General features: G+C 57.4%; 103 protein-coding genes, 2 tRNA genes, 1 other RNA gene, 1 pseudogene and 1 riboswitch (1 of these 108 cut by a window edge). Of the genes and pseudogenes, 51 read left to right on the forward strand and 56 right to left on the reverse strand.

Annotated features, from left to right (window positions below; genetic code table 11):
- Position 1 precedes the first annotated feature (1 nt).
- The 5 genes from CMQ96_RS14635 to pnuC all read left to right on the forward strand — a co-directional run bounded on the left by CMQ96_RS14635 (position 2) and on the right by pnuC (position 2,443).
- Positions 2–77, forward strand: a tRNA-Lys gene (locus CMQ96_RS14635).
- 35 nt (positions 78–112) lie between these two features.
- Positions 113–188, forward strand: a tRNA-Lys gene (locus CMQ96_RS14640).
- Between the two features lie 29 nt (positions 189–217).
- Positions 218–343: non-coding RNA, RtT sRNA (locus CMQ96_RS14645), on the forward strand.
- Positions 344–644: 301 nt separating this feature from the next.
- Positions 645–1,688, forward strand: coding sequence for a quinolinate synthase NadA (nadA, locus tag CMQ96_RS14650; RefSeq protein WP_024358773.1), 1,044 nt, complete (start codon positions 645–647; stop codon positions 1,686–1,688).
- A gap of 35 nt (positions 1,689–1,723) precedes the next feature.
- Complete coding sequence (gene pnuC / locus CMQ96_RS14655; RefSeq protein ID WP_049086250.1) at positions 1,724–2,443, forward strand: nicotinamide riboside transporter PnuC; 720 nt, start codon at positions 1,724–1,726, stop codon at positions 2,441–2,443.
- On the opposite strand, the gene zitB is transcribed toward pnuC, so the two are convergent.
- Both zitB and CMQ96_RS14665 read right to left on the reverse strand, forming a co-directional pair.
- Positions 2,440–3,384 (reverse strand): CDF family zinc transporter ZitB, encoded by a 945-nt coding sequence (gene zitB, locus CMQ96_RS14660; protein ID WP_004135002.1) that lies wholly within the window; start codon positions 3,382–3,384, stop codon positions 2,440–2,442. The two genes, pnuC and zitB, sit on opposite strands and share 4 nt — an antisense overlap.
- 118 nt (positions 3,385–3,502) lie before the next feature.
- Positions 3,503–3,874, reverse strand: a complete 372-nt coding sequence (locus CMQ96_RS14665; protein ID WP_004135000.1) for a YbgS-like family protein — start codon at positions 3,872–3,874, stop codon at positions 3,503–3,505.
- 315 nt (positions 3,875–4,189) lie between these two features.
- Here CMQ96_RS14665 and aroG point away from each other — a divergent pair, with 315 nt between their 5' ends.
- Positions 4,190–5,242, forward strand: coding sequence for a 3-deoxy-7-phosphoheptulonate synthase AroG (aroG, locus tag CMQ96_RS14670; protein ID WP_004134998.1), 1,053 nt, complete (start codon positions 4,190–4,192; stop codon positions 5,240–5,242).
- A gap of 69 nt (positions 5,243–5,311) precedes the next feature.
- Here the strand turns inward: aroG and gpmA are convergent, their stop codons facing one another.
- The 7 genes from gpmA to modE all read right to left on the reverse strand — a co-directional run bounded on the left by gpmA (position 5,312) and on the right by modE (position 13,190).
- Complete coding sequence (gene gpmA / locus CMQ96_RS14675; protein WP_004100351.1) at positions 5,312–6,064, reverse strand: 2,3-diphosphoglycerate-dependent phosphoglycerate mutase; 753 nt, start codon at positions 6,062–6,064, stop codon at positions 5,312–5,314.
- Positions 6,065–6,392: 328 nt separating this feature from the next.
- Positions 6,393–7,436, reverse strand: a complete 1,044-nt coding sequence (gene galM, locus CMQ96_RS14680; protein WP_098066975.1) for a galactose-1-epimerase — start codon at positions 7,434–7,436, stop codon at positions 6,393–6,395.
- Positions 7,430–8,578: a galactokinase gene (galK, locus tag CMQ96_RS14685; protein WP_024360164.1), complete on the reverse strand. Its 1,149-nt coding sequence runs from the start codon at positions 8,576–8,578 to the stop codon at positions 7,430–7,432. The genes galM and galK overlap by 7 nt, the downstream gene beginning before the upstream one ends.
- Positions 8,579–8,580: 2 nt before the next feature.
- On the reverse strand, positions 8,581–9,627 hold the full coding sequence (galT, locus tag CMQ96_RS14690; protein WP_024360163.1) for a galactose-1-phosphate uridylyltransferase: 1,047 nt from the start codon (positions 9,625–9,627) through the stop codon (positions 8,581–8,583).
- Between the two features lie 9 nt (positions 9,628–9,636).
- Positions 9,637–10,653 (reverse strand): UDP-glucose 4-epimerase GalE, encoded by a 1,017-nt coding sequence (galE, locus tag CMQ96_RS14695; RefSeq protein ID WP_024360162.1) that lies wholly within the window; start codon positions 10,651–10,653, stop codon positions 9,637–9,639.
- 205 nt (positions 10,654–10,858) lie between these two features.
- On the reverse strand, positions 10,859–12,334 hold the full coding sequence (gene modF, locus CMQ96_RS14700; RefSeq protein ID WP_098066976.1) for a molybdate ABC transporter ATP-binding protein ModF: 1,476 nt from the start codon (positions 12,332–12,334) through the stop codon (positions 10,859–10,861).
- A 67-nt stretch (positions 12,335–12,401) separates the two neighbouring features.
- A complete protein-coding gene (gene modE / locus CMQ96_RS14710; protein WP_024360160.1) occupies positions 12,402–13,190 on the reverse strand; it encodes a molybdenum-dependent transcriptional regulator in 789 nt (262 codons plus the stop codon).
- A gap of 153 nt (positions 13,191–13,343) precedes the next feature.
- Between modE and CMQ96_RS14715 the strand changes: the two genes are divergently transcribed.
- From CMQ96_RS14715 to modC, 4 genes are all read left to right on the forward strand, one after another.
- Positions 13,344–13,493: an AcrZ family multidrug efflux pump-associated protein gene (locus CMQ96_RS14715; protein WP_004134988.1), complete on the forward strand. Its 150-nt coding sequence runs from the start codon at positions 13,344–13,346 to the stop codon at positions 13,491–13,493.
- A 143-nt stretch (positions 13,494–13,636) separates the two neighbouring features.
- Positions 13,637–14,410: a molybdate ABC transporter substrate-binding protein gene (modA, locus tag CMQ96_RS14720; RefSeq protein ID WP_024360159.1), complete on the forward strand. Its 774-nt coding sequence runs from the start codon at positions 13,637–13,639 to the stop codon at positions 14,408–14,410.
- Complete coding sequence (gene modB / locus CMQ96_RS14725) at positions 14,410–15,099, forward strand: molybdate ABC transporter permease subunit (protein ID WP_098066978.1); 690 nt, start codon at positions 14,410–14,412, stop codon at positions 15,097–15,099. Before modA ends, modB begins: the two co-directional genes overlap by 1 nt.
- Before the next feature lie 2 nt (positions 15,100–15,101).
- Positions 15,102–16,160 (forward strand): molybdenum ABC transporter ATP-binding protein ModC, encoded by a 1,059-nt coding sequence (gene modC, locus CMQ96_RS14730; RefSeq protein WP_098066979.1) that lies wholly within the window; start codon positions 15,102–15,104, stop codon positions 16,158–16,160.
- Here the strand turns inward: modC and CMQ96_RS14735 are convergent, their stop codons facing one another.
- Positions 16,161–16,979 carry a pyridoxal phosphatase gene (locus CMQ96_RS14735; RefSeq protein WP_004134981.1) on the reverse strand — a complete coding sequence of 273 codons (819 nt, stop codon included), beginning with the start codon at positions 16,977–16,979 and terminating at the stop codon, positions 16,161–16,163.
- Positions 16,980–17,200: 221 nt separating this feature from the next.
- Between CMQ96_RS14735 and pgl the strand changes: the two genes are divergently transcribed.
- Positions 17,201–18,196, forward strand: coding sequence for a 6-phosphogluconolactonase (pgl, locus tag CMQ96_RS14740; RefSeq protein ID WP_049090105.1), 996 nt, complete (start codon positions 17,201–17,203; stop codon positions 18,194–18,196).
- A gap of 60 nt (positions 18,197–18,256) precedes the next feature.
- Here pgl and CMQ96_RS14745 read toward each other — a convergent pair whose 3' ends face one another.
- Positions 18,257–18,733 (reverse strand): GNAT family N-acetyltransferase, encoded by a 477-nt coding sequence (locus tag CMQ96_RS14745; RefSeq protein ID WP_004134978.1) that lies wholly within the window; start codon positions 18,731–18,733, stop codon positions 18,257–18,259.
- Positions 18,734–18,867: 134 nt separating this feature from the next.
- On the opposite strand from CMQ96_RS14745, the gene CMQ96_RS14750 reads away from it, so the two are divergent.
- Complete coding sequence (locus tag CMQ96_RS14750) at positions 18,868–20,337, forward strand: PLP-dependent aminotransferase family protein (protein WP_082237414.1); 1,470 nt, start codon at positions 18,868–18,870, stop codon at positions 20,335–20,337.
- 232 nt (positions 20,338–20,569) lie between these two features.
- Here the strand turns inward: CMQ96_RS14750 and CMQ96_RS14755 are convergent, their stop codons facing one another.
- The 3 genes from CMQ96_RS14755 to ycgZ all read right to left on the reverse strand — a co-directional run bounded on the left by CMQ96_RS14755 (position 20,570) and on the right by ycgZ (position 21,578).
- Positions 20,570–20,836: a biofilm development regulator YmgB/AriR family protein gene (locus tag CMQ96_RS14755; RefSeq protein WP_004134971.1), complete on the reverse strand. Its 267-nt coding sequence runs from the start codon at positions 20,834–20,836 to the stop codon at positions 20,570–20,572.
- Between the two features lie 54 nt (positions 20,837–20,890).
- The gene (locus tag CMQ96_RS14760; protein WP_029669930.1) at positions 20,891–21,214 is read right to left on the reverse strand and encodes a hypothetical protein; all 324 of its coding nucleotides are present in this window, start codon (positions 21,212–21,214) and stop codon (positions 20,891–20,893) included.
- A 118-nt stretch (positions 21,215–21,332) separates the two neighbouring features.
- Positions 21,333–21,578, reverse strand: coding sequence for a regulatory protein YcgZ (ycgZ, locus tag CMQ96_RS14765; RefSeq protein WP_004134967.1), 246 nt, complete (start codon positions 21,576–21,578; stop codon positions 21,333–21,335).
- 335 nt (positions 21,579–21,913) lie between these two features.
- On the opposite strand from ycgZ, the gene CMQ96_RS14770 reads away from it, so the two are divergent.
- Together CMQ96_RS14770 and CMQ96_RS14775 are read left to right on the forward strand one after the other, a co-directional pair.
- Positions 21,914–23,137 carry a diguanylate phosphodiesterase gene (locus tag CMQ96_RS14770; RefSeq protein ID WP_024360154.1) on the forward strand — a complete coding sequence of 408 codons (1,224 nt, stop codon included), beginning with the start codon at positions 21,914–21,916 and terminating at the stop codon, positions 23,135–23,137.
- 186 nt (positions 23,138–23,323) lie between these two features.
- The gene (locus CMQ96_RS14775; protein WP_004134962.1) at positions 23,324–24,055 is read left to right on the forward strand and encodes a MerR family transcriptional regulator; all 732 of its coding nucleotides are present in this window, start codon (positions 23,324–23,326) and stop codon (positions 24,053–24,055) included.
- Positions 24,056–24,149: 94 nt separating this feature from the next.
- Here the strand turns inward: CMQ96_RS14775 and CMQ96_RS14780 are convergent, their stop codons facing one another.
- The 3 genes from CMQ96_RS14780 to CMQ96_RS14790 form a co-directional block, all read right to left on the reverse strand.
- Positions 24,150–24,704, reverse strand: a complete 555-nt coding sequence (locus CMQ96_RS14780) for a LuxR C-terminal-related transcriptional regulator (RefSeq protein ID WP_098066980.1) — start codon at positions 24,702–24,704, stop codon at positions 24,150–24,152.
- A 58-nt stretch (positions 24,705–24,762) separates the two neighbouring features.
- The gene (locus tag CMQ96_RS14785) at positions 24,763–24,981 is read right to left on the reverse strand and encodes a hypothetical protein (protein WP_004134960.1); all 219 of its coding nucleotides are present in this window, start codon (positions 24,979–24,981) and stop codon (positions 24,763–24,765) included.
- Positions 24,982–25,396: 415 nt separating this feature from the next.
- On the reverse strand, positions 25,397–26,680 hold the full coding sequence (locus tag CMQ96_RS14790; RefSeq protein WP_098066981.1) for a putative acyl-CoA thioester hydrolase: 1,284 nt from the start codon (positions 26,678–26,680) through the stop codon (positions 25,397–25,399).
- A 150-nt stretch (positions 26,681–26,830) separates the two neighbouring features.
- Between CMQ96_RS14790 and hutI the strand changes: the two are divergent.
- From hutI to CMQ96_RS14820, 6 genes and pseudogenes are all read left to right on the forward strand, one after another.
- Positions 26,831–28,128 (forward strand): annotated as a pseudogene (hutI, locus tag CMQ96_RS14795) (imidazolonepropionase).
- The gene (hutG, locus tag CMQ96_RS14800) at positions 28,125–29,081 is read left to right on the forward strand and encodes a formimidoylglutamase (protein WP_049086684.1); all 957 of its coding nucleotides are present in this window, start codon (positions 28,125–28,127) and stop codon (positions 29,079–29,081) included. The pseudogene hutI and the gene hutG overlap by 4 nt, the downstream one beginning before the upstream one ends.
- A gap of 53 nt (positions 29,082–29,134) precedes the next feature.
- The gene (locus CMQ96_RS14805; RefSeq protein WP_004134948.1) at positions 29,135–29,860 is read left to right on the forward strand and encodes a histidine utilization repressor; all 726 of its coding nucleotides are present in this window, start codon (positions 29,135–29,137) and stop codon (positions 29,858–29,860) included.
- Between the two features lie 143 nt (positions 29,861–30,003).
- Positions 30,004–31,692: a urocanate hydratase gene (gene hutU, locus CMQ96_RS28900; RefSeq protein ID WP_024360150.1), complete on the forward strand. Its 1,689-nt coding sequence runs from the start codon at positions 30,004–30,006 to the stop codon at positions 31,690–31,692.
- Positions 31,689–33,212: a histidine ammonia-lyase gene (gene hutH / locus CMQ96_RS14815; protein ID WP_024360149.1), complete on the forward strand. Its 1,524-nt coding sequence runs from the start codon at positions 31,689–31,691 to the stop codon at positions 33,210–33,212. The genes hutU and hutH overlap by 4 nt, the downstream gene beginning before the upstream one ends.
- 100 nt (positions 33,213–33,312) lie before the next feature.
- Positions 33,313–34,695: an amino acid permease gene (locus tag CMQ96_RS14820; protein WP_024360148.1), complete on the forward strand. Its 1,383-nt coding sequence runs from the start codon at positions 33,313–33,315 to the stop codon at positions 34,693–34,695.
- A 99-nt stretch (positions 34,696–34,794) separates the two neighbouring features.
- Here CMQ96_RS14820 and CMQ96_RS14825 read toward each other — a convergent pair whose 3' ends face one another.
- Positions 34,795–35,271, reverse strand: coding sequence for a kinase inhibitor (locus CMQ96_RS14825; RefSeq protein WP_024360147.1), 477 nt, complete (start codon positions 35,269–35,271; stop codon positions 34,795–34,797).
- Positions 35,272–35,340: 69 nt separating this feature from the next.
- Positions 35,341–36,630 (reverse strand): adenosylmethionine--8-amino-7-oxononanoate transaminase, encoded by a 1,290-nt coding sequence (gene bioA, locus CMQ96_RS14830; RefSeq protein WP_098067010.1) that lies wholly within the window; start codon positions 36,628–36,630, stop codon positions 35,341–35,343.
- A gap of 85 nt (positions 36,631–36,715) precedes the next feature.
- Here bioA and bioB point away from each other — a divergent pair, with 85 nt between their 5' ends.
- The 4 genes from bioB to bioD are packed head-to-tail and all read left to right on the forward strand — an operon-like array spanning position 36,716 to position 40,364.
- A complete protein-coding gene (gene bioB, locus CMQ96_RS14835; RefSeq protein WP_049090097.1) occupies positions 36,716–37,756 on the forward strand; it encodes a biotin synthase BioB in 1,041 nt (346 codons plus the stop codon).
- Positions 37,753–38,910: an 8-amino-7-oxononanoate synthase gene (gene bioF / locus CMQ96_RS14840; RefSeq protein WP_064371852.1), complete on the forward strand. Its 1,158-nt coding sequence runs from the start codon at positions 37,753–37,755 to the stop codon at positions 38,908–38,910. Before bioB ends, bioF begins: the two co-directional genes overlap by 4 nt.
- Positions 38,894–39,649, forward strand: a complete 756-nt coding sequence (gene bioC / locus CMQ96_RS14845; protein ID WP_098066982.1) for a malonyl-ACP O-methyltransferase BioC — start codon at positions 38,894–38,896, stop codon at positions 39,647–39,649. Before bioF ends, bioC begins: the two co-directional genes overlap by 17 nt.
- Positions 39,642–40,364 carry a dethiobiotin synthase gene (gene bioD, locus CMQ96_RS14850; RefSeq protein WP_004135266.1) on the forward strand — a complete coding sequence of 241 codons (723 nt, stop codon included), beginning with the start codon at positions 39,642–39,644 and terminating at the stop codon, positions 40,362–40,364. The genes bioC and bioD overlap by 8 nt, the downstream gene beginning before the upstream one ends.
- Here the strand turns inward: bioD and CMQ96_RS14855 are convergent.
- The gene (locus tag CMQ96_RS14855) at positions 40,306–41,028 is read right to left on the reverse strand and encodes an ABC transporter ATP-binding protein (RefSeq protein ID WP_004135264.1); all 723 of its coding nucleotides are present in this window, start codon (positions 41,026–41,028) and stop codon (positions 40,306–40,308) included. The two genes, bioD and CMQ96_RS14855, sit on opposite strands and share 59 nt — an antisense overlap.
- A 701-nt stretch (positions 41,029–41,729) precedes the next feature.
- Between CMQ96_RS14855 and uvrB the strand changes: the two genes are divergently transcribed.
- On the forward strand, positions 41,730–43,745 hold the full coding sequence (gene uvrB / locus CMQ96_RS14860) for an excinuclease ABC subunit UvrB (protein ID WP_004135262.1): 2,016 nt from the start codon (positions 41,730–41,732) through the stop codon (positions 43,743–43,745).
- 301 nt (positions 43,746–44,046) lie between these two features.
- On the opposite strand, the gene pmrB is transcribed toward uvrB, so the two are convergent.
- The 4 genes from pmrB to yvcK form a co-directional block, all read right to left on the reverse strand.
- Entirely contained in the window at positions 44,047–45,144 is a 1,098-nt protein-coding gene (gene pmrB, locus CMQ96_RS14870) for a two-component system sensor histidine kinase PmrB (protein ID WP_004135260.1), read from the reverse strand.
- A 4-nt stretch (positions 45,145–45,148) separates the two neighbouring features.
- A complete protein-coding gene (gene pmrA, locus CMQ96_RS14875) occupies positions 45,149–45,820 on the reverse strand; it encodes a two-component system response regulator PmrA (RefSeq protein ID WP_004135258.1) in 672 nt (223 codons plus the stop codon).
- A complete protein-coding gene (gene eptA / locus CMQ96_RS14880) occupies positions 45,817–47,460 on the reverse strand; it encodes a phosphoethanolamine transferase EptA (protein WP_098066983.1) in 1,644 nt (547 codons plus the stop codon). The genes pmrA and eptA overlap by 4 nt, the downstream gene beginning before the upstream one ends.
- A 111-nt stretch (positions 47,461–47,571) precedes the next feature.
- Positions 47,572–48,477, reverse strand: a complete 906-nt coding sequence (yvcK, locus tag CMQ96_RS14885; protein ID WP_098066984.1) for a uridine diphosphate-N-acetylglucosamine-binding protein YvcK — start codon at positions 48,475–48,477, stop codon at positions 47,572–47,574.
- A 208-nt stretch (positions 48,478–48,685) separates the two neighbouring features.
- Positions 48,686–48,824: riboswitch (molybdenum cofactor riboswitch) on the forward strand.
- On the opposite strand from yvcK, the gene moaA reads away from it, so the two are divergent.
- The 6 genes from moaA to CMQ96_RS14920 all read left to right on the forward strand — a co-directional run bounded on the left by moaA (position 48,812) and on the right by CMQ96_RS14920 (position 52,271).
- Positions 48,812–49,801 carry a GTP 3',8-cyclase MoaA gene (moaA, locus tag CMQ96_RS14895; RefSeq protein ID WP_004135253.1) on the forward strand — a complete coding sequence of 330 codons (990 nt, stop codon included), beginning with the start codon at positions 48,812–48,814 and terminating at the stop codon, positions 49,799–49,801. Its footprint overlaps the riboswitch before it by 13 nt.
- A gap of 21 nt (positions 49,802–49,822) precedes the next feature.
- Entirely contained in the window at positions 49,823–50,335 is a 513-nt protein-coding gene (gene moaB, locus CMQ96_RS14900) for a molybdenum cofactor biosynthesis protein B (protein WP_024360140.1), read from the forward strand.
- Positions 50,336–50,338: 3 nt separating this feature from the next.
- Positions 50,339–50,827 carry a cyclic pyranopterin monophosphate synthase MoaC gene (gene moaC, locus CMQ96_RS14905; RefSeq protein WP_024360139.1) on the forward strand — a complete coding sequence of 163 codons (489 nt, stop codon included), beginning with the start codon at positions 50,339–50,341 and terminating at the stop codon, positions 50,825–50,827.
- Entirely contained in the window at positions 50,820–51,068 is a 249-nt protein-coding gene (moaD, locus tag CMQ96_RS14910; RefSeq protein WP_004135247.1) for a molybdopterin synthase sulfur carrier subunit, read from the forward strand. The genes moaC and moaD overlap by 8 nt, the downstream gene beginning before the upstream one ends.
- Before the next feature lies 1 nt (position 51,069).
- A complete protein-coding gene (moaE, locus tag CMQ96_RS14915; protein WP_004135245.1) occupies positions 51,070–51,522 on the forward strand; it encodes a molybdopterin synthase catalytic subunit MoaE in 453 nt (150 codons plus the stop codon).
- 44 nt (positions 51,523–51,566) lie between these two features.
- Positions 51,567–52,271, forward strand: a complete 705-nt coding sequence (locus tag CMQ96_RS14920) for a Bax inhibitor-1/YccA family protein (protein ID WP_004135244.1) — start codon at positions 51,567–51,569, stop codon at positions 52,269–52,271.
- A 190-nt stretch (positions 52,272–52,461) separates the two neighbouring features.
- On the opposite strand, the gene CMQ96_RS14925 is transcribed toward CMQ96_RS14920, so the two are convergent.
- Genes CMQ96_RS14925 through CMQ96_RS14935 form a run of 3 tightly spaced genes read right to left on the reverse strand, consistent with a single transcriptional unit; the run spans position 52,462 to position 55,420 of the window.
- Positions 52,462–53,430, reverse strand: coding sequence for a YbhN family protein (locus CMQ96_RS14925; protein WP_004135242.1), 969 nt, complete (start codon positions 53,428–53,430; stop codon positions 52,462–52,464).
- Complete coding sequence (clsB, locus tag CMQ96_RS14930; RefSeq protein WP_004135240.1) at positions 53,430–54,674, reverse strand: cardiolipin synthase ClsB; 1,245 nt, start codon at positions 54,672–54,674, stop codon at positions 53,430–53,432. The genes CMQ96_RS14925 and clsB overlap by 1 nt, the downstream gene beginning before the upstream one ends.
- Positions 54,671–55,420, reverse strand: coding sequence for an endonuclease/exonuclease/phosphatase family protein (locus CMQ96_RS14935; RefSeq protein WP_098066985.1), 750 nt, complete (start codon positions 55,418–55,420; stop codon positions 54,671–54,673). Before CMQ96_RS14935 ends, clsB begins: the two co-directional genes overlap by 4 nt.
- 143 nt (positions 55,421–55,563) lie before the next feature.
- Here CMQ96_RS14935 and CMQ96_RS14940 point away from each other — a divergent pair, with 143 nt between their 5' ends.
- The gene (locus CMQ96_RS14940; protein WP_004135236.1) at positions 55,564–55,974 is read left to right on the forward strand and encodes a YbhQ family protein; all 411 of its coding nucleotides are present in this window, start codon (positions 55,564–55,566) and stop codon (positions 55,972–55,974) included.
- Here the strand turns inward: CMQ96_RS14940 and CMQ96_RS14945 are convergent.
- The 6 genes from CMQ96_RS14945 to CMQ96_RS14970 all read right to left on the reverse strand — a co-directional run bounded on the left by CMQ96_RS14945 (position 55,936) and on the right by CMQ96_RS14970 (position 62,684).
- Positions 55,936–57,042 carry an ABC transporter permease gene (locus CMQ96_RS14945; protein WP_004135234.1) on the reverse strand — a complete coding sequence of 369 codons (1,107 nt, stop codon included), beginning with the start codon at positions 57,040–57,042 and terminating at the stop codon, positions 55,936–55,938. The two genes, CMQ96_RS14940 and CMQ96_RS14945, sit on opposite strands and share 39 nt — an antisense overlap.
- A gap of 121 nt (positions 57,043–57,163) precedes the next feature.
- Positions 57,164–58,297, reverse strand: coding sequence for an ABC transporter permease (locus tag CMQ96_RS14950; protein ID WP_004135232.1), 1,134 nt, complete (start codon positions 58,295–58,297; stop codon positions 57,164–57,166).
- Positions 58,287–60,026 carry an ATP-binding cassette domain-containing protein gene (locus tag CMQ96_RS14955; protein WP_024360137.1) on the reverse strand — a complete coding sequence of 580 codons (1,740 nt, stop codon included), beginning with the start codon at positions 60,024–60,026 and terminating at the stop codon, positions 58,287–58,289. Before CMQ96_RS14955 ends, CMQ96_RS14950 begins: the two co-directional genes overlap by 11 nt.
- Positions 60,023–61,015, reverse strand: coding sequence for a secretion protein HlyD (gene hlyD, locus CMQ96_RS14960; RefSeq protein WP_049087275.1), 993 nt, complete (start codon positions 61,013–61,015; stop codon positions 60,023–60,025). Before hlyD ends, CMQ96_RS14955 begins: the two co-directional genes overlap by 4 nt.
- Positions 61,012–61,689 (reverse strand): transcriptional regulator CecR, encoded by a 678-nt coding sequence (gene cecR, locus CMQ96_RS14965; RefSeq protein WP_024360135.1) that lies wholly within the window; start codon positions 61,687–61,689, stop codon positions 61,012–61,014. The genes hlyD and cecR overlap by 4 nt, the downstream gene beginning before the upstream one ends.
- Before the next feature lie 71 nt (positions 61,690–61,760).
- Complete coding sequence (locus tag CMQ96_RS14970; protein ID WP_004135224.1) at positions 61,761–62,684, reverse strand: LysR substrate-binding domain-containing protein; 924 nt, start codon at positions 62,682–62,684, stop codon at positions 61,761–61,763.
- A 339-nt stretch (positions 62,685–63,023) separates the two neighbouring features.
- Between CMQ96_RS14970 and CMQ96_RS14975 the strand changes: the two genes are divergently transcribed.
- The 7 genes from CMQ96_RS14975 (at position 63,024) to ybiB (ending at position 71,934) form a co-directional block, all read left to right on the forward strand.
- Positions 63,024–64,355: an MFS transporter gene (locus CMQ96_RS14975; RefSeq protein WP_064342381.1), complete on the forward strand. Its 1,332-nt coding sequence runs from the start codon at positions 63,024–63,026 to the stop codon at positions 64,353–64,355.
- A gap of 49 nt (positions 64,356–64,404) precedes the next feature.
- Positions 64,405–65,154 (forward strand): SDR family NAD(P)-dependent oxidoreductase, encoded by a 750-nt coding sequence (locus CMQ96_RS14980; protein ID WP_049087277.1) that lies wholly within the window; start codon positions 64,405–64,407, stop codon positions 65,152–65,154.
- Between the two features lie 13 nt (positions 65,155–65,167).
- On the forward strand, positions 65,168–66,013 hold the full coding sequence (locus CMQ96_RS14985) for a transketolase (protein ID WP_024360133.1): 846 nt from the start codon (positions 65,168–65,170) through the stop codon (positions 66,011–66,013).
- Positions 66,013–67,005, forward strand: coding sequence for a transketolase family protein (locus CMQ96_RS14990; protein ID WP_064342382.1), 993 nt, complete (start codon positions 66,013–66,015; stop codon positions 67,003–67,005). Before CMQ96_RS14985 ends, CMQ96_RS14990 begins: the two co-directional genes overlap by 1 nt.
- Before the next feature lie 218 nt (positions 67,006–67,223).
- Complete coding sequence (gene rhlE, locus CMQ96_RS14995) at positions 67,224–68,576, forward strand: ATP-dependent RNA helicase RhlE (RefSeq protein ID WP_049087280.1); 1,353 nt, start codon at positions 67,224–67,226, stop codon at positions 68,574–68,576.
- A 202-nt stretch (positions 68,577–68,778) separates the two neighbouring features.
- Positions 68,779–70,923, forward strand: coding sequence for an ATP-dependent DNA helicase DinG (gene dinG / locus CMQ96_RS15000; protein WP_024360130.1), 2,145 nt, complete (start codon positions 68,779–68,781; stop codon positions 70,921–70,923).
- A gap of 42 nt (positions 70,924–70,965) precedes the next feature.
- Positions 70,966–71,934, forward strand: coding sequence for a DNA-binding protein YbiB (ybiB, locus tag CMQ96_RS15005; RefSeq protein ID WP_024360129.1), 969 nt, complete (start codon positions 70,966–70,968; stop codon positions 71,932–71,934).
- 122 nt (positions 71,935–72,056) lie between these two features.
- On the opposite strand, the gene ybiJ is transcribed toward ybiB, so the two are convergent.
- The 5 genes from ybiJ to CMQ96_RS15030 form a co-directional block, all read right to left on the reverse strand.
- On the reverse strand, positions 72,057–72,317 hold the full coding sequence (ybiJ, locus tag CMQ96_RS15010) for a DUF1471 family protein YbiJ (RefSeq protein ID WP_004130722.1): 261 nt from the start codon (positions 72,315–72,317) through the stop codon (positions 72,057–72,059).
- A 285-nt stretch (positions 72,318–72,602) separates the two neighbouring features.
- The gene (locus CMQ96_RS15015; protein WP_004130731.1) at positions 72,603–72,869 is read right to left on the reverse strand and encodes a DksA/TraR family C4-type zinc finger protein; all 267 of its coding nucleotides are present in this window, start codon (positions 72,867–72,869) and stop codon (positions 72,603–72,605) included.
- Between the two features lie 68 nt (positions 72,870–72,937).
- Entirely contained in the window at positions 72,938–73,615 is a 678-nt protein-coding gene (ybiX, locus tag CMQ96_RS15020) for a PKHD-type hydroxylase YbiX (protein ID WP_004135195.1), read from the reverse strand.
- Between the two features lie 45 nt (positions 73,616–73,660).
- Positions 73,661–75,949: a catecholate siderophore receptor Fiu gene (locus CMQ96_RS15025; protein WP_082237398.1), complete on the reverse strand. Its 2,289-nt coding sequence runs from the start codon at positions 75,947–75,949 to the stop codon at positions 73,661–73,663.
- Between the two features lie 296 nt (positions 75,950–76,245).
- Positions 76,246–76,860 (reverse strand): flavin reductase family protein, encoded by a 615-nt coding sequence (locus CMQ96_RS15030; protein ID WP_049130076.1) that lies wholly within the window; start codon positions 76,858–76,860, stop codon positions 76,246–76,248.
- A 95-nt stretch (positions 76,861–76,955) separates the two neighbouring features.
- Between CMQ96_RS15030 and rlmF the strand changes: the two genes are divergently transcribed.
- A complete protein-coding gene (gene rlmF, locus CMQ96_RS15035; protein WP_024360126.1) occupies positions 76,956–77,870 on the forward strand; it encodes a 23S rRNA (adenine(1618)-N(6))-methyltransferase RlmF in 915 nt (304 codons plus the stop codon).
- Here the strand turns inward: rlmF and ybiO are convergent.
- The 6 genes from ybiO to rhtA all read right to left on the reverse strand — a co-directional run bounded on the left by ybiO (position 77,865) and on the right by rhtA (position 84,432).
- The gene (gene ybiO, locus CMQ96_RS15040) at positions 77,865–80,075 is read right to left on the reverse strand and encodes a mechanosensitive channel protein (protein ID WP_098066986.1); all 2,211 of its coding nucleotides are present in this window, start codon (positions 80,073–80,075) and stop codon (positions 77,865–77,867) included. The genes rlmF and ybiO overlap by 6 nt on opposite strands.
- 109 nt (positions 80,076–80,184) lie before the next feature.
- Positions 80,185–80,907: a glutamine ABC transporter ATP-binding protein GlnQ gene (gene glnQ / locus CMQ96_RS15045; RefSeq protein ID WP_004849106.1), complete on the reverse strand. Its 723-nt coding sequence runs from the start codon at positions 80,905–80,907 to the stop codon at positions 80,185–80,187.
- Positions 80,904–81,563 (reverse strand): glutamine ABC transporter permease GlnP, encoded by a 660-nt coding sequence (gene glnP / locus CMQ96_RS15050; RefSeq protein WP_004100490.1) that lies wholly within the window; start codon positions 81,561–81,563, stop codon positions 80,904–80,906. The genes glnQ and glnP overlap by 4 nt, the downstream gene beginning before the upstream one ends.
- Positions 81,564–81,697: 134 nt before the next feature.
- On the reverse strand, positions 81,698–82,444 hold the full coding sequence (glnH, locus tag CMQ96_RS15055; protein WP_004135178.1) for a glutamine ABC transporter substrate-binding protein GlnH: 747 nt from the start codon (positions 82,442–82,444) through the stop codon (positions 81,698–81,700).
- A 375-nt stretch (positions 82,445–82,819) separates the two neighbouring features.
- Positions 82,820–83,323: a DNA starvation/stationary phase protection protein Dps gene (gene dps, locus CMQ96_RS15060; RefSeq protein WP_004130751.1), complete on the reverse strand. Its 504-nt coding sequence runs from the start codon at positions 83,321–83,323 to the stop codon at positions 82,820–82,822.
- Between the two features lie 221 nt (positions 83,324–83,544).
- Positions 83,545–84,432, reverse strand: coding sequence for a threonine/homoserine exporter RhtA (gene rhtA, locus CMQ96_RS15065; protein WP_024360124.1), 888 nt, complete (start codon positions 84,430–84,432; stop codon positions 83,545–83,547).
- 351 nt (positions 84,433–84,783) lie between these two features.
- Here rhtA and ompX point away from each other — a divergent pair, with 351 nt between their 5' ends.
- Positions 84,784–85,296 (forward strand): outer membrane protein OmpX, encoded by a 513-nt coding sequence (gene ompX, locus CMQ96_RS15070; RefSeq protein ID WP_004130755.1) that lies wholly within the window; start codon positions 84,784–84,786, stop codon positions 85,294–85,296.
- A gap of 69 nt (positions 85,297–85,365) precedes the next feature.
- On the opposite strand, the gene CMQ96_RS15075 is transcribed toward ompX, so the two are convergent.
- A complete protein-coding gene (locus tag CMQ96_RS15075; protein WP_024360123.1) occupies positions 85,366–86,943 on the reverse strand; it encodes a phosphoethanolamine transferase in 1,578 nt (525 codons plus the stop codon).
- A 268-nt stretch (positions 86,944–87,211) separates the two neighbouring features.
- Positions 87,212–87,337: a manganase accumulation protein MntS gene (gene mntS / locus CMQ96_RS15080; RefSeq protein ID WP_004130761.1), complete on the reverse strand. Its 126-nt coding sequence runs from the start codon at positions 87,335–87,337 to the stop codon at positions 87,212–87,214.
- Between the two features lie 182 nt (positions 87,338–87,519).
- Here mntS and mntR point away from each other — a divergent pair, with 182 nt between their 5' ends.
- The 5 genes from mntR to CMQ96_RS15105 all read left to right on the forward strand — a co-directional run bounded on the left by mntR (position 87,520) and on the right by CMQ96_RS15105 (position 92,561).
- Complete coding sequence (mntR, locus tag CMQ96_RS15085) at positions 87,520–87,993, forward strand: manganese-binding transcriptional regulator MntR (RefSeq protein ID WP_004130763.1); 474 nt, start codon at positions 87,520–87,522, stop codon at positions 87,991–87,993.
- Complete coding sequence (locus CMQ96_RS15090) at positions 87,990–89,096, forward strand: anion transporter (RefSeq protein ID WP_049130080.1); 1,107 nt, start codon at positions 87,990–87,992, stop codon at positions 89,094–89,096. Before mntR ends, CMQ96_RS15090 begins: the two co-directional genes overlap by 4 nt.
- A gap of 109 nt (positions 89,097–89,205) precedes the next feature.
- Complete coding sequence (locus CMQ96_RS15095; protein ID WP_004135173.1) at positions 89,206–90,246, forward strand: aldo/keto reductase; 1,041 nt, start codon at positions 89,206–89,208, stop codon at positions 90,244–90,246.
- 151 nt (positions 90,247–90,397) lie between these two features.
- Positions 90,398–91,774: a glycoside hydrolase family 1 protein gene (locus CMQ96_RS15100; protein ID WP_024360121.1), complete on the forward strand. Its 1,377-nt coding sequence runs from the start codon at positions 90,398–90,400 to the stop codon at positions 91,772–91,774.
- A 70-nt stretch (positions 91,775–91,844) separates the two neighbouring features.
- Positions 91,845–92,561 (forward strand): GntR family transcriptional regulator, encoded by a 717-nt coding sequence (locus CMQ96_RS15105; protein ID WP_004135171.1) that lies wholly within the window; start codon positions 91,845–91,847, stop codon positions 92,559–92,561.
- Between the two features lie 42 nt (positions 92,562–92,603).
- On the opposite strand, the gene ldtB is transcribed toward CMQ96_RS15105, so the two are convergent.
- Together ldtB and CMQ96_RS15115 are read right to left on the reverse strand one after the other, a co-directional pair.
- Entirely contained in the window at positions 92,604–93,518 is a 915-nt protein-coding gene (ldtB, locus tag CMQ96_RS15110) for a L,D-transpeptidase (protein ID WP_004130773.1), read from the reverse strand.
- A 190-nt stretch (positions 93,519–93,708) separates the two neighbouring features.
- Positions 93,709–94,491 carry a tyrosine-protein phosphatase gene (locus CMQ96_RS15115; protein WP_098066987.1) on the reverse strand — a complete coding sequence of 261 codons (783 nt, stop codon included), beginning with the start codon at positions 94,489–94,491 and terminating at the stop codon, positions 93,709–93,711.
- Between the two features lie 177 nt (positions 94,492–94,668).
- Here CMQ96_RS15115 and CMQ96_RS15120 point away from each other — a divergent pair, with 177 nt between their 5' ends.
- The gene (locus tag CMQ96_RS15120) at positions 94,669–96,261 is read left to right on the forward strand and encodes an ABC-F family ATPase (protein ID WP_098066988.1); all 1,593 of its coding nucleotides are present in this window, start codon (positions 94,669–94,671) and stop codon (positions 96,259–96,261) included.
- A 168-nt stretch (positions 96,262–96,429) separates the two neighbouring features.
- Here CMQ96_RS15120 and CMQ96_RS15125 read toward each other — a convergent pair whose 3' ends face one another.
- Both CMQ96_RS15125 and CMQ96_RS15130 read right to left on the reverse strand, forming a co-directional pair.
- Complete coding sequence (locus CMQ96_RS15125; RefSeq protein WP_098066989.1) at positions 96,430–98,793, reverse strand: TIM-barrel domain-containing protein; 2,364 nt, start codon at positions 98,791–98,793, stop codon at positions 96,430–96,432.
- A 15-nt stretch (positions 98,794–98,808) separates the two neighbouring features.
- Positions 98,809–100,110, reverse strand: a complete 1,302-nt coding sequence (locus CMQ96_RS15130) for an MFS transporter (RefSeq protein WP_004135164.1) — start codon at positions 100,108–100,110, stop codon at positions 98,809–98,811.
- Positions 100,111–100,408: 298 nt separating this feature from the next.
- Between CMQ96_RS15130 and CMQ96_RS15135 the strand changes: the two genes are divergently transcribed.
- Positions 100,409–101,482 carry a LacI family DNA-binding transcriptional regulator gene (locus CMQ96_RS15135; protein WP_049085980.1) on the forward strand — a complete coding sequence of 358 codons (1,074 nt, stop codon included), beginning with the start codon at positions 100,409–100,411 and terminating at the stop codon, positions 101,480–101,482.
- Here the strand turns inward: CMQ96_RS15135 and CMQ96_RS15140 are convergent.
- The 6 genes from CMQ96_RS15140 to moeA all read right to left on the reverse strand — a co-directional run bounded on the left by CMQ96_RS15140 (position 101,479) and on the right by moeA (position 109,385).
- Positions 101,479–102,744, reverse strand: a complete 1,266-nt coding sequence (locus tag CMQ96_RS15140; RefSeq protein WP_004135162.1) for a DUF1479 domain-containing protein — start codon at positions 102,742–102,744, stop codon at positions 101,479–101,481. The genes CMQ96_RS15135 and CMQ96_RS15140 overlap by 4 nt on opposite strands.
- Before the next feature lie 136 nt (positions 102,745–102,880).
- Positions 102,881–103,696, reverse strand: a complete 816-nt coding sequence (locus CMQ96_RS15145) for a Cof-type HAD-IIB family hydrolase (RefSeq protein ID WP_004135161.1) — start codon at positions 103,694–103,696, stop codon at positions 102,881–102,883.
- A 209-nt stretch (positions 103,697–103,905) separates the two neighbouring features.
- Positions 103,906–106,338 (reverse strand): formate C-acetyltransferase/glycerol dehydratase family glycyl radical enzyme, encoded by a 2,433-nt coding sequence (locus tag CMQ96_RS15150; protein ID WP_049131729.1) that lies wholly within the window; start codon positions 106,336–106,338, stop codon positions 103,906–103,908.
- A 4-nt stretch (positions 106,339–106,342) separates the two neighbouring features.
- On the reverse strand, positions 106,343–107,242 hold the full coding sequence (locus tag CMQ96_RS15155; RefSeq protein ID WP_024360114.1) for a glycyl-radical enzyme activating protein: 900 nt from the start codon (positions 107,240–107,242) through the stop codon (positions 106,343–106,345).
- A gap of 152 nt (positions 107,243–107,394) precedes the next feature.
- Entirely contained in the window at positions 107,395–108,150 is a 756-nt protein-coding gene (gene moeB / locus CMQ96_RS15160; RefSeq protein ID WP_004135152.1) for a molybdopterin-synthase adenylyltransferase MoeB, read from the reverse strand.
- A complete protein-coding gene (moeA, locus tag CMQ96_RS15165) occupies positions 108,150–109,385 on the reverse strand; it encodes a molybdopterin molybdotransferase MoeA (protein WP_004135145.1) in 1,236 nt (411 codons plus the stop codon). Before moeA ends, moeB begins: the two co-directional genes overlap by 1 nt.
- 177 nt (positions 109,386–109,562) lie before the next feature.
- Here moeA and iaaA point away from each other — a divergent pair, with 177 nt between their 5' ends.
- The 3 genes in view from iaaA to gsiB are tightly spaced (at most 37 nt apart) and all read left to right on the forward strand, a layout consistent with a single transcriptional unit that may run on beyond the window.
- Positions 109,563–110,504: a beta-aspartyl-peptidase gene (iaaA, locus tag CMQ96_RS15170; protein ID WP_004135143.1), complete on the forward strand. Its 942-nt coding sequence runs from the start codon at positions 109,563–109,565 to the stop codon at positions 110,502–110,504.
- A 12-nt stretch (positions 110,505–110,516) separates the two neighbouring features.
- Entirely contained in the window at positions 110,517–112,370 is a 1,854-nt protein-coding gene (gene gsiA / locus CMQ96_RS15175; RefSeq protein WP_024360112.1) for a glutathione ABC transporter ATP-binding protein GsiA, read from the forward strand.
- A 37-nt stretch (positions 112,371–112,407) separates the two neighbouring features.
- Positions 112,408–113,596, forward strand: the 5' portion of a protein-coding gene (gsiB, locus tag CMQ96_RS15180) for a glutathione ABC transporter substrate-binding protein GsiB (RefSeq protein ID WP_004135142.1). 350 nt of this gene lie beyond the right edge of the window; 1,189 of the gene's 1,539 nt are visible here — the first part of the coding sequence; it begins with the start codon at positions 112,408–112,410; the stop codon falls past the right edge of the window.

Consider the following 113,596-nt stretch of genomic DNA (forward strand, 5'->3'; position numbering starts at 1 on the left):
CGGGTCGTTAGCTCAGTTGGTAGAGCAGTTGACTTTTAATCAATTGGTCGCAGGTTCGAATCCTGCACGACCCACCATCCTGAATCGTTCCAGTTAGCAGTAAACCCGCAAGGGGTCGTTAGCTCAGTTGGTAGAGCAGTTGACTTTTAATCAATTGGTCGCAGGTTCGAATCCTGCACGACCCACCAATGTAAAAAAGCGCCCTAAAGGCGCTTTTTTGCTATCTGCGATATCCAAGATTCGAACCTGCCGCAGGTTTGAGTCGAACGAAGAGAGACAACGGAGCCGCCCGCGGCGACGGCCGGAAGGGCGAGCGAAGCGAGTCATCCTGCACGACCCACCAATGTAAAAATGGCGCTGGCGGCGCTTTTTTGCTATCCAGCCTTCGCTTAAATATTACAACCTTCCCATACTGCGCTATTCCATCTTATCGTTGTGCGCACCCGTGCACGGGCCGGTAGCCCGGACAGATGCGCAGCATCGCCTCCGGGAAATGCTCCTGCTCCCTGAGGGGCAAAATTCCTCACGACATTTTCCGCACAATCGGCTATCTTGTTTAGCATATAAAACACTATGGCCGACTAATACCTCTCTGCAGGCATTATCACGGTCTGAAAGTTAAGCCAGCGAAACGAGACTGCAAGATGAGCGTAATGTTTGACCCGGAAGCGGCGATTTACCCTTTTCCTCCGAAGCCAATGCCGTTAAACCGCGATGAGAAGCACTTTTATCGTGAAAAAATTAAACGCCTGCTGCGCGAGCGCGATGCGGTGATGGTGGCTCATTACTACACCGACCCCGAAATCCAGCAACTGGCCGAAGAGACCGGCGGCTGTATCTCAGATTCCCTGGAGATGGCGCGCTTCGGCGCCCGACATTCCGCCTCAACGCTGCTGGTTGCCGGCGTGCGCTTTATGGGAGAAACGGCAAAAATCCTCAGTCCGGAAAAAACCATCCTGATGCCCACGCTGCATGCGGAGTGTTCGCTCGATCTGGGCTGTCCGATCGAGGCGTTTAGCACTTTCTGCGACGCTCATCCGGATCGTACGGTCGTGGTCTACGCCAATACTTCAGCGGCGGTCAAGGCGCGCGCCGATTGGGTTGTGACGTCGAGCATCGCCGTGGAACTCATTGAGCATCTTGATAGCTTGGGTGAAAAAATCATCTGGGCGCCGGACCGCCATTTAGGCAGCTATGTGCAAAAACAGACCGGCGCCGACGTGCTGTGCTGGCAGGGCGCCTGTATAGTTCATGATGAATTCAAAACTCAAGCGCTGGCAAGAATGAAGGCGCTTTATCCCCAGGCCGCGGTGCTGGTTCACCCGGAATCACCGCAGGCGATTGTTGATATGGCTGACGCGGTGGGGTCAACCAGCCAGTTGATCAATGCCGCTAAAACGCTGCCGCACACGCAGCTCATCGTCGCCACCGATCGCGGTATTTTCTACAAAATGCAGCAGGCGGTACCGGAAAAAGAGCTGCTGGAAGCGCCCACGGCAGGCGAAGGGGCAACCTGCCGGAGCTGCGCGCACTGTCCATGGATGGCGATGAACGGCCTGCAGGCGATTGCTGAAGCGCTGGAGAAGGGGGGCGCTGAACATGAAATTCATGTTGATGAGCAGCTGCGGACCGGGGCGCTGGTTCCGCTAAACAGAATGCTCGATTTTGCGGCTACACTTCGGGGATAGATCATTACTGCGTTACAGAACGCTCTGGGGATAAGATGGATTTTTTTAGTACGCAGAACATATTAGTGCATATACCAATTGGCGCCGGGGGATATGACCTGTCGTGGATTGAAGCGGTCGGCACCGTCGCTGGCCTGCTGTGCATCTGGCTGGCGAGCCTGGAGAAGATCGCTAACTATGCCTTCGGGCTGATCAACGTCACGCTGTTTGCCATTATCTTCTTTCAGATCCAGCTCTACGCCAGCCTTCTGCTGCAGATCTTTTTCTTCGCGGCCAACGTCTACGGCTGGTACGCCTGGTCGCGGCAAACTAGTGATAACCAGGCGGAACTGCAAATCCGCTGGCTACCGCTGCCGAAAGCGTTAGGCTGGCTGGCGGCCTGCGTGGTGGCGATTGGCCTGATGACGATATTTATTAACCCGGTGTTCGCGTTTCTGACGCGGATTGCCGTGGCGCTGATGCAAACCCTGGGCCTGCAGGTCGCCATGCCGGAGCTGCAGCCGGACGCCTTCCCGTTCTGGGACTCCTGCATGATGGTGCTCTCCGTCGTAGCGATGATTCTGATGACGCGCAAATATGTCGAAAACTGGCTGCTGTGGGTGATTATAAACGTCATTAGCGTGGTGATTTTCGCCCTGCAGGGCGTCTATGCGATGTCGCTCGAATACCTGCTGCTGACATTTATCGCGCTCAACGGCAGCCGCATGTGGATTAACAGCGCGCGTGAGCGCGGCTCTCACGCGTTTTCCCGTTAATGGTGGTGATGATGTCCATGCCCGGCGTGCGTCATGTTCAGACGGCACTCCGGGCCGCTACAGGGCTGATACTCCATCTGCACCGTAATATGTTCAATCTCATACTTATGCTCCAGGAAGTCGAGGATCCGGTCCAGAAGACCGTCGTGATCGTGCGGCGGTACCACCTGCACGTGCAGCGTCATCACCGTTTTTTCTCCTACCAGCCAGGCATGAACGTGGTGTACGTCGCGAACTTCCGGTATCGAGCGGCGCAAATCGCGTTTTAATGCGTCGACGTTAAGCGAACGCGGCGCGCCCTCCAGCAGTTCATTGACGCTCTCCTGCAGCAGACGCCAGGCGCTGCGCAGAACCAGGCACGACACCAGCACGGACAGAATAGGATCGATAGGCGTCCAGCCGGTGGTGAGGATCACTATCGCGGCAATAATGGCGCCAACCGAACCGAGCAAATCCCCCAGCACGTGCAGCGCGGCGGCGCGCACGTTGAGGTTACGCTCCTCGCTGCCGCGATGCAGGATCCAGAAGGCCAGAATATTGGCCAGCAGCCCGGCAACGGCGATGATCATCATGGTTTTACCGGCAACCGGCTGCGGATGATGAAAGCGCTGAATGGCCTCCCAGACGATCAAAATAGTAATGACCACTAAGGCGATGGCGTTGAGGAAGGCCGCAAGGGTCGTCAGGCGCAGCCAGCCAAAGGTGTGTTGGGCGTTGGGCGGGCGACTGGCGAAACGCACGGCCAGAAAGGCGAACAGCAGCGCCGCGGCGTCCGTCAGCATATGTCCGGCATCGGCCAGCAGCGCCAGCGAACCTGAAATGAGTCCGCCTGCGACCTCAATCAACATGAATCCGGCCGTGACGCAGAACGCCAGCAGCAGCCGACGGGCATTCTTATCTTCGGCGGATGGTGGAGAACGATGCGAGTGCGATTGCCCCATGGTGACATCCCTACATTATTATTTTGATGATTACTTTATGACATGATTCGCGTTTTGGGGTGAATAAAATGAAAAAAGGAGAGCCTTAGCTCTCCTTAACGCTGGCATCCCACCTTGATTACTGCGTGGTACCATCAGTTTTTGTCGCGTCTTCCTGGCCGACTTTTTTATCGGTATCCGGGCAGCGGCCATCCTTACACATTGAGTTCTTGTGCACTTCATCGCTCGACATCCCGTCATGGTTCATGGTCGAGCCGTTAGGGTGGAGCATTGTGCCGCCGGTATCAGTGGAACCGGAGTTGATCTTGCCGTTATCGACGTTGTTGGGCGCCACGTTTTCACGCGCGTCGGGGGCGACCTGACCCGCGTCTGCCGCTGAATTGGCCTGCCCGTTATTCGACTGCGCGCCGGTATCGGCAGCCAGCGCCGCGCCGCTGGCCAGACCCAGGGTTGCTGCGAGGAGAAGACTGGTTAGCTTGTTCATTTTCATTGGATGCTCCTGTTATGTCGATTTATCGGATTACCTCTTCCAACAGTGCATTTGCCGGAGGTTCTACTCGTTGTGGTTTAAGCTTCGGTATTAGCGAACGGCATTAATATATAATGCTGAATGCTAAAGAAAATTAAGTTCTAACAGTTAAAAATTATAGCTTGTGGCCATTATTCCGCGACTTTATGGCGTTTTTTAGCCTATTTCCAGGAATATTCTGCCGCTACTGTAAAATCATGTTTACACTTTTTGACCGAAGAGATAGATTGGAGGGATTGCAATTAACTAGATAAGTATGGCAACGCTGGAAATAAGATGAATTATCAGAACGACGATTTACGCATTAAAGAGATCAACGAATTATTACCTCCCGTTGCGCTCCTGGAAAAATTCCCTGCTACCGAAAATGCCGCCAATACCGTTGCGCATGCGCGCAAAGCGATCCACCAGATCCTGAAAGGTAACGACGATCGGCTGCTGGTGGTGATTGGCCCGTGCTCCATCCACGATCCGGCGGCGGCGAAAGAGTATGCCGAACGCCTGCTCAAGCTTCGCGAGGAGCTTAAAGGGGAGCTGGAAATCGTGATGCGCGTTTATTTTGAAAAACCGCGCACCACCGTGGGCTGGAAAGGGCTGATCAACGATCCGCATATGGATAATAGCTTCCGCATCAACGATGGCCTGCGGATCGCGCGTAAGCTGCTGCTGGATATTAACGACAGCGGTCTGCCTGCGGCCGGGGAGTTCCTCGATATGATCACCCCGCAGTATCTTGCCGACCTGATGAGCTGGGGCGCGATTGGCGCGCGTACCACTGAGTCACAGGTGCATCGCGAGCTCTCTTCCGGCCTCTCCTGTCCGGTAGGTTTTAAAAATGGCACTGATGGAACCATCAAAGTCGCGATTGACGCTATCAACGCCGCCGGCGCGCCGCACTGTTTCCTGTCGGTGACCAAATGGGGGCATTCGGCGATTGTGAATACCAGCGGTAATAGCGATTGCCATATTATCCTGCGCGGCGGTAAAGAGCCGAACTACAGCGCGCAGCACGTGGCCGAAGTGAAGGTCGGTCTGGCGAAAGCAGGCCTGCCCGCTCAGATCATGATCGATTTCAGCCACGCCAACTCCAGCAAGCAGTTTAAAAAGCAGATGGAGGTCGGCGCAGACGTATGCCAGCAGGTTGCCGGCGGCGAGCGGTCGATTATGGGCGTGATGATCGAAAGCCATCTGGTGGAAGGCAATCAGAGTCTCGACAGCGGCGAGCCGCTGGCCTACGGCAAAAGCATTACCGATGCCTGTATTGGCTGGGAAGATACCGATACGCTTCTTCGTCAGCTGGCGAATGCGGTAAAAGCGCGTCGCGGCTAAGCTTTACGCCGAGTCTCAAAATAAAAAAAAGCGTGGATAGCTCCACGCTTTTTTTACATCCCGCGAAAATTACTTCGCTTTACCCTGGTTGGCTACGGCCGCGGCTTTCGCGGCGATCTCGTCGGCGTTGCCCAGATAGTAATGTTTGATAGGCTTGAAGTTCTCGTCGAACTCATACACCAGCGGTACGCCGGTCGGGATGTTCAGTTCGAGGATCTCTGCTTCGCCCATATTGTCGAGGTATTTCACCAGCGCGCGCAGGGAGTTGCCGTGAGCGGCGATAATCACGCGCTCACCGCTTTTCAGACGCGGCAGAATCGTTTCGTTCCAGTACGGTACGACGCGGTCGATGGTCAGCGCCAGGCTCTCGGTCGTCGGCAGTTCTGCGTCGGTCAGTTTTGCGTAGCGCGGATCGTGGCCCGGATAGCGCTCGTCGTCTTTAGTCAACTCCGGCGGCGTTACCGCGAAGCCGCGACGCCACTGCTTAACCTGCTCATCACCATATTTTTCAGCGGTTTCCGCTTTGTTCAGACCCTGCAGCGCACCGTAGTGACGCTCGTTCAGTTTCCAGGATTTCTCAACCGGTAGCCAGGCCTGATCCAGTTCGTCCAGCACGTTCCACAGGGTGTGGATGGCGCGTTTCAGCACAGAGGTATAAGCAAAGTCGAAGCTGAAGCCTTCTTCTTTCAGCAGCTTACCGGCCGCTTTTGCTTCACCCACGCCTTTTTCAGACAGGTCAACGTCATACCAACCGGTGAAACGGTTTTCGTTGTTCCATTGGCTTTCGCCGTGACGAACGAGTACCAGCTTAGTTACAGCCATACACTTACTCCTCAATACACGTCATCCTTCGCGCCGCTTCCTCGTTGGCTACTTTTACTCACCCTGGCGACATAGTTGACTATGCTGCCAGGATTCGCTCATGTGCCGCCTTGATGCGACCCGAATGCGGTAGTGTATATATTTATTGATTGATAACTATTCTCATTATATTGCCGTGATTTACCTCACGGCAATGCTTATCCCTAACCATAGCGAAAATAGTCGCTCAGTGTAAGGTGCTTGTAAAACAGAGGTTATGTTTTTGTCTGTAAGTGGCGTAATTTTCAGCGAAAGGATAAAAAAAGCCCTCCATCGGGAGGGCGGGGGATTATTGCGTAATAAACTGATATTCCGTCAGGCTGACGTACTCTTCGCCGGGGCGCAGCACGCAATCCGGCTGCGGCCATTCCGGATGGTTTGGCGAATCCGGCAGAAACTCGCTCTCCAGGGCCAGGCCTTGCCAGTCGTCGTACGGCTGCGCCGTGCGCGACGGCGTACCGGCGAGATAGTTGCCGGAGTAGAACTGCAGGGCCGGCGCGGAGGTATAGACCGTCATCTGCAGCTTTTCATCCTGCGACCAGACGTGGGCCGCCGGGCTTTTGGCATCGCCCAGCGCCTGGAGCAGAAAGGCGTGGTCGTAACCTTTCACTTTCTGCTGGTCTTCATCGCGCAGGAAGTCGTCCGCCAGCACCTTCGGCGTGCGGAAATCGAAGCTGGTCAGGGTGACGTTTTGCAAATCGCCTCCCGGAATACCATCGCTCTCAACGGGCAGATACGCATCAGCAAAGATTTGCAGCTTATGGCTACGCACGTCGCTCTGCACGCCATCGAGGTTAAAATAGACGTGGTTGGTCAGGTTCACCGGGCACGGCTGGTCAACGGTGGCGCGATATTCGATGGCTATCCGGTTATCGTCGGTCAGGCGGTAGCGCGCCGTTGCCGTCAGATTACCGGGGAACCCCTGATCGCCATCGCGGGATGAGAGTGAAAACAGCGCGTGACGATCGTCGGCGCTGACAATCTGCCAGCGGCGCTTGTCAAAACCTTCCGGACCGCCGTGCAGCTGATGCCCCGCCTCGTTGGAAGGCGTCAGATTGACGGTGCGGCCATCAAGGGTAAAGCGGCTGTTGGCAATACGGTTAGCGTAACGGCCGACGGAGGCGCCGAGATAGGCGGCCTGTCGGGTATAGTCGCCAGGGTTCGCGCAGCCGAGCAGCGCTTCGCGTACGCTGCCGTCAGCCAGCGTCACGCGCGCGGAGAGCAGCGTCGCGCCCCAGTCCATCACCGTGACCGTCATGCCTGCGTCGTTACGCAGGGTGAGAAGATTCCACGGCTGGCCGTCCGGCGCCAGCTCCGTTGTTGGGTTTAGCATTGTCCAGCTCCCTGAGACGGTTTGCAGACGTAGAAGGTCTCTTTGATACCGGTTTTCGCTTCATACTCTTTGGCAACGGCCTGCTGTACGGTATCGACCAAATCTTCCGGCACCAGCGCAACGATACAGCCGCCGAAACCGCCGCCGGTCATGCGTACGCCGCCTTTATCGCCGATGGTCGCCTTGACGATGTCCACCAGGGTATCAATCTGTGGGACGGTGATTTCAAAATCATCGCGCATGGAAGCGTGAGATTCCGCCATCAGTTCGCCCATCCGCTGCAGGTCGCCTTTTTCCAGCGCGGCGGCGGCTTCTACGGTGCGCGCGTTCTCGGTCAGCACGTGGCGAACGCGTTTGGCGACCACCGGGTCAAGCTCGTGGGCGACGGCATTGAATTCTTGTAGAGTCACATCGCGCAGGGCGGGCTGCTGGAAGAAACGCGCGCCGGTCTCACACTGCTCGCGGCGGGTGTTGTACTCGCTGCCGACCAGGGTGCGCTTAAAGTTACTGTTGATAATCACTACCGCCACGCCTTTCGGCATCGACACCGCTTTCGTTCCTAAGGTGCGGCAGTCGATTAGCAGGGCATGATCTTTTTTACCGAGCGCGGAGATCAGCTGGTCCATAATGCCACAGTTGCAGCCGACGAACTGGTTTTCCGCTTCCTGGCCGTTCAGCGCGATCTGCGCGCCGTCGAGCGGCAGATGGTACAGCTGCTGGAACACGGTGCCGACGGCGACTTCCAGCGAAGCCGAGGAGCTTAATCCGGCGCCCTGCGGCACGTTGCCGCTGATCACCAGATCTGCGCCGCCGAAAGCGTTATTCCGCTGCTGCAGGTGCTTAACCACGCCGCGAACATAGTTCGACCACTGCTGGGTATCGTGGCTGGTAATCGGCGAGTCGAGAGAGAATTCATCGGTCTGATTGGCGTAATCGGCGGCAATCACCCGCACGGTACGATCGTCGCGCGGCGCGCAGGCGATGACCGTCTGGTAATCAATGGCGCAGGGCAGTACGAACCCGTCGTTATAGTCGGTATGCTCGCCGATCAGGTTAACGCGGCCTGGGGCCTGGATAACATGGCTGGCCGGATAGCCAAATTTCTCAGCAAACAGGGCTTGGGTGTTCTCTTTCAGACTCATGGTTATACTCCGGATTCGCGAAAATGGACGTCGCTCACAGCGCGCAGACGTTCGGCGGCCTGCTCGGCCGTCAGGTCACGCTGGGTTTCGGCCAGCATTTCATAGCCGACCATAAATTTGCGCACCGTCGCGGAGCGCAGCAGCGGCGGATAAAAATGCGCGTGCAGCTGCCAGTGATTATTCTCTTCATCGTTAAACGGCGCACCGTGCCAGCCCATCGAGTAGGGGAATGAGCACTGGAACAGGTTGTCGTAACGGCTGGTCAGTTTTTTCAGCGCCAGCGCGAGGTCGCTGCGCTGGTCGTCGGTTAAATCAGTCAGGCGCTGTACGTGCGCTTTCGGCAGCAGCAGCGTCTCAAAGGGCCACGCCGCCCAGTAAGGGACCACCGCGAGCCAGTGTTCGGTCTCGACGACGGTGCGGCTACCGTCGGCTAATTCGCGCTGCGCGTAATCCACCAGCATCGGCGCGCCGTGCTCGGTGAAGTACGTTTTTTGCAGACGATCTTCGCGTTCCGCCTCGTTAGGCAGAAAGCTGTTTGCCCACACCTGGCCATGCGGGTGCGGGTTGGAGCAGCCCATTGCCGCGCCTTTATTTTCAAAAACCTGCACCCACGGGTAGGTTTTTCCAAGGTCGGCGGTCTGCTCCTGCCACGTTTTAACCACGCCTTCCAGCGCCTCTACGCTCAGTTCCGGCAGCGTTTTGCTGTGGTCTGGCGAGAAGCAGATGACCCGGCTGGTGCCGCGGGCGCTCTGACAGCGCATTAGCGGGTCGTCGCTTTCCGGGGCGTCTGGGGTATCGGTCATCAAAGCCGCAAAGTCATTGGTAAAAACAAACGTACCGGTGTAGTTCGGGTTTTTGTCGCCGGTGACGCGGGTATTACCCGGGCACAGGAAACAGTCCGGATCGTGCGCGGGCAAGCTCTGTTTTGCCGGCGTTTCCTGCGCCCCCTGCCAGGGGCGCTTGGCGCGATGCGGAGAAACCAGAATCCACTGCCCGGTTAACGGGTTATAACGACGATGTGGATGGTCGACGGGGTTAAATACGCTCATGAAGGTTCCTTAGTCTGGATAACCCTGCGGATGACGGGACTGCCAGTGCCAGGTGTCCTGCGCCATTTCGTCAAGGTTGCGCGTCACGCGCCAGTTCAGCTCGCGATCGGCCTTTTCAGCGTCCGCCCAGTAGGCCGGGAGGTCGCCTTCGCGGCGCGGCGCGAAGTGGTAGTTAATCGGTTTGCCGCAGGCTTTGCTAAAAGCGTTGACCACGTCGAGCACGCTGCTGCCGACGCCTGCGCCAAGGTTATAGATATGCACGCCGGCTTTATCAGCCAGTTTTTCCATCGCCGCGACGTGGCCGTCGGCCAGGTCCATCACGTGAATGTAGTCGCGCACGCCGGTGCCATCTTCGGTTGGGTAGTCGTTGCCGAATACCGCCAGCGATTCACGACGGCCGACCGCGACCTGCGCGATATACGGCATCAGGTTGTTCGGGATGCCCTGCGGATCTTCACCCATATCGCCCGACGGATGCGCGCCGACCGGGTTGAAGTAGCGCAGCAGTGCGATGCTCCACTCCGGCTGCGCTTTTTGCAGGTCAGTGAGGATCTGCTCGACCATCAGCTTGCTTTTACCGTACGGGCTCTGCGGAGTCCCGGTCGGGAAGCTTTCGACATAAGGGATTTTTGGCTGGTCGCCGTACACGGTGGCGGAGGAGCTGAAAATAAAGTTTTTCACGCCCGCGGCGCGCATGGCGGAAACGAGTTTCAGTGTGCCGGTCACGTTGTTGTCGTAGTATTCCAGCGGCTTGGCGACGGATTCGCCGACGGCTTTCAGGCCGGCGAAATGGATCACCGCTTCAATAGCGTGATCGTGAAGGATTTCCGTCATCAGCGCTTCGTTACGAATGTCGCCTTCGACAAAGGTGGCGCTTTTCCCGCCGAGACGTTCAATGATTGGCAGTACGCTGCGTTTACTGTTGCAGAGATTGTCGAGAATAATCACTTCGTGTCCCTGCAGTAGCAGTTGAACGCAGGTGTGACTTCCAATGTAACCGCTACCACCTGTAACCAGTACTTTCATGATTCGCTCCAATAGGCTTATCGTGTGAGAAGAAGATAGCATACCAAAGAAGCCAAAAGTGTGACACAGGCCAAATTGGTGGAATCGTTTACACTAAAATTTCCAATCGGGCCATTTTGGTTTTTTCATTGTAAAAACAGAGTGATGGGGTGTGTGATAGCTATTATTCTGAAAAAATCAGGGATCCGCAGACCCCTGTACAGGCTTAATTTTGCAGCGGACCCTGCTGGTAAGTGTAACCGTCTCCACTCCTCACAAAGGCCAGACGGTGGGTAATGCAGTCCGGGGCGTCTTCGGCGTGATGGGAGACAAACAGCAGCTGCGTCGCCCCTTCGCTAATCAGCACATCAACGAAGCGACGCACCAGCTGACGGTTGAGCGGGTCCAGCCCCTGTAGCGGTTCATCAAGAATCAGCAGGGTCGGGTGTTTGACCAGGGCGCGGACGATCAGCGCCAGCCGCTGCTGCCCCCAGGAGAGGCTGTGGAACGGCGCGTCGGCGGTGCGTTGGTCGATACCCAGAATATCCAGCCAGTTTTGCACCAGCTTGTGCTGCTTATCGGAAACGGCCTGGTAGATGCCGATCGAGTCGAAGTAGCCCGAGAGAATCACGTTACGCACGTTGGTGCTGACGCGGTATTCAAGGTGCAGGCTGCTGCTGACGTAACCAATATGTTTTTTGATATCCCAGATGGTTTCACCGCTGCCGCGGCGGCGGCCAAACAGGGTCAGATCGTTACTGTATCCCTGGGGATGGTCGCCGGTGACCAGACTGAGTAGCGTCGATTTACCGGCGCCGTTAGGGCCGACGATCTGCCAATGCTCGCCGGGATTGACCGTCCAACTGAGGCGATTAATGATCGGGCGGTCGTTGTAAGAAACCAGACCGTCGTTTAGCACGATGAGCGGCGCTTTGCTGTCTAGCGCAAGGCGCGCGGCGGGGGCGTCGGGTTCTGGCAGCGTCATGCCGTCAAGCTTTTCGCTATGCGCGAGCTGGGCAATCAGCGCCTGCTGCAGCAGAGCCTGCTTTTCGCCGGTTTCGCTCAGCACGCAGTCCGCCAGCACCCCGGCATACTGCACGAACACCGGGATCTCGTCGAAACGATTGAGAACCAGAACAAGGGCGATACCTTCGTCGTTCAGCCTGGCCAACATCTCGGCGAGCTGCTGGCGCGAGGCGACATCGAGGCCGTCGAACGGCTCATCAAGGATAAGTAGGTCGGGATCGCCCATCAGCGCCTGGCACAGCAGGGTCTTGCGCGTTTCACCGGTAGAGAGGTATTTAAAGCGGCGCTCGAGCAGGTGGCTAATGGCAAATTGTTCAGCAAGGCGAGCGCAGCGGGTGGCGTCTTTAAACTCATCCTGGATAATTTCCGCCGTCGTGCGCCCGGTATCTTCTTCTCCCGGGCTGAGCAAATCGGTGTTGTTACGCTGCCACTCATCGCTGACCAGCTTTTGCAGCTGCTCAAAAGAGAGACGGGTGATGCGCGAGAAGGTGCACTCGCGCTGCCCGCTTAGCAGGGTCAGCTCGCCGGATAACGCCCGCGCAAGCGCCGACTTCCCGCTACCGTTGCTGCCGACGAAAGCCCAGCTTTCGCCAGCCCGCACGCTGAGGTGTTCAATATTTAACGTTTTGGTATCGCTAAGACGAAACGTGCCTTGCGAAATTTGCAACAATGACATTGTGTATCCCACTTTTTGCAGCGATGTACTTCAGGGATACGTCTTCGCGAGCGCAATGTCAATGCCGTTAGCACAACGTGGCAAGAATGATGCGATCGGCGTTAAAATATGCTATCGCCTCCGCCCCTTCCGCCAGATCGCGCGTCTGTTCCAGCGGCAGGGTGGCGCAGAGGCTCTGCCCATCCGGGAGCGCCATGAGCACTTCGCACTGCTCCGGCCCGCGTTCGATGTGGGTGATACGTCCGGCCAGCTGGTTGTCGGCCTGTTGCGCCAGGGCCGCATCCTGGGTCATGCCGACCCACGGCGCTTTGAGCAGCACTAATACTTCCTGGCCTTCAGCAAGGCCCAGACGATCGGCGCTTTGGGCGGTAATGGCGACTTTAAAGCGGGTTTGCCCATCGGCCAGCAGGACTTCAACGTGCTGCTGGACCTGCTGATGGTCGCGGCCGGTAATGGTGCCGAACCACTGGTTGCGCGCGCTGGTCTGCAGAGAGAATCGCGAAATGGCGGCCAGCAGGCTGTCGAGGGGAAGGGCATCATCATCGCTCAGGACATCGAACGCTTTCTGCTGAATCTGCGCCAGCAGGTCGTAAAGCTGAATCAGCCGCTGCCCGTAGCGGGTGAGGACCGCGCCGCCGCCGCCTTTGCCGCCGGTTGCACGGTCGACCAGTGGCTGCTCGCTGAGCTGATTCATGTCATTAATCGCATCCCATGCGCTTTTATAGCTGATGCCCGCGTTTTTTGCCCCCTGGCTAATTGAGCCGGTCTGGTCAATCTGTTTCAGCAGGGCGATACGGCGGGGATCGGCGAACAGGCGCTGCTGTAATTTGAGGGTAAGAAGGATTTCAGCCTGCATAATCATATCCTGATGAAAAAGAGTATTGTGACCGATAGCGGTCATCTTGCAAGATGCATCTCTCACGGTGGCCAGTGAGGCACCGCACAAATGGGGCGTGTTTTTCCGGCTGAATTAGTTACAATAAACTATCCGTACTTTCTGGAGCCAACCATGTTAGAGCTATTGAAAAGTCTGGTTTTTGCCGTAGTCATGGTCCCTGTGGTGATGGCTATCATCCTGGGCTTGATTTACGGGCTGGGCGAAGTGTTTAACCTCTTCTCCGGAGCCGGTCATAAAGACAGCAGACCGCAAAACCACTGATTTCCCCCGCGCCCGGTTCTCCCGGGCGTTTTTATTTGTCCCCCCTCCATTGAGCCGTTACTGATTACCCCTAATTTTCGCTGGGAAAATCTTAGCGCTATCGTTATATTGTCTACTACATAACGAACCGACGGGAGTTTCAGATGACAGGTCAATGGTTACGCTTTATCGCTGGGGCAACGTTAACGTTTTCCGTTGCGGGTCACGCGCTGGCGGAAGAGGGCAAGGTGACGGTTTTTGCCGCGGCATCGCTCACCAACGCCATGCAGGATATCGCTAAAGAGTATAAGAAAGAGAAGAACGTTGATGTTGTCTCTTCTTTTGCGTCTTCATCGACCCTGGCGCGACAGATTGAAGCGGGCGCGCCGGCGGATCTGTTTATCTCCGCCGACCAGAAATGGATGGATTACGCGGTCGAGAAAAAAAGCATTGATACCGCATCACGCGCGACGCTGCTCGGCAATAGCCTGGTGGTCGTGGCGCCGAAGGCCAGCGCTCAGGGCGATATCAGTATTAATGATAAAACCGACTGGACCAGCCTGCTGAAAGGCGGTCGTCTGGCCGTTGGCGACCCGGAGCACGTGCCGGCCGGCATCTATGCGAAAGAAGCGCTGCAAAAGCTGGGTGCCTGGGAGACGCTGTCGCCGAAGCTGGCTCCGGCGGAAGACGTGCGCGGCGCGCTGGCTCTGGTTGAGCGCAGCGAAGCGCCGTTGGGGATCGTGTACGGCTCTGATGCGGTCGCCAGCAAGGGCGTAAAAGTTGTCGGTACCTTCCCGGAAGATTCCCATAAGAAAGTGGAATATCCGCTGGCCATCGTCGACGGGCATAAAAATGCCACGGTCAGCGCGTTTTATGACTATCTTAAAGGGCCGGAAGCTTCCGCCATCTTTAAACGTTACGGATTTTCTACCCACTAATGTTCTTAAGCGATCCTGAATGGCAGGCGGTACTGCTGAGCCTGAAAGTCTCATCCCTGGCGGTGTTACTGAGCTTGCCTTTTGGCATCTTTTTTTCCTGGCTGCTGGTTCGCCGGGATTTTCCCGGTAAAGCGCTGCTCGATAGCCTTCTCCACCTGCCGCTGGTATTACCGCCGGTGGTGGTGGGGTATCTGTTGCTGATCGCGATGGGAAGACGGGGTTTTATCGGCAGCTGGCTGTACGACTGGTTTGGTCTGAGCTTAGCGTTTAGCTGGCGCGGCGCGGTACTGGCGGCGGCGGTGATGTCCTTTCCGCTGATGGTGCGGGCCATTCGCCTCGCGCTGGAAGGGGTCGACATCAAGCTTGAGCAGGCGGCGCGTACCCTCGGCGCTGGCCGCTGGCGGGTGTTTTTCACGATTACGCTACCGTTGACGCTACCCGGCATTATCGTCGGCACCGTGCTGGCTTTCGCCCGCTCGCTGGGCGAGTTTGGCGCCACCATCACGTTTGTTGCCAATATTCCTGGGGAAACGCGCACCATCCCTTCGGCAATGTATACCCTGATTCAGACTCCCGGCGGCGAAGGCGCGGCCGCGCGTTTATGCCTGATTTCGATTGCGCTGGCGCTGGTATCGCTGCTGATTTCCGAATGGCTGGCCCGCCTTAGCCGTCAGCAGATGGGGAAATAATCATGCTCGAACTCGACTTTAGCCAGACGCTGGGCACCCACTGCCTGCAAATTCGCGAGACGCTTCCCGCCAGCGGCATCACCGCGGTTTTCGGCGTCTCAGGCGCGGGTAAAACCTCGCTGATTAACGCCATTAGCGGCCTGACGCGCCCGCAGCAGGGGCGCATCGTGCTTAACGGCAGAGTGCTTAATGATGTTGAAAAACGTATCTGCCTGGCGCCGGAAAAGCGCCGCATTGGCTACGTTTTTCAGGACGCTCGCCTGTTCCCGCATTATAAGGTGCGCGGCAATCTGCAATATGGCATGGCGAAGAATATGGCGGCGCAGTTTGACAAGCTGGTGGCGCTGCTCGGCATTGCGCCGCTGCTTGACCGCCTGCCGGGCGGTCTCTCCGGCGGAGAAAAACAGCGGGTGGCGATTGGCCGGGCGCTGCTTACCGCCCCGGAACTGCTGCTGCTGGATGAGCCGCTGGCGTCGCTGGATATCCCGCGCAAGCGCGAACTATTGCCCTATTTGCAGCGTCTGGCGCGCGAAATCAATATCCCGATGCTGTACGTCAGCCACTCTCTGGATGAGATTCAGCATCTGGCGGATAACGTCCTGGTGCTGGAAGCGGGGAAAGTCAAAGCCTTTGGTTGCCTGGAAGAGGTGTGGAGCAGTAGCGTAATGCACCCCTGGCTTCCCCAGGATCAGCAAAGCACTATCCTGAACGTAACCGTCGCCGCTCAGCATCCGCGGTATGCCATGACCGCGCTGGCGCTGGGCGATCGGCAGATATGGGTCAACCGGCTCGACAGGCCGCAGGGCGAAAGCGCGCGGATCCGCATTCAGGCCTCGGACGTTTCTCTGGTGCTGCAGCCCACTCAGCAAACCAGTATCCGCAACATTTTGCCCGCGCAGGTCATGCAGTGTATTGAAAGCCATGGCCAGGTTGAGGTCAGGCTGGAGATTAGCGGCCGTACGCTATGGGCGCGCATCAGCCCCTGGGCTCGTGATGAGCTGGGGGTTGTCCCAGGCCAGCGGCTGTATGCGCAGATAAAAAGCGTGTCGATAGCCGCCTGATTACAACAGGTGGCGATAGATGTAGTCGGCGATGCTGGTGGTCTCGTTTTCGCCGATCACGACGTTGGCGCGCGCTTTGACGTCCTCCACCGCGTTGCCCATCGCCACGCCGGTACCGGCGGCTTCCAGCATGCTGAGGTCGTTATAATTGTCGCCGAAAGCGATAACATCCTGCATCGACAGCCCCTGCGACGCGACCCACTGGGCCAGGCGTTTGCCTTTGCTGTTGCCTTCCCTGGCAATATCCACCTGATCGTGCCACGACCATTCGCATTCCAGACCCAGCGTCTGACCAACATGTTGGGCAAAGCGCTGTAGTTTTGCGGTGTCTTCATCGGTCAGGGCGAATTTCCACACGGCCTTGACTTCACGGGCCGCCTGCGCCAGAGAATCGACCTGAGTGAACACCGGACGCTGCTCGACGGGCAGTGACTGCGCCCAGTTGGCGGTGCGGATAACGTGCCCGGTCGGCTGCTCATACAGCATGGCGTCATCGACGTACATCAGACCGTGAATAGCGTGCTCGTTAAGCATTTCGGTCAGGCTCAGGGCTTTGTCTACCGGCATAGGATCGGACTCCAGAACCTTTTTTGCATGATAATCATACAAATAAGTGCCGTTACAGCAAATTGCAGGTGTATCCAGAGCCAGCGCCTGATAAAAAGGATGGATAGCGACGTGATGTCGACCGGTGACGACGATGATCTGATATCCCGCGTCTTTGGCGCGTGCCAGCGCGTCGAGCGAGGCGGGGAGAATGGTTTTTTTGCCGGTGAGTAGGGTGCCGTCTAAGTCCAGGGCAATCACGCGTGAGGTCATGTGTTGTTTCCGGTTAATGATGAAAAGTTAGCAGGCTATGATGGTACACCGCTGCGCCATTCGGGCAAACTTTTCAGCATCTACCGCTAAAGAGCCGATACACTTGATCTTTCAGGCTGCGAGGAGGCAACCTGAATAGCATGGTGTATGCATATTGTGTTTTTCAGGGTGCCGTTAGTCTGAAAAATGAAATTTCCACGTGCAGTGAGGAAGGAGTATTCATGAAACAAACCGTTTATACCGCCAGCCCGGAAAGCCAGCAGATCCACGTCTGGGATCTGGATCTTGCGGGGAAACTGACCCTGGTGCAGGTTGTCGATGCCCCCGGGCAGGTCCAGCCGATGGTGGTGAGCCCGAACAAAGAGTATCTCTACGTCGGCGTGCGTCCGGAGTTTCGCGTACTGGCCTACCGCATTGCGCCCGATAACGGCGCCCTGACCTTCGCTGGCGAAGCCCCGCTGCCGGGTAGCCCAACGCATATTTCTACCGATCATCAGGGGCGCTTTGTGTTTAGCGCGTCCTATAACGCAGGCTGCGTGAGCGTCACGCCGCTGGTGGACGGCCTGCCGCGAGAAGCGGTGGCGGTTGTCGAAGGGCTGGAAGGCTGCCATTCGGCAAATATCTCCCCGGACAATCGCACCCTGTGGGTGCCGGCGCTGAAGCAGGATCGTATCTGCCTGTTTACCCTGAGCGACGACGGTTTTCTCGCAGAGCAGGAGCCGGCTGAAGTGACCACCGTTGAAGGCGCAGGCCCGCGTCATATGGTGTTCCACCCGAACCAGCAGTACGGCTACTGCGTCAACGAACTGAACAGCTCCGTTGACGTCTGGGAGCTGAAAGATCCGCACGGCAAAATCGAGTGCGTACAGACCCTGGACATGATGCCGCCTGATTTCGCCGGCGTGCGCTGGGCGGCGGATATCCATCTGACCCCGGATGGCCGTCACCTCTACGCCTGCGATCGTACCGCCAGCATTATCACCATCTTCAGCGTCTCGGAAGACGGCAGCGTGCTGTCGATTGAAGGTTATCAGAATACCGAGACCCAGCCGCGCGGCTTTAACCTCGATCATAGCGGCAAATATCTGATCGCCGCCGGTCAGAAGTCGCATCATATCGCGGTGTATGAAATCGAAGGCGAGCAGGGGCTGCTAGAGGAAAAAGGGCGCTATGCCGTAGGCCAGGGCCCAATGTGGGTGGTGGTAAACGCTTACTAAACCCGCCGTGCGTGACAGAAACCTCGCCGCGGCGAGGTTTTTTTACGCCTGACGAAAGGGCTACTTCACCCGCATACGATACTCAATCATGCCGCTTTTTTCCGCGACCCAGTTATATAGACGCTGGCCCCGAAGGTTGGTCTCATGCGTATGCCAGTACAGGCTGGCCGAATGGCGTTTCCGCGCCTGCCGTTGAACGTACTCAATCAGTTGTTTACCGATATGCTGACCCCGGACGTCCGGATCAACGAATAAATCTTCCAGATAGCAATAGTCGCTTTCGGCCCAGGTGGAGCGGTGGAAGAGATAATGAACGAATCCTACTATCTTTCCCTCACGTTTTGCCACGGCGCAAAACATCGGTTCGACCGGATTTAAAAACCGACTCCAGGTCAGGCGCGTCACCTCCTCCGGAATGTCGACGTGATAAAACGTCTGGTAGCTTTTCCACAGCGGCAGCCACTGGGCAAAGTCGCTATCAGCTGCGGGGAGGAGGGTGATTTGCCCGTGATTAACGTCGCTATTTTGGCTATTCATGGCGGTTCCTTACTTTTATAAACCGGGATGGTCTTTACCTGCCGCTATGGTAGGCGCTCTTCTGGTTCCTAAAAAGTGACACTTTATGTATATTTATAGGGTCCACTTTTAGCTTAACGATCGCCATTGCCTCTATGCCAAAACCTATTGCACCGCTGTTTCAGGAACTGTTGCTCCCGCGCGGCGTTATCAAAGATCAGGTGTATCACGCCCTGCGTAACGCGATTCTGGATGGGCGCTTAACGGCGGGTTCAAAAATTCCCTCCAGCCGGGCGTTGGCAGAGATGATGGCGATCTCCAGGAATTCGGTTATCTCTGGTTTTGACCGCCTGATGGATGAGGGGTATCTGGTGACGCGTAAGGGCGCGGGCACCTTTGTCTGCGAACATATTCCGGATAGCGTCATTAGCGAGTATGAATCGTCGCCACAGCCGGAAACGGCAATAGCCGCCGCAGGGCCGCTTAATCCTGACGTTGCCGCATTGCTGCCATCATGGTCCGAGAGGGAAGAGAGCGGTGAAATGCGTCAGGTTTTTGCCGTCGGTATCGGCTGTACCGATCTCTTCCCGCATGCGTTATGGGGGCGGCTGCTGGGGCGCGTCTGGCGGCAATCGCGCCGCGAGCTGGGGGCGCACGCCACGGCTTATGGATATCTACCTTTACGACAGGCGATTAGCCACTATATTCAGGCGACGCGCGGCGTAAATTGCCATGAAGATCGGGTTATTATTGTCAATGGTATTCAACAGGCGCTGGCCATTACCGCTCAGGTTTTACTGGAAAAGGGCGATGAAGTCTGGCTCGACGATCCCGGCTATAATGGCGCGCGCGGCGCATTCGCCGCCCGGGGAGCGGTGGTCCGGCCCGTTCGCGTTGACGGTGAAGGCATGGATATTCAGGATGGAATACGTCATTACCCGCAAGCTAAGCTGGTCTATACCGCGCCGTCGCATCAGTTCCCGCTCAGTGGAACGCTTAGCCTGCCAAGAAGGCTTGCTTTGCTGGAATGGGCGCAAGCCAATCGGGCCTGGATATTTGAAGATGATTACAACAGCGAATTCCGCTATGCCGCCCGCTCTTTACAGGCGTTGCAAGGGTTGGATAAACATCAGCGGGTCATCTATTCCGGTACCTTTTCTAAGATGATGTACCCCGAGTTTCGTCTGGGTTTTTTAGTGGTCCCTGAGCATTTGCGCGAACAGTTCGCCATGACGAAATATTACACCGATCTCTGTAGCGGATATCTGGAACAGGCCGTTCTGGCGCGTTTTATCCGCGAGGGACACTATGCCAGCCATGTTCGTCGTATCCGTAAAGCCTGTTTTGAGCGAAAAAGCGCGCTGGAGGCGTCGATTGAGCGCTATTTTGCCGGGCGCATGCGGGTGCATCCAACGGATTCGGGAGTGCATATCGTCTGCTGGTTAGCGGATGGTCTAAAGGCAAAAGAGGTCGTCGCTAAGGCGCGCCAGATCGGTTTAGGCGTGCAGAGTTTTGAGCGATATTGCCAGCGGCCGATGTCGCGCGAGGGGGTTTTATTCGGTTTTGCCAACCATCCGCCAGAGGTGCTGCTCGACGGCGTTCGCCGCCTGGCCGGAGTGCTGTAGCGCAGTGATATCGGCGGTCTTTTCCTCGGGATGAATAACGTTGAGTGCCGGGTTAGCATACTTATCTTGATTTAAAACTCGCCCCGTTCAGATAATTGATCTGATGTCGGGGGCGAGTTTTAAAAAAATGACACCGCGCGGGGATTTAACATATACCCACCGCTTTGGTAATAAAATAATCCCTCGGTTCGCGATATGCGACTTCCCTGTTTAATGCGGAGCGGTTAATAAATTAGATATCATCCATGGTATAGCTGACGACGATTTCCAGAGTTTTGCGGATGACGTCCGCGGTTACCACGTCGCGGGTGGTCTCGAGAGCGGTAATTAACCACAGAATAATCGCCTTGTTGCTGAGATGTCCTTCAGACTCAAGAATACTGCTGATAGCCAGCGACATGACCGCGGATTCATCGATCAGCCTGTCGCCTGCGTTGCGGAAATATTCAGAGAGTGCGTTATCGTTCAGGCCTGCGTAAATATCCGGTTGCTGATGCATAGTCTGTCTCATCATATTCTCTACTGTGTTAGTTAAAAGATTGACCGCGAAGGGTCAGTGGATTTTATTTGTACCAGGCCGCGGGGGAGAACCTAATAAAGCATTTAGTTCAGCCCAATTATTTTTAGCGCCTGAAGTACCCAGAGTTATTTTCTTACTACGGCGAGCTACCCTGTTACTGATTTCATCGATAATACGCCCCAGGGCGTTCCGCCGCTTTGAATCCATTTCTCCCGCCTGCATAGCCTGGAGTTTACCGATCAGCGCCTGTTGACTTATAGGCCCCTTACTTTTAAGTAGGGATAAGACCGCTTCTCCAATCAGTAAATCTGTTAATGGATCAAAATCATCGCTATTCATAACTGTATCTCTGATCATCGTCATCTCCATGACTGGGAATTTAGTCGCAAGCCGGTAATCCGTGTCAGATTCTGGCCCATCCCTTATATTTCCTCATTCAGTAACGACTTAAATCACCAGATAGCCGGCGGAACTTTTATTGCTGGTTCTCAAACAGGAGGCCGATCAGCGTTTGATAATGCATTTCTTCTTCAGACCCAGAAGCGACTTCAAGGCGACCCAGCAGTTTTGTACACAGAGATTTGCGATTGAGGTTCCGTCCTTCATTAAGGATATCCATAACAATCTGCCCTAATGTTTCCTGCTGCGAAGGCAGTGACGCTTTATTGAAGTAGTGGGCAATAGCGTTAGCCGTGTCAGGAATGTAACCGTTCTGCTGCATATGTGCTCCTGTCAGTTCAATCATCAGTAAACTTGCGATTAAAGTTATACAATGATCGTCAACTTGTACATAAAAAATGAAAAAAATATGTTAAGTTTTTTAATATTTTTTATAACTTATTGATTTTAAATGCATTTTAATCTTTGTTGTCGTAAGGGTATCGTCAGCATAAGATGTACGGCTTGTACAGGTGTACAGGCAGGCAAGAATCGCAGTGAAATGAGTTGGTTAATGTAAATTATTTGTTAATAAGACCGGTTGTTTTACAGGACTTATTGCGGTGGAACTGCTACTGTAATATCTCATTAGTTTTTATCTCTTCTGTCGGAAATTTCATGCTCACTACCATCATTTATCGCAGCCATATCTGCGACAACGTGTCAATTAAATCGCTTGACAGCATGGTTGCTGAAGCAAATGTAAAAAATGGCCAGGAAGAGGTGTCGGGTATTTTGCTTTTTAACGGCACCCATTTTTTTCAATTATTAGAAGGGCCTGAAGAGAAGGTCGAGGGAATTTATCGCCGTATCTGCACAGACCCGCGGCACCATAATCTTGTTGAACTACTCAGGGATCATGGTCCGACGCGGCGCTTTGGCAAAATAGGTATGGAACTCTTTGATTTACGAGAGTATGACCGCGATGAAGTGCTGCAGGTTGTGCTGGATAAAGGGACCACGAAATATCAACTCACCTATGACGACAGAGCGCTCCATTTTTTCCGTACCTTCGTGGAAGCAACGGAAAAGGAGAACTATTACGAGATTCCAGCGGCCGAAAGTTGGGATTTTGTGACGGAAGGGGAAGCCTCGTATCCTGATACGCCGCTGGCGCGGGCCGAATGCAGTTTCGCGTTCCAGCCGGTTATCGACCCGTTTGCGAAAGAGATCGTCTCCGTGGAAGCGCTGCTGCGTACCCCTTCCGGCGAATCGCCGGCGGTCTATTTTGATGGGCTGTCGCGAGAGGAAATGTACTCGACGGACCTCCTCAGCAAGCGTATTGCCTTTGCTATGGCGGGACGTCTGCGCCTGCGTGGACGCACTCTGTCGATTAACCTGCTACCGATGACGTTGGTTAATATTCCCGGGGCTGTCGAATTTCTGCTGGCGGAAATTGAATCCAATGGTTTGATTCCAGAACAAATTATCGTGGAATTCACCGAGAGTGAAGCCATTTCCCGCGTTGATGAATTCACCGATTCCGTACGAAAGCTCAAGTCCGCGGGAATTCGCGTGGCGATCGATCACTTTGGCGCCGGATTTGCCGGGCTTTTGCTGCTGGCCCAGTTTCAGCCGGACCGCATTAAGATTAATCGCCAATTGGTCAAAGATATCCATAAGCACGGCCCAAAACAGGCCATCGTGCAGGCCATTATTAAATGCTGTAATTCGCTGGAAATCGCCATTTCAGCGGTGGGCGTTGAGCAGCCGGAGGAGTGGATGTGGCTGGAGTCTGCGGGCATTATCCATTTCCAGGGTAATTTATTTGCCAGACCGTGTCTGGGGGGAATTCCCGCGGTAGCATGGCCTGAGAAAAAAACAGCGTGGGAGCTTCTTTAAATTTTTTCTGCGGTGGAGTGCATGTTTACGTAAAAAAACGTAGTGAACGGTAAAATAATTATTCTTTTTTGACCTGTACATTGGCGTCCGACCTGTTTATTTTAACTGTACAAGAAAAGTTAATTGTACAACCTGGCTAAATTAGTTAATTTAGTCGGGAAAGTATTTTCAGGTTAGAGGGCGCTAATGGCATATTACAGCATCGGTGAAGTTGCCGAACGTTGCGGAATCAACCCCGTGACTTTGCGTGCATGGCAGCGGAGATATGGTTTGCTCAAGCCGCAGAGAAGCGAGGGAGGGCACCGCCAGTTTGACGAGGAGGACGTTCAGCGCATTGAGGAAATCAAACGCTGGATCGATCGGGGGGTTTCGGTTGGCAAGGTAAAGGCGCTACTGGAAGGCCAGCAGCCTGAATCGCACGACGCAGCCGTTCTGCTCCAGGAAGAGATGATGTCTCTTCTGCGACTTGTACAGCCCGCGAAATTACGTACCCGCATCATGTCTCTCAGCCATGAATATCCCGTAGATAAACTTATTGACCGGCTTTTTGTCCCGGTGCGCAGCAAGCTCAATCTCGATCAGAACACCTCCCTGGCCATCATCAGTATGCTGGACGGTATCCTGATTGATTGCGTGGCGCTTATTCTTGCGGAGTCGCGCAAAAAGGTGGGTAAAGAGACCCTGCTGGTTGGCTGGGGAAACGAAGATCGTACCCGGTTGTGGCTGGAAGCGTGGCGTTTATCGCAGCGCGCCTGGCACGTCAACGTGCTGGCAGAGCCGCTTGACTCTCCCCGCCCGGAATTATTCCCCGGACAGCATATTTTTGTCTGGACTGGCCGCGCGCTGACCCCTTTGCAGGCAGAATTACTGAGCCACTGGCAAAGCCAGGGCTACACTATCGAGTTTCACGGAGAGTAAGCGAGAGAGGGGGTTAGCAGCGGAACATTTTTAGAGATGTTATTCCGCCGCTTGTCTTCCCGATGCGTGACCAGGTTGGCCGTTCGGTAAACTGTCAGAAATTGCGCTGGGTCCAGGCTTTAAATGTTTCGCTGCGGCTAATATTAAAAAAATCTGTCCGGCCCGAGCAGCCAAGTTTTTTAATTAAGGTCAGGCGAATTTGATAAATTGTTTTAATATGTAAATTCAGCGACTTCCCTATATTTACCATCGCTTCGCCATCGTTCATCAGACGAATCACTTCTTTTTCACGACTGGTAAAAATAATATTTTCTGATTCCCTGTCAGGCTTCTTACCGAACAAGGTAGGGCGGAGAATAAAAGATTTTATCTCAGCCGGCGTGGCGCGCGCAGGAATTCTGTACATCGGCATTTCGCTCAGAAAGTTTAAATCATTGCCATCGGTGAGCAGGACAAAACGAACTCTTTTGCGATCATAATGATGATTGAGCACCGCATAATAGTTATCGCTGGTGAAAAAGACATATTTTCCATGAAAACAGCCTGGTGATAACGAATCCAGTACCAGGTGTAATCCTTGACGAAGAAGGTTATTGTTAATCCAAAGATCGTAATGATTAAAAAAGTGACCTTGCTTGTCGTTGTTCATTTGTCCTCCGAGGCAGAAATGTTAATGCTGGCTTAATTTAACAAATCACATATCACGCTTAGTGATGACTTTTGGCGCGTAGCATATGCAGCGTTTGGATATATAAGTCGGCGAGAATTTCATTTTTCTCGATATTCAGGCGACGCTGCACCTCAACGATTAAACGATCGTGGCTGACGGCTTCACTCTGCGTCTGGGCCTGCACCATATGTTCGATATTTTTCAGCAAAGCCGAGTTTGCAATAAACTCTGCGGGAATGGTGTTTTTAGTCTGCATGGTATATCTCGAGTCATATTAGGCAATAAATCACCAAACAAAGATGTGGATAGCCATCATCTTTGCGATACGGTTCTTCACCATCTCAAAGGAAATGGTGCGCATTTTTTTAAATCATAAGAATGCTGTAATGCAGGATTTAAAACTTACGTAATAACTATAGTCACGATTTTCAGGATGTACAATTTTTACCAATTAATTTTGTACATTTAGTTTGTTTTTTTAACACCTCATAATAACAAATTGTTTTTATTAGTTATTTTTTGTAAAGATAATGTGAAAAAGTTGTACATAGCGGCGTTCTGCGGCGGACGGGCGGTCGTGTCGATGATGGCGCGCGGGTGAGGGCGGTGGAGAAGGGAGAGGGTAAAGCAGAAAGACAAAGGGGGAAGGGCTCCCCCTTTCGGTTTGAGCGTTACTGCTTCGGCTCTGAGACGACAACGCTTCCCACGCCGCGGTTGTTGTATTCCCACATGCGGTTGAAGTTTGCGTCGTTCAGGTTACGCTGCGGGTTGCCTTTGGCATCCGCGGTACCGGTGTTGCCGCTAAACGGACGGTTTGAAGCGACGGCATCAGCCCACGGTTTGGCAACATTAAAGCCTTCATTAATGACGCTATCGCGAATCACGACCTGGCCGTTGGTGTTGCCGTCCACGTCCAGAGAACGGCCCAGCTGCGCGACGTTATCGCCGGAAGTGGTAAAGCGGCTGTTCACCGCGAGGAAGCCGTAGGTCACGCTCTTCAGGGTCGCCGGAGCAAAGACATAACCCTCTTTCTGGGTGCGTGAGTTGACCACGCGGAAGTCGGTGTTATCGAACACCACCGCCCCACGGCCGGAAACGATGTCGACGTCGCCTTCTATATAGCTGTTGCTGACCAGCGTACGGGTCTGACGGTTATCCTGCAGGCGGTTTTGTACGCCGCTGTTGGTCACGAAAAAGGTGTTCTGGCGGCCAAGGATGTTCACGTTGTTAATCTGCACCCGATCGCCATCGCTACGCAGCGCCACGGCCTGATGGGTGCCCGCGTCTACGCTGTCGCCGAGGTTGTTGGCGATAGTCAGGTTCTGCAGCTGGAGATCGTTGTTCTGCGACCAGAAAACCGCTGAGCACATCACACCAATGGTGGCGGTACGTTTGTTCTGGCAGCTGTCGTACATATACCAGGCCGGTTTACCCGGCATATATTTACCGCCCGGATTGACCTGGTGACGCCAGGAGACCGGATCCATTTCTGAATCAATTGCGGCGCTGATTTTTACGTCAATCGGCTTCTCGCCGGTGCCGTACAGGGTCAGCGCGCCGGGTGCCGCCGGCACGTAGACGGTGCCGGCATATTCGCCCGGCATAATGGCGATAAACTGGCGACGATTAGAATGGCGGGTAATCGCTGCATCCACCGCGGCCTGAATGGTGGTGTGGGTTACCCCCTGGGTACCCGCAGGCCCAACGACAAAATCCGGCTGCGCCGGGAGGCTGATGGCGGACGGCGTCCACGCAGCGGCGTTCGGATCGAGAGACTGGAAATAGCTCGCCGGTAAAAAGTTCTTCGCCTCATCGGCGGTTAAAACAGGACGAGAGGCCGTGCCCGGCGCAGTCTGCGTTGAGGGCTGTTGATCGGCAGGCGTCGAACTACAGGCGGACAACGTCACGCCAAAGGCCAGCGCCAGCGCCAGGCGGGAAACGGAATATGTGTTCATATTGCTCCGGGCAAGAATAAATTAAGGGGATAAGTCCTTTAAAGCCTGCTGTTTTATACCAACTTAAGCGAAACGGGAAGATGTAGCGCAAAAAAGTTGTTTCCTTTACATAGCGAGCGGCTGGAATGGATCGCTTTTGATCACAAATAAATAACATTCGCCGCTGTCGGGTTGACATTTCGCGCGGGATCAAAATAAATGTCTATACAACCCATGACAAGTTGACGGCTATGACACACACCCTTTCCGAACGCGTAATCTGGCGAAACGCCCGCCTTGCCACACTCGATCCCCGTTCCTCTCAGCCTTACGGCCTGCTGGATCATCATGCGCTGCTGGTACGCAACGGACGTATCGAAGCGATTGTGCCAGAAGGCGAGGCGCCCGCAGGGCAGAGTATTGATCTCGGCGGCAGACTGCTTACGCCGGGGCTGATTGATTGCCATACGCACCTGGTCTTCGGCGGCAGCCGGGCGCAGGAGTGGGAGCAGCGCCTCAACGGCGTCTCCTACCAGACCATTAGCGCCAACGGCGGCGGCATTAACGCGACCGTGCGCGCCACCCGCGATAGCAGCGAAGCCGAACTGCTGGCGCTGGCCCGGCAGCGGCTGGCTCGTCTGCTGCGCGAAGGCGTCACTACGCTCGAGATTAAATCCGGCTACGGGCTGGATCTCGCAAACGAGCGCAAAATGCTGCGGGTCGTACAGCAGCTTGCCGCGACGCATGCCGTCGAGGTTTCGCCAACGCTGCTCTCCGCTCACGCCACGCCGCCGGAATATAAAGGCGACCCGGACGGCTATATCAATCTGGTGTGTGAAACCATTCTACCCACGCTGTGGGAAGAGGGGCTATTTGAAAGCGTCGATGCCTTCTGCGAAAACGTTGGCTTTAGCCCGACGCAAACGGAACGGATTTACAGCACGGCCCAGGCATTGGGTATTCCGGTAAAAGGACACGTCGAGCAGCTCTCTTCGCTGGGCGGCGCCGAATTAGTGAGCCGCTATCACGGTCTTTCCGCCGACCATATCGAATACCTGACGCCGGAAGGCGTGGCGGCGATGAGCCGCAGCGGCACCGTGGCGGTGCTCCTGCCCGGCGCGTTCTATTTCCTTAACGAAACCCGCAGGCCGCCGGTTGAACTGCTGCGTGAATATCAGGTCCCGATGGCGGTGGCGACGGACTACAATCCCGGCACCAGCCCCTTTGCCAGCCTGCATCTGGCGATGAATATGGCCTGCGTGAAATTTGGCTTAACGCCGGAGGAGGCGTGGGCAGGCGTGACGCGTCATGCGGCGCAGGCGCTGGGCCGCCAGGCGAGCCACGGCCAGCTGGCGCCGGGCTTTGTTGCCGATTTCGCTATCTGGGATGCGGAGCATCCGGTGGAGATGGTTTATGAGCCCGGGCGCAGTCCGCTCTGGCAGCGCGTCGTTCGTGGAGAAATCGTATGAAGCTATGGCAACCTACCCCCGCCGCGCTTTGGCAGGGACGCGACGACAGCGCGGAGGCGGCCAACGCGCTGCGCCTGTTTCAGACTATCGTCCGGGCCGAGCGTTTTGAGCCGGAGATGCTGGCTGGCGACATTGCCCTGCTGGGATTTGCCTGTGATGAAGGGGTTCGGCGCAATAAAGGGCGCACCGGCGCTGAAAGGGGGCCGGAAACCCTGCGCCGGGCGCTGGCCAATATGGCCAGCCATGACGGACATGACCGCTGCGTGGATATGGGGACTATCCATGTGGCGGACGACGCGCTGGAGGCAGCGCAGCAGGCGCTGCGCGAAGCGGTAACCGCCTGCCAACGCGCGGGCAAGCGTACGCTGGTCCTCGGCGGCGGTCATGAGACGGCCTTCGGCCACGGCGCCGGGGTTCTGGACGCGTTTCCCGGGGAGGAGGTCGGCATTATTAATCTTGACGCGCATCTGGATTTACGTATCGCCGACCGGGCCAGCTCCGGTACGCCATTCCGTCAGCTGGCGCTGGCCTGCGAAGCGCAGCGGCGCGCTTTTCATTACGCCTGCATCGGCGTGAGCCGCGCCGCCAATACCCAGGCGCTGCTGGACGAGGCCGCCCGCCGCGGGGTGACGATTATCGAAGATCTCGATGTGCTTAACGCTTTCGAAGCGCGAGCGATCCCGGAACTCGCGCGTAATATCGCCCGCTACGATCGCCTGTATCTGACTATCGATCTCGACGTGCTGCCCGCGCGCGAAATGCCCGCCGTCTCCGCGCCTGCCGCGCTCGGCATCCCGTTGGCCACGCTGCTGCGCATCGTCGAGCCGCTGTGCCGCAGCGGTAAGCTCCAGGCGGTGGATCTGGTGGAGTTTAACCCGCAGTACGATATTGATAGCCAGGGAGCCCGCGCGGCAGCGCGTCTGGCGTGGCAAATCGCCCATTGGTGGCAGTAGCGATTCAGTATATTCTGGACGTTTCGCGCCCATTCGCACAAGGAAGCCCGGCCATGTTCTCATCGCAACCTCGTTCCGCGCCTGCGCCTTTCTATGAAAAGGTGAAACAGGCTATCAGCGAAAAGATCCACAGCGGCGTCTGGCGTCCGCACGATCGCATTCCTTCGGAGGCGGAACTGGTGGCGCAGTTTGGCTTTAGCCGGATGACCATCAATCGGGCGCTGCGCGAACTGACTGATGAAGGCCTGCTGGTGCGATTACAGGGGGTAGGGACGTTTGTCGCAGAGCCGAAAGGGCAGTCGGCGCTGTTTGAAGTGCGCAGCATCGCCGAAGAAATTGCCTCTCGTCATCATCAGCACCGCTGTGAAGTATTGCTGCTGGAGGAAACGCAGGCCGACCTGATTCAGGCCGCGGCGCTGAACGTGGCCGCCGGTACGCGGATTTTCCATTCGCTAATGGTGCATTTTGAAAACGACGTCCCGGTACAGATTGAGGACCGCTGCGTCAACGCCGCCGTGGTGCCGGACTATCTGCGTCAGGACTATACCGCCACCACGCCCCACGACTACCTGTCGCTCATCGCCCCGCTGACCGAAGGGGAGCATATTGTCGAGGCGGTGCAGGCAACGGCTGAGGAGTGCGCGCTGTTGCACATTCACGCGCACGACCCCTGTCTGCTGATCCGCCGCCGCACCTGGTCCACTACCCATATCGTCTCCCACGCGCGTCTGCTTTTCCCCGGCAGCCGCTACCGTCTGCAGGGCCATTTTGCTTCCTGATCTTACTGCGCGTCGGCAAAACGTGATTGCTGACGCAATATAACAAAAATGTATCATTTGTGTTAAATCCTGGCTTGCGCATGCTTGTATAGACAAGTATATGTATCTACGTACACAACGTTAATTGTCAGGAGAAACCCCCGATGTCGCAAAGCAAATACCGCCAGCAGGACGTCCGTGCACCGCGTGGCACGACACTAAATGCGAAGAGCTGGCTGACCGAAGCTCCGCTGCGTATGCTCATGAATAACCTCGATCCGGATGTCGCCGAAAACCCGCATGAGCTGGTGGTGTACGGCGGTATCGGGCGCGCGGCGCGCAACTGGGAATGCTACGACGCCATCGTGAAGGCGCTGAAAAACCTGGAGAGCGACGAAACCCTGCTGGTGCAGTCCGGTAAGCCGGTGGGCGTATTCAAAACCCATGAAAATTCGCCGCGGGTGCTGATCGCCAACTCCAACCTGGTGCCGCACTGGGCAACCTGGGAACACTTTAACGAACTGGATGCTAAAGGGCTGGCGATGTACGGTCAGATGACCGCCGGCAGCTGGATCTATATCGGCAGCCAGGGCATCGTGCAGGGCACCTATGAAACCTTCGTTGAAGCCGGGCGCCAGCACTACCAGGGCAGCCTGAAGGGGCGCTGGGTATTAACAGCAGGTCTGGGCGGCATGGGCGGCGCGCAGCCGCTGGCCGCGACCTTAGCGGGCGCCTGCTCGCTGAATATTGAATGCCAGCAGAGCCGTATCGATTTCCGCCTGCGTACCCGCTACGTTGACGAACAGGCGACGTCGCTGGATGACGCCCTGGCGCGCATCAAAAAATACACCGCCGAAGGCCGGGCGATCTCTATCGCCCTGTGCGGCAACGCGGCCGACATCGTGCCGGAAATGGTCAAGCGCGGCGTGCGCCCGGATATGGTGACCGATCAGACCAGCGCCCACGACCCGCTGCACGGCTATTTGCCGAAAGGCTGGAGCTGGGAAGAGTACCAGGCTAAAGCCGAGTCGGACCCGCAGGGCACTATCCTGGCGGCGAAGCGCTCAATGGCTGACCACGTTCAGGCGATGCTGGCTTTCCACGACATGGGCGTGCCGACGTTTGACTACGGGAATAACATTCGCCAGATGGCCCAGGAGATGGGCGTTGACAACGCGTTTGCTTTCCCCGGTTTTGTACCCGCCTATATCCGCCCGCTGTTCTGCCGCGGCATCGGCCCGTTCCGCTGGGTGGCCCTGTCCGGCGACCCGCAGGACATCTATAAAACCGACGCTAAAGTGAAAGAGATCGTTAAAGACGATAAGCACCTGCACCACTGGCTGGATATGGCGCGCGAGCGTATCAGCTTCCAGGGACTACCGGCGCGTATCTGCTGGGTAGGCCTCGAGTGGCGGCAGAAGCTGGGGCTGGCGTTTAACGAAATGGTGCGCAGCGGCGAACTCTCCGCGCCTATTGTCATTGGCCGCGACCACCTTGACTCCGGCTCCGTCGCCAGCCCGAACCGCGAAACGGAAGCGATGCGCGATGGTTCCGACGCCGTTTCCGACTGGCCGCTGCTCAACGCTTTGCTTAACACCGCCAGCGGCGCGACCTGGGTGTCGCTGCACCATGGCGGCGGGGTAGGGATGGGCTTTTCGCAGCACTCCGGCATGGTTATCGTCTGCGACGGTACCGATGAAGCGGCGGCGCGTATCGCCCGGGTGCTGCACAACGATCCGGCGACCGGCGTGATGCGCCATGCCGATGCGGGTTACGATATCGCGATTGAGTGCGCGACAGAACAAGGTTTGAATCTTCCGATGGTGGCAGCAACGCAGGGGCACGCTAAATGAACGCTTTAACACTGATTCCGGGTCAACTCAGCCTGTCGCAGCTGCGCGACGTCTACAGCCAGCCGCTAAAGCTCGCCCTCGACGAAAGCGCGTTCGCGGCGATTGATGACAGCGTCGCCTGCGTTAACGCCATTCTGGCGGAAGGCCGCACCGCCTACGGCATCAACACCGGTTTTGGCCTGCTGGCGCAAACCCGCATCTCTACCGAAGACCTGGAAAACCTGCAGCGCTCGCTGGTGCTGTCGCACGCGGCGGGAGTGGGCGAACCGCTGGATGACGACCTCGCGCGTCTGATTATGGTGCTGAAAATTAACAGCCTGTCGCGCGGCTTTTCCGGGATTCGCCTGAGCGTGATCCAGGCGCTGATTGGCCTGGTCAACGCGGGCGTGACGCCGTGGATCCCGGCGAAGGGATCGGTCGGCGCGTCCGGCGATCTCGCGCCGCTGGCGCATATGTCCTTAACCCTGCTTGGCGAAGGGAAAGCGCGGGTGCGCGGCGGGGAGTGGCTGCCGGCGACGGAAGCGCTGCGTCAGGCGGGGCTTGAGCCGATTACTCTGGCGGCGAAAGAGGGGTTGGCGCTGCTCAACGGCACCCAGGCCTCGACGGCGTTTGCCCTGCGCGGCCTGTTCGAAGCCGAAGATCTGTTCTCTTCCGCGGTGGTCTGCGGGGCGTTAACCACCGAGGCGGCGCTCGGGTCGCGCCGGCCGTTTGACCCGCGTATTCATGAAGCGCGCGGCCAGCGCGGGCAGATTGACGCCGCGGCGCTCTATCGCCATCTGCTGACCGACGACAGCGCTATTTCCCAGTCGCACCATAACTGCACCAAGGTGCAGGACCCGTATTCTCTGCGCTGTCAGCCGCAGGTGATGGGGGCCTGCCTGACCCAGCTTCGCCAGGCGGCGGAGGTGCTGCTGGTGGAAGCCAACGCGGTATCCGACAACCCGCTGGTATTTGCCAGCGAGAATGACGTGATTTCCGGCGGTAACTTCCACGCTGAACCGGTGGCGATGGCGGCGGATAATATCGCGCTGGCGATTGCCGAGATCGGCTCGCTCTCCGAGCGCCGCATCGCCCTGATGATGGACAGCCATATGTCGCAGCTGCCGCCTTTCCTCGTGAAAAACGGCGGCGTCAACTCCGGCTTTATGATTGCCCAGGTGACGGCGGCGGCGCTGGCCAGCGAGAACAAAGCGCTGTCGCATCCGCACAGCGTGGACAGTCTGCCGACCTCCGCCAACCAGGAGGACCACGTTTCCATGGCGCCAGCCGCCGGGCGTCGCCTGTGGGCGATGGCGGAAAATACCCGCGGCGTGCTGGCCGTTGAGTGGCTGGCTTCCGTACAGGGGCTGGATATGCGCGAAGGCCTGACCAGTAGCCCGCTGCTGGAAGAGGCGCGGCACCTGCTGCGCGAACGGGTCACCCATTACACCGAGGATCGTTTCTTCGCCCCGGATATCGAAAACGCCATTGCGCTTCTGGCGGCGCGTCATCTGACGCGGCTGCTGCCCGCCGTGCTCTAAACCATCGCTGTTCTCTGTACCCGCGCCGGGAAGATCGCTTCTTCCCGGCCGCCCTACACGCATATTTGTCGTCGTATAAAAACTATCAGGACACTTGCATATGCAACAACAAAACAAGCCACACCTGCTGCGCGGGCTGAACGCCCGGCACATTCGTTTTATCGCGCTCGGCTCCGCCATCGGTACCGGGCTATTTTACGGCTCGGCATCGGCGATCAAAGCCGCGGGTCCGGCGGTACTGCTGGCCTATCTGATCGGCGGCGCGGCGGTGTTTATCGTGATGCGCGCGCTGGGGGAAATGGCGGTGCGTAACCCCGTTTCCGGCTCCTTCAGCAGCTACGCGCGCCAGTATCTTGGCCCGCTGGCGGGGTTTATCACCGGCTGGACCTACACTTTTGAAATGGTGATCGTCGCCCTCGCGGACGTTACCGCTTTCGGCATCTATATGGGGCTGTGGTATCCCGATGTTCCGCGCTGGATCTGGGTGCTGAGCATTATCTTTTTTATCGGCGCCATGAACCTGTGCAGCGTGCGCGTTTTTGGCGAGATGGAGTTCTGGCTGTCGTTGATTAAAGTGGTGGCGATTATCGCCATGATTGTGGCGGGCGGCAGTATTATTTTCTTCGGGTTCGGTAACGCTTTCCCGGCAACCGGGCTGGAGAACCTATGGAGCCATGGCGGCTTTGCCCCTAACGGCTGGGAGGGGATTATTGCCTCGCTCGGTATCGTGATGTTCGCCTTTGGCGGCGTCGAGATTATCGGCGTCACCGCGGCGGAAGCGAAGAATCCGCAGAAGGTGATCCCGCAGGCGATCAACACTATCCCGCTGCGTATCGTGCTGTTCTATGTCTGCACCCTGGCCATTCTGATGGCGATATTCCCGTGGAACAGCTTCGGCGAGCGGGGCAGTCCGTTCGTGCTGATTTTTGATGGTCTGGGTATTCCAGCGGCGGCCACCATCCTGAATATCATCGTCATCAGCGCCAGTATTTCGGCGATCAACAGCGATATTTTCGGCGCGGGGCGCATGATGTACGGTATGGCGAAAGAGGGGCTGGCGCCGAAGAGCTTCCAGCGTATCGCCAGCAACGGCGTGCCGTGGATGACGGTGGTGGTGATGGGCGTGGCGCTGCTGGCGGCGGTGGTGTTGAACTACCTGATGCCGGAGCAGGTGTTTGTGCTGATTGCCTCACTGGCGGCCTTCGCGACGGTATGGGTCTGGGTGATGATCCTGCTGGCTCACTTTGCGATGCGTCGCGGCCTGTCCGCTGAAGAGCGCGGCAATATCGCGTTCCCGGTGCCGTTGTGGCCGGTTGCCCCGCTGCTGACGCTGCTGTTTATGGGGCTGGTCATCGCGGTGCTGGGAATGGTGGAGGAGACGCGGATTGCGCTGATCGCCGGTCTGGTATGGCTTGGACTGCTGACGGCGGTGTGGTTTGCGCGGGTGCGCAAAAACGCCGTGCTGGCGGTGACGGAGTCGTGATTGTTTTGGTTTACCCGGGTTGCGGCTGACGCCTTACCCGGGCTACCCAATCGCACTCACCTGTAGCCTGGATAAGGCGTTTACGCCGCCATCCGGGGATTAGCTAAACAGGGCGGTAATCGATGCGCTGCCGAGGCTGTGGAAATGGACGTTAAAGCCGACCATCGCGCCGCTTGCGCCCTCATCGACGGCAATCTTTTCGACGTCCAGCGCGTGGACAGTAAAGATATAGCGATGGGACTCGCCCTTTGGCGGCGCCGCGCCGCCGTATCCGGCCTGGCCAAAATCGGTGCGGGTCTGAATCGCTTCTTCGGGCAGTTCCGCCTGTCCGGAGCCCGCCCCCTGCGGTAGCACGCGGGTATCGGCCGGCAGGTTGGCCACCACCCAGTGCCACCAGCCGGAGCCGGTCGGCGCATCGGGATCGAAACAGGTCACCACAAAGCTTTTGGTTCCGGCCGGGACATCGTCCCACGCCAGATGCGGCGAAATATTATCGCCATCGTAGCCCATGCCGTTGAAGACATGACGATTGGGCAGCTTCTCGCCATCCTGCAAATCATGACTGATTAATTTCATCGTCTTTCCTCGCATTAATTCACTGATTAGCAAAGAAGTGTAGCGCGTGAGCCGCGCCTTTACCGTCTCTTATTCGCTAAAAAATGTTTCATCCTGAACAGCGATGTTAACCGCCCGCGTCAGGCGGCTCAGCTGCTCCGGCGTAATGATGTACGGCGGCATCAGGTAGATCAGGCGACCGAACGGGCGGATCCACACGCCTTGCTCGACGAAAAAGCGCTGCAGGGCGGCCATGTTGACCGATCGATGCGTCTCGACCACGCCAATCGCTCCCAGTACCCGCACGTCGGTAACCTGCTCTGATTCGCGCGCCGGCGCCAGCTCGGCGTTGAGCTGCGCTTCAATGGCCGCCACCTGCTGCTGCCATTCGCCGCTTTCCAGCAGGCGCAGGCTCTCGGTCGCCACCGCGCAGGCCAGCGGGTTACCCATAAAGGTCGGGCCGTGCATAAAGCAGCCGGCTTGACCGTCGCTGATGGTTTCCGCCACCTGACGGGTGGTGAGGGTGGCGGAGAGCGTCATGGTGCCGCCGGTCAGCGCTTTGCCGAGGCACAGAATATCCGCCGCGATACCCGCGTGCTCGCAGGCGAACAGCTTACCCGTCCGGCCAAAGCCGGTGGCAATCTCATCGGCAATCAGCAGAATGCCTTCGCGATCGCACATCTTGCGGATCCGCCTGAGCCACTCGGGATGGTACATCCGCATGCCGCCCGCGCCCTGGACAATCGGCTCGAGGATCACCGCGGCGATTTCATGACGATGGGCGGCCATCAGTCGGGCGAACGGCACGATATCCCGCTCATCCCACTCGCCGTCAAAGCGGCTTTGCGGCGCCGGGGCGAAGAGATTATCGGGTAAATAACCCTGCCACAGGCTGTGCATTGAGTTCGCCGGATCGCAGACCGACATCGCGCCGAAGGTATCGCCATGATAGCCGTTGCGGAAGGTGAGAAAGCGCCGGCGCGGGTCGCCCTTCGCCTGCCAGTACTGAAGCGCCATTTTCATCGCCACTTCAACGGCGACGGAACCGGAATCGGCGAGGAATACGCACTCAAGGCTTTCCGGCGTCATCGCCACCAGCTGGCGGCACAGGGCGATCGCGGGAGGGTGAACGATCCCGCCGAACATCACGTGCGACATCTGCTCAATCTGCGCTTTCATCGCCGCGTTCAGCCGCGGGTGGTTGTAGCCGTGAATGGCCGCCCACCAGGACGACATGCCGTCAACCAGCTGCCCGCCGTCGGCGAGGGTCAGCTCACAGCCGTGGGCGGCCACCACCGGATAGACCGGCAGCGGCGAAGTCATTGAAGTGTAAGGGTGCCAGATGTGGCGCCGATCGAAAGCGAGATCGTCCATTGTCATAATCAACTTGTAAACCATTTTGAAAACATTTAGGTTTACGAGTATAAACCGAACCGACAATTAACAAAACCCTTTGGAGAGGCTAATGGCTCACCACCCACGCTGGACAATGTCGCAAGTCACTGAGTTATTTAATAAACCATTTTTGGACCTGCTGTTTGAAGCGCAGCAGATCCATCGTCAGCACTTTGACCCGCGCCAGGTTCAGGTCAGCACGCTGCTGTCGATTAAAACCGGTGCCTGCCCGGAAGACTGCAAATACTGCCCGCAAAGCGCACGCTATAAAACCGGCCTTGAATCCGAACGCCTGATGGAAGTTGAACAGGTGCTGGAGTCGGCGCGACAGGCGAAACAAGCCGGTTCAACCCGCTTCTGCATGGGGGCGGCGTGGAAGAACCCTAACGACCGCGATATGCCGTATCTTGAGCAGATGGTGAAAGGGGTGAAAGCGCTGGGGCTGGAAGCCTGCATGACCCTCGGTACGCTCGACGATAGCCAGGCGCAGCGCCTGGCCGGCGCCGGTCTGGATTATTACAACCACAACCTTGATACCTCGCCGGAATTCTACGGCAATATCATCACCACCCGTACCTACCAGGAGCGCCTGGACACCCTCGACAAGGTGCGCGATGCCGGGATTAAAGTGTGCTCCGGCGGGATTGTCGGGCTTGGCGAAACGGTTAAAGACCGCGCCGGGCTGCTGCTGCAGCTGGCCAATCTGCCGACGCCGCCGGAAAGCGTGCCGATCAACATGCTGGTGAAGGTTAAAGGCACGCCGCTGGCGGACAACGACGACGTGGACGCCTTTGATTTTATCCGCACTATCGCCATTGCGCGCATCATGATGCCGACCTCGCACGTGCGTCTCTCCGCCGGGCGCGAACAGATGAACGAACAGACCCAGGCGATGTGCTTTATGGCCGGAGCGAACTCGATTTTCTACGGCTGCAAGCTGCTGACCACGCCAAACCCGGAAGAGGACAAAGACCTGCAGTTGTTCCGCAAGCTGGGGATTAACCCGCAGCAGACCGCGGTGCTGGAAGGCGATAACGCCCAGCAGCAGCGCCTGGAGCAGGCGCTGATGAATCCGGATACCGAGGAATATTACAACGCGGCGGCGCTATGAGCTGGCAGCACCGCATCGAGCTGGCGCTGGAGGAGCGGCGGGCGGCGGATGCCTTGCGCAGTCGCCTGCCGGTGACGCTGGGCGCAGGACGCTGGCTCAGCCGCGAAGGACGGCGCTGGCTCAATTTTTCCAGCAACGATTATCTTGGCCTCAGCCAGCATCCGGCTATTGTCAAAGCCTGGCAGCAGGGCGCGGAGCGCTACGGCGTCGGCAGCGGCGGCTCCGGCCACGTCAGCGGCTATAGCGAGGCGCACCGCGCGCTGGAGGAGCAGCTGGCCGACTGGCTGGGCTATCCGCGCGCGCTGCTGTTTATTTCCGGCTTTGCTGCGAACCAGGCGGTGATTGCCGCGCTGGCGGGCAAAGAGGATCGGATTGTCGCCGACCGTCTCAGCCACGCGTCGCTGCTGGAAGCCGCCAGCCTGAGTCCGGCGCAGCTGCGGCGCTTTCAGCACAATGACTGCCGCCATCTTGACGAGTTGCTGGCGAAACCGCTTACCGGCCAGCAGCTGGTGGTGACCGAAGGCATTTTTAGCATGGACGGCGATAGCGCGCCGCTGGCGGAGGTGTGCCAGGCGGCGCGGGCCGCGGGCGCGCTTCTGCTGGTTGACGACGCGCACGGTATCGGCGCGCTCGGCGAAGAGGGGCGCGGCAGTTGCCATACGCAGCAGGTACGCCCGGATCTGCTTATCGTCACCTTCGGGAAAGCGTTTGGCGTCAGCGGCGCGGCGGTGCTGTGCAGCGAGGCGCTGGCGGATTATCTGCTGCAGTTTGCCCGCCATCTGATTTACAGCACCGCCATGCCCCCGGCGCAGGCGGTGGCGCTGAGCGCCGCGCTGGAGGTTATTCGCGGCGACGAGGGTCAGGCGCGGCGGGAAACGCTGGCCGGCCATATCGCCGACTTTCGCCGGGGAATGACCCGCTATCCCGGCGAACTCACCGATTCTGGCAGCGCGATTCAGCCGCTGATTGTCGGCGACAACGCCCGCGCGCTGCGGCTGGCCGCCCGCCTGCGCGAGGAAGGCTGCTGGGCGACGGCAATCCGCCCGCCGACGGTCCCCGTCGGCAGCGCGCGGCTGCGCCTGACGCTGACGGCGGCCCATAAATCCGCCGATATCGCCCGCCTGCTGGAGGTGCTGCATGACGGCGGTGAATAAGCGCGCCATCGCGGCGGCGTTTGGCCGCGCGGCGGGGCATTACACCCAGCACGACGAATTACAGCGTCTAAGCGCCTCTCTGCTGCTGGAACAGCTCGATATCAAGACCTTTCCTGAAGTGCTGGACGCGGGCTGCGGCCCCGGTAGCGTAAGCCGTTTCTGGCGCGATGCAGGGAGCCGGGTGACGGCGCTGGATCTTTCCGTCGACATGCTGGCGGAAGCCCGCCGCGGAAACTGCGCGCACCGCTACGTCGAGGGCGACATCGAAGCGCTCCCGCTGGCGGACGGCAGCGTTGACCTGGCGTGGAGCAACCTTGCGGTTCAGTGGTGCGACAATCTCGCTACCGCCATTGATGAGCTGTCCCGGGTGGTACGCCCCGGCGGGCGCGTCGCGTTTAGTACGCTGCTGTCTGGTTCATTGCCGGAGCTCAATCAGGCCTGGCGAGCCATCGATGCGCGGCCGCACGCCAACCGTTTTCTCAGCGAGCAGGCGGTGCGTCAGGCGCTGGCCGGTCGCCGCGCCAGCGGCCACGTCCACGCCATCACGCTGCCGTTTGCCGACGCGCTCAGCGCGATGCGCTCGCTTAAAGGCATTGGCGCGACCCATTTACACCATGGGCGCGGCGCAACTACGCTCAGCCGCGGCAAGCTGCGGCAGCTTCAGCTCGCCTGGCCGCAGCAGCAGGGCCAGTGTCCGCTGACGTATCATCTTTTCACAGGAGTTATCGAACGTGATTAAACGTTTTTTCGTTACCGGTACCGACACCGAAGTGGGTAAAACCGTCGCCAGCTGCGCTCTGTTGCAGGCGGCCAACCGCGAAGGATTTAAGAGCGCGGGCTACAAACCGGTGGCTTCCGGCAGCGAATATACGCCGCAGGGGTTGCGCAACGAGGATGCGCTGGCTTTACAGCGCAATAGCCGGGTGGCGCTACGCTACGAGCAGGTCAACCCGTTTACCTTTGCTGAGCCGACGTCACCGCATATTATCAGCGCTGAAGAAGGGAGGCCGATCGACGCCGCCGCGATCTCTACAGGCCTGCGCGGTCTGGAAGCGCTGTCTGACTGGCTGCTGGTGGAAGGGGCGGGGGGCTGGTTTACGCCGCTTTCGCAGACGCTGACCTTTGCCGATTGGGTACGGGAAGAGCGGCTGCCGGTGATTTTAGTGGTTGGCGTTAAGTTGGGGTGCATCAACCATGCGATGCTTACCGCTCAGGCGGTGCTTCAGGCCGGGCTGCCGCTGGCGGGTTGGATAGCCAATGATATCCAGCCGCCGGGCAGGCGCCACTCTGAGTATCTGGCGACGCTGAAGCGCGTACTGCCCGCGCCGTTGCTCGGCGAGATCCCGTGGCTGGCGAATGCGGTTCAGCGTGAGGATCTGGGGCAGTATCTCGACCTCAGCGCGCTGGATCGGGCGTCATCCACTTCGCCAGCAGCGGAGTATCCAGCTGGTTAACGTCGCCCTGAGCGACGCTGCGTCCGCAGTGCAGTAGACAGAAACGATCCGCCACCCGGCGAATAAACGGCAGATGCTGTTCGGCGATCAGCACCGTCAGGCCAATATCGCGGTTCAGGCGCATCAGTAAATCCCCGAGCTTGTGCAGGAAACGCTGGCCGCCGCCGCGCGAAGGCTCGTCGAGGATCAGCAGGCGCGGGCGGGTTATCAGCGCTCTCGCCAGCGCCAGCTGGTACTGGTCGTCGGCGGTCAGGGTAATCCCTTTACTTTGCCGCAGAGCGTACAGCTCGGGAAACAGATCGTAAATCTCTCCGGCGACCGCTGACGCCGGTTCGCCGCCCGCCGCGAGGGCGATATGCAGATTTTCCTCGACGCTCAGCTGCGAAAAGATCCGTTTATCCTGCGGGACGTAGCCAATGCCGATGGCGCTGCGCGACTGCGCGGAGAGCGGCATCAGGTCATAGGGCGCCGATCCGCCGTCCTGCCAGGTCATACTGCCGCTGGCCACCGGCAGATGGCCGGTAATGCAGTTGACGAGCGTGGTTTTACCCATCCCCTGAAGCCCCATTACGCAGGTGCATTTACCGGGCCTGAGCTCGAGGTCGACATTCCACAGCGTGTGCTGGCTTCCGTAATAGTGATTCACGGCACGTAGACTCAACATAGACGTTTTCTCCTTTCCTGGGATAGCAGGCGACAAGAAGATTCTGCAAATCTCTTGCCAGGAAAAAGAACTCTCGGTATTTGCTGGTCTATACAGGTGCTGCCGGGCGAAAGCGGATCGACCTTGCACTTTCCCGGTGCCCGCGCGCTGAAATGTGGTGCAAAAAATCTCGCTGTTCTTCGTCGATAAACAGCAAAAAAAATTCAATTAATTTTTTTCGCGACGGTTTTTGCCGAGGCGATCGGTTTTGTGCGGGTGGCACGGGTCATGGGCTGCAGACAGTTATCCACTATTCCTGTGGATAACCTTGTGCATTAGAGTTAGAAAACTTGCGGTAAGCTAGAGAGTACGCGGCCTGCGGGCGAATTGGCGCGAAACCCGTCTTTTATTAAATTATATTTAATATCAATTGATTAGATAAAAGCAATGCCTGTAAGAAAAGTGTCACCGGCTGCCATAAAACATTCATCCTCTCGCTTGACAAATGTTAAATGACAATACTTTTTGGGGATAACCCTACAGAGTGGCGGATTATCCCGTAAAGCGCTTTTTATTTGCCCATGTTGGCGGTAAAAAGCGCGAATTAGCCCGGATACGATAATAGGATACTGGCTTTATATCCAGTATTTTTTATTGGCAAAAGCTGAGCTGACGAGTAGAATTAAACACCTGCCATTCAACCCTTCTTCAGGTTCTGATTGATGAGTAAACCGTTCAAGCTGCATTCTGCTTTCCGTCCCTCCGGCGACCAGCCGGAAGCCATTCGTCGCCTGGAAGAGGGGCTGGAAGATGGCCTGGCGCATCAAACGCTGCTCGGGGTAACCGGCTCAGGTAAAACGTTTACTATCGCCAACGTTATTGCTGACCTGCAGCGCCCGACGATGGTGCTGGCGCCGAACAAAACCCTGGCGGCGCAGCTTTACGGCGAGATGAAAGAGTTCTTCCCGGAGAACGCGGTGGAGTATTTCGTCTCCTACTACGACTACTACCAGCCGGAAGCCTACGTACCAAGCTCGGACACCTTCATCGAGAAAGATGCGTCGGTGAACGAACACATTGAACAGATGCGTCTGTCGGCGACCAAAGCCCTGCTGGAGCGTCGCGACGTGGTGGTGGTGGCGTCGGTCTCCGCTATTTACGGCCTGGGCGACCCGGACCTCTATCTGAAGATGATGCTGCACCTGACGGTGGGCATGATCATTGACCAGCGCGCTATCTTGCGCCGCCTGGCCGAGCTGCAGTATACCCGCAACGATCAGGCCTTCCAGCGCGGTACCTTCCGCGTGCGCGGCGAAGTGATTGATATCTTCCCGGCGGAATCTGACGACGTCGCGCTGCGCGTTGAGCTGTTCGATGAGGAAGTTGAGCGCCTGTCGCTATTCGATCCGCTGACCGGTCATATCGAGTCGACGATCCCGCGCTTCACCGTCTACCCGAAGACCCACTACGTCACCCCGCGCGAGCGCATCGTCCAGGCGATGGAAGAGATTAAAGTGGAACTGGCGGAGCGGCGTAAGGTGCTGCTGGAGAACAACAAGCTGCTGGAAGAGCAGCGTCTAAGCCAGCGTACGCAGTTCGACCTCGAAATGATGAACGAGCTGGGCTACTGTTCGGGGATTGAAAACTACTCGCGCTACCTGTCGGGCCGCGGCCCGGGCGAGCCGCCGCCGACGCTGTTTGACTACCTGCCGGCCGATGGTCTGCTGGTGATCGATGAATCCCACGTTACGATCCCGCAAATCGGCGGCATGTACCGCGGGGACCGGGCGCGTAAAGAGACGCTGGTGGAGTATGGTTTCCGTCTGCCGTCGGCGCTCGATAACCGGCCAATGAAGTTTGAAGAGTTTGAGGCCCTGGCGCCGCAAACGATCTACGTTTCGGCGACGCCGGGGGCCTATGAACTGGATAAATCCGGCGACGAGGTGGTGGACCAGGTTGTTCGCCCGACGGGGCTGCTGGATCCGATCATCGAGGTGCGTCCGGTAGGCACCCAGGTCGACGACCTGCTCTCGGAAATTCGCCTCCGCACCGCGATCAACGAGCGCGTGCTGGTCACGACGCTGACCAAACGGATGGCGGAAGATTTAACCGAATATCTGGAAGAGCACGGCGAGCGGGTTCGCTACCTGCACTCGGACATCGACACCGTGGAGCGCATGGAGATTATCCGCGACCTGCGCCTCGGCGAGTTTGACGTGCTGGTGGGCATCAACCTGCTGCGTGAAGGTTTGGATATGCCGGAAGTCTCGCTGGTGGCGATCCTGGACGCCGATAAAGAAGGCTTCCTGCGCTCTGAACGCTCGCTGATTCAGACCATTGGCCGCGCGGCGCGCAACATCAACGGCAAAGCGATTCTCTACGGCGATAAAATCACCCCGTCGATGGCGAAAGCGATCGGTGAAACCGAGCGCCGCCGTGAGAAGCAGCAGGCGTATAACGAAGAGCACGGCATTGTTCCGCAGGGGCTCAACAAGAAAGTGGTCGATATTCTGGCGCTCGGTCAGAATATCGCGAAAACCAAAACCAAGGGGCGCGGCAAGTCCCGCTCTCCGGTTGAGGCGGATACGGTCGCCCTCACGCCGAAGGCGCTTCAGCAGAAGATTCACGAACTGGAAGGGCAGATGATGCAGCACGCGCAGAACCTGGAGTTCGAAGAGGCGGCGCAAATTCGCGACCAGCTTCACCAGCTGCGCGAGCTGTTTATCGCCGCGTCGTAGCGGAGTTATCGCCGGGCCTTACGGTCTTCGGGGTGATGGACAGGATGTGTTTTTCGTAGGTCGGAAAATGCGTTAGCCGCCACCCGACAGAAAAGCGGGCACATGCGTCAAAACGAGGTGGCCAGAACGCTTTGGTTATTTATCGCCCCTCTGTCGTGATTTTCCGTAATGCTTAATGTTGGCTTAATCTTGTTTGGCGAAACTATCCTCACTTTACTGAGGATAGCGCCATGCAAAAATTAACCTTCCGCGAATACCTGGCAGTCACCTGCGCGTTTGTTATCGTCGTTGCCTTTTTCCATCAGTGGGTGCTGACGTTCTGACGCGAAGCTTTAGGGAAGAGTACCCAGGCGCGAACGCCGGGGCCGGGCTGACGGTTATGTAAAAAGAACTGCGCGTCGTGCAGCTGGGCGATGCGGGTGACGATGCTTAACCCAAGACCAATACCGCCGTAGCGGCTGTCCATGCGAACGAACGCTTTGCTTAATTCACCGCTTTTCGCCTCATCGATTCCCGGGCCTTCGTCTTCGACCGCCAGAATTGGCGTTGGGCCGGGCGCTATCGACACTTTAATCGTCGACCCCGTCGGACTATAGCGATGGGCGTTTTCCACCAGATTGCGCAGGATCACCTGCACCAGCGTGGCGTCGCCCGAAACCACCGCTTCACCTTCTTTATCACTGAACACCAGCTTCTGCTGGCGCTGCTGCAGCATCGTCTCGAGCTCGTCCTGCAGCGGCTCGAAAACATCCTCTTTTAGCGCAACCTGCTGATAGCTACCGGCGGAGAATGACTGGCCGACGCGCGCCAGCTGAAGCAGTTGAGTAATGCTGTTGGTCATTTGATCGAGACGCTGTATCAGCGGATCCACGTTAACGCCGTGCACTTTCGCCAGCAGCTCCAGGTGCAGCCGCAGCCCGGCCAGCGGCGTGCGCAGCTCATGGGCGACGTCGGCGGTAAACAGGCGCTCGCGATCGAGGGTTAAATTCAGGCGGGATACCAGCTGATTGATCGCGGTGGTCACTGCGGTCACTTCAGGAACCGATTCTTTCAGCGCGATAGGCTGCAGATTATCCGGGGTACGGCTTTCCAGCTCGAGCTGCAGTCGAGAAAGCGGCCTGGTGATTTTTTTAACCGCCAGCAGGGAAATATACAGCGCCAGGCCAATAATCAGCAGGCTCGGGATCAGCAGGCTGGCTACCGCTTCGCGAACCTCATGCTCAATATGCTTCTGATTGTTATGCCCTTCGATGGCGCTGGCGACCAGCAGCTGTATCTGTTCCTGGCTTTCATGCCACAGCCAGAACACGCTGATCAACTGGCACACCGCCAGGATTGCGCCAATTGTCAGCAGCAGCCGATGACGCATGGTCCAGTTTTCACTGACAAAAAAAGCCATAGCGTTATTCCGTCTCCGCGTTATCAACCAGCATATAGCCAAAGCCCCGGACGGTGCGGATGCGTGATTTGCCGACCTTATCGCGCAGATTATGGATATGCACCTCCAGCGTATTGGTGGCCGGTTCGTTGTCCCAGCTGTAAATGTCGTTATAGAGAATTTCGCGATGCACCGGGCTGCCCGCCTTCATCATCAGACGAGAAAGCAGGGCGTACTCTTTGGGGGTTAAATCCAGAGACTGCTCGCCGAGCCAGACCAGCCGCCGGGTGACGTTCAGGCGTAAATTGCCGACGGTCAGTTCGTTATCGCCCTGATTATTGTGACGACGCAGCAGGGCGCGAATACGGGCGTTAAGCTCTTCCAGCGCAAACGGCTTAACCAGGTAGTCATCCGCGCCGGTATCCAGGCCGCTGATGCGGTCATCAACGGTATCACGGGCGGTGAGGATCAGCACCGGCTGGCTGAATTTTTCCCGCCGCATACGCGCCAGGAAGTGCAGGCCGTCCTCATCCGGCAGGCCGAGGTCGAGGACCACCAGGCTATAGTGATTGCTGGCCAGAGAGAGTGCGGCTTCGTGGGCGGTTGACACGCCGTCGCAGACGTAGCCCTCGCTTTGCATCGCCAGGATTAATCCCTGTAACAGGAGCGCATCGTCTTCAATGACTAAAATTTTCATCGGCCTGCCTCTCTACATGGCGTTAAAATATCGTCTGTTGCCTGGTACTCGCGGGTGTTGACCCCGAGCAGACCGAGCAGGGTGGAGAAGAGATTATCCTGCGAATACGCTTGCGTTTTCGCTTTCTGCTGCAAGCACTGGCTGGAGACGCCATAGCGCTGTTGATAATCCGCGGACAGCCACAGCAGCATCGGGACGTGTTTTTGCGTCTCCGGCGCGATGGACCACGGCAGCCCGTGCAAATATACCCCATCCTCGCCAAGCGACTCGCCGTGATCCGACAGATACACCAGGCTGGTGGTGAATTTATCCTGCTTTGACTGCAGTAATTTTATCGCTTTGTCGACCACATAATCGACATACAAAATCGTATTGTCGTAGGTATTGGTGAGCTGCTGCTGGGTACAGCTCTGAATTTCGTTGGTATCGCAGGTCGGCGTAAACTGTTTAAACTGCGCCGGATAGCGATTGTAGTAGGTCGGACCGTGGCTGCCGATGGTGTGCAGAACGATAATTCCGTCCTGCTGAAGATTGTCGATATAGCTATCCAGGTTATGGAATAGCACCTCATCGTAGCACTCGCCGTCGATGCACTGGCCGCTCAGCTTGAGATCGGTGACGTTCTGATGCGGCACCCGGTCACAGGCCCCTTTGCAGCCGCCGTCGTTATCATTCCACTGCACCTGAATTCCCGCCCGCTGCAGGATATCCAGCACGCCTTCCTGGTGGTGCGCCAGCTCTTCATCATAGTGGGCGCGTGGCATATTAGAGAACATGCACGGTACGGAAACCGCAGTCGCGGTGCCGCAAGAGGTCGTATCGGGGAAATAGATAACATTATCCTGTTTCAGGCGCGGGTTGGTCTCGCGGGCGTAGCCGTTCAGGGAAAAGTTGGCCGCCCTTGAGGTTTCGCCTAATACCACGATGGTCAGGTTTTTCCGCGGTCCGCTGCGCATCACCGGTTTCTGAACCGCGTCTTCGCCAATTTTGACCAGCGGAAGATTGTCCATTCTGTTATGCGCATACCATGAATTCACCGCCACAATGCTGTTTGACGGGCTCAGGGACTTCACCAGCTCTTTGTTATTGCGAAACAGCGAGGCGTAATCCTTATAAAAAAATGCCGCGACCAGAATAATCAGCAGCGCTGAAACCACGATGCTCGCCAGCCGTATCGCCACGCTGCGCCACAGGGTTGCCGGTTTGCGGATTTTAACCCACCAGGCCGCGACCACCGCCAGAACGCCGGTGAGACCCAGTATCAGGACCATTCTGCCGGAGAGAAGCGCAAAGCTTTCGGCGGGCGTGGTATCGAGGATATTGGTGATCATCGCCCGATCGATAATCACCCCGAAGGTCCAGATAAAATACTGGGCCGAGGCGCTAAGCAAAATAAACAGGCTGATGACGAGGCGGTCAAGCTTCAGGAACGACGCTATCGTGGTGATGATATTCATCACGCTGATGGCCACAATCGGCATACTGAGGAACACCAGCCAGTTGTGCAGACCGTTGACCGGCAGCAGGGTAAACGCCTGGCGATAGAAAGCGATATTCAGCACCAGACCGATATAGCTGGCGAAAAGAATCAAATAGACCGTACGGTTAAGCATTGGCCGGCGTAAAGAAAATAACGACATAGCGAACGTCCACATAAAGAGATGTTCGCTATGCTGCCCGTTTTTTTTTAAGACAACCTTAAGATTTTAAGCCAGCCTGATTGTGTCCCGACAATAAGCCTGCTTTGAGGATTAGCCTAAGGCCTGAATCGCTTTATCCAGCGCGCGGCGTAATAGCTGCCGATCGTGACGATAGGGCACATCGCTGGCGTCAAGGGGCGTCTGAATGACGACCCGATTTTCAATCCCTGCGATATCGGCCTTCGGGCCGACCACCAGCGCGTCAATCACCCGTTTACCGATCTGCTGTTCCATAATGGCGACTCTGTCCGCCAGCGTCAGGCTGGCTGCCGGGCTGCGCTCTTTGCCCAGATTATCGATAAACACCATCGGCGCGGGCGTGCGGCGTAGCGCCTGCGCCATCTCATCGAGCAGCAGAATCGGCATCAGGCTGGTATAGAAACTGCCGGGGCCAATCAGAATTAAGTCGGCTTCGGCGATGGCTTCTATCGCTTCGCGGGTGGTGGGGACCGGCGGCGATAGCATAAGCTCGCGCGGCACGCTGGCAAGCTGATCGATATTCACTTCGCCGTAGACTTCGTGCCCTTCGTGGTCAATGGCCATCAGATCGACCGGTTGTTCCGACATCGGGATCAGAAACGCGTCAACCTTAAGGAGATTTCTGATCAAATTGATCGCTTCAAGCGGCCGGACGCTCAGGTGATCCAGCGCCTTAAGCATTAGATTTCCGAGGTTATGCCCGGAAAGTTCGCCGTTGCCGCTAAAACGGTACTCAAACATCGCCGACGCCACGCTGGGTTCAGCGATAAGTTGATTAATACAGTTGCGCATATCGCCCCAGGCGATGCCGCCTTCCGCGCGACGAATGCGTCCCGTAGAGCCGCCGTTATCGGTGGTGGTGACGATGCCGGTAAGGCGTGAACCGAGCGAAGAGAGGGATGACATCACCCGGCCCAGCCCGTGCCCGCCGCCGAGAGCCACAACGCGATCAAGATCGGCGAAAGTACGATTGCGCATAAAAATCCCTTATAACAATTAATCGGGCTCACAGTAACCGATCTACCCCTAAAAGACGATGGGCGGGACCTGACAAACTGACCGACATCAATGCAAAAGCGTGGTTTTTAGCTATTCTGTAGCGAAAATGCGCGATCGTAGCGATATGTAATTGAATATATAACGAAATCGGAAATGGCGAAACCGTTATGAAAGCGCTACTATCGGCATAACCCGTTAACACTCTAGCCTCTGTGCCTGTGTCAAAAGATATGGTGCTTTGGCCGTGACAACTTCGGTTGTCACCAGGGCGTGGAAAGAAATGACCGCGTCTCCCGTATTTGGAAAGGTGTCTATGGCTTCACAGCTTACCGATGCATATGCGCGGAAGTTTTACTATCTGCGCTTATCAATTACCGACGTCTGCAACTTTCGTTGCACCTACTGCCTGCCCGATGGCTATAAGCCCGGCGCCGTCACTAATAAAGGCTTCCTCAGCGTCGATGAGGTCCGTCACGTCACCCGCGCGTTCTCCGCCCTGGGGACGGAAAAGGTGCGCCTGACCGGCGGTGAGCCTTCGCTGCGTCGCGATTTTACCGACATCATCGCCGCCGTGCGGGAAAATCCCTCCATTCGCCAGATTGCGGTCACCACCAACGGCTACCGGCTGGCGCGGGATGTTGAAAGCTGGCGCGATGCCGGGCTGACGGCAATTAACGTCAGCGTGGACAGCCTCGATGCGCGTCAGTTTCACGCCATCACCGGCCAGGACAAGTTTCGTCAGGTGATGGACGGCATCGATGCCGCCTTTGCCGCTGGCTTCGAAAAAGTGAAGGTCAATACCGTGCTGATGCGCGACGTTAACCATCACCAGCTCGACACCTTTCTGGCGTGGATCCAGCCGCGCCGCATTCAGCTGCGTTTTATTGAATTGATGGAAACCGGCGAAGGCAGCGATCTGTTTCGCCGCCATCACATTTCGGGCATGGTGCTGCGCGATGAGCTGCTGCGCCGCGGCTGGATCCATCAGATCCGCCAGCGTAGCGACGGCCCGGCGCAGGTGTTTTGCCATCCGGACTATGCCGGGGAAATCGGCCTGATCATGCCTTATGAAAAAGATTTCTGCGCTACCTGCAACCGCCTGCGCGTCTCTTCCGTGGGTAAATTGCACCTGTGCCTGTTCGGTGAAGGCGGCGTCGACCTGCGCGATCTGCTCGCCGATGAGCGGCAGCAGTCGGCGCTGGAGGCGAGAATTTCCGAGGCGTTAACGCACAAAAAGCAAACTCATTTCCTGCATCAGGGCAACACCGGTATTACGCAGAACCTGTCGTATATCGGCGGATAATTCATTTTAAGGAGCGATCAGATGAGCCAGGCCAGCGCTGAGTTTATCCCGACCCGTATTGCTATTCTTACCGTCTCCAGCCGACGCGGCGAAGAGGACGACACCTCCGGCCACTGGCTGCGCGATGCGGCAGAGGAGGCGGGCCACGTCATCGTCGATAAGGCGATTGTTAAAGAGAACCGCTACGCCATTCGCGCCCAGGTGTCGGCGTGGATTGCCGGCGATGAGGCGCAGGTGGTGCTGATTACCGGCGGCACCGGCTTTACCGACGGCGACCAGGCGCCGGAAGCGCTGCTGCCGCTGTTTGACCGTGAGGTCGAAGGCTTCGGCGAGGTGTTCCGCATGCTCTCCTTCGAAGAGATCGGCACCTCGACCCTGCAGTCCCGCGCCGTTGCCGGGGTCGCCAACCGTACGCTGATTTTTGCGATGCCTGGCTCAACCAAAGCCTGTCGTACCGCATGGGACAATATTATTGCGCCTCAGCTCGATGCGCGTACGCACCCGTGCAACTTTATCTCTCACCTTAAGAAGTAATTTATGTCACAGCTGACCCATATTAACGCCGCCGGCGAAGCGCACATGGTCGATGTCTCGGCGAAAGCGGAGACGGTTCGCGAAGCGCGCGCCGAGGCCTATGTTGAGATGCAGGCCACGACGCTGGCGATGATTATCGACGGCAGCCATCACAAAGGCGACGTCTTCGCCACCGCGCGCATCGCCGGGATCCAGGCGGCAAAACGCACCTGGGAGCTTATTCCGCTGTGCCATCCGCTGATGCTGAGCAAAGTCGAAGTCCATCTGCAGGCGCAGCCCGAGCATAACCGGGTGCGCATCGAATCCCTGTGCCGCCTGACCGGGAAAACCGGCGTTGAGATGGAAGCATTGACCGCCGCCTCCGTCGCCGCGCTGACGATTTACGATATGTGCAAAGCGGTACAGAAAGATATGGTGATTGGTCCGGTGCGCCTGCTGGCGAAAAGCGGCGGCAAGTCCGGCGATTTTAAAGTGGAAGATAGCCATGATTAAGGTCCTTTTTTTTGCTCAGGTGCGCGAACTGCTCGGCACCGATTCCCTGACGCTCGATTCGCACGGGCTTTCCACGGTTGAAGCCGTTCGCCAGCAGCTGATCGCCCGCGGCGACCGCTGGGCGCTGGCGCTGGAGGAGGGCAAGCTACTGGCGGCGGTAAACCAGACGCTGACGACGTTTGATCATCCGCTGGCGGCCGGCGATGAAGTGGCGTTTTTCCCGCCGGTCACCGGAGGATAAGATGACGCAGACGCGTATTATCGTTAGCCACGACCGCTTTAAGGTCGGCGACGAATATCCCTGGCTGGCCGAGCGCGATGAAGACGGCGCGGTGGTGACCTTTACCGGCAAGGTTCGCAACCACAACCTTGGCGACAGCGTCAAAGCGCTGACTCTTGAGCACTATCCGGGGATGACCGAAAAATCGCTGGCGGAAATCGTTGAGCTGGCGCGCGAGCGCTGGCCGCTGGGGCGGGTCACGGTGATTCACCGTATCGGCGAAATGTGGCCCGGAGAAGAGATTGTCTTTGTCGGCGTCACCAGCGTCCATCGCGGCAGCGCGTTTGCGGCGGGGGAGTTTATTATGGATTACCTGAAAACCCGCGCGCCGTTCTGGAAGCGCGAAGCGACGCCGGAAGGCGAGCGCTGGGTCGATGCGCGAGATAGCGACCGTAGGGCGGCAGAACGCTGGTAGTGTGGTACGCTTAGAATATAAATTTCGTTAATCAGGAGACAGTCATGGACAGATATCCTCGTTCCGGGGCGATCGTACAGGGTCGCAGCGGACTTCAAACTTATATGGCGCAGGTGTACGGCTGGATGACGGTCGGGCTACTGCTCACGGCGTTTATCGCGTGGTTTGCGGCCAATACTCCTGCGGTGATGATGTTCGTCTTTTCCAGCAAAATAACCTTTTTCGGCCTGATCATCGCCCAACTGGGGCTGGTATTCGTGCTCTCCGGCATGGTGCAGCGGCTGAGCGCAGGGATGGCGACCACCCTGTTTATGCTCTATTCGGCGCTCACCGGGCTCACGCTTTCCAGCATTTTCATCGTCTATACCTACTCGTCGATCGCCAGTACTTTCGTGGTGGCCGGCGGGATGTTTGGCGCGATGAGCCTTTACGGCTACACCACCAAACGCGATCTGAGCGGCTTCGGCAATATGCTGTTTATGGCGCTGATTGGTATCCTGCTGGCGTCGCTGGTTAACTTCTGGCTGAAGAGCGAAGCGCTGATGTGGGCAGTGACCTACATCGGGGTGATCGTATTTGTCGGCCTGACCGCCTATGACACCCAGAAGCTGAAAAACATCGGCGAGCAGATTGACGTTCGCGATGCGTCAACGCTGCGCAAATACTCGATTCTTGGGGCGCTGACGCTGTATCTGGACTTTATCAACCTGTTCCTGATGCTGCTGCGCATTTTCGGCAACCGTCGTTAACTCGTTCCCGGGTGGCGGCGCGATGCGCCTTATCCGCGCTACCGGCTCGCAGACGGCGGTGAACTTGTGGCCCGGTCAGCGAAGCGCCACCGGGAAAGTTCATCAACGGAGAAGTGGATAAAATAGCGGCAGATATCCACGATATCGACCCAATCGCAGCCCCGGTCAGCATCCGCGACCGGGGCTTTTTTTACTCTTCTCCCGCCAGCTTGCGCTGGTTTTTCTCCCGCAGATGCTTCGCCCGGCTCTCCAGAATTAAGTAGCCGATGGTCGCCAGCAGCAGCGGCAGGAAGTAGTACAGCGCGCGGTAGGCGAGCAGGGCGGCGATAATCGCGCCGCGCGAAATCTCTTCTCCGGAAAGCATGGCGATAAACACCGCCTCAAGCACGCCAATGCCTGCCGGAATATGCACGATAACCCCCGCAATGCTGCTCACCAGCAGTACCCCGAGCACGAGAAAATAGTCCACCTGAGGCCCCAACAGTAGCCAGATAATCGCCCCCATCGCCATCCAGTTCAGGCTGGAAACCGCCATCTGCAATATCGCGAAGCGCCAGGAAGGCAGAACCAGCCGCTGGCCTTTTATCGTCAGATGGCGCTTTTTAGCAAAGGCGCAGGCCCACAGGTAAAACGCGGAAATCAGCAGCAAAACGACGCCCAGAATTTGCAGCGACGGCTGGCTGATATACCAGCGCTCGGGAACCTTCACCATGCCGGAGCTAAAAATAATGCCGCCGAGCAGGATATACCCCAGCCAGTTGGTAGTAATGCTCAGGGAGAAGATACGGGTAATGGTCGCCCCGCTCAGCCCCAGACGCGAGTAGAGCCGATAGCGCATACCAATGCCGCCTACCCAGGTGCTGAGCGTCAGGTTAAAGGCGTAGCAGATAAACGACACCAGCATCACCTGGCGTTTAGCCAGCTTGTGGCCGCAGTAGGCGCGCCCCAGCAGATCGTAGCAGCCATAGATCAGGTAGCTGGCGATAACCAACCCGATGGCGCTGAGCAGCGCCGTACGGTTGTAATCGCGAATCACTTTCCACACGTCCTGCCAGTCAATTTTCTGGGCGTAGACCACCAGCAGAACGACGACGGCGATAAAAAAGAGCACCGTCAGGATTTTTTTCGCCATCCGCCAGCGAGGGTGAGATTTCGCCATCAGGATTTCACCTCCTGATTTTCCGGGTCTACGCGATCCTGAGTTTCAATTTCTGGCTGTACCGGGGGCTGAACCCGCGACAGCAGCGGCGTATGGGCCGGTAGCCATCCGACCCAGGCAGGGAAGTGGCGCAGGAAGTGGAACGCCAGCACGCTAATGCCGAGCCGCCACCAGGTGCGTTTCGACAAAATGCGCTTATCGACCTCGCGGCAGTCGTTAAGGATTAAGCCATTGAGATTATCGCGCAGCGTCTGGTTAAATTCGCGGTCGTGAATCACCAGGTTGGCTTCCAGGTTCAGCGACAGGCTGAGCGGGTCGAGGTTGCTGGAGCCGACGGTGGCCCAGTGGTCGTCCGCCAGCGCCACTTTGCCGTGCAGCGGACGGCGGCGGTATTCGAAAATCTGCACGCCGCCTTTCACCAGATAGTGATAAAGCAGGCGCGCGCCAAATTTGACAATCGGAATATCCGGTTCGCCCTGCACGATAAGCTTGACGCGCACGCCGCGGCGGGCCGCGTTGCGCATGGCATGCAGCAGGCGATAGCCGGGGAAAAAGTAGGCGTTGGCGATAATCACTTCCCGGCGGGCGGTGGTCAGCATTTTCAGATAGTGACGCTCAATATCGTCGCGATGATCCTGATTATCCCGCCAGATAAACAGCGCCTGGGCCTCGCCGGGGTTGCGGTTGATTTCAGGCTTATGCCGACGCCGCTGCCACCAGCGGCGGGTCGCCTCATTGGTAGGCAGGTTTTCCAGTTCAAATTGCAGGATATCGAGCACCACCGGCCCTTCAACCTGCACGGCATAATCCTGTTTGGCTTCCGGGCCGTAATCGGTCATATGCTCGGCGGAGTAGTTAATTCCGCCGACGAAGGCGGTAACGTCGTCAATCACCACGATTTTACGATGCATGCGGCGAAACAAATTGGTGCGCATACCGAGCAGTCGCGGGCGCGGGTCGTAGTAGCGAAAAATCACGCCAGCCGACGTCAGCTCCCCCACAAAGCTTTCGCTTAAATCCGGCGAGCCGTAGCCGTCCAGTAATACCTCGACGCGCACGCCGCGCTGGGCCGCTTTTAACAGAACGGCATGGAGCTGTTTGCCGACGTCATCTTCAAACCAGATAAAGGATTCGAGGATCACCCGCTGCTGCGCGCGACCAATGGCAGCAAACAGCGCCGGATAATAGTTATCGCCATTTTCCAATAGCCGAATGCGGTTTCCTTCCTGCCAGCTGCATTTCACAGATGTATCTCCACGCTAAGCGGTGCATGATCGGACAAATGACGCCACTGTTTTAACGCCAGCGTTTTAGGCTGGCTGGCATGGGCGTTTTTTACGTAGATGCGGTCGAGGCGCAGTAGGGGGAAGCTGACCGGGAAAGTCCGCGCCGGACGCCCTCTGGCGCGGGTAAAAATCTCCTCCAGCCCGGCCTGGGCTTTAAGCTGCCGGTTAGCCTGCTGCCGCCAGTCGTTAAAATCACCGGCCACCACCACCGGTTCGCCCGCGGGTAAACTGTTCACCCACTCCGCCAGCATTGTCAGCTGGGCCTGGCGTTGATGAGAACGCAGCCCCAGGTGCACGCAGAATAAATGGATAGCGATTCCGCTTTCCGGCGGCACGATGCGGCAGTAGAGCAGGCCGCGCTTTTCGCTGTTGCCCACCGAAACATCGAGATTTTGATAATGTTCAATGGGAAAACGAGAAAGCACCGCGTTGCCGTGATGTCCTTCCGGGTAAACGGCGTTGCGGCCGTAGGCGTAATCGCTCCACATGGTATCGGCGAGAAACTCATAGTGGGTGGTATCCGGCCAGTTTTCGATATGCAGCGGATGAATTTCGTGCGCCCCCATCACCTCCTGCAGGCAAACAATGTCGGCGCTGACGCTGCGCACCGCTTCGCGTAATTCGGGCAAAATAAAGCGGCGATTGAACGCAGTAAAGCCTTTATGGGTGTTAATTGTCAGCACGTTTAACGAAAATCGCGGCATTTGTTCGTCCTTATTTCTCTGGGCAATGTCACTTTCCTGTAGGAAATAGTGTAGTAGAGGTCACAAAAAGATGCGGTGATACGGAATTTTCCGTAAAGTGCGGTACTCTGAGTAGCAGAGAAAAATCCTTCAGGAGAGAAGCCATGAAGTGGCAACAACGTGTACGCGTCGCAACGGGTCTTAGTTGCTGGCAGATTATGTTGCATCTACTGGTCGTGGCAGTACTGGTGATGGGTTGGATGAGCGGCGCGCTGGTGCGCGTCGGATTAGGTTTGTGCGTGCTGTACGGCGTCACGTTAGTGTCGATGCTGTTTTTGCAGCGCCATCACGATGAGCGCTGGCGCGACGTCGGTGATTTCCTTGAGGAACTCACCACCACCTGGTACTTCGGCACCGCGGTGATCGTGCTGTGGCTGCTGTCGCGCGTACTGCACAATAACCTGCTGCTGGCCCTCGCCGGGCTGGCGATACTGGCCGGTCCGGCGGTGGTATCACTGCTGGCGAAAGATAAAAAACTACGCGATCTTTCTTCGGAACATCGCATACGCCGCTGAGCCGGTGGTGGCCGCTATGACCAGTAGCGGCCACAAACTCCCCCACACGATTGCCAGACTCGCATCCTTCAGATAGATCTGCTTGGTGATATCGGTGAAATGACGAATCGGGTTTACCCACGTCAGGTTCTGTAGCCATACCGGCATATTCTCCACCGGCGAAACGTAGCCGGAGAGCAAAATCGCCGGCATCATAAAGACGAATACGCCGATAAACGCCTGCTGCTGCGTGGAGCACAGCGACGAAATCAACAGGCCGAATCCTACCAGCGACAGGCCGTAAACGATCATCGTGAAGTAAAACAGCAGCAATGAGCCGGCAAACGGAATTTGATAGGCCCAGATGCCAATCCCCAGCACGATGGTTGCCTGCAGGGTGGCGACGATCAGCGCCGGGACCGCTTTACCGATAAAGATTTGCCAGGTTGCCAGCGGCGACACCAGCAGCTGGTCGAGCGTGCCCTGTTCGCGCTCGCGGGCAACGGAGAGCGAGGTGACGATCATGACGCCGATGGTGGTGATCATGGCGATCAGCGACGGTACCACGAACCATTTGTAATCGAGATTCGGGTTATACCAGTTGCGCACCACCAGCTCGCTATTGTTCGGTTTGGCTTTACCTTCCAGCAGGTCCTGCTGATAGCTTTTGACGATCTGCTGGAGATAGTTCGCGGCAATTTGCGCGCTGTTAGAGTTGCGCCCGTCCAGCAAAAGCTGGAGCGGGGCGGTCTGGTTGGTGTCGAGGTTGCGCGAAAAATCCGCCGGGAAACGCACGACCAACAGGGCTTTTTGTTCATCGATGGTGGGTCGTATTTCCTGCGGGCTTTTCAGTAGCAGAACGTGGGTGAAGGCTTTGGCGCGGGCGAAGCGCTGGGTCAGCTCCACGGCGTGCTTGCCGTTGTCTTCGTTATAGATGGCGATGGTGGCGTTCGTTACCTCCAGCGTGGCGGCAAAGGGGAACAGCAGTACCTGGATCAGTACCGGCATAATCAAAATCGCCCGCGTCTGCGGTTCGCGCAACAGCGACTGCAGCTCTTTGCGGATTAACGTCCATAAGCGATGAAACATCGTATATTCTCTCTTTGTGATCCCCGGATTGCGCTGCGCTTATCCGGGCTACCTAATCTGGCAGAAACGGTAGCCCGGGTAAGGCGTTCACGCCGCGACCCGGGAAGCGGGCGCAGACAAATTAATCCAGACGCCGTTTGGTTTTCAGCCACGTCAGGCCGATAAACATTACCGCCGAGGCGATTAAAAACATTACGTTCACCAGCAGCACCACCGGGATATTGCCCGCCAGAAACAGGCTTTGCAGGGTACTAACAAAATAGCGCGCCGGGATCACGTAGGTCACCGCGCGGATTATCGCCGGCATGCTGTCGATCTGAAAAATAAACCCGGACAGCATAATTGACGGCAGAAACGCGGCGTTCAGCGCCACCTGCGCGGCGTTAAACTGGTTGCGGGTAATGGTGGAAATCAGCAGCCCCATTCCCAGGGTGCTCAACAAAAACAGGCTGGTGATAAAAAACAGAATTACCAGCGAACCGCGAAACGGCACGCCAAGTATAAACACCGCCACCAGCATACACAGCAGCATCGCCAGCATGCCGAGGAAATAGTAGGGTATCAGTTTGCACAGCAGCAGTTCGGCGCGGGTAATCTCGGTCGACAGCAGCGCCTCCATGGTGCCGCGCTCCCACTCGCGGGCCACCACCAGCGAGGTCAGGATCGCGCCGACCACCGTCATAATGATGGTAATCGCGCCGGGGATAATAAAATGCTGGCTGATGGCGGCCGGGTTAAACCAGTAGCGCGTCTGCACGTCGATAAGCGGCTCGAAGGTTTCGCCGCGATCTTCCGCCCGCTGCTGCTGCCAGATTTGCCAGATGCCTTCGACGTAGCCCTGGGCGAAGTTAGCGGTATTCGGTTCGCTGCCGTCGGTGATGAGCTGGATCGGCGCATCGTCGCCGGGGCGGGCCATCTTGCGGTCGAAATCTACCGGAATGGTTACCAGCGCGCGAATGCGTCCCGCCTGCATCATCTGCACCAGTTGCTGGCGGTTATCGCTGACGGTGGCGTCGATATAGGGGGAGCCGGTCATGGTATGGACAAAATCCAGCGCCTCTTCGCTTTGCTGCTCCAGCAGCACGCCCACCCGCAGCTTGCTGGAGTCGAGGTTAATCCCGTAGCCAAAGATAAACAGCAGCAGCAGGGGGATGACCACCGCAATCAGCCAGCTGCTGGGGTCGCGGACAATCTGCCGCGTCTCTTTCACGCACAGGGCGCGTACGCGCCGCCACGATAGCCATTTAGCGCTCACCGGCGTTCTCCTTATCCCAGTCGTGAATGAGGGTGATAAACGCCTGCTCCATCGTCGGGTCAGGCTGTTTATCATCCGCTGCCAGCGCCTTCAAATCGTCCGGCGTGCCGCTGGCGATCAGCTTGCCGTGATAGACCAGGCCGATACGATCGCAATACTCCGCTTCATCCATAAAGTGGGTGGTGACCATCACCGTCACGCCTTTATCCACCATGCTGTTGATATGCAGCCAGAATTCACGGCGGGTGAGGGGATCGACCCCGGAAGTGGGTTCATCAAGAAACAGGATATCCGGCTCGTGCATTAGCGAGCAGGCCAGTGCCAGGCGCTGCTTATAGCCGAGCGGCAGATCGTCGGCGGCCTGCCGGGCGATGCTTTTCAGGCCAAACGCCTCGCTCATGCTGGCGATTTTGTCGTTCTGCTCCCGCCCGCGCAGGCCGTACACGCCGGAGAAGAAGCGCAGGTTCTGCTCGACGGAAAGGTTGCCGTAGAGCGAGAACTTCTGCGCCATATAGCCCAGATGCTGACGCGCCTTGCCGGAGCTGACTTTCAGGTCCATGCCCAGCACCAGCGCTTTACCGGAGGTGGGGACCAGCAGGCCGCACATCATCTTAAAGGTAGTGGACTTGCCCGCGCCGTTAGGCCCGAGGAGGCCGAATATCTCCCCGCGCTTGACCTGGAAATCAACGTGGTCGGTGGCGGCAAAATCGCCGAATTTCTTGGTCAGGGTCTGCGCTTCAATCACCGTGTCCTCATGGGAGCCTTCCACGGTGTGGATAATGTTGCCCAGCGGCGATTCGGCGGTCCCGGCGCCGCCCAGCAGGTCGATAAAGGCGTCCTCGAAGCGCGGCGCGGTTTCGGCGACCTCGAGCGGCGGCATATCGGTAGCGTTCTGGACTTCACTGATGCTGGCCTCTTTTTTAAGGATCAGGCGTACCGATTTCCCCTGAATCACGCCATCGCTCACCTGCGGCAGCTTCAGCGTCCGCTGGAGGAGGCGGCGATTATTCTCCTCGCCGCTGGAAATCAAAAAGCTGCGTCCGGCCATGGTCTGCGTCAGCTCTTTTGGCGCCCCCTGATAGAGCAGCTGGCCCTCGTTCATCAACAGCACGTCCCGGCACTGCTCGGCCTCATCAAGATAAGAGGTGCTCCAGAGGATCAGCATTCCGTCGCCCGCCAGTTCATGCACCATTTGCCACAGTTCGCGGCGCGAGATGGGGTCGACGCCGACGCCGGGTTCATCAAGCAGCAGGACTTTCGGTTCGCCGACCAGGGTGCAGGCCAGACCAAGTTTCTGCTTCATGCCGCCGGAAAGCTTGCCCGCCAGCCGGCTGGTAAAGGGGCCGAGGGAGGTAAATTCCAGCAGCCTGGCGAAGGTTTTTTCCCGCGCCTCGCCGGTCACGCTGCGCAGATCGGCGTAGAGCGTCAGGTTTTCCATCACCGTCAGATCTTCATACAGGCCGAATTTCTGCGGCATATAGCCGAGCACCGCGTGCAGGGCGCTATCGTCGGCAATCGGGTCGTAGCCGATGACCGTTGCGCTGCCTGCGTCGGGCTTCAGCAGCCCGGCGAGCATGCGCATCAGGGTGGTTTTTCCCGCGCCGTCAGGGCCCACCAGACCGGTTACATAGCCGGAGTGAATGGTGCAGTCCAGCGGCGCGACGGCCGGGCGGTCCATGCCGGCAAAGCGCCGGGTCAGGCCGCTCAGCGTAATGACGTCCTCGCTCATTGGCCGTTTCCGTGACTGAAGGTGACGGTGACAGGCATCCCCTGGCGCAGCGCGTCGTCGGCATCGGTGACCACAATACGCAGGCGATAAACCAGATCGGTGCGCAGATCCGGCGTCTCCACGGTTTTCGGCGTGAATTCAGCGGTAGGGGAAACGAAGCCGATTTTGCCGCGGTAGGGTTTATCCGGGCGACTATCGGTGTAAAGCAGCACTTCGCGACCCGGCTGGGCCTGGCCGAGGTTTTTTTCATCGATATAGGCGCGTACCCACACCGGATGGGTTAACGAGAGCGTCATCACCGTGCCGCCGGCGCTGAGCATGCTGCCCGGCTCGACGGCGCGAGTCATCAGCGTTCCGTCGGACGGCGAGGTCAACGTGGTATCGTGCAGATCGAGCTTCGCCTGCGCCAGCGCGGCCTGCGCCTGCTCAAGGCTGGCTTTGGCCTGGGCGATTTCCTGCGGACGATTTCCCGCGCGATACTGGCGCAGCTTATCCTGCGCGGACTTCAGCGTCGCCTGGGCCTGATCGCGCGAGGAGCGGGCGTTTTCCAGGTCGTTAGCGGAGATGGCGCTGCTTTTGCGCAGCCCCAGCTGGCGTTGGTAAAAGTTCTGCGCGTAGTCGTAAGCCGCCTGCGCCTGGTTGACCGCGGCGGCGGCCTGGGCAATCTCTTCCGAACGATACCCCGCCATCATCAGGTCGTACTGCGCCCGGGCGGTGGACACGTTGGCCTGCGCCTGTTGGAGGGCGTTTTCGTACGGCGCGCGATCCAGCTCGCCCAGGGTCTGCCCGGCTTTAATCGCATCGCCCTCGTCGACGCTGAGCGACGCCAGCCGCCCGCCCACGCGGAAGCTGAGGTTGACGGTACGAATATCCACGTTGCCATATAGCGTGAGCGTTTTCTGCTGGCTGCTCTGGTACCACCACCAGCCTCCGCCAAGGACAGCGACCAGCAGGAGAAGCAGCACAACGATGATGAGCGGTTTTTTCATGACTCCAGACTCCTTTGCGATAATCCTTCCAGAACGAAATCAATATGGCAGGTGATAACCTCAATAATTTGTGCGGTTTTGTCCCGATCGAACTCGGCCCAGCCCGCGCGGCGCAGCACCGTTTCCCGCCCAAGGCGAAAAGCGAGCACTTCGCCCAGCAGCGCGTGGGTGTGAAGCACCATTTGCGTGCTGTCGGCGTTAAGGCCGGTATAGGCGGCGATTAAACGGGTCAGGTAGCAGTGTAGTGGAGCAATCACCTGATCGTGGATGAGCCGGTAGGCCGGCGTCGGCGACAACTGCTCGCGGGAGATGAATTTGCTCAAATTGACGGTGTCGTCCTGGGTCAGCAGCAGGATCATGTTCTGGCAGGCGCCAAGTATCAGGCTGCGCATCGCAGTTTTATCCGGCACAGGCTCAGTGAACAGCGCTTCCGCCGCCTGTGCGTGGGGGCGGAAATTGTGTTCGATAAAATCAGCGATCCACTGAGCGCAGGCGAGGTAGAGATCGTCTTTGGAACCAAAATAGTAGGTAATGGCGGCGATATTTTGCCCGGCCTGAGCGGCGATATCGCGGGTCGTGGCGTGCAGGCCGTATTCGCCAAACTGGGCGATTGCGGCGGCGATAAGCTGGCTTTTCGCCTGCTCGCCCTTGCTGGTAATGGGAGTTGTCGTCATCACGCTGGAAAAGTTAATCAATCGATTGATTAACTCTAGGCGCAGGTTTGCAGTTTGTCCACCGTTTGCTGCTAGATATGAAATCCTTCGTGGCTTAGCTCTTCGGCAACCCAGTTAAAGAAGATCTTCACTTTCTCTTTTTGCTCATTCGGGTGCGGTAAAACGAAGTGATGGGCATTCACCGGCATACTGACGTCGCGGCTAAAGACGGGTTCCAGGTGACGTTGACGAACGCTCTGCCCGGCCAGCAAATTACTCTCAAGAATAATCCCCATCCCCATGCGCGCGGCCTCGATACTCATATAGGAGCGGTCAAAATTAAAAATAAAGTTTTTATTCCAGCCGCGAACCTTATGCCAGGACAGCCAGTTGCTCCAGCCGATCAGCGTGCTATCGGAATGAATAAGATCGCAGGCCAACAAATCTTCAATGGACTGAACGTCGCGTCCGGCTAAATAAGTCGATGAGGTGAAGGGGAGCATGCGTTCGTTTTTTATGGTCTTGACCACCAGGGTCGGCCACTGTGAGAGCCCGTGGCGAATATCAATATCGATATTATCGCGGGAGAACTGAATGCTTTCATAAGAACAGGTCAGGCTAATTTTAAGCTCCGGCCAGGCCTGGCGAAACTTATGAAGTCGGGGCATCAACCACAATAAGCCAAAGCTCGGCGCTGAATGAATCCGTAAATAATCCTGGTGGATATCATTAATCACCTGGTTAGTGGCCTGGCCAATAATATTTAAGGCTCCGGAAACTTCTTTAAGATATTTTTCACCAATGGTGGTTAAGACCATTCCTTTACTGCTGCGGGAAAATATTTTCTTTCCCAGATACTGTTCCAGGCTGGCTATCTGATGACTGACTGCGGAAGCTGTAATATTGAGATTCTCCGCTGCCAGGTTCAGGCTGCCGGTATCGGCTACTTCAATAAATGCCTGAATATTGCGTAAGGATGGCATCGGCAAGCTTTTATTTGGCAGCGGCTGGTTCATGATTTCCTCCGGTGAGTGGAATAATGCAGGGTGATTTGTTTACTCAAAAAACAGTACATCCAGCGGTTATCCCAGAAAATGAGGGTCAGGATAGCATAGCCGGGAAATAAGATATGGCGTAATCCGTGATGAACTTAACAGTTTTAAATATGAAGCTCTCGGAAAAATAATTGACAGGAATTTGAATGCAGTCACGAAGCAAATTTTTCTCACGCGTAATTGAGCTTTTTTGAATACCCTTTCTTTTTGGGATTGTTATATTGCAACCACAGGCCTGATAACAGGGCGCGATGCGGTAAGGTTCGCGACAAAAAGCATAAAAAATACAGAGGATACCCTATGTCACGTATAGATACTGTGGTCTGTACTGACGCCAGGAAAACAAAATATCGTTTTGTGGTTTTGACGATGATTTTCCTGGTGTATGCCATAAATTACGCCGACAGAACGAATATCGGCGCGGTATTGCCGTTCATTATTGATGAGTTTCATATCAACAACTTTGAAGCCGGGGCCATCGCCAGCATGTTTTTCCTGGGCTATGCGGTCAGCCAGATCCCGGCCGGCTTTTTCATTGCCAAACGCGGCACGCGAGGGCTGGTCGCGCTGTCGATTTTCGGTTTTTCCGCTTTTACCTGGCTAATGGGCACCGTGAGCTCGGTGTTTGGCCTGAAGATGGTGCGGCTGGGGCTGGGGCTTAGCGAAGGGCCATGTCCGGTAGGCCTGGCTTCGACCATTAATAACTGGTTCCCGCCGAAAGAGAAAGCCACGGCAACGGGCGTCTACATCGCCGCCACCATGTTTGCGCCGATCATCGTACCGCCGCTGGCGGTATGGATCGCGGTAACCTGGGGCTGGCGATGGGTCTTTTTCTCCTTTGCGATACCGGGAATTGTGGCGGCGGTGGCGTGGTACCTGTTGGTTAAGTCAACACCCGCAGAGAGCGGATTTGTTTCGCAAAGCGAACTGGAAAAGATTAACGCCGGGCGTGAAAGCGATAAAAACGCCGTACGGCAAAATATATTAATTGCCGATCGCTTTATCTGGCTGGATAAATTTATTCGGGTGAAAAAGCTTACCCCTATTGATACGGCGAAAGGATTATTTACCTCGAAAAATATTCTTGGCGACTGTCTGGCTTATTTTATGATGGTTAGCGTGCTGTACGGATTATTAACGTGGATCCCGCTGTATTTGGTTAAAGAGCGCGGTTTTGATGTAATGAGCATGGGCTTCGTGGCAAGTATGCCGTGTATTGGCGGTTTTATAGGTGCGATTGGCGGTGGATGGATTTCGGATAAGGTATTAGGCCGGCGACGTAAACCGACAATGATGTTTACCGCGATTTCCACCGTGGTCATGATGCTCATTATGCTAAATATTCCCGCGAGCACCTGGGCGGTCTGTGTCGGATTATTCTTCGTCGGTTTATGTTTGAATATTGGCTGGCCGGCCTTTACCGCCTACGGTATGGCCGTTTCGGATAATAAAACCTATCCGATCGCCTCTTCTATTATCAATAGCGGCGGTAACCTCGGCGGATTTGTTGCCCCGATGGCTGCGGGCTTTTTACTCGATCAAACCGGCAGCTTTAATTCGGTATTCACCTATTTTGGTATCTGCGCCGCAATAGGTCTGGTGGTGATTCTCTTTCTCGATGAGCCACAATAACGGAAAAATATCCTGTTAATTAATATGCGTCATGTCATGGAGTGAAAATATGTTATTAAAAGATAAAGTCGCCATTATTACCGGCGCGGCCTCGGCACGCGGTTTGGGTTTTGCCACCGCCAAATTATTTGCTGAAAACGGCGCCAGCGTGGTCATTCTCGACCTCAATGGCGAAGCCAGCAAAGCGGCGGCCGCGGCCTTAGGCGAAGGCCATCTTGGCCTGGCGGCGAACGTTGCCGATGAAGTTCAGGTTCAGGCGGCGATGGAACAGATTCTGGCGAAATATGGCCGGGTCGATGTGCTGGTGAATAATGCCGGGATTACTCAGCCGCTGAAGCTGATGGATATTAAGCGCGCCAACTACGACGCGGTGCTGGACGTCAGCCTGCGCGGCACGCTGCTGATGTCGCAGGCGGTTATTCCGACGATGCGGGCGCAAAAATCGGGCAGCATCGTCTGTATCTCTTCGGTTTCCGCCCAGCGCGGCGGCGGTATCTTCGGCGGCCCGCACTACAGCGCGGCGAAAGCCGGGGTGCTCGGCCTGGCGCGGGCGATGGCGCGCGAGCTTGGTCCGGATAACGTCCGCGTTAACTGCATTACCCCGGGGCTGATTCAGACCGATATCACCGCCGGTAAGCTGACCGACGACATGACGGCCAATATCCTTGCCGGGATCCCGATGAACCGCCTTGGCGATGCGGTGGATATCGCGCGCGCCGCCCTGTTCCTCGGCAGCGATCTCTCTTCCTACTCGACCGGTATCACCCTGGACGTGAACGGCGGCATGTTAATCCACTAAGCGAGGCAAGCAGATGAAAATCACGGAATCACAAAAAGTTGCCGCGGCGGCGTGGCGTATCCGCCGCTATGCCCTGCAAATGGGCGAGGTTCAGGGACAGGGCTACATCGGCCAGGCGTTAGGCTATGCGGATGTGCTGGCCACCGCGTTCAGCCACGCGATGCGCTACCGCCCGGAAGAACCGGAGTGGGAAGGACGCGACCGCTTCCTGCTCTCGCACGGCCATTACGCCATCGCCTATTATGCGGCGCTGCTGGAAGCGGAAATTATCCCGCAAGAGGAGCTGGAGACCTACGGTTCCGACGACAGCCGTCTGCCGATGTCGGGTATGGCAACCTATACGCCGGGGATGGAGATGTCAGGCGGCTCGCTGGGACAGGGGCTCTCCATTGCCGTCGGGATGGCGCTCGGCCTGCGGCAGAAGCGCAGCGCATCCTGGGTTTATAACTCCATGTCTGATGGGGAGCTGGACGAAGGGTCGACCTGGGAAGCGGCGATGTCGGCGGCCCATTACGGCCTGACGAACCTGATAAATATCGTTGATGTGAACAAACAGCAGGCGGACGGCGATTCGCGCAAAATCCTCGGCTTTGAGCCGCTGCATGAAAAATGGTCCGCCTTCGGCTGGTACGTGCAGCGCGTGGACGGCAACGATCTGGCGGCGGTGATTACCGCCTTCGACAACGCGAAAAATCATGCGGGCAACCAGCCGCGGGTCATTTTATGCGACACGCTGATGGGCAAAGGGGTGCCGTTCCTGGAAACCCGCGATAAGAACCATTTTATCCGCGTCGATGCCGACGAATGGCAAAAGGCGATTGCGGTGCTGGACGCCAACAAACCGGAAGGAGTGCTGTAATGAGCCAGAGTAAACCACGTTTAAAGACGTCGGCGATGATCGCCTCTATTGCTGATGAAGGCCAGGCGACCGTTTCCGCCCCGTTTGGCGTCGCCCTATCGAAGCTGGCGGCGCAGCGCCCGGAAATCGTCGGGATGACCGCGGATCTGTCAAAGTATACCGATCTGCATATCTTCGCCCAGGCCTTCCCGGATCGCTTCTTCCAGATGGGGATGGCGGAGCAGCTGCTGATGGGGGCTGCCGGGGGAATGGCGAAGGAGGGATTTATTCCCTTCGCCACCACCTATGCCGCTTTTGCTACCCGCCGCGCCTATGATTTTATCCATCAGGTTATTGCCGAAGAGCATCTGAACGTGAAGATCTGCGCGGCGCTGCCGGGTCTGACTACCGGCTACGGGCCGAGCCATCAGGCAACGGAAGATCTGGCGATTATGCGCGGCATTCCCGGGATGGTCATCGTCGATCCCTGTGATGCGCTGGAGATAGAACAGGCGGTACCGGCGATTGCCGACCACAGCGGTCCGGTGTATATGCGTCTGCTGCGCGGTAAGGTGCCGCTGGTGCTCGATAAATATGATTATCAGTTTGAGCTGGGCAAGGCGAAGCTGCTGGAGGACGGTAATGATGTGCTGATTATCTCTTCCGGGCTGATGACCATGCGCGCCCTGGAAGCGGTTGCAAAACTGCGGGCCGATAATATCAGCGCGGCGGTACTGCACGTACCCACCATCAAACCGCTCGATGAAAAAGCGATCGTTGCGCAGGCGTCGAGGCCCGGTCGTCTGGTGGTGACCGCGGAAAACCACACGTCGGTTGGCGGGTTAGGGGAGGCGGTTGCCGCGCTGCTGATGCGCAAAGGCGTGCGCTGCGAACTGGATACCGTTGGTTTGCCCGACGAATTCCTGCTGGCCGGGGCGCTTCCGACGCTGCACGACCGCTACGGCATTTCCACCGCGAAGATGGTCGAAAAAATTAAGCATCGCCTGCGTTAGTTGTTTTCGCCGCCGCGTTCTGCGGCGGCGCTTGTTTATCGCCAGGACCGGGAGCAGTGGTTTGTTAGCCAGAGGATTCTTTTCGGCAGATTTTATGCGGTTCATCACAAAATCTGCTAGACTGCGCAGCTTCATGGCATTGTGGTTTTTGCCATCTCTTTCGCAATAATCTCCCTGAAAACTACGCCTGTGACGGGCCGGGGCGGTTCGGAGTTGTTATGTCTTTTGATTCCCTTGGCCTGAATCCTGAAATCCTGCGCGCCGTCGCTGAGCAGGGCTACGTTGAGCCAACCCCTATTCAGCAGCAGGCCATCCCGGCGGTATTACAGGGTCGCGATCTGATGGCCAGCGCCCAGACCGGTACTGGTAAAACGGCGGGATTTACGCTGCCGCTGCTTCAGCACCTGGTCCAGAAAGAACCGCACGCTAAAGGCCGTCGTCCGGTGCGCGCGCTGATCCTGACCCCCACGCGCGAGCTGGCGGCGCAGATTGGCGAGAACGTGCGGGATTACAGCAAATACCTTAACGTTCGTTCGCTGGTGGTGTTCGGCGGCGTGAGCATTAACCCGCAGATGATGAAGCTGCGCAGCGGCGTCGATATCCTGGTGGCAACGCCCGGCCGCCTGCTGGATCTTGAACATCAGAACGCCGTGAGCCTGGACAAAGTTGAAGTGCTGGTGCTGGATGAAGCCGACCGTATGCTGGATATGGGCTTTATTCACGATATTCGCCGGGTACTGGCGAAGCTGCCGGCAAAGCGCCAGAACCTGCTGTTCTCCGCAACCTTCTCCGACGAGATTAAATCGCTGGCGGAAAAGCTGCTGCATAATCCGCTGGAAATTGAAGTCGCTCGCCGCAACACCGCTTCAGAACAGGTGAGCCAGCTGGTGCATTTTGTCGACAAAAAGCGCAAGCGCGAGCTGCTGTCGCAGATGATCGGCGAAGGCAACTGGCAGCAGGTGCTGGTCTTTACCCGCACCAAGCACGGCGCTAACCATCTGGCGGAGCAGCTTAATAAAGACGGCATCCGCAGCGCCGCCATTCACGGCAACAAGAGCCAGGGCGCGCGTACCCGCGCGTTGGCTGACTTTAAATCCGGCGGCATTCGCGTGCTGGTGGCGACCGATATCGCCGCGCGCGGTCTGGACATTGAAGAGCTGCCGCACGTGGTGAACTACGAGCTGCCAAACGTACCGGAAGACTATGTGCACCGTATTGGTCGTACCGGGCGCGCCGCGGCAACGGGTGAAGCGCTGTCGCTGGTCTGCGTGGATGAACATAAGCTGCTGCATGATATCGAACGCTTGCTGAAAAAAGAGATCCCGCGTATCGCCCTTGCGGGCTATGAGCCGGATCCGTCGATCAAAGCCGAGCCGATTCAGAACGGTCGTCAGCAGCAGCGCGGCGGCGGCGGCCGTGGTGGCCAAAGTCAGGGCCGCGGCGGCCAGGGACAAGGTCGCGGTCAGCAGTCCGCGCCGCGTCGTACCGATGGCGAAGCGCCGAAAGCGCGAACTCAGGACGGTAAACCTCCTCGCCGTCGTCGCCCGCGCAAACCCGCGGCGGCTGAGTAACCCTATCCCGTCACTCCTGCGGGCATAGCCGCGAACGCGCGGCCATGCCCCGGATGGGTTATCCGGGTAAGGCTCCTTGCCCGGCATGCTCTTCGCTCACGTTGAACCTCGAGCGAGATTCCAGTTTGCTCAGAAAGACATTCCTCCCGATGGCGAAAAAATGGCACAATAGTGGCTGTTTATACAGTGTTCAGGTTTTCTCATGGCTTTGACCGCAGCGCTGAAAGCGCAAATCGCCGCCTGGTATAAGGCGCTTCAGGAACAAATTCCTGACTTTATTCCCCGTCCTCCGCAGCGGCAGATGATCGCCGATGTGGCGAAGACGCTTGCCGGGGAAGAGGGGCGGCATCTGGCGATAGAAGCCCCGACCGGCGTCGGTAAAACCTTGTCATATCTGATTCCCGGCATCGCCATTGCCCGTGAAGAACAAAAAACGCTGGTGGTCAGTACCGCCAACGTTGCTCTGCAGGACCAAATCTACAGCAAAGACCTGCCGCTGCTGCGCAAAATCATTCCCGACCTGCGATTTACCGCCGCCTTTGGCCGCGGGCGCTACGTCTGCCCGCGTAACCTGGCCGCCCTTGCCAGCACCGAACCGACGCAGCAGGATTTACTGGCCTTTCTTGATGACGAACTCACGCCCAATAACCAGGCGGAGCAGAAGCTGTGCGCGACGCTGAAAGCGGATCTCGATAGCTATAAATGGGACGGCCTGCGCGATCATACCGATAAAAACGTTGATGATTCATTATGGAGCCGCCTGAGCACCGACAAAGCCAGCTGTCTGAACCGCAACTGCCACTACTACCGCGAATGCCCCTTCTTCGTCGCCCGCCGGGAAATCCAGGAGGCCGAAGTGGTGGTGGCGAACCATGCGCTGGTGATGGCGGCCATGGAGAGCGAAGCGGTGCTGCCGGAGCCTAAGCATTTGCTGCTGGTGCTGGATGAAGGCCACCATCTTCCGGAGGTGGCCCGCGATGCGCTGGAAATGAGCGCGGAAATTACCGCCCCGTGGTACCGCCTGCAGCTGGATCTTTTTACGAAGCTGGTCGCGACCTGCATGGAGCAGTTTCGCCCTAAGACCACGCCGCCGCTGGCCAATCCCGAACGGCTGAATGGGCATTGCGAGGAGCTCTACGAACTCATCTCCTCCCTGAATAACATCCTCAACCTGTACATGCCGGCCGGGCAGGAGGCTGAGCACCGCTTCCCGATGGGAGAGCTACCGGCGGAAGTGATGGAAATCTGCCAGCGGCTGGCGAAGCTCACCGAGACGCTGCGCGGTCTGGCGGAGCTGTTCCTTAACGATCTGGGCGAAAAAACCGGCAGCCACGACGTGGTGCGTTTGCACCGGGTTCTGCTGCAGATGAACCGCGCGCTGGGGATGTTTGAGAGCCAAAGTAAACTCTGGCGGCTGGCATCGCTGGCGCAATCCTCCGGCGCGCCGGTGACCAAATGGGTTACCCGCGACCTGCGGGATGGCCAGATGCATATCTGGTTCCACTGCGTGGGGATCCGCGTCAGCGAACAGCTGGAGAGGCTGCTGTGGCGCAGCGTCCCGCATATCGTCGTCACCTCTGCGACGCTACGCTCGCTGAATAGCTTTTCGCGTTTGCAGGAGATGAGCGGGCTGAAAGAGAAGGCGGGAGACCGCTTTGTGGCGCTGGACTCGCCCTTCAACCACGTCGAACAGGGCAAAATCGTCATTCCGCAGATGCATTACGAACCGCTTATCGATAACGAAGAGCAGCATATCGCCGAGATGGCCGCCTATTTCCGGGAGCAGGTCGAGAGCAAAAAGCATCTCGGCATGCTGGTGCTGTTCGCCAGCGGAAGAGCGATGCAGCGCTTTCTCGAACACGTTACCGATCTGCGCCTGCTGCTGCTGGTTCAGGGCGATAAGCCTCGCTACCGGCTGGTCGAGCTGCATCGCAAACGCGTAGAAGGCGGCGAGCGCAGCGTACTGGTTGGGCTGCAATCCTTCGCGGAAGGGCTGGATTTAAAAGGCGAGTTGTTAAGCCAGGTGCATATTCATAAGATCGCGTTCCCGCCGATAGACAGCCCGGTGGTGATTACCGAAGGCGAATGGCTCAAAAGCCTCAACCGCTATCCGTTCGAAGTTCAGAGCCTGCCCAGCGCGTCATTCAACCTGATTCAGCAGGTTGGCCGCCTGATTCGTAGCCATAGCTGCTGGGGAGAGGTGGTGATTTATGACAAACGCCTGTTGACCAAAAACTACGGTAAGCGTTTATTGAATGCATTACCCGTATTTCCGATAGAGCAGCCAGCCGTCCCTGAGGTTATAGTAAAAACTAAAACAAAACAGACGCGTCGCAAACGGCGTTAGCGGTGCAGTGTCGATGATGTGAGAAGCTCAGAGGAGCCTGCAATGGACTACAGCAAAATCATTAAAGAAGTCGGGCGCGGCAAAAATCACGCCCGCGACCTGGACGTGGAGACGGCGCGCGCGCTCTACTCGCGGATGCTTAACGGCGAGGTGCCTGAGCTCGAACTCGGCGGCATTCTCATTGCCCTGCGCATCAAGGGCGAAGGTGAAGCGGAGATGAAGGGCTTCTATGAAGCGATGCAGAATCATACGATGAAGCTGACGCCGCCGGTCGCTAAACCGATGCCGATAGTGATCCCCAGCTACAACGGCGCGCGCAAGCAGGCTAACCTGACGCCTCTGCTCGCCGTGCTTCTGCATAAGCTTGGCTTCCCGGTGATTGTTCACGGCGTGAGCCACGATCCCACCCGCGTGCTGACGGAAACGATTTTTGAACTGATGGGGATCCCGGCGACGCTTCAGGCGGGCCAGGCCCAGGCGCGGTTAGACAGCCATCAGCCGGTTTACGTGCCGGTCGGCGCATTGTGTCCGCCGCTGGAAAAACAGCTGGCGATGCGCTGGCGCATGGGGGTGCGTAACAGCGCCCACACGCTGGCCAAGCTGGCGACGCCGTTTGCTGAAGATGCGGCGCTGCGCCTGTCGAGCGTTTCGCATCCTGAATACGTTGGCCGGGTGGCGAAATTCTTTGCCGAGATCGGCGGCCGGGCGCTGCTGATGCACGGTACCGAAGGCGAAGTTTACGCCAATCCGCAGCGCTGTCCGCAGATCAGCCTGATTGACGCGGCCGGTACGCGGGTGGTTAACGAGCGTCAGGATGGCGCAGCGGAGCAGGCGCTCGTCCTGCCGGCGTCAAAAGATCCCGAAGTGACCGCGCGCTGGATTGAGCGCTGTTCTGTAGGGAGCGAGCCGTTGCCGCAATCGCTGAAAATTCAGCTGGCCTGCTGTCTGGTGGCGACCGGCGTCGCCTCCTCTCTGGAGCAGGGGCTGGCGAAGGTGGCTGAGAGCTGGTAACTGTATCGGCAGGCAAAAAAAAGCCCGTCCAGTGGCATGGACGGGCAAGGCAAGGGTATTAAAGGATCTTACAGGGTTAAAACAGTGGCATTACAGAGTGTTGCTACAGGAAATGCTGGCGATTATTTGTAGATAACCGCGGTACCGCTCAGTTTGTTGTTGCTGTTAGCGGAGGTAATGCTATAGCCGGTCGCGCCAGCGGCCTCTGCTTTTTCAGCCAGTTTGGCTTCCAGTCCATCCAGCGTCGTCGCGCCTTCAGCAGAAACCACACCGATTTTGTTCATGCTCTCTGCCTGAGCCGATGTGACCGGCTGAGCGGCGAACGCGCCGAAAGACAGAGCGGACAGGGCGATAGCGGCAGCAGCGTATTTGATGTTTTTCATAATTAATCTCTCGCAGGTTGTTCTGTATAGGGGACGATGTTCCGTCGATGTGATAAGTATCACGGTTTTTGGCGGGAGATAAAATCGAAGGAAATTAACAATCTCAATCTAATTTTTTGAATGATTATTAATTTATTGAATATTAATAAATTATTTTAGCCGATGGCGGCGAAACCGGTTGGGACGGCGTTCAGCGGGCTGGAAGGGCACATTTTGCCACTCCGTTTGCCAAAAATCGTGCGCGAAAAGTTAATGCGATATGCGGTAATGAACGGTAAATATCGGTCAGCGAAGCTGGCTATCTTTGGATCCTCTGCGATTATATCCCGAAAATGTATTGTTATGTAAATCTTTCTCCTGTTGGCATTTAACGCAGTATTTGACTCCCGCCACCGCCCGTCGGCGCGCCTCAGGAATCGGCTCTCCGCATTCTTCACAAAATTTGTTGCTTTCGCCCGATGACAGCTCATTTCGCGCCCGGGCTATCGCGTCGTTGATGGTGCTGTCGATCTGTTCCTGCACCGCGTCATCATTTGCCCAACCTGATGCCATAGTTCACCTCGCTATCTCTTCTCTCTTTAGTATAGAGAATATGGGGGTAAAAGATGACCAGACAAGGCTCAGATCTCTGACCATTCGCGCAGCAGGTTATGGTACAGATTAAGCAGAGACAGCACTTCGTCGCTTTCGCCGTGGCGGCTTTTTAATTTCTGAATATTGCCATCCAGTTCAAACAGCATACTGCGGCGTTTATCGTCACGGATCATTGACTGAATCCATAAGAACGAGGCGACGCGGACGCCTGAGGTCACCGGGGTGACGCAGTGCAGGCTGCTCGAAGGGTAGAGCACCAGGTCCCCGGCCGGGAGCTTAACCGCGTGCTGCCCGTAGGTGTCGTTGACGACCAGCTCACCGCCTGCATAACTTTCCGGAGCGCTTAAAAACAGGGTGGCGGAAAGATCGGTGCGCATCCAGCCGCCCTGCGCCTGGCTGCGCACCGCGCCGTCGACGTGGAAACCGTAAGTTTCGCTCTGCTGGTAGCGGTTGAACAGCGGGCTGGAAATCGCCTTCGGCAGCGCGGCGGCAAAAAAAAGCGAACTGCGGTTCAGCGCCGCCAGCACGTTGCCCTGAAGCTCGGCGTAGAGGTTGCTGCGGGTGTCCACCTGCTGGTTATGTTTGACCTGAGCGCCCTGGTCGCCGGTCGTCACGCGCCCGTCAACCCATTCCGCCTGCTGAAGCTGAGCGGTAAAATCGTCCACTTCCTGAGGGGTGAGAACGGCGGGAATATGGTACATCATCGTTTTATCTCCTGAGAAAACGGGGCGTTGCCGCCCCGCCGTGGATCAGAAATGGATATTGGCGGTAAGCAGGAAGGTCCGCGGCTCGCCCGGGTGATAACGGTAGCCGCTCTTGTTAATCGAGGCGACGTAGTCGGTATCAAACAGGTTGTAGACGTTCAGCTGCAGGTCGAGATTGCGGTTAATGCGGTAACCGACTTTAGCATCGGCCACCCAGTAGCCTTCGGTATAAGAAGGCGTGCCGACCGCGCCGTCGCTGCCGCGATGCATGCTGCCGACGTATCGCGCGCCGGCGCCGACGGCGATCGCATCGGTGGCCTGGTACTGGCTCCAGAGGGTAAACGCGTGCTCTGGCGTATACGGCAGCGCGCTGGTGCCATCCTGGGCGGTGTTCGCGCCTTCACGAACGCTGGCATGCTGTTGGGTATAGCCGCCGATAACCTGCCAGTCAGGAGTGATGTTACCGGCCAGCGAAATCTCATAGCCTTCAACGCGTTTCTTACCATACTGCGAATAGCTGCCGTCGTCGTTCTGCTCGACTTCGTTTTCAATATCGGTGCGGAAGAGGGCGGCGGTCAGCAGCAGGCGTTTATCCATCAGCTCCCACTTGGTGCCGAGCTCGCTGGTTTTGGCCTTCTGCGGTTTAAAGTCGGTTCGGTTGGCGCTGCTGCCGGTGCCGCTTTGCGCGAGGGTAAAGTTGCTGCCTCCCGGCGGCTGCTGGGAAACGGCGTAGTTGACGTAGAGATTGCCGTTATCGGTCAGGTGGTACAGCGCGCCGGCCTTCCAGTTCACCAGGTTACCGCTGGTTGAGGTATCGACGGTGGTGAGCGGGGTATTTTTCGCGACCCCCGTCGGGCAGGCAATGGCGCCGCGTCCGGTACCGCCGCACAGGCTGGCGCTATCATATTTGGTCTGGTAATTGTCCAGACGGATCCCGCCGTTAAGTTCGAAGTCCTGGGAAATTTGCAGGGTATCGAAAGCATAGACGCCGAAGGTATCCGTCTGCCCGTTAGCGTTGGCGCCGCTGCGGTTCAGGCCGCCGATGGAGATGTCGCTATTCGGATGGTAAATATTCACCGCCGGAGGCGTGAGCGGATAGACCCCGTAGTTGGTCTGGGTTTCACGGGTGAATTCCACGCCGGTGCTGACGTCATGACCGATAGCGCCGGTGTAGAACGTCGACGTCAGGTTAGTCTGGTTGGTCAGGATCTTGTTGCTGATGTCTTTGGTATTCGCCAGGCGCGACCAGGTCCAGGTGCCCACATCGTCAGGGTTTGGCTGGGAAATGTTTGACGCTCCGCCCATCACCGCGGTCATCAGATAATCCTGCTTCACGCGAGACCAGCGGGTGGTGTTGCGGATCGTCGTGGTGTCGCTCAGGTCGTGCTCGAAACGCATCGTCACGGTATCGGTTGTGGAATCATCGTAGTCGGAATCGGTGCCGTAGAAGTTGCTGGTGGCGACCTTGCCGGAGTGATTCAGCGCCGAGGTGCCGGCGTTGGGAGCGGAATAGCCCGGCAGCCCGATGGTAGGAATGCCGCCGTCGGGGGTGTTGTGCTGGGTCACGTGCAGATAGTTAAGGTACAGGCGGTTCTCGGTGCCGAGACCAAATGCCGCCGATGGCGCGACGCCGTAACGCTCGTTTTTCACCTTGTCCCGGCCCGCGTCGTGGGTTTTCTCGCCCATCAGATTCAGACGCACCGCGCTGGTTTCGCCAATGGCCTGGTTAATATCCAGCGTGCCGCGTCGGAACCAGGCGCTGCCAGCGCTGGCGGAGGCGTCGATACCGGAATCGAGGCGCGGCTGTTTGCTGATCATATTGATCGAGCCGGTCGGCGCACTGCGCCCATAGTCGGAGCCTGACGGCCCCTTGATGACTTCGACCTGTTCGGTATTAAACGTATCGCGGCTGACGCTGCCAATATCGCGGATACCGTCGACGTAAATGCTGTTGGAGGTGTCCGCACCGCGCATGTAAATGGCGTCGCCGGTGGTCGAGTTGCCGTTTTCGCCAGCAAAGAAAGCGCCGACGCCGGGGACGTTTTTCAGCGCGTCGGTAAGGTTAGTGACCCCCTGATCCTTCATCACCTGCTCAGAAACCACGGTAACCGTTCGCGTGGTGTCGGCGATCGGCCGTGAAAATTTTGGATCGGCGGAGCGAGTCGGCGCGTAAAGCGATGGCGTCTGCGCTTCGACCACCAGCGTTTCGCCGCTAGTATTTTCAGTGCTATCCGCTGCAAGTAGCTGGCCGGACGGAGAAAGACTCAGGCATAAGCCAGTGAAGAGCGTGAGCGAGTTAAAACTGCTGAACGGCAAATTGTTATTTTTTTCCATTTCAATAAGTGACTTATCGTTTTAATTAGGCCATAACGACCGCAGACGAAGCGTTGCTTCGCCCCGACCACTGCAGGTGATTTCTATACAAAGTAATGAGTTTGATAATGATTGTGATAATCATTATCAAAAACGAACGAATTTTTATCACTCATTTATAAAAAAATAAATACATTTATTTACATTGACCGCAATTTTTCTACATAAAGCGCACGGGGAGGGGTAGCTTAAGGCGGGGATACGGAAATCAGCAGCCCGGCCTGGGCAACGGAGATATTGCCGGCCGGGAAGTACGCTTAGCGGGCGTCCGGACGAATAAGATCAAAACGCAGGCTTTCATCAATGCCGTAATAGGCGCTTGGCCCTCCGGCGCGCAGGATTGGTTGGGCCTTGGCGGTCTGGTAAATTCCGTCATCCAGCAGCGATTCATCGATATGCACCGCGACCACTTCGCCCAGCACCAGCCAGGTGTCAACCGCTTGCCCTTCGGCGGTGGTTAACTGGATGCATTGTGAGAGGCGACACTCGAAGTTTACCGGGCTTTCTGCGATCCGCGGCGCGCTGACGATGCGGCTGGGAGCGGCAGTCAGCCCGGCGCGGATGAATTCATCTTCGTTATGGGGAAGGGTGGCCGAGGTTTCGTTCATCGCGACCGCCAGAGGGCGGGTGGCCAGGTTCCAGACGAACTCTTTCGTCTCAGCGATATTCTGCACGCTATCTTTCCAACCGCTGCTGGCAAAACCAATAATGGGTGGCCGATAGTTAAAGCAGTTGAAAAAACTGTAGGGGGCGAGGTTACGCTGGCCGCTGTTATCAACGGAAGCTATCCAGCCGATGGGCCGCGGCCCGATAATAGCGTTCAGCGGGTCGTGAGGCAGCCCGTGTCCGTGCGAAGGTTGGTAGAAGTACATACGATACCCGTGACAAAAAAAGAGATATCCAGACTCACTTATTTACCGCGCCGCCGTCAACGGGTATCTTACGCGGCTGTTCAAAGGAGATTGCCATGAAAGCCCAGAAACCGGGGTTACACCCGCGTAACCGTCACCAACAACGCTACGACCTGCCCGCGCTGTGCCAGGCCCACCCTGAGCTACAGGGCTTTATCACCCTTAACCCGGTGGGTGAGCAGACCATCGACTTCGCTAACCCGCTGGCGGTGAAGGCGCTGAATAAAGCGCTGCTGGCGCACTTCTACGCGGTGAAACACTGGGATATACCCGACGGCTTTCTCTGCCCGCCGGTGCCGGGCAGGGCGGACTACCTCCATCATCTCGCCGATCTGCTGGCGCTGGATAGCGGGACCATCCCGGCCAACGCCAGCATTCTCGATATTGGCGTTGGCGCAAACTGCATCTATCCGCTGATCGGCGTGCATGAGTACGGCTGGCGCTTCACCGGCAGCGAAGTGAACGCCGACGCCTTCGCCAGCGCCCAGGCTATCGTCAACGGCAATCCCGGCCTTACTCGCCAGATCCGCCTGCGTCGTCAAAAAGACGCCAAAGCGATTCTGACCGGCATTATTCATAAAAATGAGACCTACGACGCAACCCTGTGCAACCCGCCGTTCCATGATTCCGCCGCCAGCGCGCAGGCGGGCGGTGAGCGTAAGCGTCGCAACCTGGGGCTGGGCGAAGAGAGCGTGCTGAACTTTGGCGGCCAGCAGCAGGAGCTGTGGTGCGAAGGGGGCGAGGTCGCGTTTATTACGCAGATGATTCAGGAGAGCCAGCAGTTTGGCCGTCAGGTGAAGTGGTTTACCTCGCTGGTGTCTCGCGGCGACAACCTGCCGCCGCTCTACCGCGCGCTGACCGACGTCGGCGCGGTGAAAGTGGTGAAAAAAGAGATGGCCCAGGGGAATAAGCAAAGCCGCTTTATCGCCTGGACCTTTATGGACGAAGCCAAACGTCGCCGCGCTTTATAACGTCGGCTCGGCGGGAGCCGGCGGTCCCGCCGGCGCTGGCATCGGCAGAACCTGGTAAGTTTGTACCGGCGCCCGCACGCCCGCGAGGTCAAAGTGTCGTTTTACCTGAGTATCAAGAGCGAAGCGGACCGTCCACTGCTTCAGCGGCAGAGTAGTAAAGGTGACGCGCAGGGTGAAGGCAGTGTTGCTTAAGCCCACCAGCCCGGCGAAGGAGGGCTCGCCAATGATCAGCCCGCGAATCTCTTCCTGCGCCATCACTTCCGCGACCGCGTCTTTCAGCGCCTGGTTGGCCTTATCCAGATCTTCTTGCCGGTCAACATCATAGTTGGCCACCACCGAGCCGATCCCGCGCACGAAGTTGGCGAAGGTGGTTATCGAAGACCACGGAATAATATGATAGGCGCCGGTATCCTGGCGTACGCCGACGGAACGAATCGACATACGTTCTACCGTCCCGGTTAACGGCCCGATGGTCACCAGATCGCCGGTATTCATGCCGTTCTCAAACTGGATGAAAATCCCGGTAATAATATCTTTAACCAGGGTTTGCGCGCCGAACGAAATCGCGAGGCCCAGCGCGCCGGCGCCGGCCAGCAGCGGGGCGATATTCACACCCACTTCCGAAAGCAGGATCATGATAGTAATGGTGCTAATGACGACCGCCAGCGCGTTGCGAAACAGCGTCAGCAGCGTTCGGGCGCGGGCGCTGGGCAGCGGGCGGCCGTGAATATCCGATGCCAGACGGTTTTCAATCAGGCTGGCGAGCAGCGTCCAGCCAATCGCCGAGAAGAACAGGATCAGCGCGATGCGGATCAGCACATCCACCGCTTTTTGCCCGCTGCCGTTATGCATCCACTGCCAAAAATCGAACAGGCCCCACGCGCTGAGCAGCAGCATAATCGCCACGCAAACCGTTAATATCCGCGCCGCTTTCAGCGAGGCGGAGATCCAGCCGTTAAGCCGTTTTTGCAGTTCAGGATAGTTGCGCTGGGTTTCCGGCGACAGGGTGATGGTTTTCGCAATCCAGCGCGACAGAATACCGGAGACCAGCGCGGCGGCACCGATGATGGCCAGGCTGCGCAGCGTCGCGCCCATCATAAATTTCAGGCTGTTGCCGGGGTCGAACAGCGAGAAGAAAAACAGCACGATAAAGTAAGCGCAGGCCAGCCAGTGCCAGATCAGCGCAAAGGCGCGGATAAACAGGCTAAAGAATGCCAGCGAGCGGTCGGCGAGATGGATGAGTCCTTGAGTAATCAATTTCTTATTGTGAAATATCAGATACAGCGCCCAGAGCGTAATGCACAGCATAATCACCACGTTGGCCAATGCGCCAAACTGGACGTTGACCTGGTTGGAGATAATCGGCACCGCGACGATGAGCCCGTAGCCAATCAGGCTGCTCAGCGCGCTCAGGCGCAGGTTCCAGTATTTCGCCGCGTCATCGCTGAGGTTGAACGGGCGTAGCTCCGGGATGCGGGGGCAGAAAATGAGCCGCAGAATGGCCTTGAAAAATTCAATCAGCGCGAAGGCGTTGAGAAACAGGCTTTGCTGGAAGGCGATGGTGGGATTATTACCGTTCAGGCGGTCGCTTAAAAGCTGGCCCACGAAGAGGGTGAGCGCCAGCAGAAGCAGGTCGAAAATAAACGCGCCGGCGATCGTTGCAGGTAGCTGAAGCCAGTTGCTGCGGTCGCGGTTTTTATGCCGTCCCCAGTGACCCATCTTGCGATACAGCGGCAGGGCCGCCAGGCGTACCAGCCACCAGAACGCAAATACCAGACCTGCCAGCAGCAGGAAATGCCAGGCGGCGCTGGTGAAGGTTTGTGAATTAAACGCTTTGTGCGGAGAACCGGTGATGTTGCGCCACAGCTGGGAGAAGCGCGAAGAGAGCTGTTCGCCGTATTCGCGGCTGATGTGGGTGACGTTCTCCAGCACCGTGGTCTCATCTTTTATTTCCGGCGGCGTCAGCGTCAGCGTACTGTCCGGCGGCGGCGTGGCGGCGGCTTTCCGCAACTGATCGATAAGCTCCTGACGAGCATCGGCGTTTTCAAGCACGTCGGCCAGCGCGCCGTAGGCCGCTTTCTTCTGCGCCAGATCGGGTTCGCTACTGCTGGACTGATCCGTTGTGGCTGCCGGAACGCCGGGCAGCGTCGCGGCCCAGAGCGGAGCGGTGAAGAATAGGGCAAGCAGTAACAAAATCCGCGGCACAGGCACCTCCATTGCATCTCAAACCAATAAGTATAGAAGACGCGATTCGGAGAGTGGGGTTGGGATGATTCTGGAAAGCGGCTCTCCCGCGAAGGGAGAGCCGGAGGCATCAGGCTACGTGCTGCAAAAACTCGCGCAGGCGCGGGCTGGGCGGGTTATTCACCAGCATCTGCGGATCGCCATCTTCCGCAATGCGCCCTTTATCGATAAAGATCAGGCGCGAAGCCACTTTCTCGGCGAAGCCGATTTCATGGGTAACGATAACCATGGTCATGCCTTCTTCGGCCAGATCCTGCATTACCTTCAGCACTTCATGACGCAGTTCGGGGTCAAGCGCGGAAGTGGGCTCATCAAACAGCATCATTTTCGGTTTCACCGCCAGCGCCCGGGCAATGGCCACGCGCTGCTGCTGCCCGCCTGAAAGCTCAGAAGGGTAGTGGTGCGCGCGTTCCGCGAGGCCGACTTTCTCCAGCAGGTCTTTCGCCAGTTTTTCCGCCGCCGCTTTATTGGCGCCGCGCACGCGCAGCGGGCCAAACATCACGTTTTCCAGCGCCGTCAGGTGCGGGAACAGATAAAACTGCTGGAACACCATCCCGGCTTCCTGGCGAATCAGGCGCTCGTCAACCTTCGGGTCATTAACCTTCAGGCCGTCGACGATCAGATCGCCGCTGGTAATCTCTTCAAGTTTATTAATACAGCGCAGCAGGGTCGATTTACCGGAACCGGACGGCCCGATAATCACCACGACTTCGCCCTGGTTGATCTTCAGATCGATATCATGCAGCACCTTGGTTGGGCCAAAGTGCTTGGAAACGTTTTTAAATTCAATCACAGGATTTTCATCCTTCTTTCAAGACGACGCAGAACAAAGCTCAGCACCAGGGTGATGATCAGATAGATAACCGCAACGGCGCTCCAGATTTCCAGCGCGCGGAAGTTACCGGCAATAATTTCCTGGCCCTGGCGGGTCAGTTCGGCCACGCCGATGACGATAAACAGCGAAGTATCTTTGATGCTGATAATCCACTGGTTGCCCAGCGGTGGCAGCATACGGCGCAGCGCCAGCGGCAGGATCACGTAGCGAATGGTTTCCCGACGAGAGAGGCCCAGCGCGAGGCCGGCTTCGCGAAAGCCTTTATGGATCGACAGCACCGCGCCGCGGGTGATTTCCGCAATATAGGCGCCGGAGTTGATCATAATGGTGACCACCGCCGCGGAGAACGGGTCGATACGTAAATCGCTAAACGCCATGGGTAGAGCGAAGTAGATGAACATCACCTGCACCACAATCGGGGTGCCGCGGATGATTTCGATAAAGACCAGCGCGATGTGGTTGGCAATCCAGCCGCCGAAACAGCGGGCGAAACCGGCCACCAGACCGATTATCAGACCGCCGACCAGGCCGAGGACCGAAATCCACAGCGTCATTTTGGCGCCTTCCAGCAAAATAGGAATGGCGGGCCAGATGGCACTCCAGTCAAACTGCATAATGTGTTCCTGTTACCGTCTCGAAAACAGAGGAAAACCCTCTGAGAAAACTATTCAGGCCTGCTGAGGGGGTAGCCCGGAGCGCTCCAGGTCTACCAGACCACCGCAGGCCTGGAAGAGAGCATCGCTAATTATTATTTGGGTTCAGTACCGAACCATTTTTTATAAATTTCGTTGTAGGTGCCGTTCTCACGCAGCGTTTTCAGCGCGCCGTTCACTTTTTCGCGCAGCTCGTCGCTGCCTTTCGGGAAGGCGATACCGTAGTTTTGCGCTTCCAGCGAGTCGCCTACCGCTTTGAACTTGCCGTTGCCCGCCGTTTTGATGAAGTAAAGGATGTTTGGCGTATCGTGCAGAACCGCATCGGCACGACCGGTGCCCAGTTCCATATAGGCGTTATCGATGTTCGGGAACTGGCGCAGATCTTTGGTTTTGATATTCGCTTTTGCGTAATCAACGGAACCGGTGCCGCCTTTCACGGCAACCACTTTACCGTTCAGATCTTTGACATCCTTAATATCGTTGTTATTGGCGTTGACCATGACCAGCAGGCCGCTTTTGTAGTAGCCGTCTGAGAAGTCGATGGCTTTTTTACGCTCGTCGGTGATGGTGATCCCCGCCAGCGCAAGGTCGATGTTTTTGGTTTGCAGCGCCGGAATAATGCCGCTGAAGTCCATTGGCTTCAGGGTGTAATCGAGCTTCAGCTCTTTTGCAATCGCTGCCCACAGGTCAACGTCGAAACCAACATACTTATCGCCCTGCTTAAATTCGAACGGAACAAACGCCGTATCGGTCGCGACAACCAGTTTTTTATCAGCGGCGTGAGAAGAAACCGCAAAAGCCAGGGTCAGTGCAGCCAGTGAAACTTTAAATACAGACTTCATAGCATTTCCTTTTTTATCCACGGGACGATCCCCTGCGAGAACAAGTTGCCTTATGAAAATATCATGCCAGTTTTACAACCTGTTGTTTTATAACAATCAGGATGAATCCTGTTGCACAATGTTGATAACGGACAACGTTAAATGCACCAATGTGGGGCGTTACTTTGGTGCATCATAAGAGCATCGCATAACACGAGCATTTTTAGCGCAAACCCTGATGTTAAAACAATCTCGGCGTAACGATTGTGTGAGGTGATTATTACAATTGATTTACTTTTGCACGTATTTTGAACATTCTCATGCACTGAGGTGGTGCGTGGCGGGGGGAAGGAAATAAATAAAAAAAGCCGCCAGCGTGGCTGACGGCAGTTAGCGTTACTCGATATTGGCTTCGATGAACCACAGGAATTTATCCAGGTCGCGGGAAGCGGCGGTGAAGATATCAGCGGTGTCTTCATCTTTGGCTTCATCGATGGCTTTACGCACATCGTTGGCGACGATGGCATAGCGGTCGGCCAGCTCTTTCAGATGGTCCTGGACGCTATGGATATCCAGCGGGTAGCTTTTCAGCGGGCTTTTGCTGTTGATGACCTGAGTGGTACCCAGCGCTACGCCACCAAGCTGTACGGCACGTTCTGCCATCGTATCAAGGTGGTCGACGAGCGCAGTGCGGAAGCCGTCCAGCATCTCATGAACGGCAATAAAGTTTGCACCGCGCATATTCCAGTGAGCCTGTTTGGTAATCAAAGACAGGTCAATGAACTGGATCACCTGGCGATTCAGCAGCTCAACGGTCGCCTTCTTAGCGCTATCAGCGACGTCGTTACGGGTATAGAGCAGATTCGTTGCTTTAGTTTTAACCAGTTTTGCGGTACTCATAGTGTCATATCCTCTTGATATATGTACTCGTCATACTTCAAATTCGAATTATTCGGAGCGTCTCATCCCAATAACTTGCGGAATTAAGTATAGCAACGGATCTGAGCTTTGCAGCGGCGGTAGTCTCTATCGGTCTGATAGTGCAGGGCTGTTAGTCGGGTGAAATGCTTTATAAATCAAAGGGGGTTGATTGGTTTTTCCGCCAATCAGCCCTTTTTTAGTTAGCTGATGTCGACCTTCTGGATTTTGGTTTCCCGACGCATTGTCAGCGTAGAGCCCATTGACGCCAGGATAATCGCCCCCAGCGCCAGCGTTTGGGTCGCGGTTAGCGTTTCGCCAAGAAACACCATCCCGGAAAGCGCGGCGAGAGCCGGCTCCATGCTCATCAGGGTGCCGAACGTCTTGCTCGGCATACGGGTCAGGGCCACCATCTCCAGAGAGTAGGGCAGCGCGGTAGATAAAATGGCGATCCCGAGCCCCGGCAGCAGCAGCCCCCACTGAAATAGCGTATCGCTGGCCTGAATCATCCCCATCGGCACAAAGACCACCGCGGCGATCAGCGACCCCATGGCAACCGTTGCCGGGCCGTGCTCTTCCCCGGCGCGCTGGCCGGTCAGAATGTAAACCGCCCAGCAGGCGCCCGCGCCGAGCGCCAGCAGCGCGCCAACGGGATCGATCTGCGACACGCTTTGCCCCAGCGGCAGCAGGAACCATAGCCCGAGCACCGCCAGCGCCACCCAGACGAAGTCGAGGGGGCGGCGGGATCCAAATAGCGCTACCGCCAGCGGCCCGGTAAACTCCAGCGCGACGGCGACGCCGAGCGGAATGCGTTGAATCGATAAATAGAACAGGTAGTTCATCGCGCCAAGCGAGAGGCCATACAGCAGCAGCGGCAGACGCTGCTCCGGGGCAAAGCGCAGGCGCCAGGGTTTGAAGATGACCACCAGGATTAAGGTACCGAGCGCCAGGCGCAGGGCGGTAACGCCTGGGGCGCCGACCAGCGGGAAGAGTGATTTGGCCAGCGAGGCGCCGCTCTGAATGGAAATCATGGCGATTAAAATAACCAGTATCGGCAACCATGCCGGTACCTTACGAGACGAGCCGGGCATCCTTTCTCCTGTCAATTTTGTCAAATGCGGTAAAGGTTCCAGTGTAATTGAATTACCCCGCGCCGGTTGAGCTAATGTTGAAAAAAAGGGTCTTAAAAGCAGTACAATAGGGCGGGTCTGAAGATAATTTCACCACCAGATTAGGAATAATCTGGATACACGTCTGGCGCTTTATGAGCCTTAATAGGAGTATATTTGTAAAAAAGGTTTGTTTTCCAGTTTGTTATAGAAACGTAGAAACCTTTAGTTACATGAAAAAGTACGTTAGACAATGTAAAGTGAAAAGAGTTTCCCAAAAGTTTTTGTTATATTTAAGGCTTAGGACTTATTAGAAACACATTTGAGGTGGTTATGAATAAAATTGCACGTTTTTCAGCACTGGCCGTTGTTCTGGCTGCATCCGTAGGTACCACTGCTTTCGCTGCGACTTCTACCGTTACCGGTGGCTACGCGCAGAGCGACATGCAGGGTGAAGCGAACAAAGCTGGCGGTTTCAACCTGAAGTACCGCTACGAGCAAGACAACAACCCGCTGGGTGTTATCGGTTCTTTCACCTACACCGAAAAAGATCGTTCTGAATCTGGCGTTTACAAAAAAGGCCAGTACTACGGCATCACCGCAGGTCCGGCTTACCGTCTGAACGACTGGGCTAGCATCTACGGCGTAGTGGGTGTTGGTTACGGTAAATTCCAGGACAACAGCTACCCGAACAAATCTGATATGAGCGACTACGGTTTCTCTTACGGCGCTGGTCTGCAGTTCAACCCGATCGAAAACGTTGCCCTGGACTTCTCCTACGAGCAGTCTCGCATTCGTAACGTTGACGTTGGCACCTGGATTGCTGGCGTAGGTTACCGCTTCTAATCACTTCGGTGATATAAAAAATCCGCCTTGAGGGGCGGATTTTTTTTGCCTGCTGTTTACGCGTCTGAGTTAATTGATAGTGAACGCGTCGGTACCCAGATGGGTATAGTCCACTTTCTTCAGCTGGAAGTTGGTGATGTAGGTTGGGCCAGCCTTTTGTTCAGAGATGAAACGATAGCGCGGGGCAATCTCCTGAGCGCTGATCCCGGTCCACTGGGAAAAGAAGCTCAGGAAGTCGTTGGCGGAGCGCCGCGCTTTAATGACCTTATGCGCTTTATCATCGCTGGAGATCACCATAAACGGTACCTGGAAATTCTGCTGATACTTATCGTCGTGCGCCAGATACTGCACCTCTTTCCCGCGCTCTTTAAATGCCAGACCGTGATCGGAAAAATAGGTCATCGAGAAGGTTTCGCCAGAGTTTTGTAGCTGAGTATAAAGATTGCTCAGCAGCGTGTCGGTTTGCGTCATGGTGTAGAGATAGCAGGAGGTCTCTTTCGACTGAACAAAAACCGTGTATTTCCCTTTGGTGCGATCGCAGGCCTGCGGATGTGAGCCCATTAAATGCAGGACGATCAGCTGCGGCTGGGTACGGCGGGTGGCCAGCACCTGCGCGGTCAGCGTTAAGAGCTGCTCATCCTGGGTATTTTTATTGGCCTCGAAATCACCATTCTTGAGGAACTGAACCTCATCCGCGCGTTTGGCGATGCTGGCAATCGCCGTATCGTATTCGCCAATTTGCCCCTGATTCGAGAACCACCAGGTCTGAAAACCGGCGCGGTTGGCGAGGGTCACAAAGTTATCCTGAAACTGCGGCTTATCGTCGACCACCCGGTTGAGGGTTAAACCGAGCGACTTCTGCGTTGAGCCGCTGGCGGCAACGTAGTCATTGAACAGATAGCCTTTTACCGAACTGGCGAACGGGGTATTGTCCCAGTGGCCGCCAAAGGCGCCGAGCGCATCGCGACGGGCGCTCTCGCCAATCACCACCACATACAGATGATACTTCGGCTTTACCGCCAGTACGTGCCAGCTGTCTTTCATATTGGCGAGCTGCGCCATTCGCGCCTGCTCATCCAGCACTTCATTATTATTCACCACCACATCTTTAACGAAGCGGACGGCGGGATAGCCGGTATCGATAACCTTAAAGACGCCGCCCCAGGCGAGGTTTTGCACCGGCTGGAGAAAGAAAATCGCGGTGCAGAACAGCAGCCCCAGCGTCTCCATTTTCCCCCAGCGCGCCGACGTTTCCGGCTTGCGGCGTACGGCAATGACGCCGAGCGCAAAGATAAACACGGCCAGCAGATAGTTGTACCACGGGAAAATGGTCAGGATCTCGGTGGACTCTTCGAGGTTAGTGGCATGCAGCGCCAGCAGCGTATTGAAGTTAGGCGCGCCGTAGGCCTGGCCAAAAGGGTAGTACATGGCCGCCAGCAGCGAATAAACGCCGACCACCACTTTTTGCGCGCGCGGAAAGCTGCGCCACAGAAGATGCAGCACGCAGGTAAAAGCAACGGTATAGAGCAGGCTAAAGTCGTAGCCCAGCGCCAGGTTAATAAACAGCGATTGTAAAAAATAGAATCCTGTCCATGGGTTCAGTACCAGTCCGCGGGCGACCAGCGTTTCTTTCAGCGTGACATTCATAGTAAACAATCAAAAAAGAGCCATGTGCGTCCCCTGGCATCAAGGGGTAAAACCTGCTGGACAGTGCGTGAAGAGGGTCTCTGCGAGCCGCAGTAGTGGCAGGGCTGACAAAAGATAGGGCTTGCAAATGTTAAGGTCAACTATCCATAACGGATTGTTTTGGGAGAAAGCTTACAAAACTTGAAAAAAGTTGCTGAAGCGCTGAGTAATCAGCCAGTGTGGCAGGGAAATATGACAGAAAAATGAAGCGGCGTACCGCGACGCCGCGCTAGTTGTTGGGTTTATCCTGTGGGGGTTTGCCGTTGATCAGATCGCACAGCATACCGACAAGCATTAACCGAACTTTAAAAGGAGAATGGGTAAACACGTTTAAGCACCTCTTGAATTCATTCATAACGACCTCCTGTAACTTCGTCCTTCGCTCCCTGAAGGATGTGTGTATTACGTACAGATATAGCACAGGCTATATTTTATAGCTATGGCTAAAACGTTAATTTTTTGTTCTCCGTGCGCGATCCATTACAATGGGGATCCTTTTATATGATGCTTGATGCGTCACAGGAATGAGGAAGCACAATGAACCGTCGCGCAGGTAAGCCAATAACAAAAAAAGTGACGCAGCTAGTGAATGTCGAGGAGCACGTTGAGGGGTTTCGTCAGGTGCGCGAGGCGCATCGTCGGGAGCTGATTGATGACTACGTGGAGCTGATCTCCGATCTGATTATGGAAGTGGGAGAAGCCCGTCAGGTGGACATGGCCGCGCGTCTTGGGGTGTCGCAGCCAACGGTTGCGAAAATGTTAAAAAGACTGGCGAGCGTCGGGCTGATCGAACAGATCCCCTGGCGGGGGATCTTTTTGACTCCGGAAGGGGAGAAGCTGGCGCATGAAAGCCGGGAACGCCACCAGATCGTCGAAAACTTTTTACTGGTGATCGGCGTTAGCCCGGAGATTGCGCGTCGCGACGCCGAAGGGATGGAGCACCACGTCAGCGAAGAGACGCTGGCGATGTTTAAACAGTTTACCCTCAAGCAGGGGTCGCTGGGAGAATGAACCTCGTCTTTGTTCAGTCGCTGATCCGCGACCGCTTTTTACATCTGCTGCTGATTATCGGCGTTGTTTTAAGCTTCTTTGTTCCGTTTGCCCCCGCCGCCTGGCTTCACGCCATTGACTGGCATACGATTATCACCCTTAGCGGGCTGATGCTACTGACCAAAGGTATCGAACTGAGCGGCTATTTTGACGTCATTGGCCGCAAAATGGCGCGCCGCTTTGTGACCGAACGCCAGCTGGCCATTTTTATGGTGCTGGCGGCCGCGCTGCTTTCCACCTTCTTAACCAACGACGTGGCGCTGTTTATTGTCGTACCGCTCACGCTGACCCTGAAAAAATGGTGCGCCATCCCGACAAGCCGGTTAATCATTTTTGAAGCGCTGGCGGTGAACGCCGGGTCGTTGTTAACGCCTATCGGAAACCCGCAAAACATTCTTCTCTGGGGGCGCTCAGGCCTCTCCTTTCCGGCCTTTATCGGCCAGATGCTGCCGCTGGCGGCGGCGATGATGATCACCCTGCTGGCGCTGTGCTGGTTCTGCTTTCCCGCGAAACATCTCAACTATCAGAGTAGCGATAAGGCGCCATCGTGGCGGCCAAAGCTGGTCTGGAGCTGCCTGGCGTTCTATCTGGTCTTTTTGACCGCCTTAGAGCTGAAGCAGGAGCTGTGGGGACTGGCTCTGATCGCGCTGGGTTTTCTGCTGCTGGCGCGGGCGGTGATTATCAATGTCGACTGGACGCTGCTGCTGGTGTTTATGGCGATGTTTATTGACGTTCACCTGCTGATCCAACTGCCTGTTCTACAGCATGCGCTCAACGGCGTTGGCCAGCTCTCGGCGGGAGGATTGTGGCTGACCTCGATTGGCCTGTCGCAGTTTATCAGCAACGTCCCGGCGACCATTTTGCTGCTTAATTACGTTCAGCCCTCAACGCTGCTGGCTTGGGCGGTTAACGTTGGCGGGTTCGGCCTGCTGCCGGGCTCGCTGGCCAATCTGATTGCGCTGCGCATGGCCGGCGATCGTCGTATCTGGTGGCGTTTCCACGTCTATTCCCTGCCCATGCTGCTGTGGGCGGCGCTGGTGGGGTATGGATTGCTGCAGCTCTGATTTTCAGAGAATTGGGCAAGAAACGGACAGAAACGCCACATTCGCGCTCTCCTTTTCCGGGGTATAACTCTCTTCACGATGGTGAATCACCTTGATTAAGGAGAGTCCTATGCGTTATCAAAAACTGGGCCATACCGGCCTTTTTGTCTCTGAGCTGTGCCTGGGCACCATGACCTTCGGCGGCGAAGGCGGCCTGTGGGGGAAAGTGGGGCAGCTGCGCCAGGCGGAGGCAGAGCAGCTAGTGGGCAGCGCGCTCGATGCGGGCATCAACTTTATCGACACCGCTAACGTCTATTCGGAAGGGCGCTCGGAAGAGATTACCGGCCAGGCGTTGAAGAATCTGAAGGTGCCGCGTGAAAACGTCGTGGTGGCGACTAAAGTGTTTGGCGAAACCGGCACCGCAGGCGTGAACTCGCGCGGCAGTTCGCGCTATCACATCATCGGCAGCGTGAAGGAGAGCCTGCGTCGCCTGCAGCTCGATCATATCGATCTCTATCAACTTCATGGCTTCGATCCGGCGACCCCCATCGAGGAGACGCTGTATGCGCTGGATAATCTGGTGCAGCACGGCCACGTCCGCTACATCGGCGTGTCGAACTGGGCGGCATGGCAGATAGTCAAAGCGCTGGGCATTTCCGAACGACTGGGGCTGGCGCGCTTTGCCTCGTTGCAGGCTTACTACACCATTGCCGGGCGCGATCTGGAGCGCGAGCTGGCGCCAATGATGCAGAGCGAAGGCCTGGGCCTGATGGTCTGGAGTCCGCTGGCGGGAGGGCTGCTCAGCGGTAAGTACGATCGCGACGGACAGTCGGCGAGCGGCGGCCGTCGTCAGGAGTTCGATTTCCCACCGGTGAACAAAGCGCGGGCTTTTGACTGCATTGATGTAATGCGCGAGATTGCCGATGCGAAGGGCGTTTCGGTGGCGCAAATCGCGCTGGCCTGGCTGCTGCATCAGCCGGCGGTAAGCAGCGTGATCATTGGCGCGAAGCGCGCGGAGCAGCTCGCCGAGAACCTCGCGGCAACCAGCATTGTCCTCAGCGGCGACGAGCTGGCGCGGCTTGATGCGGTCAGCGCGCTGCCGCGAGAGTATCCGGGCTGGATGCTGGAGCGCCAGGGCGAATACCGTCGCGACCAGCTAGCACAGCAGTAACTTCCTCTCTTGCACGCCGGATCGTCTGTTTCGCGATCCGGCTTTTTTATCCGCTGCGCTCACAAAAAACGATCCCTGGGTTTGCCCGAAAATAAGATTTCGTTTATATGACTAGTCATGAAATTTATATGACTAGTCATGGGTGCGAGCGATGAACAGAACACTAGCGGCAGATTTTTTATGGGGTAACTCGGTTTCCAGCATGCAAACCGAGGGGGCGTGGAATGAGGGCGGTAAAGGGATGTCGGTTTACGATATCCGCCAGTCCGCGGAATTGACTTCCGACTGGAAGGTGGCGACCGATTCGTACCACCGCTACCGGGAAGACTTCGACCTGATGCAGGATTTGGGCATGAACTGCTACCGCTTCCAGATTGCGTGGAGCCGCGTTTGCCCGGAAGGCGACGGTGAGTTCAATGAAGAAGGTATCGCCTTTTATCACCAGTTTATCGATGACCTGATTGCCCGCGGCATTGAGCCGATGATCTGCCTGTATCACTTCGATATGCCGCTGTCGCTGGCTGAACGCTACAACGGGTTTACCGACCGCCGGGTGATGGAAGCCTTTATTCGTTACGGGCAGAAGATGATCGACTGCTTTGGCGACAAGGTGAAGTGGTGGCTGACCTTTAATGAACAGAATCTCTACCATATGCCGGACGCGTTTCTGATTTCAGGCTACATGCGCGGCGAGAAGACCCTGCGCGAGCTGTATCAGATCCAGCACCACGTGATGATGGCCCACGTGCACCTGACGCAGTATCTGCACCAGGCGAAGCCGCAGTGCCTGATGGGCGGCATGCTGGCCCACGCGCTGGTCTATCCGGCGACCTGTAAACCGCGCGATATCCTTTGCGCCCAGCAGCTCGACGAATTTTTAAACCAGAATCTGCTGCGCGCCTTCGCCGGGGAGGGCTACAGCCCGGAAGTCATGCACGTTGTCGCTCGCGAAGGCTTTGCGGATATCTACCGCGCAGAGGATCTGGCGCTGATGGCGCAGGTCAAAATCGACTATCTGGCCTTTAGCTACTACGCCAGCAAGGCGCTGGATAGCGATCCGATCCCGCCGGGCACGCCGGTGAACCACTACATGCAGTTCGGCGATAAAAAGAATGACTATCTGAACGCTACCGAGTGGGGCTGGCAGATTGATCCGCTGGGCTTTCGCACCATCATTACCCGCTACTACAACGACTGGCGTCTGCCGGTCTTCCCGATTGAAAACGGCATCGGGGTGATTGAGTCCTGGGACGGCGAGAACCCGATCGCTGACGATTACCGTATCGCCTATCATCGCGATCATATCAACGCTATGAAAGAGGCGATATTCGAGGACGGCGCGCAGGTGATTGGCTATCTGGGCTGGGGGCTGATCGATATTCTCAGTTCGCAGGGCGATATGCGCAAACGCTACGGCGTTGTCTATGTGAACCGTGAAAACCACGACCTGAAGGACCTTAAGCGCGTTCCGAAGAAAAGCTATGCCTGGCTCAAGCGGGCCATTCGCAGCAATGGCGAAGAGATGTAACGGCGCCTCGCGCGGGCAGATGGTATATTCTGCCCGCCAGTCGCTATCAGCAACGTAAAAGGATCGGGGAATGACGGCCAAATATCTGAGTATCGCGCGGGAAATCAAAAAACGTATCATCAGCCGCCAGTATCCCGCCAGCGCGCCGTTACCCGATCAGTTCGCGTTAGCGGCGGAATTCAGCACCAGCAGGATGACCATCCAGCAGGCGATGCGCCAGCTGATTGTCGAAGGCCTTATCTACACCCGCAAGGGGCAGGGCACCTTCGTGCGCAAAAATTTCCTCCAGCTTTCGCAGTGGGAACTGCCCGGCAGCGACTATTTTGGCGCCACCAAAACCTGGGAGCACTTAGGGGAAGTGGCCAGCCGGGTGATTCGCTTCGAGCTGCGCTTTCCGACGGAAAAAGAGCAAACTTCGTTGCTGATTGACGCCGATGCCCCGGTCTATGATTTCGTTCGCCTGCGGCTGCTCAACGAGGAACCGGTGTCGCTGGATCTCACCGTGATGCCGGTCGCGCTGGTGCCCGGCCTGAATAAAACGCATCTCGAAGGCTCGGTGTTTCGCTACCTGCAGGAGACGCTGGGGCTCAAGATGATGGGATCGTATCGGGTGGTGCGGGCGATGAAACCGCAGGCGCTGGACAGGGAATATCTCAACTGCGAAGCGAGCGATCCGGTGCTGGAGGTGGAGCAGGTGATCTATCTGGAGGACGGTACGCCGCTGGAGTATGCCCATTGCCACTATCGCTACGATCACGGCGGAATTATTCTGGTGAATAACGGATAAAAAAAGGGCGGGCACCGGGCCCGCCACTCTGCGCGATGCGTTTTAGTTCAGACGCACCGGCATACCGGAACGGTTCTGGATCGCCTGATCGACCACGCTCTGGTCTACGTCAGTCTGGCTGGTAATCGCCTGTACGGATTTGGTCAGGTTAATCGGTACGATTTCGCCGCCCTGGAACTGCTCTTCAGTGGTGGACAGCGGGTTGTGAACTTCAATGAAGCGGCTGCCGTCAGGCTCGGTAGTGGCTTTTACCGGCTCATCGATAAACTCTACGCGGGTGCCGACCGGCACGTTTTCAAACAGGAATTTAATATCGTCGTTACGCAGACGCACGCAGCCGTGGCTGACGCGCAGGCCGATGCCGAAGTTGGCGTTGGTGCCGTGAATGGCGTACAGGCGGCCGATATACAGCGCGTACAGGCCCATCGGGTTATCAGGACCGGCCGGAACAACGGCCGGCAGCGGTTCGCCGGCAGCGGCATATTCAGCGTGCATTTTGGCGGTAGGCGTCCAGGTCGGACCGGCTTTTTTACGCTCAACTTTGGTTACCCAGTTGATCGGCGTGTCTTTGCCGAGCTGGCCGATACCGATCGGCAGCACGATGACGGTGTTGGTGCCCTTCGGATAGTAGTAAAGGCGCATTTCCGCGCTGTTGATGACGATACCCTCATGCACGGTGTCCGGCAGGATCAGCTGCTGCGGGATATTCAGCACGGTGCCGCCTTTCGGCAGGAAGGTGTCCACGCCCGGGTTGGCTTCCAGCATGTTGGATAAACCCATCTGGTATTCGGCGGCGAAATATTCCAGCGGCTGCTTGTTGCCTTCCGGAATGGTGATCACCTGGTTCTGGCCAATCAGACGGCTGCCGTCGGTAGGCAGAGGGTAGGTTACAGCAGAAGCTGTGTTGCAAAAGCCCACGATGGCGAAGGCTGCCGCGAAGAGTGTTGATAATTTCATAATCTTTATGTCGTGGGCGATATTAATGCCGCACAGGCCTTTGTCAGTTTAAACAGGAAGTCGATGGGAGCGCATTATATGTGCTTTCCGGCAAACAGGTAAATGAGATGTGTACGAAATCACATTTTTTTCCTGTGACCGTGAGTGTAGCCCGTCAACGCTGGCCCTGCAGGCTAAAAACGGGAGGGGATTACCCCTCCAGAAGCCGCGCCTGGAGCGCTTCTCGCGCCTGCGGCGTCAGCTGATACTCTTTTTCCAGCCAGGCATCGACGCTGGCGTAACGTTCATCGATGCCGGAAAGCGCGGCGGCAAGGTAAGATTCATGCACCGTCATCATTTCCGCCAGGTTTTGCCGGCCGCGGACGGTCAGCTCATTGCCGAGGGATGCGAGCAAAAAATCCTCGACCTGCGTCAGCATGCCCTGGGTGAGCAGGTACTCCTCCATCACCGTGTGGCGATCGCAGCCGAGGGCGAACAGCGTCAGCGCGCAGCCCACGCCGGTACGGTCTTTCCCTACCGCGCAGTGCTGCAATAGCGCGCCGTCGAAAGGCTCCATCAGCCAGCCGGCCAGCTGGCGATAAGCGGCGTTATTAAACGGCAGCTGGCGATAGAGCTCCAGCATAAACTGCTCGCCGTTAAGGGCGTTTAGCGTGTCGGCGTTGAGCTCGGTGACTTTGGCGTTGACGTCGCGAACGTGCGGATTCGCCGGAGCGTTGAGGTAGCGAGCCGCTTCGTTCAGCTTATCGGGGCTACGATTCACTTCTCCCGGGTCGCGATAATCAATGACCCGGCTCAGGGGGATGGCGTCCAGGTGGGTGAGGTCATCGGCCGTCATCATATGCAGCGAGCCGGAGCGGAATAGTTTTCCGGTCCGCACGCGGCGGCCGTCGGCGGTACGCTGGCCGCCCAGGTCACGAAAGTTGATACCGCCCTGCAGCGATAAGAAAGCCGGATGGCGGGAGAGTGTGGTCATAGGTTCCTTCCAGATTAAGGTAAAAAATTACGCATTAAGCAGTGTAACCGCGCAATATGACACGACCCTAACACAAGCGTCATTGATGATTTTATAACGCCCCGTGAAAAGTGAAGCATTTGCTGGCATAATGTCTGGTTCATCACACTTCTCATTCTCTATTTTCAGGATAACCCCGTGCTAGTATCCAGCAACGTCACCATGCAGTTCGGCAGTAAGCCGCTGTTCGAAAATATTTCCGTCAAATTTGGCGGCGGCAATCGTTACGGCCTGATTGGCGCCAACGGTAGCGGCAAGTCCACCTTTATGAAGATCCTCGGCGGCGATCTTGAGCCGACGCTGGGCAACGTCTCCCTCGACCCGAATGAGCGTATCGGTAAGCTGCGCCAGGATCAGTTTGCGTTTGAAGAGTTCAGCGTGCTGGATACGGTCATTATGGGCCACGGCGAGCTGTGGGAAGTGAAGCAGGAGCGCGATCGCATCTACTCTCTGGCGGAGATGAGCGAAGAAGACGGTTACAAGGTGGCTGACCTTGAAGTGCTGTACGGCGAGATGGACGGGTACTCCGCTGAAGCGCGCGCCGGCGAACTGCTGCTCGGCGTCGGTATCCCGGTTGAACAGCATTACGGCCCGATGAGCGAAGTCGCTCCCGGCTGGAAGCTGCGCGTGCTGCTGGCGCAGGCGCTGTTCTCCAACCCGGACATTCTGCTGCTTGATGAACCGACGAACAACCTGGACATCGACACCATCCGCTGGCTGGAGCAGACCCTCAACGATCGCGACAGCACCATGATCATCATTTCGCACGACCGTCACTTCCTGAACATGGTTTGTACCCACATGGCGGATCTGGATTACGGCGAACTGCGCGTTTACCCGGGCAACTACGATGAGTACATGACCGCTGCGACCCAGGCGCGCGAACGTCTGCTGGCGGACAACGCCAAGAAAAAAGCGCAGATTGCCGACCTGCAATCATTCGTCAGCCGCTTTAGCGCCAACGCCTCTAAATCTCGCCAGGCGACCTCGCGCGCCCGTCAGATTGACAAAATTAAGCTGGACGAAGTGAAAGCGTCCAGCCGTCAGAACCCGTTCATTCGCTTTGAGCAGGATAAGAAGCTGTTCCGTAACGCTCTGGAAGTGGAAGCGCTGGCAAAAGGCTTTGACAACGGCCCGCTGTTTAAAAACTTCAACCTGCTGCTGGAAGTGGGGGAGAAGATCGCTATTCTGGGTGCCAACGGCGTGGGTAAATCCACAATGCTGAAAACCCTGGTCGGCGACCTGACGCCGGATAACGGTACCGTTAAATGGTCCGAGAACGCGCAGATTGGCTACTACGCGCAGGATCATGAATATGAATTTGAAAACGATCTGACGGTATTTGAGTGGATGAGCCAGTGGAAGCAGGAAAGCGATGATGAGCAGGCGGTGCGCAGCATCCTGGGCCGACTGCTGTTCAGCCAGGACGACATCAAAAAGCCGGCGAAAGTGCTCTCCGGTGGCGAAAAAGGCCGTATGCTGTTCGGTAAGCTGATGATGCAGAAACCGAACATTCTGGTGATGGACGAACCGACCAACCACCTGGATATGGAATCGATCGAATCGCTGAACATGGCGCTGGAGATGTATCAGGGGACCCTGATTTTTGTTTCCCACGACCGTGAGTTTGTGAGCTCGCTGGCGACCCGAGTGATTGAAATTACGCCGGAGCGCGTGGTCGACTTCACCGGTAACTACGAAGATTATCTGCGCACTAAAGGTATCGAATAATTTTTCTGTTGCTTGTCCCGGATTGCGGCGCCGCTGCGCCTTATCCGGGCTAGCGGCCCGTAGACGGCGGTGAGCCCGTAGCCCGGGCAAGGCGCGTTGAGCGCCGCCCCCGGGAGCAGTTTGCAGAGTGGCAGAATTCCCCGGAGGCGCCGCTGCGCCTTATCCGGGCTACACCCGCCACTCGCTCCTTTCTTCACCGTTCACCCGCAGCCTGCGTTTTTCCCCCGCCGGCAACAATACCTTCAGCGCTTTCCACGCCGGACGATAATCGCCGCGCGCCTTGACCTTCAGGTTAATGCTGGCGCTATCGCAGACCATTTCCCATTCCACCCACAGCGCATTGCCGTTCCGGTAGCCCCAGCTTTCGCCGTCGTCTTCAAACAGCAGGCCGCGACAGGTCCCCATTCCTTTCAGCGGGAACAGTTTTAGCTCGCGGGTATCGTCTTTTTCAGCGCAAACGTGGCGAATGCGTTCGCTCAGCGGCAGGCCTGCGCCGGCGCGAACCAGCAGCGGCAGTTTTTCCAGCGGCGCATCAAGGACGATCCACTGGCCGCCTGCGTACCACTGGTGGCTGTAAAAGTCGTACCAGCCGTCCTGGTTTGCCGGCAACCACACGCGGCGCTGACGCGCGCCGGGTTCGACGACGCTGGCGACCAGCAGATCGCGACCCAGCAGGAAGTCGTCGCATTCGGCAAACGTCTGCGCATCGTGTTCGTGATCGAGGAAGGTCGGGCGCAGCATCGGTTCATCGTCGGCGTGAGCCTGCCACAGCAGGGTATAGAGGTACGGCAGCAGACGATAGCGCAGCTCAATGGCTGAACGGATCGCCGGGGTGACCTCCGGGTACATCCAGGCTTCGTTGACCGTCTGGTCGTCATTCCACGAGTGAATGGTAAACCGCGGATGCATAACGCCGTTTTGTACCCAGCGCACGAACAGCTCCGGGTCCGGTTTGTCGCCAGAGAAGCCGCCCACATCGTGTCCGACGTTGAACAGCCCGGACAAGCTCATACCCAGCCCCATGCGGGTGTTATAGCGCAGCGTCTCCCAGTTTGTGCGGTTATCGCCGCTCCAGGTCTGAACGTAGCGCTGCATCCCGGCGCAGCCGGAGCGAGAGATCAGATACGGGCGTTTCTGCGGCGCAAAGCGCTGCTGGGCCTCCAGCGACGCGCGCATCATCAGCAGCGGCATCACCGGGCGAATATGTTTGATAGCAATTTCGTGGCCGAATCCGTGACAGCGGGCTTCGCCGTCCCAGACTTCATACTCGTTATTATCGTTCCACGTGGAGTCGATGCCCAGCTCCAGCAATTGGGTCGTCACGCCTTCCTGCCACCAGGCGACGGTTTGCGGGTTGGTAAAGTCGAGATGCGACCCTTCGTCATCCCAGAAGCTGGAGCGCTCGGGAGCATCGGCCTGTGAATCGCGGATAAAGAGCCCGCGCTCCGCGACCTCGTGATAGCGCGGATGGTCCTGCAGCAGGCAGGGCTTAATATTGGCGGCGAGCTTCAGCCCGGCATCGTGGAAGGCCTGGCTCATCACCTTCGGCTGCGGCACCTTGTCGTTGTTCCAGTTAAAGACGTAGCGCTTGCCGTTAATCGAGGTATAGCCGGAAGAGAGCTGGAACGAATCGCACGGAATGGCGTGTTCATCGCACAGGCGGATAAAGTTCATCAGCTGGTTTTGCGCATCCGGCGCGTCGGTGTAGTGCATCGTCGAACCGCTGTAGCCGAGACTCCATTTCGGTCCGAACAGCGTTTTGCCGGTCAGGCGGACGAACGCTTTGGTGATATCCAGTACCCGCTTGCCGGAAAACAAATAGTAATCAATGTCTCCCGCTTCCGCCTGCCAGCGGCGATAGGCGGTATGGTAATTATCGATTTCGTTGCCGAGATCCAGCCAGCAGCTGCTCAGGTTGTCGTAAAACAGACCGTAGCTGATATCGCTGCGCTGCGTGATGGTAAACGGAATATGTTTGTACAGCGGGTCGGTGCTCGCCGCGTTATAGCCCATGGCGTCGAGGTTACGCATCTCATAGCGTTTACCGTTACGCTGCAGATCGCCGGCCTTTTCGCCCAGACCATAGAAGCGTTCGTCTTTGCGTCGGCTCAGGTAGTGGGCAACGCCGTCGCCGTGCGCATTCGCCAGATAGGCGCTGGTGGGGCGGTCGTTCGCCAGCGGCTGCCACTCGCCGGCCTCATCGCGATAGCGCCATTCCAGCCACAGCGGCTGGTGGACGGTGACGCGCAGCTGGTCGGTGGCAATGGTCAGGGCGTCGCTATGCTCCGTGAGCTGCCAGGCGGGTAGGCTAAAGCCGCTCAGCTCTTCGCGCGGGCGTCCTTCCCACGGCACGTCCTGTTGGGGAGCGATACTCCAGGTGCGATCCAGCGCCAGCTGGCCGTGCCGCTTCAGCAGTACGCGGAACATATTTTCTTCCAGCACGTACAGACACAGGGTGTGCTGGCCGTCGACGAGCAGCTCAACGTGATGCTCCAGCCGTTGGTGTAAGGTCCAGTTTTTCAAAGTCTTCATTTTTTACATCCACTCTCAGGCGCGTTTTGCGCGACGTTCAGCAATAAATGCCACCAGGAATACCGCGCCAATCAGGTCAAAGAACCCCATGGCGATAAATAGCGGGTTGAAGCCGATTTTGTCGGCGGTGACGCCAATTAACAGCGAGAACAAAAAGCTGGCGATCCAGGCGGCGGAGCCGCGCATCCCGTTTACGGTCGCCATCTGCCCTTTATCGAACGACTCCACCACCAGCGCGCTGAGCATGCAGGAGATAATCTGGTGGCCGAAGCCGCCAATTGAAATCAGCACGATGGTGATATAGGGATCGCGGGTAATCGCCACGGTGGCGAGGGAAATCATCAGGAAGGCGCCGGTGACGGAGCTGGCGACCACCGAGTTCACCCGCGAGCAGCCGAACCAGCGGGTATACAGTTTGGTCAGATAGCCGCTGGCGACGCTGCCGAGGTCGGCCGCCAGAAACGGCAGCCAGGCAAACATGGCGATTTGCTTGAGATCCATGCCGTGCTCTTTCGCCAGGTAGAGCGGTACCCAGAAGCTCAGCACCGCCCAGGCGGGTTCCGCCATAAAGGCCGGAATGGCGATACCGTAGAAGCGCTTGTTTTTCGATACGGTTTTCAGCGCGGTAAAGAAGGGCAGCTTAACCGGCGGCGCTTCATTGTCCTGCTGGATAAGCGCCAGCTCGGCTTTGCCGAGGTTAGGGTGTTTTTCCGGGTTATGATAGAACGCCCACCACAGTACGACCCATACGAGCGCCAGCGCGCCGGTGAACATAAATGCGCCCTGCCAGCCGAACGAGGCGTGCGCGAAGTAGATAATCGGCGGCGCCAGCATGGCGCCGATGGAGAAACCAACCCCGGCCCAGCCTGCTGCGATTGGGCGCTCGGATTTAGGAAACCACTCGCCGAGCGTTTTGGCGTTGGCTGGCGTCGCCGCCGCCTCAGCGCCGCCCATGAAAAAGCGCAGAATCGCCAGGTGCAGCCAGCTCCCCGCGCCGGCATGGGCGATGCAGGCGATGGCCCACAGCGTGGCGCAGATCATAAAGCCGAGCTTGAGACCAATGACGTCGATAAGCCAGCCGCAGAGCGGCTGAAAAATGGTATACGCCAGCTGAAAAGCGCCGACGATCCACGAGTACTGTTCAGTGGTAATACCGAGAGAGGTTTTTAATTCCGGGGCGATAATCCCCAGCGAATTGCGCGTGATGTAGTTAACGGTGACGCCGAGCAAAAACAGCACCAGCATCCACCAGCGCAGGTTCTTCACTATGCGGCGCGATTTACTCACCGCCATATCGTTATTGAGGCCTTGGCTCATAGAACTCTCCACGAGACATGTAGTAGGGAAAATTGACCAACCCGCTTGCTGAGTTGTCGCTAAAATTTTCTATTTCGTTGTTTGTTAAGGTTGATGTCTCGACACTATTGGTTGACTAATCTCAAAGGTGTTGGACCAATTCAGGCTAAGGGAGAATGCGAGCGGGCAATAGCGACAATTCTGCAAATTTTTTCATGGGGCGATCGGGATCGCAGTATGACATCGCCAAATCGCTTAAAAATATTCACATTCTCGATATGAAAATTTTTTCATCAGCAAAGTAGAGCGCGATCACAAAATGGACAAAAAGCTTAAAGTGAGCGAAATCGCGGCGCGTACCGGGCTGTCGGTCAGCACGGTATCGCGGGTGCTGGCGGGGAAAGCGAACACCAGCGCCAGGGCCCGCCAGAGGGTACTGGAGTGCGCCCGCGAGCTGGGCGTGATGGAGGGTATCGCCGCCGGGCGAATGCTGCTCAACAACCTCGTGGTATTCGCGCCCCAGCGCGCTTTCGATGAGCGTACGGATATTTACTACTATCGGGTGATTCAAAGCATCAATAGCGCCCTTATGCCGCACGAGGTGCACCTGCGCTACTGCGCGCTGGAAGAGAATGACAGCGATGCCAATTTGTTTTTGCAGCGCATGCATGAAGCCTCGACCCAGGCCGCTATTTTACTGGGTATCGACGATCCGCATATTCACGATCTGGCGGCCGATCTGGCGAAGCCCTGCGTGATGATCAACTGCCACGACGCGGGAATGCGCTTACCCTCCGTCGCGCCGGATCATCGGCTGATCGGCCAGTTCGCCGCCCGCTACCTGTTTGAGATGGGGCATCAGGCGATCATGAACGTGATGTGCCTGCGCCGCTATACCATGGAGCTGCGTCTGCTGGGGATCAAGCAGGCGTGGCGCGCGCGGAATTTGAGCTTTGCCGAAAGCAGGGATCTCATTGATGTGGCCAATTTCAGCGCCCGCGATACCGAGGAAAAAGTAGGGGAGTGGCTGGATCAGCGCGGCGACGGCCCGCTGCCGACGGCATTTCTGGTGGGCGGTGATTTTATGGCGGCAGGCACGATCGCCGCCTTACAAAAACGCGGTTTGCGCGTCCCGCAGGACATTTCCGTCATGAGTATCGACGGTTTTAACCTGGCGGCGATTCAGGATGTACCGCTAACCGCCGTCCACGTCCCGCGCGATGAATTAGGGGTTGAAGCGGTGCATTTGCTACAGCAAAGACTGATCCGTCCCGATGCGCCGCACGGCGCGTTACTCTTGCATGGCACGCTGGCGGTACGCGATTCGGTGCGGCGGATACGCGCCGGTAACCGCCGTACCGCCGTTGAAGCGAAGGGGCTATATGACGATTAATCAACCATTCCCAGCGCGCGCTTACCGTGGATATTTAAATCATCCAGCGTGAAACGTCCTTCCCAGCTGGCTTCATAATCTTCGCGCGGGAAGTCGCCCGGCGAAGCGCCGCGCGCCAGCGCGACTTTGACCTTCTGCGCGTAGGCGAGGTTTTTCTCACACATTGGCGCGGCGGGAATATACATCACGTTGCCCCAGCCCTGCTGATTTTCCACCGGCGCGACCGAGTGGATCACGTCGCAGTGCCACCATACCGAATCGCCCGCGTTAAGCGCCGGAATAGAGCTTAAAGCTTTGATCAGCAGCGGATGCCATTTTTCCGAAATCGGCAGCACCTTACCCGGCGCGACGCCGCACAGTTCATCATCCGGGACATCATCGAGCAGCGGACGCAGCAGCACGTACGCCATCGCTTCCGGGATCGGCACCACGTGCAGCAGACCCTGATCGGGGATCATATCGGAGAGCGCGGTCCACCCCTGGAAGGTGCGGAACACCGAGCATTTGGTGGTATTGTCGACCGTATACTCTTCGACTTCGGTACGGTGCGCCGCGTCCCACGGGTCGTAAGCATCAATATTGCCATTAAACACGTCGGCAAACACTTTCTGATAGGCCGGCAGCAGCCAGCGCTCCAGGGCGCCGGAGTCGGTATGCGCGCCCAGACCTTTCGAGGTGGTTCCCGGCGGGCGGCGGCGAATGCGGTCCGGGTAGATGACGCTCACGTCCGGGTTAAACCACTGTTTCCCGTCGCGGTTAAACGTCCACAGGCGGTTGAGGAACGACTGCACGGCGGCCATTTCGTCGCTCTGGCGCGCCTGCATCTGCGCCTGGGACCAGTAAATCGGATAGATTTCCGGCCGCGACGCCTCCAGCGAGCCAAAAAAGGTATCGCCCGGGCCTCTGTAGACATCATCAAAATGGTTGCGGTCGAGATAGTCGAGCATCGAGTTATCCCACGCCAGCGCCCGTTCGCGAGAAAAATGGCCTTTGATGACCGCGCAGCCGCGACGCTTGATGAGCTCGCGCTGGGCCTCCGTGACCTGGCCACGCGCAATCGCCTCGAACGGGATTGTCGGCCAAACGTCCTGAGCGCTGGCCTTGAGGGCGTCAATCTCTTCCAGACGCGCGGCGATACGCGCCGTCAGCCGATCGAACACCGCCTGTACGTCGCCAATTTGCGCCCGCAGCTCCCGCTTGATCTGGCGGATAGCCGCTTTAGGGTCGGCAGGTAAAGTTTCACTGGTATGGGTAACAGCCATGATGACCTCTCATCTTTCATTCGAAAGTAATAAATCTTACATATGATAATTTAAGTTAAAATTAAGTTAATGCAAGTTTAAAATTATGCAGAGGCGCACAAAACGGGAAGCCGGGGCGGTCAACCCCGGCGCGGCGTTACTGGTTGAAGGGGGCGGCGTGGTCGAGGACGGCCTGAATGACGTTCAGCGCGCCGTCGTGGTTATTATCATCGGTGGCAAAACGCGACACCGCCTTGATGCTGTCGGCGGCGTTGGCCATCGCGAAAGAGTATTTCACCAGCTTGAGCATTTCCGTATCGTTAGCGCTGTCGCCAATGGCCACGCACGCCTGCGGCGAGATGCTCCAGCGCTTCAGCAGGCGGCTGATGCCGTTGGCTTTATGCAGGCCGGGGATAATTAAATCGACGAAGCCGAAGCCGCTGGTGACCGGCTTCATGATGCCGTCCAGCGAGACGTGCAGTTTATCGATAAGCTGCGGGATTTCGCTATCCGGCAGGTTAAGCGAAAACTTGAACAGCTTATCGTCAATATCATGATAGCTGCTAATGCGCTGCAGGCGATGGTAGTGCTTTGACATCAGGGTGACGAACGCCTCGGGCGCGCGGTCGCTGACATAGGCGCTTTCGAGGCCGCAGGCGACGAAGTTGAGCTGCGGGTCTTTCAGCAGTTCGCCAATGACGACCTGGGATTCATGACGGGTCAGTTCGCCGTGGAACAGCTGTTGACCGTGTTCGTAAACCAGCGCGCCGTTCTCGGCGACAAAGGAGATGCGGTCGCGGATTTCCGGGAAAAAAGAGATCAGCTGGTAGTACTGGTTGCCGCTGGCGACAACGAATTCAATACCCTGCTGTTGCAGTTGCGCGAACTGCGCAAGAAAACGCGAGCGGTCATACTGCTTGGCGTCATTGAGAAAAGTTCCGTCCATATCGGTGACGATAACTTTAACGGTCATAACACATGCTCCTGGCTTAACTTCGACCAGTAACATTCTAATTACAATGTGATGGGGAGCACAAATTTATTTCGAATGAAAGTTGGCGTTCACCGATGTGCAGGAGAAAACCCCGGGTTGCGACGTAAACGCCTTACCCGGGGCAGTGGCCCGCAAACGGCTTCGAACCTGTAGCCCGGCTAAGCGCAGCGCAAGCCGGGGGACGTTATTTACAGCGTATGCTCGGTACGGGCGATAATATCGTCCTGAGCATCCGGCGACAGGGCGGTAAAGAACGCCGAGTAACCGGCCACGCGGACCACTAAATCGCGATACTGGTCAGGGTGTTTCTTCGCTTCAAGCAGCGTCTCGCGCGACACGATGTTGTACTGAATATGCCAGCCTTTATGCACCTCGAAGAAGGTGCGCAGCAGCACCATCAGTTTCTGCTTATCGGATTCATTCTCCAGCGTGGCCGGGTTCAGCTTCTGGTTAAGCAACACGCCGCCAAGAATCGAACCGGTCGGCAGTTTGCCCACCGAGCTGATGACCGCGGTCGGCCCGAGATGGTCGGTACCGGAGGCCGGGCTGGCCCCTTCCGCCAGCGGCGAGTGCGCCTTACGGCCATCTGGGGTCGCCATGGTCTGCGCGCCAAACGGCACATTGGCGGAAATGGACGAGGTGCCGGCGTAGTAGTTACCGCCGATCGGGCCGCGGCCGTAGCGTGGGTTATGATACAGCTTCAGCTCATCGATATAGGTCTGGTAGGCGCGAGCCAGCAGCATATCCACGCTGTCCTCATCGTTGCCGTATTTCGGCGCGCCGTTGATTAAGCGCTGGCGCAGCTGCTCGTGGGTCAGGCCTTCGAAGTCTTCAGCCAGCGCCTTTGCCAGCGCCTGCTGACCAATAACGCCCTGATCGAACACCAGCTTCTTCACCGCCGCCAGGCTGTTGCCGAGGTTAGCGATGCCGACCTGCAGACCGGAAACCCAGTCATATTTCGCGCCGCCCTGCTTAATGCTCTTCGCGCGCTCGATGCAGTCATCCACCAGCGCCGAGCAGAGAATATCGTGTACGTTCTCTTCCAGCATGGTGTCGACGACGTACTCAATCTCGATAGATTTGCGCGTGTAGTAGCGGATCTGCGTATCCCAGTCGGCCAGCACCTGCTCGAAGTTGTCGAAGTTGCCTTTCGACAGGGCGTGCTCCTGCGGCAGGAAGACCTGACCGCTGGTGGCGTCGCGGCCGCCTTCCAGGGTCGCCAGCATGACGCGGGCGAAGTTGATAAAGCTCATCCCGGTGCAGCGATAGCCCCATTTGCCGCCGACGGCGGTTTCGATGCAGCCGATAGCGGCATAGTCGTACGCGTCCTGCGGCTCAATACCGAGTTTGATAAATTCAGGAATAACGATTTCGTCGTTATTGAACGCCGGCATGCCGAAGCCGCAGCGGATCACCTGCACGCAGGCGTCGAGGAAGTCGTTGCTCATGCCCGCGTGATAGCGCACGCTGAGGTTAGGCTGTGTCGAGCGCAGGCGACCGCAGGATTCAAGGATGGCGTAGGAGAGCGGGTTCACCGCGTCCTGCGCGTTGCCGTCCACCAGATTCTGGCCGCCGATGGTGACGTTCTGGTACAGCGGGCTACCGGCGGAGGCCTTCGAGTGCGAGCCGGAGCGAATTTTATTCACCTCCAGCAGCTTCAGCCAGCAGCAGTGCAGCAGCTCGATGGCGTGTTCGCGATCCAATGATTGTGCCAGCTCAACGTCGCGGCGGTAGTAAGGGTAGAGATACTGATCCATGCGGCCGAAAGAGACCGAGTGGCCGTTGGATTCGATCTGCAGAATCAGCTGGATGAAATAGCACAGCTGCAGCGCCTGCCAGAAGGTCTTCGGCGGCTCGTGGGCGATGATATCGCAGTTTTCGGCTATCACCAGCAGCTCGTCGCGGCGGGCTTCGCGGCTCTCCGTCGCGGCCATGCTGCGCGCCAGCCCGGCGTAGCGCTTACAGTGTTCGCTGACCGCTTCCAGCACGATATCAATGGCTTTGAGGAACTGCTCGCCGTGCAGATCTTCCAGCACGGTCAGGTTAATGCGTGAACGGCGTTCGGCGACTTTCGCCCGCATGCCGTCGAGGCCTTTTTCCAGCAGCAGCGGATAGTTGACCGCAAGGTGAGCATCGCCGGAGGTCATATTGCCTTCCGCTTTGATAATGCCGGTCGCCAGCAGCGCTTTTTGCTCGTCGGTAAACATGCCGTAGCAGCGATCCTGCACGGTTTGACCGCGCCACCACGGGCACACTTCGTGGAGCACGCGTTTATTCTCTTCGCTAACGGCAAACCCGGCACCGGGGCGATCGGCGAGGTCGTCGATCTCTTTTTCGATCCAGCTAACGGTGTATTCCGGGAAGATAGGCGCCGCGCGAACTTCGCTGGCCTGGTTGCCGACGATCAGTTCATCGTGCTTAATCCAGATCGTGCGTTCCGCCAGGTGATGGGCCAGCGCCAGCGCGCGGCGTACCGGGATCGGTTTATCCAGGTGCTGTTGATAGGCTTCGGTATAGTGCTGGGCGCGCTCGGTACAGACCGGCGGCTTGACGATATGCACCAGCGCCATTTTATGCGCCTGAATGCGCGGGCTCAGAGTATCCAGTTTCAACGTTGTCATAAGGTTATCCTCGTAGAGTCGCCGTTAAACCTTTGCTCTGAGCATAGCGCTGCGCGAAGGCGAGCAGCTCGGGTGCAGCAAGCGGTTTATCCGGTGCGGTATAGGGCTGACTGAGTAATTGGTATTTATTCATTCCTAACGTGTGGTACGGCAGGAAGTGGATCTCGCCAACCTTTAAGCGGTCAGCGGCAAAATCGGTAATGGCGGCAATATCGCTTTCGTTGGCGTTAAAGCCCTGGATCAGCGGCACGCGAATGATAATTTTCTTTCCGGCCTGCGCGACGCGCTGCAGGTTATCCAGCACCCGGCGGGCGCTGCCGTCCGTCCACTGCTGGAAAATCGCTTCGTTGACGTGCTTGAGGTCGGCGAGAAACAGGTCGATAAACGGCAAAGAGGGCTCGACGTATTTCCACGGCACGTGCAGGCAGGTTTCGACCGCGGTGTGGATCCCCGCGTTGTGGCTGGCCTCAAACAGCTGGCGGGCCAGCTCGGGATTCATAAACGGCTCGCCGCCGGAGAGCGTGACGCCGCCGCCGCTGCGCTCGTAAAACGGTTGGTCGCGCAGCACCGTGGCCATAATCTCTTCGACGCTCTTCTCTTCGCCGCACACCGTTAATGCGGTGGTCGGGCAGCAGTCGCGCAGTTTGCCAATATACGCATCGGTGAGTTTTTCGCGGTGGATAATCAGGCCGTCCAGCTTGCGGGTAATCACCTCCGGCGCGGCCTGCTGGCAGAGGTCGCAGCCGTCCAGGCACAGGCGCGCGTCATACAGCAAATCCGCCGTGCGGGCGCGGCTTTCCGGGTTCTGGCACCAGCGGCAGCCCAGCGAACACCCTTTGAGGAAGACGACAGTGCGGATCCCCGGGCCGTCATGGGTTGAATAACGCTGAATGTTGAAGATCATAATTCACCCTCTAATTTGCATATGAAGATTAAATTACTTTCGAATGAAAGTTGTATTGATATAAATCAACAAGCATAGCGAGGGGGGAAAACGGAGGCGAAAAAGTCGCGGCGGGTCACAAAACATCCGGCGGCGGTACCGCCGGAAAGGGGTTAGGGCGTACCGCACACCTCGCAGTGAGGGTTACGCGGCAGCGTCATTTCGCGGAACTGACAGCGCATGGCGTCGTACATGACGATTTTGCCGGTCGCCGGGCTGCCGTAGCGGGCGAGTAGCTTAATCGCCTCCATCGCCTGTAGTGAACCAATGATGCCAACCAGCGGCGCCATGACGCCGGCCTCGACGCAGGTGAGGGCGTTGTCGCCAAACAGGCGGCTCAGGCAGCGGTAGCAGGGTTCATCTTCCTGATACGTAAAGACGCTGATTTGTCCCTCCATGCGAATCGCCGCGCCGGAGACCAGCGGCGTTTTATGGCGGAAACATCCGGCGTTGAGCTGGTTACGGATCGCGACGTTGTCGGTACAGTCGAGCACCAGATCGTGGGCGGCGATTTGCGCCGCCAGCGCCGCGTCTTCCAGCCGTGCGTTGAGCGTCGTGAGCTGAACGTGGGGATTCATCCGCGCCAGCGCGCCGCGGGCGGAGTCGACCTTCGGCTGGCCGATGGTGGCGTCGCTGTGCAGGGTCTGGCGCTGAAGGTTGGAGAGCGACACGGTATCGAAATCGAGCAGGGTAAGCTGGCCGACGCCTGCCGCCGCCAGATACTGCGCGGCGGCGCAGCCCAGCCCGCCGAGGCCGACGACCAGCACGCGCGAGGCTTTCAGCTGCTCCTGACCGTCAAAATCGAAATCGCGAAGAATAATCTGCCGGTTATAGCGCAGCATCTCCGCATCGCTCAGCTCCACGCCCATTACAGCCCTCCGAACAGATGATTAAACGGCTCGACTTCCACCCATTCGCCGGCTTCCACGTTGCCGCGCTCGCGCTCCAGCACGATAAAGCAGTTGCCGAGGCTGAATGAGCTAAAGATATGCGAGCCCTGGTGACCGGTGCTGTTTACCACCAGCTCGCCGTCCGGGCCGCGCTGCAGCACACCGCGTTGAAAATCGAGACGGCCCGGCGATTTTTTCAGATGGGTTGCGGCGCGCACGCGCAGGCGCATCGGCTGAGCCTGCCCGACGTTGCCGGACAGCTTCGCCAGCAGCGGCTGAACCAGCTGGTAGAAGGTCAGCGTGGCGGAAACCGGGTTACCCGGCAGGCCGCAGAACCAGCTATGGCCGAGCTTGCCGAAGGCGAAAGGTTTACCCGGCTTAATCGCCAGCTTCCAGAAGCCGATTTCCCCCAGCTCTTCGAGGATCGCTTTGGTGTAGTCCGCCTCGCCGACGGAAACGCCCCCGGAGCTTATCACCACGTCGGCCTGCTGGTCTGCCTGGATAAAGGCTTCGCGCAGTTTAGCCGGGTCGTCGGGAATAATGCCGAGGTTAATCACTTCGCAGCCCAGCTCCTGCAGCATCAGGTGTACCGCCAGGCGGTTGGTATCGTAAATTTGCCCGTCGGCCAGCGGCTGGCCCGGCAGCTGGAGCTCATCGCCGGTGGAGAACACCGCCACCCGCACTTTACGCACCACGTCAACCTCGGCAATGCCCAGCGAGGCGATGACCGGCAGCTCGGCGGCGGTCAGGCGGGTTCCCGCGGGGAAGACGACCGCGCCATGAGCGATATCTTCGCCGAGACGACGGATATTCTGCCCGTTTTTCACCGGGGCGATAAAGCGGATCCCATCATCGGTTTGTTCGGTCTGCTCCTGCATGACCACCGCGTCGCAGCCTTCCGGTACCGGCGCGCCGGTCATAATGCGGATACAGGCGCCCGCGGGCCAGACGCCGTTATAGGGTTGACCGGCGAAGGCCTTGCCCGCCACCGGCAGCGCTGCGCCGTCGGCGAGATCCGCCAGGCGTACGGCGTAGCCGTCCATCGCCGAGTTATCAAAACCGGGAACGTTGAGCGGTGAAACGAGATCATGGGCGGTCACCCGCGAAAAGGCCTGCAACAGCGGTACGGTTTCCGTCGCATTCAGCGGCGTAATACGAGTGAGCATCTGGGTCAGGGCTGTGTCGAGCGGCATCAGTCCGGCGGTAAAATCCATGGGTTTCTCCTGCGGGCAAACATCGAAAACGCCTATTATGGCAGAAAAGAGGGGCGGGCTATATGCCACCTGGGTACAAGCTTTACATCACCGTCCGCTCTTTCTATATTCAAAAATTGTATAGGACAGTCAGCACGATAATGATATTTATACACTTTATCGGTAAGGAACGGCGTAATGGGTAAGGCGGTTATAGCAATTCACGGCGGGGCCGGGGCGATTAGCCGCGCGCAGATGACGCCGGCGCGCGAGCGGGAGTACGTAACGGCGCTGTCGGCGATTGTCGATAGCGGACAAAAAATGCTGGCGGCCGGGGCCAGCGCGCTGGATGCGGTAACCGAAGCGGTCCGGCTGCTGGAGGAGTGCCCGTTATTTAACGCCGGTATTGGCTCGGTATTTACCCGCGATAGCCGCCATGAACTCGATGCCTGCGTGATGGATGGCTGCCGCTTGCAGGCCGGCGCCGTGGCGGGAGTTCAGCATTTACGTAATCCGGTGCTGGCGGCGCGCCTGGTGCTGGAACAGAGCCCGCATGTGCTGTTGATTGGCGAGGGGGCGGAAGCGTTTGCCGCTGCCCACGGTATGGAACGGGTCGATAACAGCCTGTTTTCGACCCCCGAGCGCTTGCTGCAGCTGCGTCAGGCGCAGGAGGGCGGCGATATCGTGCTCGACCACCACGCCGCGCCGCTGGATGAGCGGCACAAAATGGGCACCGTCGGCGCGGTTGCGCTGGATCTGGCGGGTAACCTCGCGGCGGCGACATCAACCGGCGGAATGACCAATAAGCTGCCGGGACGCGTCGGCGATAGCCCGCTGCCGGGGGCGGGCTGCTATGCCAATAACGCCAGCGTCGCCGTTTCCTGTACCGGCACCGGCGAAGTGTTTATGCGTACGCTGGCGGCTTACGATATTTCGGCGCTGGTGGAGTACAGCCATCTCAGCCTGCAAGAGGCCTGCGAAAGGGTGGTGATGGAGAAACTTCCCGCGCTGGGCGGCAGCGGCGGCCTGATCGCCGTCGACCGTGAAGGCAACGTGGCGCTGCCGTTTAATAGTGAAGGCATGTACCGGGCCTGGTGTTATGCGGGTGATACGCCCACGATTGGTATTTATCGCGAATAAGAGGAAAGGGCGTTGCCGCATAGTCAAGAAATCGATGCTAATGATGTTCTGCAGGTGCGCGGCCTGAACGTTACGTTTAGCCAGCAGCAGCAGGCTTTTTCCGCCGTTCGCGACCTGTCGTTTACCCTGCGGCGCGGCGAGACGCTGGCGATAGTCGGCGAGTCCGGCTCGGGCAAATCGGTAACGTCGCTGGCGCTGATGCGCCTGCTCGATCGGGCGGTCAGCGAAGTGCGCAGCGATGCGCTGCTGCTGCGTCGTCGCAACCGGCAGGTGATTGAGCTGAGCGAACAGTCTGACGCCGATATGCGCGGCGTGCGCGGCGCGGATATGGCGATGATCTTTCAGGAGCCGATGACCTCGCTGAATCCGGTCTTCACTATCGGTGAACAGATTGCCGAGTCGATTCGATTACATCAGGGCCTGAAGCATGATGAGGCCCTGCGCGAAGCGAAAAAAATGCTCGATCAGGTACGCATTCCGGAAGCGGAAGCCATGCTGTCGCGCTTTCCGCATCAGCTTTCCGGCGGGATGCGTCAGCGGGTGATGATCGCCATGGCGCTCTCCTGCCGCCCGGCGGTGCTGATTGCCGATGAACCGACGACCGCGCTGGATGTGACTATCCAGGCGCAAATTTTACAGCTGATCGCCGTTCTGCAAAAAGAGATGGCGATGGGCGTTATCTTTATTACCCACGATATGGGCGTGGTGGCCGATATCGCCGACCGTGTGCTGGTGATGTATCGCGGCGAAGCGGTGGAGACCGGCAGCGTGGAGGAGATTTTCCGCGCGCCGCAGCATCCCTATACCCAGGCGCTGCTGGCCGCGGTGCCCAGGTTGGGCGCGATGCGCGGCACCTCTCTGCCGCGCCGTTTCCCGCTGCTAAACCAAAGCCCGTCGCCGGAGGAGCAGAACACCGTTGTGGCCGGGGAACCGATCCTCAAAGTTCGCGATCTGGTGGCGCGCTTTCCGCTGCGTAGCGGTATTCTCAACCGCATTACCCGTGAAGTGCATGCGGTCGAAAAAGTCAGTTTTGATTTATGGCCCGGCGAAACCCTAAGCCTGGTGGGGGAGTCGGGCTGCGGTAAATCCACCACCGGACGGGCGCTGCTGCGTCTGGTGGAAACCCAGGGCGGCAGCATCACCTTCAACGGTCAGCGGATTGATACGCTGACGGGCGGTAAGCTTCAGGCGCTGCGCCGCGATATCCAGTTTATTTTCCAGGACCCTTACGCTTCCCTCGACCCGCGGCAAACGGTGGGCTATTCGATTATGGAGCCGCTGCGCGTGCACCGCCTGCTCGAGGGGGACGCCGCCCGCGAACGTGTCGCCTGGCTACTGGAACGCGTCGGACTGGAGCCGGAACATGCCTGGCGCTATCCGCACGAGTTTTCCGGCGGCCAGCGCCAGCGCATCTGTATTGCCCGCGCGCTGGCGCTCAATCCAAAAGTGGTGATTGCCGATGAATCGGTATCGGCGCTGGACGTGTCGATACGCGCGCAAATTATCAATCTGATGCTCGATTTGCAGCGCGAGATGGGCATCGCATTTCTGTTTATTTCCCATGACATGGCGGTGGTTGAGCGCATCAGCCACCGCGTGGCGGTGATGTATCGCGGGCGCATTGTCGAAATTGGCCCGCGCCGCGCGGTGTTTGAAAACCCGCAGCATCCCTATACCCGTAAACTGATGGCCGCCGTTCCGGTAGCCGACCCTACGCATCGTCGTCCGCAGCGCGTGCTGCTCTCCGACGAGCTGCCGGGTAATATCTTCAGACGGGGCGAAGAGGGGGTGAGTACGCCGTTACAGCAGGTGGGGCCGGGGCACTTTGTCGCCAGAGAGTCCGCCGCCGACGTGCTGGCACGATAACAACGACATCCATAATGCAGCATTTCAGGAGAACAACATGACTCAACGCGTTTCAGGCAAATGGCTGTTGGCGCTGGGCGTCGCTTCGGCGCTGGCAGCGACGCCGGCTTTTGCCGCAAAAGATGTGGTGGTGGCGGTCGGTTCTAACTTTACGACCCTCGACCCCTATGATGCTAACGACACGCTGTCGCAGGCGGTGGCGAAGTCTTTCTATCAGGGGCTGTTCGGCCTGGATAAAGAGATGAAACTGCATAACGTGCTGGCGGAAAGCTATACCGTTTCTCCGGACGGGCTGGTTTATACCATTAAGCTGCACCCGGGGGTGAAGTTCCAGGACGGTACCGAGTTTAATGCCGAAGCGGTCAAGGCCAACCTCGATCGCGCCAGCAATCCGGAAAATCATCTCAAGCGCTATAACCTGTATAAAAATATCGCCAGCACCGAGGCGGTTGACCCGACGACGGTGAAAATTACCCTCAAACAGCCTTTCTCGGCGTTTATTAATATCCTGGCCCACCCGGCAACGGCGATGATTTCTCCGGCGGCGCTGAAGAAATATGGTAAAGAGATTGGTTTCCATCCGGTCGGCACCGGTCCGTACCAGCTCGACACCTGGAATCAGACCGACTTCGTTAAAGTGAAGAAGTTCGCCGGTTACTGGCAGCCGGGGCTGCCGAAGCTGGACTCCATTACCTGGCGTCCGGTGGTGGATAACAATACCCGCGCGGCGATGCTGCAGACCGGCGAAGCGCAGTTTGCGTTCCCGATCCCCTACGAGCAGGCGCCGCTGCTGGAGAAAAACAGCAAGCTGGAGCTGGTGGCCAGCCCGTCGATCATGCAGCGCTATATCAGCATGAACGTGACGCAGAAGCCGTTCGATAACCCTAAAGTGCGCGAGGCGATTAACTACGCCATCAACCGTCAGGCGCTGGTGAAGGTGGCCTTTGCGGGCTATGCCACCCCGGCGACCGGCGTGGTGCCACCGTCTATTGCCTACGCTGAAAGCTACAGCGCCTGGCCGTACGATCCGGCCAAGGCCCGCGAGCTGCTGAAAGAGGCAGGCTATCCGAATGGATTTAGCACCACGCTGTGGTCGTCGCATAACCACAGTACGGCGCAGAAAGTGCTGCAGTTTACCCAGCAGCAGCTGGCGCAGGTGGGCATTAAGGCGCAGCTGACGGCGATGGATGCGGGCCAGCGCGCGGCGGAGGTGGAAGGTAAGGGGC

Origin of the sequence: Klebsiella sp. MBT K-1 (assembly GCF_002556465.1) — a bacterium.
In the GTDB taxonomy this organism is placed as follows: Bacteria; Pseudomonadota; Gammaproteobacteria; order Enterobacterales; family Enterobacteriaceae; genus Klebsiella; species Klebsiella grimontii.

What these genes read in the sequence shown, in the direction of transcription:
- nadA (WP_024358773.1), top strand. Translation starts at nt 645, where the DNA reads ATGAGCGTAATGTTTGACCCGGAAGCGGCGATTTACCCTTTTCCTCCG.
- pnuC (WP_049086250.1), top strand. Translation starts at nt 1,724, where the DNA reads ATGGATTTTTTTAGTACGCAGAACATATTAGTGCATATACCAATTGGC.
- zitB (WP_004135002.1), bottom strand. Translation starts at nt 3,384, where the DNA reads ATGGGGCAATCGCACTCGCATCGTTCTCCACCATCCGCCGAAGATAAG.
- CMQ96_RS14665 (WP_004135000.1), bottom strand. Translation starts at nt 3,874, where the DNA reads ATGAAAATGAACAAGCTAACCAGTCTTCTCCTCGCAGCAACCCTGGGT.
- aroG (WP_004134998.1), top strand. Translation starts at nt 4,190, where the DNA reads ATGAATTATCAGAACGACGATTTACGCATTAAAGAGATCAACGAATTA.
- gpmA (WP_004100351.1), bottom strand. Translation starts at nt 6,064, where the DNA reads ATGGCTGTAACTAAGCTGGTACTCGTTCGTCACGGCGAAAGCCAATGG.
- galM (WP_098066975.1), bottom strand. Translation starts at nt 7,436, where the DNA reads ATGCTAAACCCAACAACGGAGCTGGCGCCGGACGGCCAGCCGTGGAAT.
- galK (WP_024360164.1), bottom strand. Translation starts at nt 8,578, where the DNA reads ATGAGTCTGAAAGAGAACACCCAAGCCCTGTTTGCTGAGAAATTTGGC.
- galT (WP_024360163.1), bottom strand. Translation starts at nt 9,627, where the DNA reads ATGAGCGTATTTAACCCCGTCGACCATCCACATCGTCGTTATAACCCG.
- galE (WP_024360162.1), bottom strand. Translation starts at nt 10,653, where the DNA reads ATGAAAGTACTGGTTACAGGTGGTAGCGGTTACATTGGAAGTCACACC.
- modF (WP_098066976.1), bottom strand. Translation starts at nt 12,334, where the DNA reads ATGTCATTGTTGCAAATTTCGCAAGGCACGTTTCGTCTTAGCGATACC.
- modE (WP_024360160.1), bottom strand. Translation starts at nt 13,190, where the DNA reads ATGCAGGCTGAAATCCTTCTTACCCTCAAATTACAGCAGCGCCTGTTC.
- CMQ96_RS14715 (WP_004134988.1), top strand. Translation starts at nt 13,344, where the DNA reads ATGTTAGAGCTATTGAAAAGTCTGGTTTTTGCCGTAGTCATGGTCCCT.
- modA (WP_024360159.1), top strand. Translation starts at nt 13,637, where the DNA reads ATGACAGGTCAATGGTTACGCTTTATCGCTGGGGCAACGTTAACGTTT.
- modB (WP_098066978.1), top strand. Translation starts at nt 14,410, where the DNA reads ATGTTCTTAAGCGATCCTGAATGGCAGGCGGTACTGCTGAGCCTGAAA.
- modC (WP_098066979.1), top strand. Translation starts at nt 15,102, where the DNA reads ATGCTCGAACTCGACTTTAGCCAGACGCTGGGCACCCACTGCCTGCAA.
- CMQ96_RS14735 (WP_004134981.1), bottom strand. Translation starts at nt 16,979, where the DNA reads ATGACCTCACGCGTGATTGCCCTGGACTTAGACGGCACCCTACTCACC.
- pgl (WP_049090105.1), top strand. Translation starts at nt 17,201, where the DNA reads ATGAAACAAACCGTTTATACCGCCAGCCCGGAAAGCCAGCAGATCCAC.
- CMQ96_RS14745 (WP_004134978.1), bottom strand. Translation starts at nt 18,733, where the DNA reads ATGAATAGCCAAAATAGCGACGTTAATCACGGGCAAATCACCCTCCTC.
- CMQ96_RS14750 (WP_082237414.1), top strand. Translation starts at nt 18,868, where the DNA reads ATGCCAAAACCTATTGCACCGCTGTTTCAGGAACTGTTGCTCCCGCGC.
- CMQ96_RS14755 (WP_004134971.1), bottom strand. Translation starts at nt 20,836, where the DNA reads ATGCATCAGCAACCGGATATTTACGCAGGCCTGAACGATAACGCACTC.
- CMQ96_RS14760 (WP_029669930.1), bottom strand. Translation starts at nt 21,214, where the DNA reads ATGATCAGAGATACAGTTATGAATAGCGATGATTTTGATCCATTAACA.
- ycgZ (WP_004134967.1), bottom strand. Translation starts at nt 21,578, where the DNA reads ATGCAGCAGAACGGTTACATTCCTGACACGGCTAACGCTATTGCCCAC.
- CMQ96_RS14770 (WP_024360154.1), top strand. Translation starts at nt 21,914, where the DNA reads ATGCTCACTACCATCATTTATCGCAGCCATATCTGCGACAACGTGTCA.
- CMQ96_RS14775 (WP_004134962.1), top strand. Translation starts at nt 23,324, where the DNA reads ATGGCATATTACAGCATCGGTGAAGTTGCCGAACGTTGCGGAATCAAC.
- CMQ96_RS14780 (WP_098066980.1), bottom strand. Translation starts at nt 24,704, where the DNA reads ATGAACAACGACAAGCAAGGTCACTTTTTTAATCATTACGATCTTTGG.
- CMQ96_RS14785 (WP_004134960.1), bottom strand. Translation starts at nt 24,981, where the DNA reads ATGCAGACTAAAAACACCATTCCCGCAGAGTTTATTGCAAACTCGGCT.
- CMQ96_RS14790 (WP_098066981.1), bottom strand. Translation starts at nt 26,680, where the DNA reads ATGAACACATATTCCGTTTCCCGCCTGGCGCTGGCGCTGGCCTTTGGC.
- hutG (WP_049086684.1), top strand. Translation starts at nt 28,125, where the DNA reads ATGAAGCTATGGCAACCTACCCCCGCCGCGCTTTGGCAGGGACGCGAC.
- CMQ96_RS14805 (WP_004134948.1), top strand. Translation starts at nt 29,135, where the DNA reads ATGTTCTCATCGCAACCTCGTTCCGCGCCTGCGCCTTTCTATGAAAAG.
- hutU (WP_024360150.1), top strand. Translation starts at nt 30,004, where the DNA reads ATGTCGCAAAGCAAATACCGCCAGCAGGACGTCCGTGCACCGCGTGGC.
- hutH (WP_024360149.1), top strand. Translation starts at nt 31,689, where the DNA reads ATGAACGCTTTAACACTGATTCCGGGTCAACTCAGCCTGTCGCAGCTG.
- CMQ96_RS14820 (WP_024360148.1), top strand. Translation starts at nt 33,313, where the DNA reads ATGCAACAACAAAACAAGCCACACCTGCTGCGCGGGCTGAACGCCCGG.
- CMQ96_RS14825 (WP_024360147.1), bottom strand. Translation starts at nt 35,271, where the DNA reads ATGAAATTAATCAGTCATGATTTGCAGGATGGCGAGAAGCTGCCCAAT.
- bioA (WP_098067010.1), bottom strand. Translation starts at nt 36,630, where the DNA reads ATGACAATGGACGATCTCGCTTTCGATCGGCGCCACATCTGGCACCCT.
- bioB (WP_049090097.1), top strand. Translation starts at nt 36,716, where the DNA reads ATGGCTCACCACCCACGCTGGACAATGTCGCAAGTCACTGAGTTATTT.
- bioF (WP_064371852.1), top strand. Translation starts at nt 37,753, where the DNA reads ATGAGCTGGCAGCACCGCATCGAGCTGGCGCTGGAGGAGCGGCGGGCG.
- bioC (WP_098066982.1), top strand. Translation starts at nt 38,894, where the DNA reads ATGACGGCGGTGAATAAGCGCGCCATCGCGGCGGCGTTTGGCCGCGCG.
- CMQ96_RS14855 (WP_004135264.1), bottom strand. Translation starts at nt 41,028, where the DNA reads ATGTTGAGTCTACGTGCCGTGAATCACTATTACGGAAGCCAGCACACG.
- uvrB (WP_004135262.1), top strand. Translation starts at nt 41,730, where the DNA reads ATGAGTAAACCGTTCAAGCTGCATTCTGCTTTCCGTCCCTCCGGCGAC.
- pmrB (WP_004135260.1), bottom strand. Translation starts at nt 45,144, where the DNA reads ATGGCTTTTTTTGTCAGTGAAAACTGGACCATGCGTCATCGGCTGCTG.
- pmrA (WP_004135258.1), bottom strand. Translation starts at nt 45,820, where the DNA reads ATGAAAATTTTAGTCATTGAAGACGATGCGCTCCTGTTACAGGGATTA.
- eptA (WP_098066983.1), bottom strand. Translation starts at nt 47,460, where the DNA reads ATGTCGTTATTTTCTTTACGCCGGCCAATGCTTAACCGTACGGTCTAT.
- yvcK (WP_098066984.1), bottom strand. Translation starts at nt 48,477, where the DNA reads ATGCGCAATCGTACTTTCGCCGATCTTGATCGCGTTGTGGCTCTCGGC.
- moaA (WP_004135253.1), top strand. Translation starts at nt 48,812, where the DNA reads ATGGCTTCACAGCTTACCGATGCATATGCGCGGAAGTTTTACTATCTG.
- moaB (WP_024360140.1), top strand. Translation starts at nt 49,823, where the DNA reads ATGAGCCAGGCCAGCGCTGAGTTTATCCCGACCCGTATTGCTATTCTT.
- moaC (WP_024360139.1), top strand. Translation starts at nt 50,339, where the DNA reads ATGTCACAGCTGACCCATATTAACGCCGCCGGCGAAGCGCACATGGTC.
- moaD (WP_004135247.1), top strand. Translation starts at nt 50,820, where the DNA reads ATGATTAAGGTCCTTTTTTTTGCTCAGGTGCGCGAACTGCTCGGCACC.
- moaE (WP_004135245.1), top strand. Translation starts at nt 51,070, where the DNA reads ATGACGCAGACGCGTATTATCGTTAGCCACGACCGCTTTAAGGTCGGC.
- CMQ96_RS14920 (WP_004135244.1), top strand. Translation starts at nt 51,567, where the DNA reads ATGGACAGATATCCTCGTTCCGGGGCGATCGTACAGGGTCGCAGCGGA.
- CMQ96_RS14925 (WP_004135242.1), bottom strand. Translation starts at nt 53,430, where the DNA reads ATGGCGAAATCTCACCCTCGCTGGCGGATGGCGAAAAAAATCCTGACG.
- CMQ96_RS14935 (WP_098066985.1), bottom strand. Translation starts at nt 55,420, where the DNA reads ATGCCGCGATTTTCGTTAAACGTGCTGACAATTAACACCCATAAAGGC.
- CMQ96_RS14940 (WP_004135236.1), top strand. Translation starts at nt 55,564, where the DNA reads ATGAAGTGGCAACAACGTGTACGCGTCGCAACGGGTCTTAGTTGCTGG.
- CMQ96_RS14945 (WP_004135234.1), bottom strand. Translation starts at nt 57,042, where the DNA reads ATGTTTCATCGCTTATGGACGTTAATCCGCAAAGAGCTGCAGTCGCTG.
- CMQ96_RS14955 (WP_024360137.1), bottom strand. Translation starts at nt 60,026, where the DNA reads ATGAGCGAGGACGTCATTACGCTGAGCGGCCTGACCCGGCGCTTTGCC.
- hlyD (WP_049087275.1), bottom strand. Translation starts at nt 61,015, where the DNA reads ATGAAAAAACCGCTCATCATCGTTGTGCTGCTTCTCCTGCTGGTCGCT.
- cecR (WP_024360135.1), bottom strand. Translation starts at nt 61,689, where the DNA reads ATGACGACAACTCCCATTACCAGCAAGGGCGAGCAGGCGAAAAGCCAG.
- CMQ96_RS14970 (WP_004135224.1), bottom strand. Translation starts at nt 62,684, where the DNA reads ATGAACCAGCCGCTGCCAAATAAAAGCTTGCCGATGCCATCCTTACGC.
- CMQ96_RS14975 (WP_064342381.1), top strand. Translation starts at nt 63,024, where the DNA reads ATGTCACGTATAGATACTGTGGTCTGTACTGACGCCAGGAAAACAAAA.
- CMQ96_RS14980 (WP_049087277.1), top strand. Translation starts at nt 64,405, where the DNA reads ATGTTATTAAAAGATAAAGTCGCCATTATTACCGGCGCGGCCTCGGCA.
- CMQ96_RS14985 (WP_024360133.1), top strand. Translation starts at nt 65,168, where the DNA reads ATGAAAATCACGGAATCACAAAAAGTTGCCGCGGCGGCGTGGCGTATC.
- CMQ96_RS14990 (WP_064342382.1), top strand. Translation starts at nt 66,013, where the DNA reads ATGAGCCAGAGTAAACCACGTTTAAAGACGTCGGCGATGATCGCCTCT.
- rhlE (WP_049087280.1), top strand. Translation starts at nt 67,224, where the DNA reads ATGTCTTTTGATTCCCTTGGCCTGAATCCTGAAATCCTGCGCGCCGTC.
- dinG (WP_024360130.1), top strand. Translation starts at nt 68,779, where the DNA reads ATGGCTTTGACCGCAGCGCTGAAAGCGCAAATCGCCGCCTGGTATAAG.
- ybiB (WP_024360129.1), top strand. Translation starts at nt 70,966, where the DNA reads ATGGACTACAGCAAAATCATTAAAGAAGTCGGGCGCGGCAAAAATCAC.
- ybiJ (WP_004130722.1), bottom strand. Translation starts at nt 72,317, where the DNA reads ATGAAAAACATCAAATACGCTGCTGCCGCTATCGCCCTGTCCGCTCTG.
- CMQ96_RS15015 (WP_004130731.1), bottom strand. Translation starts at nt 72,869, where the DNA reads ATGGCATCAGGTTGGGCAAATGATGACGCGGTGCAGGAACAGATCGAC.
- ybiX (WP_004135195.1), bottom strand. Translation starts at nt 73,615, where the DNA reads ATGATGTACCATATTCCCGCCGTTCTCACCCCTCAGGAAGTGGACGAT.
- CMQ96_RS15025 (WP_082237398.1), bottom strand. Translation starts at nt 75,949, where the DNA reads ATGGAAAAAAATAACAATTTGCCGTTCAGCAGTTTTAACTCGCTCACG.
- CMQ96_RS15030 (WP_049130076.1), bottom strand. Translation starts at nt 76,860, where the DNA reads ATGTACTTCTACCAACCTTCGCACGGACACGGGCTGCCTCACGACCCG.
- rlmF (WP_024360126.1), top strand. Translation starts at nt 76,956, where the DNA reads ATGAAAGCCCAGAAACCGGGGTTACACCCGCGTAACCGTCACCAACAA.
- glnP (WP_004100490.1), bottom strand. Translation starts at nt 81,563, where the DNA reads ATGCAGTTTGACTGGAGTGCCATCTGGCCCGCCATTCCTATTTTGCTG.
- glnH (WP_004135178.1), bottom strand. Translation starts at nt 82,444, where the DNA reads ATGAAGTCTGTATTTAAAGTTTCACTGGCTGCACTGACCCTGGCTTTT.
- dps (WP_004130751.1), bottom strand. Translation starts at nt 83,323, where the DNA reads ATGAGTACCGCAAAACTGGTTAAAACTAAAGCAACGAATCTGCTCTAT.
- rhtA (WP_024360124.1), bottom strand. Translation starts at nt 84,432, where the DNA reads ATGCCCGGCTCGTCTCGTAAGGTACCGGCATGGTTGCCGATACTGGTT.
- ompX (WP_004130755.1), top strand. Translation starts at nt 84,784, where the DNA reads ATGAATAAAATTGCACGTTTTTCAGCACTGGCCGTTGTTCTGGCTGCA.
- CMQ96_RS15075 (WP_024360123.1), bottom strand. Translation starts at nt 86,943, where the DNA reads ATGAATGTCACGCTGAAAGAAACGCTGGTCGCCCGCGGACTGGTACTG.
- mntS (WP_004130761.1), bottom strand. Translation starts at nt 87,337, where the DNA reads ATGAATGAATTCAAGAGGTGCTTAAACGTGTTTACCCATTCTCCTTTT.
- mntR (WP_004130763.1), top strand. Translation starts at nt 87,520, where the DNA reads ATGAACCGTCGCGCAGGTAAGCCAATAACAAAAAAAGTGACGCAGCTA.
- CMQ96_RS15090 (WP_049130080.1), top strand. Translation starts at nt 87,990, where the DNA reads ATGAACCTCGTCTTTGTTCAGTCGCTGATCCGCGACCGCTTTTTACAT.
- CMQ96_RS15095 (WP_004135173.1), top strand. Translation starts at nt 89,206, where the DNA reads ATGCGTTATCAAAAACTGGGCCATACCGGCCTTTTTGTCTCTGAGCTG.
- CMQ96_RS15100 (WP_024360121.1), top strand. Translation starts at nt 90,398, where the DNA reads ATGAACAGAACACTAGCGGCAGATTTTTTATGGGGTAACTCGGTTTCC.
- CMQ96_RS15105 (WP_004135171.1), top strand. Translation starts at nt 91,845, where the DNA reads ATGACGGCCAAATATCTGAGTATCGCGCGGGAAATCAAAAAACGTATC.
- ldtB (WP_004130773.1), bottom strand. Translation starts at nt 93,518, where the DNA reads ATGAAATTATCAACACTCTTCGCGGCAGCCTTCGCCATCGTGGGCTTT.
- CMQ96_RS15115 (WP_098066987.1), bottom strand. Translation starts at nt 94,491, where the DNA reads ATGACCACACTCTCCCGCCATCCGGCTTTCTTATCGCTGCAGGGCGGT.
- CMQ96_RS15125 (WP_098066989.1), bottom strand. Translation starts at nt 98,793, where the DNA reads ATGAAGACTTTGAAAAACTGGACCTTACACCAACGGCTGGAGCATCAC.
- CMQ96_RS15130 (WP_004135164.1), bottom strand. Translation starts at nt 100,110, where the DNA reads ATGAGCCAAGGCCTCAATAACGATATGGCGGTGAGTAAATCGCGCCGC.
- CMQ96_RS15135 (WP_049085980.1), top strand. Translation starts at nt 100,409, where the DNA reads ATGGACAAAAAGCTTAAAGTGAGCGAAATCGCGGCGCGTACCGGGCTG.
- CMQ96_RS15140 (WP_004135162.1), bottom strand. Translation starts at nt 102,744, where the DNA reads ATGGCTGTTACCCATACCAGTGAAACTTTACCTGCCGACCCTAAAGCG.
- CMQ96_RS15145 (WP_004135161.1), bottom strand. Translation starts at nt 103,696, where the DNA reads ATGACCGTTAAAGTTATCGTCACCGATATGGACGGAACTTTTCTCAAT.
- CMQ96_RS15150 (WP_049131729.1), bottom strand. Translation starts at nt 106,338, where the DNA reads ATGACAACGTTGAAACTGGATACTCTGAGCCCGCGCATTCAGGCGCAT.
- CMQ96_RS15155 (WP_024360114.1), bottom strand. Translation starts at nt 107,242, where the DNA reads ATGATCTTCAACATTCAGCGTTATTCAACCCATGACGGCCCGGGGATC.
- moeB (WP_004135152.1), bottom strand. Translation starts at nt 108,150, where the DNA reads ATGGGCGTGGAGCTGAGCGATGCGGAGATGCTGCGCTATAACCGGCAG.
- moeA (WP_004135145.1), bottom strand. Translation starts at nt 109,385, where the DNA reads ATGGATTTTACCGCCGGACTGATGCCGCTCGACACAGCCCTGACCCAG.
- iaaA (WP_004135143.1), top strand. Translation starts at nt 109,563, where the DNA reads ATGGGTAAGGCGGTTATAGCAATTCACGGCGGGGCCGGGGCGATTAGC.